The following is a 115,343-nucleotide window of genomic DNA, read 5'->3' as shown; positions in this document are numbered from 1 at the left end:
AAAAGCTAATAATTTATTCATTGTGTGGTTGGTTAAAGTTATTGCTAATATAAATAAAAAAATATTGTTAAATTTTTATTAAAATAAAATATTTTACAAAACTTATTTTTGGTCGTTAAATTTCTCTCTTGTCAATAACTTTATTGGTCAACTATTTTATATGAAAGCTATTTGCTATAAATTAGCAAAAAATCGATTTTTTTAAAATGTTAGAGCAAAATCAATACACCGAAGACAATATCCGTTCTCTCGATTGGAAAGAGCATATCCGTATGCGTCCCGGTATGTATATCGGAAAATTGGGCGACGGTTCTTCACCTGATGATGGTATTTATATCTTATTGAAAGAAGTTCTCGATAACTGTATCGATGAATTTGTGATGGGAGCAGGAAAAACTATCGAAGTGACTATCAAAGACAAGATGGTTACGGTACGCGATTATGGTCGTGGAATCCCGTTGGGGAAGGTGGTTGACGTGGTTTCTAAGATGAATACCGGAGGTAAATACGATTCTAAAGCCTTCAAAAAATCGGTAGGTTTAAATGGTGTGGGTACCAAAGCAGTGAACGCTCTTTCTAATTTTTTTAGAGTAGAATCGGTTCGTGATAACCAACAAAAAGCAGCCGAATTCTCTGCAGGAAATCTTACCTTAGAAGAAGATATTCAGGAGACCACTAAGAGAAAAGGAACGAAAGTTTCTTTCATAGCCGACGATACTATTTTCAAGAACTACAAGTATCGCAATGAATATATTGTGAAAATGCTTAAGAATTACTGTTACCTAAATACGGGGTTAACAATAATTTTTAACGGAGAAAAATTCTTTTCTGATAACGGATTAAAAGATTTGTTGGAGGAGAATATTTCGGAAGAAGACATGGTATATCCTATTATTCATCTTTCTGGGGATGATATTGAAATTGCGATGACTCACAGTAAGACGCAATATTCGGAAGAATATTATTCGTTTGTTAATGGTCAGAATACGACACAAGGAGGAACGCATTTAGGTGCTTTTAGAGAGGCCATAGTCAAAACGATCAAAGAATTTTACAACAAAAACTTCGAAGCTTCCGATATTCGTAAATCTATCGTGTCTGCGATTTCGGTTAAAGTAGAAGAACCAGTTTTCGAATCACAAACCAAAACCAAATTAGGATCTACTGAAATGGGACCTAATTCTCCATCGGTTCGTTCTTACGTAAATGATTTTATTAAAACAAAACTAGATAATTTTTTACATAAAAACCCTGAAATTGCCGATGCCTTACTTCGTAAAATTCTTCAAGCGGAACGCGAACGTAAAGAACTTTCGGGAATTCGAAAATTAGCCAAAGAACGTGCTAAAAAAGCTAGTTTACACAACAAAAAATTGCGTGATTGTCGTGTACATTTAACCGATGCTAAAAATCCAAGAAGTTTAGAAAGTACTCTTTTCATTACCGAGGGTGATTCAGCTTCGGGGTCTATCACTAAATCTCGTGATGTAAATACTCAGGCGGTTTTTAGTTTACGAGGTAAGCCATTGAATTCTTATGGAATGACTAAAAAGATTGTGTATGAAAACGAAGAATTCAACCTATTACAAGCGGCTCTCGACATAGAAGAGAGTATGGAAGACTTGCGTTACAATAACATTGTAATTGCTACCGATGCCGATGTCGATGGAATGCACATTCGATTATTATTGATTACCTTTTTCTTGCAGTTTTTTCCTGAAATCATAAAAGAAGGCCATTTGTATATTTTACAAACGCCATTGTTCCGTGTCCGCAATAAAAAAGAAACTATTTATTGCTACAGCGATGAAGAGCGTAGAAATGCAATAGAAAAATTAAAACCAAAACCAGAAATTACCCGATTCAAAGGATTGGGTGAAATTTCTCCGGATGAGTTTAAGCATTTCATAGGACAAGATATTCGACTAGATCCCGTGATGTTAGACAAAGCGACTTCTATTGAAAAATTATTGGAATTCTACATGGGTAAAAATACGCCGGATCGTCAGGAGTTTATTATCAAGAATCTAAAAGTAGAATTAGATACGGTAGAAGAATTAACAAATTAAGTTCACAGCTTACAGTTTGCAGTTTACAGTTTTTCTGTTAACTGTTAATTGTTAACCGTAAACATAGCAAAATGAGTGAAGAAAACGAAAATATAAACGAAGAAGAATTAACACCTCAAGACGAGAACCTATCTGAAGAAAATACTTCAGAAGAGGGTCATTTCGAAGGAGAACATTTTTACGATAACAACGAAGAAAATTCTGAAGCTACCATAACCAAGGTTACAGGAATGTACAAAGATTGGTTCTTAGATTATGCTTCTTATGTAATCTTAGAGCGTGCGGTACCTGCTATAGAAGATGGATTCAAGCCCGTACAACGCCGTATCATGCATTCCATGAAAGAATTGGATGATGGTCGTTACAATAAAGTAGCGAACGTAGTTGGACATACCATGCAGTATCACCCACACGGAGATGCGAGTATTGGAGATGCCATGGTGCAAATTGGACAAAAGGATTTACTCATTGATACTCAGGGGAACTGGGGAAATATCCTCACGGGCGATGGAGCTGCTGCTTCGCGATACATTGAAGCACGTTTGAGTAAATTTGCTTTAGAAGTATTGTATTCGCCAAAAATAACCGAGTGGGGATTGTCCTACGATGGTCGTCGAGCAGAGCCAATCAATCTTCCAGTTAAGTTTCCATTGTTGCTAGCGCAAGGAGGAGAAGGGATTGCGGTAGGATTGTCGACTAAGATTTTACCTCATAACTTCAATGAGTTGATCGACGCCTCTATCAAGATTTTGAAGAATAAACCTTTCACGCTATATCCTGATTTTCCAACAGCCGGTATAGCCGATGTTTCAAACTATAATGACGGTTTGAGAGGTGGACGTGTGCGAGTACGCGCGAAAATTTCGCAATTAGACAAACAAACTTTAGTCATTACTCAAATTCCGTTTTCAACCAATACTTCATCTTTGATTGATAGTATTTTAAAAGCCAATGAAAAGGGAAAAATCAAGATTAAAAAAATTGAAGATAATACGGCTGCAGAAGTAGAGATCTTAATCCATCTTCCGCCTGGAGTATCGCCGGATAAAACCATAGATGCTTTGTATGCTTTTACGGCTTGTGAAACTTCGTTGGCCCCTTTAGGTTGTGTGATTGAAGACAATAAGCCGTTATTTATTGGAGTTTCAGAAATGTTGAAAATTTCAACCAATCGTACGGTTGATTTATTACGTCAGGAACTTGAAATTCAGTTGCAGGAATTAGAAACCAAATGGCATTTTTCTACTTTAGAGAAAATCTTCATCCGTGAAGAAATGTACATCGATTTCAAATTGTACTCCGATAAAGAATCGTTATTCCAGTATATGTATGATCGTTTTGAGCCTTTCAAAAAATCATTTGTCAGAGAGATTGTTGATGAAGATTTACAGAAATTAACTCAAATTCCGATGATTCGTATTACCCGTTTCGATTCGGATAAAGCAGATGAGCAGATTGCGAAGCTGGAGGAAGATATGGAGCAGGTGAAGCATCATTTGGCTCATTTGATTGAGTTTGCCATCGATTATTTCTCCAAATTAAAAGAAAAATACGGCAAAGGTCGCGAACGTCAGACAGAATTACGTTCTTTCGATACTATCGAAGCAACAAAAGTAGTTTTAAGAAACACCAAATTGTATGTGAACCGCGAAGAAGGGTTCATTGGTACTGGATTGAAAAAAGACGAGTACGTAGCCGATTGTTCGGATATTGATGATGTGATTTGTTTCTTACGCGATGGGAAAATGGTGATTACCAAAGTTGATGATAAGAAGTTTATCGGAAAAGATATTATTCACGTCGCGGTATTTGATAAAAATGACAAACGAACCATTTACAACATGATTTATCGAGACGGAAAATCGGGTCCGTCATTCATCAAACGTTTTAATGTTTCAGGGGTTACTCGTGATAAAGAATACGATTTAACACAGGAAAAACCGGGATCACAAGTCTTGTATTTTTCCGCTAACCCTAATGGTGAGGCCGAAACAGTAACCATCTTACTTCGTCAGGTGGGAAGTGTGAAAAAATTGAAATGGGATGTCGATTTTGCTGATATTATGATTAAAGGCCGCGGTTCTAAAGGGAATACAGTCTCTAAATATCCTATTAAGAAGATCGAATTAAAAGAGAAAGGAATTTCGACTCTGCGTCCTCGAAAAGTTTGGTTTGATGATACCGTTCAGCGCTTGAATGTAGATGGAAGAGGGGAGTTATTAGGTGAATTTCGTCCTAACGACCGCTTGTTAATCATTACTCAATCCGGAAAATTAAAAACGATTATTCCGGAATTAACAACTCATTTTGATGACGATATGATCGTGTTAGAGAAGTGGAATCCTAAGAAACCAATATCTTGCATTTACTATGATGGAGAGAAAGAGCGTTATTTCGTAAAACGTTTTCTGGTGGAGAATGAAAACAAGGAGGAACTTTTCATTACCGAGCACGAAAAATCACAATTAGAGATTGTTTCTACAGATTGGCGTCCGGTGGCTGAGATTGTCTTTGCTAAAAACAAAGGCGTACAAAAAGAAAATCAAACTATCGATTTAGAACAGTTTATCGCTTTGAAGGGAATTAAGGCATTAGGGAACCAATTAACAACTGAAAAATTGAAGCAGGTCAATTTATTGGATCCACTTCCTTATGAAGAACCTATAGAAATAATTCCGGATGAAATAGAAAAAGGAGATACCGAAAATACAGAAGGTACCGAATTAACCGATTATAATATAAGTCTAGATGACGATGGTCAGATAACTTTAAGTTTAGAATAAAAAAAAGCTCCCCAATTGGGGAGCTTTTTTGTAAATATTAATATTGTCTTATTTCTTTTTTCTCATTTTCATGTTTAAGAATTCTACAGCCAACGAGAAAGCAATAGCAAAATACAAATAGCCTTTTGGAACAGCACCAACATGTTGACCAACCAATGCAGCATTAGATAAGTGCATACTTTCTGTCATTAGCATAAATCCGATAAGAATTAAGAACGCTAAACCTAAAATTTGTATCGAAGGGTTTGCGTTAACGAAATTTCCAACCGGAACCGCAAATAACATCATTACGACTACGGAAACAATAACTGCAGTAACCATGATATAAAGTGCACCTTCTAATCCGTTGGTCATCCCTACAGCTGTTAAAATACTGTCTACAGAGAAAATTAAATCGATTAACAAAATTTGGAATATCACACTTCCGAAAGATTTGGTAGCAGCCGTTTTTAGATCTTTTTCTTCTTCACCTTTGTGATCTACTTTTTCATGGATCTCTTTGGTACTTTTATAGATTAGGAAAATTCCACCAGCAAGTAATATAACGGCTTGACCAGTAAAATTCGCACTAAACCATCCCCAATCAATAGTAAACCATGGTTCTTTCATAGCAATTAAATAGCTAATTCCCATTAAAAGAGCAATTCTCATAAACATAGCTAAGAATAAACCGATTTGAGTGGCTTTTTTACGTTTTTCAACCGGTAATTTTCCAGTTACGATAGAAATAAAAATGATGTTGTCAATACCTAATACAATTTCTAAAAAAGTTAAGGTTAAAAGGGCTACCCATGCATCGGGATTTAAAAATACTTCCATTATTTAGTTATTTGATTTTTGAGTTATACGTGTTTATTTGATTTTTGTTACAGTTCCTTTTTGTTTTTTTGCGTCTCCTACATATGAGTATTCAAAAGTGTATCCATCTTTATTAGTGGTAAGAATTTTAATAATGATGGCTTTCTTTTCTATTCTATTTTTAGGGTGTAGTTTTTGTAGAACATATTCACAATCATTTACCCAACGAACACTAGCGGTATCTGTTTTTCCTTTGAAAGTTTCGATTTGTATTGTATCGTTTCGTTCGAAATACGAAGTCAGTTTTTGACCTTCAATTTCTTCGGTAAATTCAAATTTTCCAGTTTTAAAATCCTTGCAGTTTCTTTCTTGTTGGTAACAAGAAACTAAAAAGAGACTGATTAATAAAGCTGCTATTTTATTCATTTTACTATATTTTGTTGCCTTTTAAAATTTTCAAAACTTTTGTTCTTTATGAAGAGTAACGAAAGCGATGTGGATTTTACCATGAGCAATTAGTTAATTAGTGTTGTTTTCGTCTTCAAAAGAGTCAAATTATTTACCATCAAATAAACTTTTCATAATGGTTTGAATCCCTTTAAAAATCAAATATATAGAAAATAGGCAAACGATGATTCCCATTCCTAATACTGGTATGAACAGTGGATGCGACTGATTTTTAAAGGACATAAAAATTACATAAGGTCCTATGAACAGTAAGGGTAAGGAAAAAGACAATATTCTGATTCCTTTCATAAGTAGTATTTTGTTGGTAGACATTGTAAGTAGCCAATTAAGATTTTGATTTCATTTGTATGTTGTAGTGTTCTATAGCTTTTCGTACACTTCCGAATTCTTTTAATAATTTTTCTGCTTCTTCATACGTAACGGGAATTTCTTCCATGATCATGCGTGTTCCGCGATCAATCAGCTTGACATTACTTAACTGCATATCGACCATTTTGTTTCCTTTCACACGGCCTAACTGAATCATAGCTGTTGTAGAAATCATGTTCAAAACCATTTTTTGAGCCGTTCCAGCTTTCATGCGAGAACTTCCGGTGACAAATTCTGGTCCAACAACTACTTCTATGGGAAGTTGAGCCGTTTGAGACAAAGGACTACCTTGATTGCAGGTAATACAACCCGTGGTAATATTATTTTCGTTGCATTTTTCTAATCCTCCAATAACATAAGGTGTAGTTCCCGAAGCAGCAATACCAATAACTACATCATTTTCATTGATGTTCCATTCCTGTAAATCCTTCCAGGCTTGTTCTTTATCGTCTTCTGCAAATTCAACTGCTTTTCGAATTGCTGTATCGCCGCCAGCAATAATTCCTATAACCAAATCAAAAGGAACCCCGAAAGTTGGTGGACATTCCGAAGCGTCCACAATTCCTAATCTTCCCGAAGTACCAGCGCCGATGTAAAACAAACGACCGCCTTTTTTCATTTGCTCTACCATTTTAGTAACTAAAGTTTCAATTTGAGGTAAGGCTTTTTCTACTGCTAAAGGAACCGTTTTGTCTTCGTTGTTAATATTACTTAACAAATCATGAACCGACATTTGTTCTAAATGTTCGTATTTTGATGATTGTTCGGTGGTTTTTGTGAAAGTCATGATTTTATTTTAGAACATGATGCGCAAGTACTTTTTGGACATCATAGACATTTACAGATTTATTGAATTGTTTAACAATACTTGGGTTTACTTCACTTGAAACCCATATTTTCAACTCCGCTTCTAAGTCGAATGTACCGGCTGTTTCCACACTAAAACGAGAAATGCTTTTATAAGAAATACTTTTGTATTCTATTTTACTGCCAGTAATTCCTTGCTTTTCGATTAAAATTAATCTTTTGTTTGAGAAAATAAAAGTGTCTCTAATCAATTTGAAACCTAATTCGATTTCCTCACCCTCAATAAGAAGATTTCCATAATCTTTTATTAAGGTTTCCTGATTCACAGTTCCGGCATTTCCAAGAAGAGCAGAAAATAATCCCATAATAGCGCTTTTTAGTTTATCAAATGTAACGAAAATCTACATAAAATAAGCCAAAACAACACCTGAGATAATTACAGTGAGTTTTGCTAAATTGAATTTATGACCTTCACTGCTTTCAAAAATAATGGTTGATGAAATGTGAAATAAAATACCGATTACAAAAGCCGTAATTTCAGATTTATAATGTATCAGAATTTCAGAATCTAGAGTTGCAAAAGTTCCTAAAGGAGTCATAACGGCAAATAAGATCATGAAAAGGAAAATCGACAATTTATTTAAATGGGATTGCATTAAAAAAGTGGTCAGAATCATTGAAATAGGGAAGTGGTGAATTGAAATTCCCCAAGCTAAGTGTGGATGCTGACTGATAGGCATACCTTCCAACAAAGCATGAAGGCATAAACTGATGAATAAGGCCCAAGGAATATGATTCATTTTGTGGTGTCCGTGAACATGGCCGTGTTCTGCTCCCTGAGAGAAATATTCTAAAATGATTTGAAAAATAATACCCACCATAATGAATATTCCCGAGTTGCTATGGGTGTGATTGTGATTGTGTGAATGCAAAAGAGCTTCGCTTTCTTGGTATATTTCGGGTAACAAATGTGAAACGGTTAACGCCAATAGAAATGAACCACTGAAAGCTAAGAGTAATTTTAAATTTTTCTTGCTTTTGGGTTGTAATACTAGGGCAATACCGTATCCTAGTAATACCGAAAAAAATGGAAGTAAATAGATCATAAAAAGATAATCAACTATGGGTTATGATGGTTGTGAATTTTTCGATTTAGATTATTTGAAAATCATAATCAAGCGTTCAGAATCATTCTTTAAAAATTTTCGTAATTTATAATCTCCAAAGATATCCAAAAGGAAAATACCTGCTTTTTCCATCATTTGTTCAAAATCGGTTAAAGTCAAAGCTCTTACTTTTTCCATAAAATGAAATTTTTGTCCTTGAGCTTCAAATTTGATTTCTTTGAAAATGTGTCCATCACGAACATAACGTTGGATGTTAAAATCAATACCATCAACCGTTTTTACCTCTTCAGGGACTAAATTATTGATAACATAATTAGCATTCATAAAATCGATTACCGCAAAACCATACTCGTTTAAACTCTCTTTAATAGCTAGTAAAGTCTTAAAATTGTCTTCTTCATTTTCAAAATATCCAAAACTGGTAAATAAATTAAAAACCGCATCGTATTTTTCTTCCGTATGAACACGCATGTCATGCACTTTGAAATGCAATTTTTCATTACTGAATTTTGAAGCTTCTGCGATGCTATTTTCAGACAAATCGATACCGGTTACATCATACCCTAATTGGTTTAAATAGATAGCATGACGTCCTTTGCCGCAAGCAAGATCTAATATTTTTGCGTCATCAGGCAAATTCAGATAATGGGTAAGATTATCCATGAAGTGTTCTGCTTCGGTTTGGTCTCGGTCTTTGTAAAGAATATGATAATAGGGAGAATTGAACCAAGTTTCGAACCAATTCTCTGTTTGTGTATTGTTGTTTTCTGACATTTTTCTAAATAAAAAGGCAAATTTAAAGTATTTTTGCCGATGCAATTCAATAGTTAAAAATATTTTCATTGCAATTGCTATGGTATATTGAGGTAGAAAAAATGGAAAATTTTAAAATGATAGCCAAAACGCTTTTTGGCTTTGAAGAAATTCTTGCAAAAGAATTACAACAATTAGGAGCACAACAAGTTGAAATTGGTACCCGTATGGTCAGTTTTGTTGGCGATAAAGGGTTTATGTATAAAGCCAATTTGGCATTACGCACAGCTTTAAAAATATTAAAACCTATTTATAATTTCAGAGCTTTTAACGAAGCGAGTTTGTATAAAGGAATTCAGGGTATAGATTGGTCTAAATATTTGAATTCGAATCAGACGTTTGTTATTGATACTACGGTACATTCTGATAATTTCAAGCATTCACAGTTTGTGGCTCAAAAATGTAAGGATGCTATAGTGGATCAGTTTAAGTCTAAATTTGGCGCTCGTCCGAGTATCGATAAAGATTACCCAGATTTAAGAATTAACATTCACATTGACCGCGATCAATGTTCTGTTTCATTGGATTCCTCTGGAGTTTCTTTGCATCAAAGAGGATATAAAACAGCGACCAATATTGCACCTATCAACGAAGTTTTGGCAGCAGGTATGTTATTGTTGTCTGGATGGGACGGAAGTTGCGACTTTTTAGATCCTATGTGTGGTTCTGGAACAATTTTGGCCGAAGCGGCTATGATTGCTTGTAATATTCCAGCGAATATTAATCGTAAAGAATTTGCTTTTGAAAAATGGAACGATTGGGATAATGATTTGTTTGATCAAATTATGGATTCTTTAATGAAAAAGGTTCGTGAATTTCATTACACCATCACCGGTTACGACAAAGCACCAAGTGCTGTCATGAAAGCGAAAGATAATATCCGAAATGCAAATTTGGATGAGTATGTGAAAATTTCAGAACGTAACTTTTTTGAAACCGAGAAAGAAAATAAAGGTCCGTTGCACATGGTATTTAATCCGCCGTATGGAGAGCGTTTAGATATTCATTTGGAACGCTTTTACAGAGAATTGGGCGATACCTTAAAGCAAAGTTATCCAAATACGAATGCTTGGTTTATTACCGCTAATTTGGAAGCTTTGAAATATGTTGGATTAAAACCTTCCCGAAAAATTAAATTATTTAACGGTAAACTAGAGGCACGTTTCGTGAAATATGAAATGTACGAAGGAAGTAAAAGAACAAAATTTCAAGAGCAAAATAACGTACAATAATTCAGTTTTTAGTATTTTGTAGATTTGAAGTTTAAGAGCTTCTTTGCAAAAAATAATATCTAGAAATTGATAAAAAAATGAACTATGAATAAGAAAACGAAAGCATTTATTTATAATTTTTTAGGTTTTGCAGTATTCTTTTTTACTGCAAGATATCTAATAGGAAACTATACTAATTTAGAAGGTTGGTGGATTCCATTAACAGCTTTTGTAGTGGGAACTATCCTAGCACCTAAATTTCAAACGGTTTCAACTAGAGAAGGTGAAAAACTTTTTATGAAATGGATTTTTGTTAAAGGTTTGAAAGAATTAAAATAAGTTTCAAATAGTAAAAGCGCCGAGTTGTCTGAACAATTCGGCGCTTTTTTTTTAGATATATTTTTATTTATTTCTTCGGATTTGTAATTGTTGACTTTGTGTTTGTCTTTTTATACAAAGGAATGAAATAACTAAGGGTGTAGTTCCATCCAACCCCAAATTTTCCGCCGTAAGTTCTATTAAATCCTGGGATGTATAAATTATCAAAATTATCCGGTTTAGTATCGGTGACCAAGTAATTTAATCTGAAGCTAAATCCAGCAAAGAAATTATTGAATATTTCTGCTTTTATTCCCGCGGCAACTTCCGTCCAATGAGCTGATAAGCCATCATATTTTTTTCCTGAAATAACATCAGAGGCTGGAGGAAAATATCCAGAGGTGTCGTAAATTTTATAACTGTTTAATTCCTGACTGAAAGAACCAATACCATATCTAAAACCCAAATGGATCATATTTTCCATATCGAGCCAGTTTTGATAAAAATTCCATTCAGGACCTATCTTCAGGTAACTTCCTTTGGTAGTAAAGTTTAATTGATCATCATCAGTTGTTTTATTCTCATTTCCGATTTCAGCTGCCAAATACATTTTTTTGGTTAATCGATAATCTCCTACCAATTCTAGTCCTTTATAGTCTTTATCGTAAAGAGTTCGAGCCAATTTGGAAACATCGGCACCCAAACGCAAACCATATCTTTCTGTTTTTATGATAGTATCTTTAGTCTTTTCTTGAGCCTTGATAGCCAAAGAAAAAAAGATGAGTAACAGACTAAAAGAATATTTTAACATGAACTTCATTTTCGGTTGTTATTGCATTGGTTTGTACTGCTATTTCTTTGATCCAATTGTTCGCGTCAGCATTTAAGACAACCCCGTTGGAATCATTTAGCGTAAAGACTGTTTTAAATCCACAGGCTCTAGAAATATAAATGTCGTTTCGAGTATAATTAATAGCAATTTTATCTTCATTAATTAAAGAAGTTATAGCATTGCCATCGTTGAGAGTAAAAGAATAATTAGTGAAATCTTGTATCGTTTTCAAAGGAATTTTCAACTTAGACCCATTAAAATGGTATTTCGTGTTGTCCGTAGCCGATGCATCAAATACAATACCGTTGGGTTCTCCATCTGCAATCACTTTTAAATTACTCACCGATTTGAGTGCTGTGGGATTGTTGTTGTCGTAAAATTCAATCACTAATTGTGGGGTAGTAGGTGTACCTTCTTCACAAATATCGTCTTTTTCGCAATTCCACAACGAAACAATGCTGAAAACAAAGACTATGACAAATAAAATCTTTTTCATATCACGAATTTATCTCTTTTCCAAAAGTACAACATTTTCTACATGATGCGTTTGTGGGAACATATCAACAGGGCGCACACGTGTTACTTTGTACAATTCATCCATTAGAGCCAAATCTCTGGCTTGTGTAGCTGAATTACAACTCACATAGACCACTTTTTGAGGAGCAATACTCAATATTTGTTTCACAACGTCAGCATGCATTCCATCACGAGGAGGGTCGGTAATAATTACGTCGGGATGACCGTGAGCACTAATAAATTCGTCATTAAAGACATTTTTCATGTCTCCAACAAAAAATTCGCAGTTGGTTATATTATTTCGTTTGGCATTTTCTTTAGCATCAGCAATAGCTTCAGGAACAGCTTCTACACCAATTACCTTTTTAGCTTTTTTAGAAACGAATTGCGCAATGGTTCCCGTTCCAGTATATAAATCATACACCAATTCATTTCCGGTTAAACCAGCAAAATCTCTGGTGATTGAGTACAATTCATACGCTTGTTCCGAGTTGGTTTGATAAAAAGATTTAGCATTAATGCTGAAACTCAACCCTTCCATTTCTTCTAAAATATAATCTCTTCCTTTGAACAAAATTATATCTTGGTCATAAAGTGTATCGTTAGCTTTTTGATTGATTACATATTGCAATGAAGTGATTTCCGGGAAGCGTTCCGCCAGAAAATTCATCATCAATTCAATTTCTTTTTTGTTGTTATCAAAAAATTGGATTAAAACCATTAATTCACCGGTCGATGCGGTACGAATCATCAGCGTTCTTAATAAACCCTCATGATTTCTGGGATTGAAAAAAGACAATCCGTTTTCATTGGCAAATCGTCGGATTTCATTACGGATATCGTTAGAAGGATCCTGCTGTAAATGACATCTTTTGATGTCCAGAATTTTATCCCACATTTTTGGAATATGAAAACCTACGGCATTTTTATTGTCCAATTCAGCACCGCTTTCCACTTCTTCCTGAGTCATCCATCGAGAAGAAGAAAAACCAAACTCCATTTTATTGCGATAGAAAAACTGTTTCTCGGAACCTAAAATAGGTTCGAATTCCGGCAATTCAATTTTACCGATTCGTTTTAAATTATTGAAGACTTCTTGGTTTTTGTAAAATAATTGTTGACTGTAGGTCATATTTTGCCATTTGCAACCGCCGCAAACTCCAAAATGTTCGCAAATCGGATCGACACGATGTTCGGAAAAACTATGAAATTTTATGGCTTTTCCTTCAAAATAAGATTTTCTTTTCTTGAAAGTTTGCACATCAACCACATCACCCGGAACAACATTGGGTATAAAAATTACCTGACCTTCCGGAGCTTTTGCTACCGATACGCCTTTAGCACCTGCATCAAGGACTTTTACGTTTTCGAATACGACTTTTTTTGTTTGTTTTCTTCCCATGCCGCAAATATAAGAATATGATGTTAGAAATAGGAGCTTCGAAATTAGAAGTTTATTGTAAATCAAAAAGTGAAATAGTGAGCATTTATTTGCGAGTTGCCTATTATTTTTCGTAATTCGTGGCTTAAAATTCATAAACCTATGACGCACCTTGCTCTTCTTCGCGGTATTAATGTTTCCGGACACAATATGATTAAAATGGATGTCTTAAAAGAATTGCTGGAAAAAGCAGGTTTTACAAACGTGAAAACCTATATTCAGTCGGGAAATGTTTTTGTAGATACGGATGAAGAACATGGGCCAAGTGTAGGTTTTAAAATCAAACAAGAGATTTTTAAAGAGTTAGGATTTGATGTTCCTGTGATTGTCATTGGAAAAAAAGATTTGGAGGCCTGTCTGCAAAACAATCCTTATTTGAAAGAAAAAGAAGCCGATACCAAAAAATTGTACTTCACTTTTGTTTCTAAAGAACTGAATTCAAATAGTATTCATGAGCTTAAAATGAGTCAGGTAAAACCCGATGAAGCAATTATTGATAGTAACAGAATTTATATCAAATATGCTGTAGGTGCCGGAAAAACTCGTTTCGATCAAAAATATATAGAAAAAAAACTAAATGTAACCGCAACGATTCGAAATTGGAATACTGTGGTGAAACTCTTAGAAATGTACGACGAATAGTTGAAGCAGAGAACTTGATTTAAAATAAAAAGGGCAGTCTAATTTTAAGAAGTTTATTTTTTTTTGCGGAATTAAAGATTGTAGAATATTGAGTTTTTGTAATTTGGTATTTGTACTTTTGAAGAAAATATGGATGATTTCTCTCCACAAGTAGGAATTGCGATTTTACCAATCAAAAAAAATTATTACCATGGCAGTTTTAGAAAAATTAAGTTCAGCCAAAGCGATTGCATTAGAAGACAAACACGGAGCACACAATTATCATCCATTACCAGTGGTTCTGAGTAAAGGAGATGGTGTTTATGTGTGGGATGTAGAAGGAAAAAAATACTACGATTTTTTGTCGGCTTATTCGGCAGTAAATCAAGGACATTGTCATCCTAAAATTGTAGGAGCTATGATAGAGCAGGCGCAAACTTTAACGCTTACTTCACGAGCTTTTTACAACGATAAATTAGGGGTTTACGAACAATTTGTTACCCATTATTTCGGATTCGATAAAGTATTACCCATGAATACCGGAGCTGAAGCCGTAGAAACAGCTTTGAAGATTTGTAGAAAATGGGCGTATGAAAAAAAAGGAATTCACGAAAACGAAGCGCAGATTATTGTTTGTGAAAATAATTTTCACGGAAGAACTACAACGATTATTTCTTTTTCTAACGATGAAAATGCCCGTAAAAATTTTGGGCCCTACACCCAAGGATTTATCAAAATAGCGTATGACGACATTGAAGCTTTAGAAAAAGCCATCACTTCTTCACCAAATATTGCAGGTTTTTTAGTAGAACCTATTCAGGGAGAAGCGGGTGTTTATGTTCCTTCTGATGATTATTTATCTAAAGCCAAAGCGTTATGTGAGAAGCACAATGTTTTGTTTATTGCGGATGAAGTTCAAACAGGAATTGCCAGAACCGGCTCTTTATTAGCCGTTTGTGGTAATTGTAATTGTGAAAAAGCATGCGAAAAGCAAGAAACCTACGTACAACCTGATATTTTAATTTTAGGAAAAGCATTATCAGGAGGTGCTTATCCTGTTTCGGCAGTTTTGGCAAATGATGCTATTATGAATGTGATCAAACCCGGGCAACACGGTTCAACCTTTGGAGGAAATCCTGTGGCTGCAGCAGTAGCTATGGCTGCCTTAGAGGTGGTTTCTGAAGAAAATCTTGCTCAAAATGCGCGAAAACTAGGGGAAATTTTCCGTTCAGAATTAGAGAAATACATTCAAACCTCTAGTATTGCAACTTTAGTTCGTGGTAAAGGATTGTTGAATGCTATTGTAATTAACGATTCGGAAGATAGTGATACAGCTTGGAATATTTGTTTGAAACTTGCAGAAAACGGATTGCTGGCTAAGCCAACTCATGGAAATATAATTCGTTTTGCACCACCTTTAGTAATGAATGAAACACAATTACAAGAATGTATTTCAATTATTACCGGGACTTTGAAAGAATTTGAATAATAAAAATAAACTACAAACTAAACAAACTAACTATTTATGGAAGAATCATCTTCATTTGAAAACTTTGAATTGCATTTAAGCAATCAATCCAAAGAATTTTTAAGAGAGACTGCAAAATGGGCTTATTTATTGGCTATTGTGGGTTTTGTGTTTATAGGCTTAATGATCGTGTTAGGAATCTTTATGGGGACTATGATGTCTTCTTTGGAGACACCGGCGAGTATTCCAGGGGCGTTACTATCTGTTTTTTACATAGGAATATCTTTAGTTTATTTGTTTCCGGTGTTGTATTTGTATCGTTTTGCCAGTAAAATGAAGAAAGCTTTTGCAGAAAACAATAGTGAAGATTTAGAAGAAGGTTTTAAAAATCTTAAATCGCATTACAAATTCATAGGGGTAGCCACTTTACTACTGGTTGGAATTTATGGGATACTATTCTTAGTAGGTATTTTTTCTGCGGCTACTTCTGTTTTTTAGAACATAAGGATGTCAAAAAAAAGAGGCTGTCTATAATCTAGGACAGCCTTTTTTTGTTTATTATTGTCCGGTAATTTCTCGGATTCTTTCTTCTATTAGTTGAGGATTCTGTAAGGCATCAAGACCAATAACGGACAAAATCCAAATCATATATAGTAGATAAATAACCCCAAGAACAATTCCAATGATACATAAGATTTTACCAATTTTCAAGTTGTCATAATTGGTATAAGCCTGAGGGTTTTGTTGATAATTTAGAGTATCTTTTTTGGCTAAATACAAGCCCACTCCGCCCAAAAGCAGACTTAATACACCATAGCAACAGCAAGTAATGATCGATAAAATACCTAAAACAAGTACGGTTGTTGCATTGGGTAATTTTTGAGATTGCGCTTCAAAGTTTGAAAATTGAGAGTTAGTTTCCTCCATAATTGAATGATTTTAGTTTGATTTTAATTGATTTGTTTATAAAAATAAGCAATAACCATAATAACAGCATTAAGTATTGCTAATGGAATAATAATTTTTTTGTAACTTCTAGATTTATCGATAAAATGAAGTCCCAGGACTATAAAGAAGAGTAGTAGAGTGTATATGGCGGGATACATCTGAAATGCCTCTGCAAATTTTCCTTCGGATACTAAATACAAGGCTCTTTGTGTTCCGCATCCCAAACATTCTATTCCTAAAAATTTCTTGCTCATGCAGGGAATCATATATTCTTCTGCTTTCATGTTTAATTTTTTTTCAATTTTACAAAATATCTGCATAAATAAAAAACCTTCGGCGTTTAATTGTACTTTTGAATAAATTTTTAGGAAATGAAAAAAATAGTCATCTTCATATTGGTATTGGTTGTTGTTGGCGTTTTATTTTGGCAACAAAGTTTAGAACAATCCAATACTTGGGTACAAATTATGGGATTTGTACTTTTGTTTTACGGAATGATGCGTCTCAGCAGAAAGGTTCCCAGTAAAAATAACGATAACGACCAATAATGTTTGTAAAAGGAGATAAAGTTTCGGTGCTCGATGATGCTATCAATGGAGTGGTGCTTAAAGTTTCTTCCAGTCAGGTAACTATAGAAACGGAGGAAGGCTTTGAACTAACGTTTCATGCTAATGAATTAATTCTGATTGAAGCTTCGGGAGAGTTGTTAAATAACATGGCAAAAGTAAATTTCTCTTCTATAAAAAAAGAAAAAGAAATACCTAAGCCGAGAAGTTTTGTGAAAGAAAAGAAATCCAGAAAAGATGAATTTCTACTGGAAATCGATCTGCATATCGAAAAATTAGTACCCAATAAAAAGGGAATGAGTAATTATGATATTTTAACTTTACAAATGGAAACGGCCAAACGACAATTGGAATTTGCCATGAAAAACAGGATTCCTAAAGTTGTATTTATTCATGGTGTTGGCGAAGGAGTACTTAAAGCCGAACTCGATTTCTTATTGGGAAGATATGATAATCTTAATTTCCAGGATGCCAATTACCAAAAATATGGTTTAGGTGCCACCGAAGTGCATTTCATCCAAAAGAAAAATTTCCTATAGCGTCGTGAAATAAGTTCCAAATTTGTAATCACCTTCCGGATTAGGACTGTAATAGTAAATCCCTTTTCTGAAAGTAGTTTTATACAAATACAAAGTATGTTTGAAAGTGTTCGGGTCAGTAGTAGCTTCCGTAACCACTCTAATTATTCCAGAAACATCCGTAACACCATTGTCAGCTATCCATTCTTCTGTTAAGGTTGGAGTAGAAGGAGTAATGCTACTGCAAAAGAAATTCTGATTCAGACCACCGTTATACACTCTGTAAATTACTTTGTTGTTTGTAGTATTAATCAATGCTGTTCTTGGATTACCAGGAGTTGTAACAACATTTTGGAATAAAGTTGTTTTATCTATATCAAATAATAAAACTTTGTTTGAATTGTATTTAAAAATCAGATTGTTGTTGGAACAAGTAAGAACTTCATCAGGTGAAGTAAAATTAAAAGCTAGATCCAATACGTCTGTTCTATAATTTCCAAAAGCGTAAGTATCGTAAACAATTTGTTTTCCGGGTGCTTGGAAGATCAGATTTTTGAAAGTAATCGCGTGATTGTAAGCTATAATCTTAGTTGGATTAGTGGTATCATAAATAGGAGTAGACTTAATTTCGATATCACCACCAATGCAATTCCATTCTTCAGTTACGGTTTGTGTAGGTGTTTCACAAACACTAGATGTTAAAACATCCGCTGAATATTTTCTGTAAGTAATGCTGTTTCCTCCACCAATAGAAATAGTTTCAGTTTGGGTTTCATTAGGAAAACTGCTTTCTGGAGTAACAAAAACTAAAGCTTCATTATCACTTATTTTATATAAAGTGTTAGAAGTGGTGCATTTTTGAACTTGAGCAGTATCAAAATTGAAACTGTCTACAATAATATCACCATCATCGCAACTGATTAAAAATAAAACACTTACTAATAAAGCCCAAATGTATCTCATCAGAATCTATATTTTTAACAAAAATACTACTTTTAAATTCTAATAAAAGCTTTGCGGGTCATTTTAAGAGAATTTAAACAAAATGTATATATTTGGATAGTTAACCAAAAAGCAAAATTCAATTTTATGACTTCTGAAGCACAAAAGACGAAATGGTCACAGTTTATTCCATTGGTCACAGTATTCTTCTTTTGGGGATTTGTGGCTGCTAGTAATGATATCTTAATTCCTGTATTCAAAAAGACTTTCGACTTAACTCAGGGTCAAAGTCAATTGGTATCGTTGGCATTTTACATAGCCTATACCGTTGGGTCTGTAATTTACATGCTAATCTCACTTGGGATGAAACAAGATTTAGTCAATAAAATTGGATACAAAAACGGATTAGCACTAGGATTGACTATTTCTGCATTAGGGACACTGTTGTTTTACCCGGCTGCAAATATGCAATCGTTTCCGTTAATGTTGGCAGGACTTTTTACAGTAGCTTTAGGTTTCTCTTTGCAGCAAACTGTTGCCAATCCGTTGGCTATTGCTTTAGGACATGCTAGTACAGGTTCACAAAGATTAAGTATAGCCGGAGGAATTAATAATTTAGGAACAACGATTGGTCCACTAATTGTGAGTTTTGCCATTTTTGGTTCTCCAACGGACAATCATACAGAAATGAGTATTGAGAGTGTTAAAATACCTTATTTAATTTTAGGAATAGCATTTCTTTTAGTAGCAGTTTTTCTTAAATTTTCTCAATTGCCTGATAAGCCTCAAGGAGTTACTGAAGAAACTTCAAATGAAAAGAGTGATAAAAAATCGGCCTTAGCGTACCCTCAGTTGGTGTTGGGTATGATTGCTATTTTTGTTTATGTTGGAGTTGAAGTGGCTACGGCAAGTAATTTACCGGATTATATGGAGACTAAATTAGGTTTTGAGACCAAAGATATTGCGCCTTACATTTCTTTGTATTGGGCTAGTTTAATGATTGGTCGTTGGTCTGGTGCTGTGGAAGCTTTTCAAGTAAATGCCGGTTTTGAAAAAATACTTAAGTTTATTGCTCCTTATTTAGCCTTTGGTGTCTTTTTATTGGTCAACACAATTGCAAAACACGATTTGACTCCTTTTTATGTATATAGTTTAATCATTACCGTATTAATTTTTACAGATATTCTAAGTAAAGGAAATCCTGCTAAGATGCTATTGTACTTTTCTGGTATGGGTATTTTAGCTCTTTTGATTGGTATGAATACAGACGGAATGACAAGTGTTTATGCTTTTACCAGTGTTGGATTGTTTTGTAGTACACTTTGGCCGTGTATTTTTACATTAGCTATTAGCGGTTTAGGAAAAAATACCAGCCAAGGAAGTTCTTTCTTAATTATGATGATTATGGGAGGTGGAATCATTAGCTGGTTACAAGGATATGTGGCCGATTTAACAGATATCAAAACCAGTTACATTGTAGGGGTTTTGTGCTTTGCTTACTTGGTTTTCTATGCATGGAAAGTAACGGCTATTTTAAGAAAACAAGGAATAGCTTTGGATAAGTAATATCTAGGTAGTTAAGAATATAACAAAAAATTAAAAATTCGGAGTAAGATTATCGTTAATTTTGCTTCGAATTTTTTTATCATGCAACTCAACAAATATTTCTTCTCTGCTATAGCAGCATTTATCACCTGGGGCTTTTTTAGTTTGGCATTACGACCACTTAAAGATTATCCATCTTTGGATATTTTATTCTACAGGGTGTTTTTTGCTACAACTTTACTTCTTGTTATTAATTTATTTTTTAGAAAAGAGAAACTAAAAGCCGATTGGAAAGTATTCAGCTCTTTTGACAAAACACAGCGAAGAAAAACTTTAGTTTTAACCCTTGTGGGAGGTTTTTTGCTGACGCTAAATTGGTTTTTATTCATGTATGCAGTAAATCATGTCAGTTTGCAGTCAGCCTCTTTTGCATATCTCATTTGTCCTATTATCACTACTATTTTAGCTTATTTTATTTTGAAAGAAAAATTAAGTGGCTGGCAATGGTTTTCGGTGGTATTGTGTGTTTTCAGTTGTGGAATCTTATCCTACGGCCATGTAGCCGATTTACTTTATAGTTTAGTCATAGCAACTAGTTTCGCACTGTATTTAATCACCCAAAGGAAGAATAACCTCTTTGACCGATTTGTTGTGCTCACAGTTCAAATGGTAATCTCGTCATTAGTTTTGTTGCCTTTTTTTCCTTTTTACAAAGGAGAAACTCCTTCGACCACATTATTTTATACGATGATGGGACTTATAGTAGTTTTGTTTACCATTATTCCGTTATTTCTGAATTTATACGCATTGAAAGGGATGAATTCTTCTGCAGTGGGAATTTTAATGTATACTAATCCTTTAATTAATTTTGTAATAGCGATAGTTTACTTCAAAGAAGAAATGAATCAGTTACAAATAATTGCATACTCATTGATTCTTCTTTCGATTGTTATTTTTAATGAGAAGTTTCTATTTAAGAGAAATCGAGAAAAAAACGGTTGTTATTAGCATCGCGGAATTATAATAATCACGAACTATCTTTACTAGGCATTTCTTTTTCTGTCATTTTCTTTTGTGTTTTCCAATGCCAGAGATGCAGTGTTTTGTACAAATCTACAAACATTGAAGTAACTCCATTGTCATTTTGTCAGTCTGTTTTTGAGTAAATCTGACAATTTTATATGATTTCTCTCTTGGCACAATCCTTGTCATTTAGCAAACCGTACAGCAAAGTACTGCTCACTCCTAGAGGGGCAATTAAACGGAATTAAAAATTAAGGAGATTTATATTATGAGTAAAATTATCGGAATCGATTTAGGTACAACCAATTCATGTGTTTCGGTTATGGAAGGTGGAGAGCCTGTAGTAATAGCTAACGCAGAAGGGAAAAGAACCACACCATCAGTTATAGCATTTGTAGAAGGTGGTGAAATTAAAGTGGGTGATCCTGCAAAAAGACAAGCAGTAACAAACCCTACAAAAACAATCGCTTCTATCAAGCGTTTTATGGGGAACAAGTTCTCTGAAAGTTCTAAAGAAGCTTCTACTGTAGCCTACAAAGTGGTGAAAGGAGATAATGATACTCCACGTGTTGATATCGACGGAAGATTATATACACCGCAAGAATTGTCGGCTATGACACTTCAAAAAATGAAGAAAACTGCGGAAGATTATTTAGGAACTACAGTAACGCAAGCGGTTATTACAGTTCCAGCTTACTTCAATGATGCTCAGCGTCAAGCTACTAAAGAAGCTGGTCAAATCGCTGGTTTAGAAGTAATGCGTATTATCAATGAGCCTACAGCAGCAGCTTTAGCTTATGGTTTAGACAAAGCAGGTAAAGATCAAAAAATTGCTGTTTACGATTTAGGTGGTGGTACATTCGATATCTCTATCTTAGAATTAGGAGATGGTGTATTTGAAGTATTGTCAACTAATGGAGATACTCATTTAGGAGGGGATGACTTCGACCAAGTAATCATCGACTGGTTAGCAAATGATTTTAATGCAGCAGAAGGTGTAGATTTACGTAAAGACCCAATGGCTTTACAACGTCTAAAAGAAGCAGCTGAGAAAGCAAAAATCGAATTGTCTTCTTCAGCGCAAACAGAAATCAACTTGCCTTACGTAACAGCAACGGCTTCTGGACCAAAACACTTAGTGCAAACATTAACACGTGCTAAATTCGAGCAATTGGCAGATAGTCTGGTAAAACGTTCTATGGAACCTGTAGCAAAAGCATTAAAAGATGCAGGTTTGTCTACTTCAGATATCGATGAGGTAATCTTAGTAGGAGGTTCTACACGTATTCCAGTAATCCAAGAGCAAGTAGAAAAATTCTTCGGTAAAAAACCATCAAAAGGAGTAAACCCTGATGAAGTAGTAGCTATTGGTGCGGCTATTCAAGGTGGAGTTTTAACAGGAGACGTAAAAGATGTATTGTTGTTAGACGTAACACCACTTTCTTTAGGTATCGAAACTATGGGTGGTGTAATGACAAAATTAATTGAAGCTAACACTACGATTCCAACTAAAAAATCACAAGTGTTCTCAACTGCTGCGGATAATCAGCCTTCAGTTGAAATCCACGTGTTACAAGGGGAAAGACCTATGGCAAACGACAACAAAACAATTGGTCGTTTCCACTTAGACGGAATTCCACCTGCACAAAGAGGTGTACCTCAAATTGAAGTGACTTTCGATATTGATGCTAATGGTATCATCAAAGTTTCTGCAACAGATAAAGGAACAGGAAAATCTCATGACATTAGAATCGAAGCTTCTTCTGGATTAACTCAAGAAGAAATCGAAAAAATGAGAAAAGAAGCTGAAATGAATGCTGAAGCAGATAAAGCAGCTATGGAAAAAGCTTCTAAATTGAATGAGGCAGACAGTATGATTTTCCAAACAGAAAAACAATTAGCTGAATTTGGAGATAAATTGTCAGAAGGAAATAAATCAAACATCACGGCTGCTTTAGAAGAATTGAAAAAAGCGTATGAAACTAAAGATGTAGCTACAATCCAACCTGCTTTAGATAAAATCAATGAAGCATGGAAAGCAGCATCTGAAGAGATGTACAAAGCTCAAGCAGAAGGTCAAGGAGCTGCTCAAGCAGATCCTCAAGCTCAAGCAGGTGGCGATAATGTACAAGATGTAGAGTTTGAAGAAGTAAAATAAGAATCAACTTCTAAATACAAAAAAACCGAGAATGATAGTTCTCGGTTTTTTGTTTTATATAAACTTTTAAAAGAATTACTTTACCGCTATTACTGAAATTTCAATATTTACGTTTTTAGGTAGTGTAGCAACCTGAACCGTTTCTCTGGCAGGAGCTGTTTCTTCTTGGAAATACTTTCCATAAACAGCATTAATTTTAGCAAAATCGCCCATGTTCATAATGAAAATAGTTGATTTGATTACATTGTCAAATGTCATATCTGCAGCTTCAAGAACAGCTTTAAGATTCTGCATCACTTGTTCTGTCTCTGTTTCAATGTCACTAGTTACTAATTCACCATTAGCAGGGTTAATAGCAATTTGACCTGAAGTATACAAAGTATTACCGCTTAAAACCGCTTGACTGTATGGGCCAATAGGAGCAGGTGCTTTTTCTGTAAAAATAATTTTTTTCATGAAATGATGGTTAATGAGTATAATTTGAATTTCTGATTCATTACTGAATGCAAACTATTATCTTAATCTTTGGTCAGGCAAACTGCGCTTGTCCCATTTGATATCACTTAATACCGAAGAGCTAATTCCAATAAAGAAATACCATGAAGCTCTATCGCCAAAAGGATTCCAGTTAAAATCCATTCGCCAACTCAACAAATCTCTTTGAAAACGGAGTTGTGTATAAGTAACTCCATTCTGAACGAAATCATATCCAGAAGAAACTCCGGCTTTCCATTTGGGAGTAATGTCGATATCACCTGAAAACATTAAAGAACTTTGTGTGATTTTACTTTCTCTATTGTTGTTAGAGTACGTCATCGAATAGGCTAAGCGCAAATCCCACGGTAGTTTGGCATTGTAAAATCCATCAAAAGTATCTTCTTTTTCTTCCTCACCAAACTGAGTATTCCTACGATCGGAGAAATCTGTAGTGGATCCAAATAAATTGTCTGCACGACCACCGTTTCTCAAGCCTCTGTTGTTTAGTGAATTATCGTCTGATTTTTGATTTCGATTGCTCAACGAATAATTTACTGTCATATTCGCACTAGTCATTCTAAACAAGCTTCCACCGTTGTTAATGTTAAGCATATCGATCATTTGCCCTTTGTTGTTAATCGCATAAGGGTTTAATGTCATGCCAAAATTCACATTCATTTTGTCTTTAAACAAATTGGTTCCACCGCTAATACGCAAAGGAGCTAATCGTAATGAATCTGCTCTCATATTGTAACTCGTAGAAATGTTTAAATTGTTTAGCAACATGATTTTTTTGGGTTCTACTTTGGTCGAATCTTTATCTCTTACTTTGGCTTCAAGGGTATTGTTCAAAGAAAAAGTAACAATGTTGCTCATAGAATTGTTTGGTCCTCCAAAAATACCTTGTTCAAAACGATTGTAAGTTTCCATTCTTCCACTACCATCGGCTGCATAAGTGTCATAGTATTTCTCAAAACTTGGGGTATATGAGTAGCCTACACTTGGACGCATCACGTGGCGTATGGCTTGTATTTTGTTGGTTTCTTTAAATTTAAAGGTTCCGTAGATAGTAGTTCCTAAATTTGCGGAAAAGTCATAAGTTCTGAAAGCGGCAAAACCATTTTTCTCAATATTTTCAACTTTGTTTTCAGTGGTATTGAATCTTTTTTCAATGGTTTTCATGTACCAAGTTTCTAGATAATTAGAACTTGCTGTTACACTAAAATATTTAAAAACTTTAAAATTGGTACTGATTGGAATACTGTGTTGTAATCCATTTTTTGCATCACGAAACATCTCAGGTTTAAAAAACAATGAGTCTACGGTTGTGATTCTGTTTTCTCCTCTAACGCTGTAATTAAAGTTGATGTTTTTAATGAAACCTTTCTTAGCTTGATTTTTTCCTGCGAAAGGGAAAACACGATCCATGTTGGCTTGAAACGTTGGAAGTGTCATGTTGATAGAACCCGTGTTGGTGTTCTGCGAATGCGTTGCCGTAAGCGAAAGATTAATCTGAGGAATAACATTAAAAGTTTTCGAAAATGAAACCGACGAACTTAAAGTGTTATTTAAAAAGTTAGCGCTATTTAACTGATTGAATGAATTCTTATAATATTTTTGACTCCCCAAATTAACAGATGCCGAAAATCTTGAATTAGGCGTAGCTTTAGGATCCGGTGAATGTGTCCATTGCAAATTGTATAGATTGGTTTTGGAATAATCCGGGAAACCACGTTCTCCTGTGATTTGATTTTCGTATCTAAAATTAAGATTACCCCTATATCTGTATCGTTTGGCATAATTGCTTTCTACTCTAAAACCATAGCTTCCATTGGTATAATAGTCACCCAAAAGAGCCAAATCTAACTTGTCGCTGATGGCAAAATAATATCCTCCGTTTTGCAAAAAATAACCTTGTTGATTCGTTTGTCCAAAAGTAGGAATAATTAATCCTGAAGTGCTTTCTTCGGTCATGGGGAAAAAAGCAAAAGGAACACCAATTGGTGTCGGAACGTCTGCAATCACAAGATTTGTAAGACCAGCGACTACTTTTTTCTTAGGAACAAATTTAATTTTTCGAGCTAAAAAGTAATATTCCGGGTCGTCAATGTTTTTTGAAGTTGTAAAACGAGCATTTTTGATAAAGATGACTGAATCATTTTCTCTTTTAGAAATTTCGCCTCGTATTTTAAACTCATTCTGTTCTGTTCTAGAATTCCAGATGAGTGCTTTTTTGGTTTTGAAATTAAAACGAATAGAATCGGGTTCTACTAAATTGGATCCTTGCTTAAAAACTGGATATTGAATAGGTTTTCCAACAGAATCATTGATCTTTCCGGCATAAACCTCGTCCTTTTCGTAGTCAATAACGATGATTCCGGATTTTAATTCGATGTCTTTGTAATACACTTCGGCCTCATCGTACAAAGTAATTTGTCTTTTTTTCTGATTGATTCGAGCGTATTGTTTCGATTTGTACTTTATTTTACCGTCTAACAAAGATTTCTTTTTTTTGATAGAATCTTTTTTTATGGTATCATTGGTCTTAGAGAATGTTTTAAGTCCAATTGTAAGGCTATCTTTCTGTTTTTCAGAGGGTATGGAAATACTTTTTTTGCCTAACTCTTGGGAATACGTTTGCAAACCGCAAAGAGTGAGAAAAATAGATGTTAAAACGATATGAAATAAGTTTGTACGCAAAGCTATAAATGCTATTTTTGTAAAATTATGGCTTAATTTTTGAAGTGACAAACTTACATCTATTTTTAAAAAAAAGTAAGCATTTTATAAAATTATAACCTTTTAATCGGGATAAAAGAATTGAATATGAAAATGACAAAAATTAAAAAGGCTTTATCGGTACTTTCTTTAGTTTTCGTTGCGTCAGTAACGGCACAAACCAATACAAAATTTAAAGTTACTCTAGATGCTGGTCACGGCGATCACGATTTCGGTGCTGTGTACCATGGATTTGTAGAAAAAAATATTGCTTTGTCTGTAGCGCTTAAAGTAGGTAAAATATTAGAACAAGACCCTTCAATGGTTGTTAATTATACCCGTAAAACCGATGTTTTTGTTGATTTGGTGGAGCGTTGTAACATAGCCAATAGAGCCGATGCCAATTTGTTTGTTTCTATTCATTGTAATGCAAATAGAAATCAAGAAGCCTATGGAGCAGAAACTTATGTGATGGGACTTTCTAAAAGTGCTTCTAGTTTAGAGGTGGCAAAAAAGGAAAATGCGGTAATTACTTTAGAGGATAATTACAAACAAAAATATGCCGGTTATAATCCTAATTCTCCCGAGTCGTTAATTAGTGCAACATTAGCTCAAGAAGAATATTTAGATCAGAGTATTGAGTTTGCTCACAAAGTACAAGATAATTTTGATGTTAAGTTAAACCGAAAAGTTAGAGGTGTTAAACAAGCGCCTTTCATGGTACTTCACAAAGCTTTTATGCCAAGAGTTTTAATCGAGATTGGGTTTATTTCTAACAAAGAAGAAGGAGCTTATTTAAACTCGGAGGAAGGACAGTTGAACATAGCAAAATCGATTGCTGATGCAATTTTCAGAATGAAAGCAGATCATTTTGGAGGAACAGTACCTGTTTTAGATATCAAAAAATCGGAAAGACCGGTGAAAAAGGATACTATTAAAAAAACTGTTGAAACTCCTCAAGTGAAAGAAGCTCCAAAAGTAATTGAAAGTAAAGTAAGTGCTGTTGATAATAGTAAACCAGTGTTTAAAATCCAGATAAAAGCTAGTAAGTCAGAAATCGAGACAAGCCCTGCTAATTTTAATGGTTTAGATAAAATTTCAGTAATTTCCGAAGGCGGTTTTTTTAAATATATGTATGGAGAAACCAATAATTATGAAGCTTCTAAAAAGTTATTGACAGAAGCCAAAACTAAAGGTTACGATTCAGCATTTATAGTGCCTTTCAGAAATGGAGTGAAAATTTCATTAAATGAAGCGGTAAAGAAAAAGTAATTACTAATTTTAATTATTAATTTTGTCCAAAAATATACGATTTTGAAATTAACAAGAGAAATAAAAACGGCCATTTTGGTCATTGGCTCCTTATTATTATTTATTTGGGGCTATAGTTTTTTAAAAGGGAATAATCTTTTAAATAGTCACAAGAAATATTACGTAGTATACGATAATGTAGAAGGGCTAATTCAGGCTGCGCCAGTTACTATCAGTGGTAAAATGATAGGTAAGGTAAATGCTATTACATTAAATCCTGATGGGAAATTGCTGGTTGAATTACAAATTGATGATGAATCGTTTCCTATTTCTAAATCTAGTTTAGCACAGATTTACGAACCAGGATTTATTGGAGGAAAACAAGTTGCTATCATCCCTAATTTCTACGACAAGAATATTGCAGTTTCTGGTGATTACTTAAAAGCGGATGTTAAAGAGGGATTAACTACCTCTTTTGCTAATAAATTGGAACCGACACAGCAAAAAATAGATGGATTGTTAACTAATACAGATAAGTTAATAGTGAATCTTAATAGTGTTTTAGACGAGCAGACTAAGAATAATATCAAAACAAGTATCGCTCAATTAAGCAAAACATTAGCTGAGTTGAACAAAGTGACTTCACAAGTTAACGGAATGTTGGCAACCAACAATCAAAAAATTAACAATACCTTGTCTAGTGCGGAGAAAGCTTCGAGTGATATGGCTAAAATTACAGCAGATTTAGAAAAAGCCAAATTAGCGGAAACCGTAAATAATTTAGAAGCTACTTTAAGTAATGTAAACAAAATGTTGGTTGACATGCAATCGGGTAAGGGAACTATGGGTAAATTGATGAAAGATGAAGCGCTGTATAACAATTTATCTAAAACCTCTAAAGAATTAGAATTGCTTCTTCAGGACGTTCGATTACATCCTACGCGATATGTAAATGTCTCTTTGTTTGGAAAAAAAGAAAAGCCATACAAATCACCTGAGGAAGAAACAAAATAATCAAACCATACCAATCAAAACCAAATAAACCGTTATGAGTTATTTAAGTAGCATTGTATTTTTAATCATTCTTACAGTAGGAGTGGGTTTCTTTGCCAAAAATGTAAAGAAAATCATTCGTAACATTAAATTAGGAAAAGACGTTAATCGATCGGATAATGCTTCTGAACGATGGAAAAACATGGCTTTAGTGGCCTTTGGACAAAAGAAAATGTTCACGCGTCCGGTTCCGGCTGTTTTACATTTTGCTTTGTATGCAGCGTTTATCATCACACAAATAGAGCTACTAGAAATTCTTGTAGACGGAATTTTCGGAACTCACCGTTTCTTTAAACCTTCTTTAGGTGGTTTTTATACCTTCCTAATTAGTTTTATCGAAGTGCTTTCGTTGTTGGCGCTAATAGCTACCGTAGCATTTTTATCGAGAAGAAATTTATTGAAATTACCTCGATTAAACAAAGTTGAACTACTTGGATGGCCTCAAAAAGACGCTAACCTAATCCTTATAATGGAAATTGTATTAGTAGCTTGTATTTTTACCATGAATGGTACAGATGAAGTGTTGTACAATATGGGGAAATCGCATTTTGAAGGTCAAGGTTCTTTTGGTTTTGCAATTTCACAACATTTAGGTCCAGCTTTATTTGGTTCACTTAGCGAAGGTACATTACATGTCCTAGAAAGAGTAGGTTGGTGGGGACACTTTATGATGGTAATGGTGTTCTTGAATTATTTATATTATTCTAAACACCTTCATATCATTTTAGCTTTTCCTAATACGTATTTCGCGGATCTGAATCCACTAGGGAAATTTGATAATTTAGAGAGCGTTACTAAAGAAGTAAAATTGATGATGGATCCTAATGTAGATCCTTTCGCAGCACCTGCTCCTGATGCAGAAGCTGTTCCTAGTAAATTTGGTGCATCAGATGTTCAAGATCTAAATTGGGTACAGCTTTTAAATGCTTACACTTGTACCGAATGTGGACGTTGTACTTCTTCTTGTCCGGCAAATCAAACCGGTAAAAAATTGTCTCCAAGAAAAATCATGATGGATACTAGAGACCGTCTAGTAGAAGTAGGTGATAATATGGATAAAAATAATGGTGTTTTTGTACCGGATAATAAATCGCTATTGAACGATTATATAACACCAGAAGAACTTTGGGCTTGTACTTCTTGTAATGCTTGCGTTGAAGAATGTCCTGTAAATATTAGTCCTTTGTCTATCATCATGGATATGCGTCGTTATTTAGTAATGGAACAAAGCGCGGCACCAATGTCTTTGAATGCGATGATGACTAATATTGAAAATAATAGTGCACCTTGGCAATATAGTCAAATGGATAGATTAAACTGGAAAGACGAGCAATAATGAATATAGAAGATTTAGATAAAAAATTAGTAGCTGCTTCTGTAGAAGGGCAAACTATCAGTCCTATATTGCCTCCGGGAATTAAAAATTATTTGATTGATATTGATGGGACCATCTGTGATGATATTCCTAACGAAGAACCAGAAAGAATGCTTACAGCAGAGGTATACCCCGATGCTTTGGCGACTTTAAATAAATGGTATGATCAAGGACATATAATTTTCTTCTTCACTTCTAGAACCGAAGCACACAGAGAATATACCGAGCAATGGTTGAAGCAACATGGTTTTAAATATCACGGTATGATTATGGGAAAACCTCGTGGAGGAAATTACCATTGGATTGACAATCATTTAGTGAAAGCAACACGATACAGAGGTAAGTTTACCGATTTGATTGAGAAAAAAGTAACCATTGAGGTTTTCGATGACGAAAAAGAGTCTAAATAATAACCTAACCAAAAAATAAACATAAATTGTATGTCAGAAAATTTAGTAGTGCCTACAATGGCCGAAATGTTAGCTCAAGGAAAACAACCGGAAGTGTTATTTTGGGTAGGTTGTGCAGGAAGTTTTGATGATAGAGCCAAAAAAATCACTAAAGCATTTGTCCGAATTTTAAATCGTGCCAATGTAGATTTTGCAGTATTGGGAACAGAGGAAGGATGTACGGGAGATCCGGCAAAGAGAGCTGGGAATGAATTCTTATTTCAGATGCAGGCTTTTATGAATATAGAAGTTTTAAATGCTTATGAAGCAAAAAAAATAGTAACAGCTTGTCCTCACTGTTTTAATACTTTAAAAAATGAATACCCTGAGTTGGGAGGAAAGTATGAGGTTTTACACCATACGCAGTTTTTAAAAGAATTATTAGATTCAGGACGTTTGACTATTGAAGGAGGTCAATTTAAAGGAAAGAAAATCACTTTCCATGACCCTTGTTATTTAGGACGTGCTAATAAAATATATGAAGCTCCTCGTGATTTAATACAAAAACTTGATGCCGAGTTAGTAGAAATGAAGCGTTCTAAAGCAAACGGTTTATGTTGTGGTGCGGGTGGAGCTCAAATGTTTAAAGAGCCAGAAAATGGTGATAAAGACATCAACGTAGAGCGTACAGAAGATGCTTTAGAAACAAATGCTCAAATTATCGCAGCCGGTTGTCCTTTTTGTAACACAATGTTAACGGATGGAACCAAAGCGAAACACCGTGAACATGATGTTAAAGTGTTGGATGTAGCTGAGTTAATAGCAAATGCTCAAGATTTATAATTTTTAATACACTAATTAGGTTTTGGATCAATTAGAGATCCAAAACCAATCTTTAATAAAAAAATATGTTTGTACCTTTTGATACATTACCGGAACATTCACGAATTTGGATATACCAATCCAATAGAAAATTTTCCGATGAAGAAATGTCAGAAATTGAATCTTCTGTAAAAGAATTCATCGAAGACTGGTCTGCTCATGGTACAGGTCTAGAAGCTTCTTTTATTACAAAATATAACCGATTTATCATCATTGCTGTAAATCAGGAAGTACATGCTGCTTCGGGTTGTTCTATAGATGCTTCGGTGCAATTTATTCAGGCACTAGAGAAAAAATATGAGGTAGATTTATTAGATAAAATGAATGTGACCTTCAAAAATGGTGAATTCATTGCGCATAAATCTTTAATCGATTTTAAAAAAATGGCTAAAGACAAAGCAGTTACCGCCTCAACCATTGTTTTTAATAATTTGGTCAACACCATAGAAGAATTCAACGAGTCATGGGAAGTTCCTGCTTCCGAAAGTTGGCACAGCAGATTTTTTTAGTATCATAGTTTAGCCAATTTTAGCATAGTTTGAAATTGGCTTTTTTTTAAATTCTACCCTTGTTAATTTTTTTAAAGTACTTATGAAGAAGTTTTTTTTCCAACTTACAATACTTGTTTTAGTCGCATTATTTACATGGAATTGTTCTAGTGGAAAAAAAGGTATTACCGCCTCTTCAACAGCGGTTAAAAATGATATCGAAATCTCCGAAATCGATGCAATTTCTAAAGAAGGTTTTAATCTTTTTCCCGAAACTACTGGAGAAAAGAAATGGGTAGATAGTGTTTATAATTCTTTGTCTTTTGAAGAAAAATTAGGTCAGCTGTTTATGGTGGCTGCCTATTCAAATAAAGATACGGTTCATTTTAATTCACTTGAAAAATTAGTCAAAAATTATAAAATAGGAGGATTGATTTTTTTTCAAGGAGGACCTTTTCGTCAGGCGAAATTAACCAATCGTTTTCAAGCTTCTTCTAAAGTACCACTTTTTATAGGAAATGATGCCGAATGGGGATTGAGTATGCGTTTGGATTCTACTTACAAATATCCTTGGAATATGACTCTTGGGGCAATTCAGGATATGAAATTAATCGAAGAACTTGGCGGTCAAATGGCCAAAGAGGCAAAACGTTTGGGACTTCAATTCAACTTTGCTCCTGTTCTAGATATTAATACCAATCCTAATAATCCTATTATCGGTAATCGTTCTTTTGGAGAAAATAAGGAAGAGGTAACTCGTCGTGCATTAGCTTTGATGAAAGGGATTCAAAATCAGGGGATTTTTGCAACGGGTAAGCATTTTCCTGGTCATGGAGATACTGAAACTGATTCTCATCATACCTTGCCAATGGTTAATTTTACTGAGGAACGGATTAACAATGTTGAACTGTATCCTTACAAAAAAATGTTTGATTACGGTTTGGCTTCGGTAATGGTGGCTCACTTGAATGTGCCTAGTTTAGAGCCAAGAGAAAATTTTCCTACTTCTATTTCTTATAATGTGGTGACCAATATTTTGAAGCATCAAATGGATTTTAAAGGTCTTATTTTTACTGATGCTCTGAATATGAAGGGAGCTAGTAACTTTAAAAAACCAGGAGAAATTGATTTGGCCGCTTTCCTAGCGGGTAACGATATCATGCTTTTTGCGGAAGATGTGCCTACAGCCATTCAAAAATTTACACAAGCTTATAAAGATACTTTGATTACAGATGAAAGAATAGAGCATTCTGTAAAAAAGATTTTGGCTCATAAATACAAATCGGGTTTAAATCAATACAAACCAATCGATTTAGCCAATATTTCACAAGACCTAAATACTTCTTACAGCAATACGTTATTGTATAAATTGTATGAAAATGCCGTAACGGTTGTAAAAAATGATCATGAGCAGTTGCCTATTAAGAATCTGGCTAAAACCAAAATTGCGTATGTGAAATTGGGAGATGATTCAGGGAATAAGTTTTTGACAAGTTTAAAAAAATATACTGAAGTTACCGAAGTATCTAATCAAAATATAGATTCTTTACTATTGGAATTGAAAGATTACGACAAGGTAATTATTGGTTACCATGTTTCTGATCGATCTTGGTGGAAAAAGCATGAGTTTACTGCAAAAGAAGTAGAGTACATTACCAAAATTTCAGATAAAAAACAGGTTATTTTAGATGTGTTTGCGAAGCCCTACATTTTAAAATCTTTGCAAAATTTTGAAAACATCAAGAGCGTAATTGTTTCGTATCAAAATGGAGAAATAGCACAGGAAGTATCGGCAGAGCTTATTTTTGGAGCTATCGAAGCGAAAGGAAAATTACCGGTTTCGATTAATGCAAACTATGAAGTAGGTCATGGTCTTTCCACAGAAAAATTGAATGTTTTAGGGTTTGCTAATCCGGAAAGTGTTGGTCTTAATTCGGAAAAGTTAAAAGAAATCGATAAAATCACAAATGATGCCATTGCCAATAAGATTACTCCTGGAGCGCAAATTTTAGTTGCGAGAAAAGGGAAAGTGGTGTATCAAAAAGCTTTTGGCTACCATACCTATAAAAAAGAAATTAAAGTAAAAAACTCTGACATCTACGATATTGCTTCGCTTTCTAAAATTATTGGAACCTTACCCAATATAATGTTGGATTATGATCGTGATAAAATAAATTTGGAGACAACTTTAGGCCAAATGGTTCATAAAGCCAAAGGGACTGACAAAGAATCGATAACTTTCAAAGAATTACTTTCTCATTATGCTAGACTGCAAGCTTGGGAACCGTTTTATAAAGCAACTTTGGATTCGGTTACTAAAAAGCCGTTAAGTCAATTTTATCGTTCCACACAGACTAAAGAGTTCACCGTTCAAGTTTCTGAAAATTTGTTTTTGACCAACGCATACAAGGATTCTATCATTAATAAAATTATTCGAAGCAAGTTACTTCCTAAAAAAGAATATAGGTACAGCGATTTTACTTTTATTCTTTTACAAGAGTATTTAGAAAGCCATCATCACAAGACTTTGGATGTGTTAGCAGAGGAAAATTTCTTTTCTAAACTCGGTATGAACAATACTTTATACAATCCATTGCGTAAATTTGATATGGATGTAATTCCTCCAACCGAAAACGATACCTACTTCAGACACGACATCGTTCAGGGATATGTACATGATATGGCTGCCGCGATGCAAGGTGGGGTAGGTGGTCATGCAGGGTTATTTTCGAATACAATGGATATAGCAAAAATGCTACAAATGTTTATCCAAAAAGGGAATTATGGCGGAATCGAATATTTTTCACCTCAAACCCTAGAAGCTTTTAACACTTGTTACTATTGTCCGGAGGGAAATAGGAGAGGTTTAGGATTTGATAAGCCTCAATTAAAAGGAGATGGTCCCACTTGCGGATGTGTTTCATTAACTAGTTTTGGTCATACAGGTTTCACAGGAGGCATCGCATGGGCCGATCCCGATCAGGAATTAATTTATATTTTTCTGTCTAACAGGACATTCCCAGATAGTAACGCGTCAAATAAACTTTCCAAAGAAGGCATTCGCGAAAAAATCCAGCAGATTATTTACGATGCGCTGCTTAACTAATCGTTAATTTTCTCTAAAATAAAATACTGCGACTCATTTTTTGAGTAAATTAGTTGCATGAAAATAGCAATTGTTTGTTATCCAACTTTTGGAGGTAGTGGCGTGGTAGCTACAGAGTTAGGTTTAGAATTGGCTCGTAGAGGACACGAAATTCATTTTATTACTTACAGTCAACCTGTACGTTTAGCACTTCTCAACCCGAATGTTCATTATCACGAAGTGAATGTTCCTGAATATCCATTATTTCATTATCAACCCTATGAATTAGCATTATCGAGTAAATTGGTAGATATGGTTAAGTTACATCATATCGATTTACTTCATGTGCATTATGCTATACCTCATGCGTATGCAGGGTATATGGCAAAACAAATGTTGAAGGATGAAGGGATTAATATTCCTATGGTAACTACATTACACGGGACCGATATTACTTTGGTGGGAAATCATCCGTTTTACAAACCGGCGGTAACTTTTAGTATCAATAAATCTGATGTGGTGACTTCGGTTTCTCAGAGTCTAAAGGAAGCAACATTGCGATTGTTTGATATTAAAAACGAAATTGTTGTGATTCCTAATTTTATCGAAATAGATGAAACGATAAACAGAAATCAGGTTTGTAAACGTTCTGTAATGGCAAATTCAGACGAAAGGATTATCACGCATATCAGTAATTTTAGAAAAATTAAAAACATTCCAGATGTGGTTAATGTTTTTTACAGGATACAAGAAAAAATTCCTGCAAAGTTAATGATGGTTGGGGATGGACCTGAAAAAGTGATAGCAGAAGAACTATGCGAAAAATTAGGAATTCAAGATAAAGTCATTTTCTTTGGAAATAGTAACGAGATACATCAAATTTTAGGCTATTCGGATTTATTTTTATTACCTTCTGAGACGGAAAGCTTCGGATTAGCTGCTTTAGAAGCGATGGCGTGTGGTGTTCCTGTAGTCTCGAGTAATACTGGTGGTTTACCGGAAGTTAATAGTCATGGTTACTCAGGGTATTTGAGTAATGTAGGAGATGTAGACGATATGGCTGAAAATGCTTTGAAGATACTACGAAATGAAGTTGTCCTAAATGAGTTTAAGCATAATGCTTTGGAAACAGCTAAAAAATTTCTCATAGACAAAATTGTTCCTCTATACGAAAATGTATACGAGGAAGCTCTAGAAAAGACTAAAAAAAATGCCTTCTAATTCAGAAGGCATTTTTATATTTTATTTCCGATTAGAAACGGTATCTGATACTTAAAGCAATGTCAGATCCATAGTCATCTGCAAGGTTATCATTGAAATAAAATTCTGGTCTGAAGTCTAATGATAATTGAATTGGCACGTCAAAGTTGTATTCGATACCGATATCACCAGCTGCAAAAACTGCAGTTTCACTAGGACCATCGTATCTTGTACCACCGATGTAATAATCATCAGCACTCCAACTTCCTATACCACCGCCAACACCAGCATACCAGTTGAAACCTCCATCAATGTTCCAAACCCATTGGTATAAACCTGCTAATTTGAAAGCATCAACATTGTTATTGCTTCTCCAACCCAAATCAAATTCTAAACGGTTGCTTTTTGATAATCCTCTTTGGTATGAAATTTCAGCACCAAAACCGTCGTTGTCCCCTAAACGTAGACCTAAAGCGTTTTTAGAAATGTCTTGAGCTTGCGCATTAAATGCTAAACCTAACAGCATAAAAGCTGATAAAAATAATTTTTTCATGTTATGTTAATTTTAGTTTTAACGAAGGTAAATGTACAAATATTGTTTTTAAATCAAAATTTATAGAGGTTTTTTTCATTGGAGTATTCGTTTAAAAAGGAAGAATATTTTAATCTTTTCTCTTAGTTGTTCATTGTCAAGTGAATAGCTTTTTTAAATATAAGAATCATTGAGTCAATGTAATGAATGTTTTAATTTAATTGATTCTTCTGATTAAGTTTTAGGACTATAAATTTTAAAACATAGATAAGAAACCTTATTTTTGTTAGCAAACAAATATAATGGCAGGGAATTCTTTCGGAAATATTTTTAAAATAACCACATTCGGTGAATCTCACGGAGAATCTTTGGGCGGTATCATAGAAGGTTGTCCTCCTGGGATCGAGTTAAATTTAGATTCGGTTCAATATGAAATGCAAAGACGAAAGCCAGGACAGTCTTCAATAGTGACACAACGAAAAGAAGAAGATGAAGTACGTTTTCTATCGGGTCTTTTTGAAGGTAAAACTACAGGAACGCCTATCGGATTCGTTATTCCAAATACCAATCAAAAGTCGGACGATTATTCACATATTAAAGAAACGTACCGACCTAGTCATGCCGATTATGTGTATGAGAAAAAATACGGTATTCGAGATTATCGAGGAGGAGGAAGAAGTTCAGCCCGTGAAACTGCCAGTCGAGTTGTAGCTGGAGCCATTGCAAAGCAAATTATCCCCGATATTAAAATTACAGCTTTTGTATCTTCTGTTGGAAGTATCGAAATGAATATACCTTATCAAGAATTAGACTTCTCACTTATAGAATCTAATCCTGTTCGTTGCCCCGACACAGCAGTTGCTCAAAAAATGGAAACTCTTATTAAGGAAGTAAAAAAACAAGGAGATACCATAGGGGGAACAATTACTTGTGTGATTCAAAATGTTCCTGTGGGCTTGGGTGAGCCTGTTTTTGATAAGTTACACGCCGAGTTAGGTAAAGCAATGCTTTCTATCAATGCCGTAAAAGGATTTGAATATGGTAGTGGTTTTTCAGGAGCCACAATGAAAGGTAGCGAACATAATGATCTATTCAATGAAGATGGAACAACGCAAACTAATTTCTCTGGTGGTATTCAAGGGGGAATTAGTAACGGAATGGATATTTATTTTCGAGTAGCATTTAAACCCGTTGCGACGTTGCTTCAAAAACAAGAAGTATTAACCAATCAGAATCAAATAATTGAACAACAAGGAAAAGGTCGTCATGATCCTTGTGTGGTGCCTCGTGCCGTTCCAATTGTGGAAGCCATGGCGGCAATAGTGATGGCGGATTTTTACTTATTAAATAAAATTTACAATAAATAATAAGGTAAATTTCAAGAACTTTTACATTCTCAGTTATTTACCAACATACACAGACCTATACAAACAAAAAAATATGAATCATCAAGAAAATTTACCGGAACAAAAAAAATCTATTTTTTCAAATCTTACCATGCAAATTTTATTGGCTATGGTTTTGGGAGCTGCTCTTGGAATCTACGTACACCAGAATTACCTTCCTGATACTGCCAAAGAGTTTAGTGGTTATATAAAAATGTTGGCGACTATTTTTATTCGTCTTGTTCAAATGATTATCGCTCCGTTAGTATTTACAACTTTAGTTGTGGGTATTGCCAAATTGGGCGACATTAAAGCCGTTGGAAGAATTGGAGGGAAAGCTTTAATTTGGTTCTTTACAGCTTCTTTTATTTCCTTACTTATCGGATTATTTTGGGTTAATATTTTACAACCGGGTGCGGGTCTGAATTTATCGGATGTTGATTTAGCTACTGCGAGTGAAGTGACAGAAAAAACGAAACAATTCTCAGCGCAGAATTTTGTGGAGCACATTATTCCAAAGAGTGTTGTAGAAGCTATGGCTACTAACGAGATTCTTCAAATTGTTATTTTTTCGATATTTTTTGGATTAGCAGCCGCTTCATTAGGAGATCATACCAAACAAGTAATATCTGCATTAGATAAAACATCACACATCATTTTAAAAATGGTGAATTATGTTATGAAGTTCGCTCCAATTGGAGTTTTTGGTGCTATTGCAGGTGTATTTGCTATTCGTGATGTGAACGAATTATTGTTCACGTATGCTAAGTATTTCGGATCCTTTTTAGTTGGGATTTCATCTCTTTGGATAGTTTTATTGTTAATTGGTTATATTTTCTTAAAAGGAAGAATGACAACGTTGTTAAAACGTATCACCAGTCCGTTGGTTATTGCTTTCGGTACAACAAGTAGTGAAGCGGTATTTCCAAAATTGACAGAAGAGTTAGAACGATTTGGCGTAAAAGATAAAATTGTATCATTTATGTTGCCTTTGGGGTATTCTTTTAATTTGGATGGAAGTATGATGTATATGACGTTTGCTGCTATTTTTATTGCACAAGCTTACGGAATTCCTTTAGATTTGGGAACACAAATGACAATGCTTTTGGTTTTAATGTTAACTAGTAAAGGTATTGCCGGCGTACCAAGAGCTAGTTTGGTAGTTGTTGCTGCAACTTGTGGTATGTTTGATATTCCGGTGGAAGGAATTGCTTTAATTTTACCAATAGATCATTTTTGTGATATGTTCCGAAGTGCAACCAATGTTTTAGGAAATGCTTTGGCTACTTCTGTTGTTGGAAGTTGGGAAAAAGAAGAATAAATAGACTTATGATAAAAATAAAGCCCGGCATTTGCCCGGGCTTTATTTTTTTATATTCCATCCACAATTTTTCCTAAACCGCCTAGAACACCACCTTCTTCTTTTGTGCTGTTTATACCCGAAGCCGCCATTATTTTACCAGCCAATCGGCTAAATGGTAACGATTGAATGTATACAATGCCGGGACCGCGTAGTGTAGCATAAAACAAACCTTCGCCTCCAAAAATAGAGTTTTTGATACCTCCGATAAATTCAATATCATAATCGACTTCTTTGGTAAAACCTACTATACATCCGGTGTCTACTTTTAACACTTCTCCTGCCTTAAGTTCTTTACGGGCAAGAGTTCCTCCAGAATGAACGAATGCCATTCCGTCTCCTTCAATTTTTTGCATGATAAAACCTTCACCTCCAAACAAACCTCGTCCTAATTTTCTAGAAAATTCAATACCAACAGATACTCCTTTAGCAGCACATAAGAAAGAATCCTTTTGGCAAATGAATTTTCCTTGGTATTGCGTCAAATCGATAGGCACTATTTTTCCGGGATAAGGAGAAGCGAACGACACTTTGCGTTTACCAGAATCCTGATTCATGTAAGCAGTCATAAACAAGCTTTCCCCCGTTAAAATGCGCTTTCCGGCACTTAATAATTTTCCGAACATTCCGGATTGCTGTGCTGAACCATCTCCAAAAATAGTTTCCATTTTAATACCGTTGTCCATCATCATGAAGCTTCCGGCTTCAGCAACTACAACTTCTTGTGGGTCTAGTTCTATTTCTACATATTGCATTTCTTCACCATAAATATGGTAATCAATTTCATGAGCTTGCATAATTTTTTGTTTTTTATTTATTGAATTAGAATGTGAATTTAAAAAAATGTTACAAAAAAAGCGTTCAAAATCTGAACGCTCTAAATTATCCGTGAATGGTTTCTTGTTTACCGTAATTGGTAATAATCTCACCTTCGTAATCTATCCATTCTTTCCATCTTTTGTTTACTTCTTCAACATCGCCATATTTTCGGGCAAAATTCAAGAAAACAGTATAATGATTGGCCTCACTAATCATTAGATCTCGATAAAATTTAGCCAATTCTTCGTCTTGAATGTTTTCCGATAAAACTTTAAAACGTTCACAACTTCTAGCTTCAATCATTGCAGAAAAGAGCAATCGATCTACTAAAGATTGTTCGCGACTTCCATCTTTTTTGAGGAATTTGGCCAATTGATTAACATAATCGTCTTTGCGCTCGCGTGTAAACTCTAAATTACGTTCTTTGATTATATTGTGAACCATTTTAAAATGTTCCATTTCTTCTAAAGCGATGTTGGTTAATTCGGTCACCAATTCTTCTTTTTCAGAATTATTGATAATCAAAGTAATGGCGTTAGTTGCTGCTTTTTGCTCACACCAAGCATGGTCTGACAAAATTTCGGAAATATTTCCTTCTGCAATATTTACCCACTTTGGGTCTGTTTTTAATTTTAATCCTAACATTGTATCAAAATAAGATTGCAAAATTACATTTTTTGGAATTGATTTTTCAAGATAAAAGTGGGTATTTTGTATAAAATTTTCAGTTTGAAAAAGAAACAACTTTTAGTCATTGGTTTGGTTTGGCCAGAACCAAATTCTTCTGCGGCGGGAATCCGAATATTGCAGTTGATGGATCTATTTTTGGCACAGGATTTCGAGATTATTTTTGCTTCAGCAGCTCAGGAAAGTGAATTTTCATTTGATTTGCAATCAAAGGGAATACAAAAAAAAAGTATTGAACTTAATTCCTCCAGTTTTGATGAGTTTGTAGCAAAATTACAACCGGATATCGTTCTTTTTGATCGTTACATATCAGAGGAGCAGTTTGGTTGGCGAATTTCCGAAAATTGTCCAGAGACTATACGAATTTTAGATACAGAGGATTTGCATTGTCTTCGACTAGAACGTCAAAATGCGATTAAAAAAGGGAATACTTTTGTGTTGGAAGATTTGTTGTTATCGGATATTGCCAAAAGAGAAATTGCCAGTATTTACCGTTGCGATTTGACTTTAATGATTTCGGAGTTTGAAATGTATATTCTTCAGGAAATTTTTGGTCTCAAATCGGAATTACTTTACTATTTGCCTTTGTTTTATGAAGTAAAAAAGCAATCGGAAATGCTCACATTTGAAGAGAGGGAGAATTTTGTTTTTATTGGAAATTTTATACATGAGCCTAATTGGGATGCGGTTAAAGAACTGAAAACTAAGATTTGGCCAACCATAAGAAAAAGACTTCCCGATGCTAAATTGTTGATTTATGGTGCATATCCAACTCAGAAAGTGCTGCAATTGCACAATGAAAAAGAAGGTTTTTTGATTACGGGACGTGCACAAAGTGCCTCTGAGGTTATAGAAAAGGCTAAAGTTTTATTAGCTCCTTTGCGTTTTGGAGCCGGTCAGAAAGGAAAATTACTTGAAGCAATGCAAGTGGGGACCTGTTCTATTACTACGAGTATTGGTGCTGAAGGGATAGTTTCTGAATCAGAATGGAATGGTTTTGTCATGAATGATTGGGATTCGTTTATTGAAGCTTCGATTAGATTATATACCGATCAGAATTTGTGGAATGAGAGACAAAAAAAGGGATATATAGCTTTAGAGAAATTCAGTCAAGATAATTTTAAGAAAGAATTTTCTTTCAAATTAATGGAACTTTCGAATCATCTTAAAAAACACAGACAAAACAATTTTATTGGCAATCTACTGCAACAACAAGCCTTTCAAGCTACTAGATTCATGTCCAAGTGGATAGAGGAGAAGAATAAAAAAGCTTCGGATTAAAAAAAAGTATTATTTTTTTTACTAATTTTAGACGAACAGATTAAAAAACAGACCCCCTAAGTTAATGAATGTAGTACCTTTTATTGGAAGTGTTGCAATGCTTAATTCGACTTCTATGGTTGATTTAAGGGCTAGTTTCTTGTTAATTGCCAATGGTGTTTATCATTCTTGGTGGTTTATAACCCTATTTTCGATTTTATTGGTTTCATTTTTAATCTATGGTTTCAGAAAATATTCGACTATCACTAACTCCAAGATTAAAAACTATTTAGAAATAGAAAATTCAAACGAACTCTATAGTTTGTATTTTTTATTTATAGGGATTACAATACCTATCATTGAGTACGTCATTGAATATTTTACCTTAAGAAATGATGAAGTTTTAGAGTTTAATATTTTTATAGGATTAATTCTTGTAGGTATTTATTTTTTAAGCCAAAGGTTTAAAATAGTAAGGAATCATCTGGAACAACTAGCTTTAATTTTATTTTTTATTTACTATGGTATAACCATTTACAGGATTCTTCAATCTCCCGAATTTATATCACCTTACTTTGATTTAATTATACTTTATATTTTAGCCTATACCGTATTAAAAAATAATATTCATTATTGGTTTTTTATCGTCTCCAATTTAATCCTTTTTATATTTTTTATTGTTCAAACACTCATACCTAATATATATGGAATAACAATACTTTATACTACTTTTTTAATTTCAGTTTTAAGTCATGTTCGATACGAAATAAGCTTAAAGGTAAGACAAAACTTCTTATTTGCGGATAACATTGTGAATAAAGGAACTTCATTGGTAGTGGTTGTTAATAAGTTGGGTGAAGTGATTTATTGTAGTCAAAATGTAAAACAAATTTTAGGCTATGAGGTTGAAGAAGTAAAAGGATTGAATTTTTGGAAATTAACTCAAGATGAAGAATTTTCTCCTTTGAATTATGAAATCAATGAAAATCTTTATACCAGAAAATTAAAATGCAAAGACAATACTTACAAGTACATACAATGGAAAGATTCGATATATTCTAAAGGTGTTTATATCGGTATAGGTCAAGATGTTACCAAACAGACAGAAACACAAAATCATTACAAAACATTAATTGAAAGTGCTTCGGATATAATTTATGAAACAGACAGAAATGGTTATCTGATCTATTTAAATCCTTTTTCTAAAAAACTATTAAATTATAGAGATAAGGATATTCTAGGTAAACATTTTTTAAATTTTATCAGAGAGGACTATGTTTCGAAGGTCTTGTCATTCTACAAAAAACATTATTCCAAAACAGAGGAAATTCCAGCAATTGAATTTCCTATCCGAAAAAAAGATGGAACCGAATTATGGATTTCGCAAAAGATTTCACTTACTCATGATTCAAAAGGAAATGTAACAGGTTTTGGGGCTATAGCCAGAGATATTACTCTGTTGAAAAAAATAGAAATAGAACAGCACTACCGACATGCGAAAACAGAAGTTTATAATAAAACCATTAACAATTTAGTCACTAAGCAATATACCGTTGGAGATTCCTTTGAGAACATTGTGAAACATATTCTTAAAGAAACGTCACAGGGTTCAAAAATCAACAGAATCAGTTTCTGGTCGTACAATGGAGACAATTTACACTGTCAGAGTTTGTATTCTTTAGATAAAAATGATTTTGAACATGATGATACTATTTACAAATCAGATTATCCTACATATTTTGACACTTTACTAAAGGATAAAATTATCGTAGCTTCTGATGTTTATCATGATGTAGCTACTAAAGAATTGGCCACTAAAGGATATTTTAGCAGTAACAACATCAAATCACTATTAGATGTTCCGGTAATGAGTAATGGTGAGTTGAATTCTATTCTTTGCTTCGAGACTACCACGGAACCAAGAAAATGGGACAATGATGATATTAATTTTGCACGTTCCGTTTCGGATGTGATCTCACTGACTATAGAATCCAATAAGCGTCTTGAAACAGAAAAAAAATTAGAAGAAAAGACCAAAATTTTGGCAGCAATTGCTTCTACAACAGAAATTTTACTTAAAAAATCGAATATTAATGAAGCTTTTGAAGAAATTTTCAAAACTACCTTATCAAATTTAGGAAAAGCGGCTAATGTAGACCGAATTTATTATTTCGAAAATGATTCCCTTCAATCCATAGTAAGTTTAAAACACGAGTGGCTTAAAGAAGGAATTGCATCCATAAAAGAAGATGTTACCTTATTAGATATTCCACATAAAACGTTAAGTTCTATGATGGAAATCTTACTAAAGAATAAAATTGTCAACCAACTTATAGATGAAGTTGAAGGTGAAGAACTTAGAAAAACATTAAAACAACAAGAAGTTTTAAGTATTGTAGTTTTCCCCATTTTTGTTAAAAACAGCTTGTTCGGATTTATCGGTTTTGATGATTGTACTAATGGTCGCAAATGGGCTGATGACGAATTAGATGTCATGCAAATCCTTTCCAGCAATATCGCTGCTTCTATTGAGCGGATCAATTCCGAAAAACTCATTCAGGAAAGCGAAGAAAAGTTCAAATTATTGGCAGATAATATTCCAGGAACCGTTTACCTGTCTAAGTTTGATCCAAATTGGACAAAAGTATATCTGAATGACGAAATTGAAAAACTTACCGGTTACACTAAAGCGGAATTCATAAAAGGAGAAATCAATATTTTAGATTTAGTGCACCCGGATGATAAACGAGATTTACTGGATAGCACGATCCTCAGTATTCAAAAAAATGAACCCTTTCATATAATGTACCGATTAAAGAGAAAATCGGGCGAATACATTTGGATTGAAGAATTCGGAGATTCTATTGTCAAAGACGGGAAAGTAGCTTACATAGAAGGAATATTGATTGACATTACGGAAAAAAGAGCCATAGAAAGTGAGAAGAAAGCTCGTGAATTAGCGGAAGCTTCCAATAAAGCCAAGTCGGAATTTTTAGCAAATATGAGTCATGAAATTCGAACACCGCTTAACGCAATTATCGGATTTACTGATATTCTCACGGAAACACATTTGGATAAAAATCAGCTGGAATATTTGGCAACAGTTCATAAATCTGCTAAAATATTGTTAGATGTGGTTAATGATATTCTTGATTTTTCTAAAATTGAAACCGGAAAATTAGAGTTGGATATCCGCCGAGTAAATCTTTATGAAATTGCCCATCAGGTTTTAGATATTATTAGGTTCGATTCGGTCCAAAAAAATATCGATTTAAGATTTAATATTGGTATTGGCGTACCTAAATATATAGAAACCGATTCCTTGAGAGTGAAACAAATATTACTCAATTTACTCTCTAATGCCGTAAAATTTACTAGTAAAGGAACAGTGGAGTTAAGATTAGATTTGATCGATAAAACAGAGGATAAAGCCCAAATAAGAGTTTCGGTGATTGATAGTGGCATCGGAATAAAAAAAATAAATCAAGAGAAAATTTTTGAACCTTTTTCACAAGAAGATAACTCTACCACGCGGAAATACGGTGGGACAGGATTGGGATTGGCTATTTCGAATAAGATTCTTAATCTGATGGGAAGTAGTCTGGTGTTAATGAGTGATTTTCGTAAAGGGAGTACATTTTATTTCGATTTGAATGTGGTTTATTTTTCCGAAGAGGAAGGTTTAAATACAATCGATATCAAAGATATTGAGGTTAAATATGAAGATCTTAGTTTTCAATTTAAGAAAAATATTTTTGAAATGGAGAAGAAGATATTGGTGGTAGAAGATAATAAGATTAACATGTTGTTGGCCAGAACTTTGATTAAAAAGTTAATGCCTAAAGCTACTATAATTGAAGCTCCAAATGGTAAAATTGCTATAGAAAGATTCAATGAATTCAATCCAGACTTGATATTGTTAGATATACAAATGCCTGTTTTAAATGGATATGAAACCGCTGTCGAGATCCGACAACTGAATTGGGATATTCCTATTATTGCTCTTACAGCCGGTACTGTTAAAGGGGAACGTGAAAAATGTATTGATGCCGGTATGAACGATTATATTTCCAAACCAATCGATAAAGATGTTTTTCAGAGTTTATTGCTAAAGTGGTTAAAATAAAACATGAACTTTAATAAATCAAAAAAATAAAAAATATGAAATGGAAAGGTAATCGTCAAAGTGATAATGTAGAAGACAGAAGAGGAATGTCTGGAAGCGGGAAGATAATTGCGGGGGGAGGAATAGTAGGCGTTATCATTCTTTTGTTGAATTTGTTTGGAGGCGAAACAGGCCAAATGATTGTTCCGGTATTAGAGCAAATGAATCAACAATCAACCGAAGTTCAATCGGAACAACGACCTTTAACAGAAGAAGAAAAGGTGTTGGGTGATTTTGTAGAAACGGTATTTGCTTATAATGAAGACACTTGGCAGCAGATCTTTTCAGAAAATAATTTAGACTATCGTTTCCCAAAAATGGTTTTATTTACCGATGCAGTACAGACTGCCTGTGGCTCTGCAACGGCTGCTTCCGGTCCTTTTTATTGTCCCGGTGATGAAAAAGTATACATGGATTTGTCTTTTTTCAACGAGTTAAAAACACGTTTCGGCGCCAAAGGAGGCGATTTTGCCATAGCTTATGTTATTGCGCATGAAGTGGGACATCACGTGCAAACAGTACTAGGAACTTCAGATAAAGTGAGACAATTACAATCTAGAACCAATCAAACAGAGGCCAATAAACTTTCGGTAGCTTTAGAACTTCAAGCTGATTTCTATGCCGGTTTATGGGCAAAATACAATCAAAAATATTTAGATCCAGATGATATCGATGAAGCCTTAAGTGCTGCAGAAGCTGTTGGTGACGATGCTATTCAAAAAAGGATGCAAGGACAAGTTGTACCAGAATCTTTTACTCATGGAACATCAGAACAACGTAAATACTGGTTCCTGCGTGGTTTCAATACTGGAGATATTCATCAAGGAGATACTTTCACCGAATTGGGATTGTAATAGAATACATAAAAGATACAACCAATCGTTTTAGACGATTATCACTTCTGTTTTTATTGATATCGTAATTTTTAAAATCTTAAAAAAGACTTGTTTAACATGTGTTTTTTAAGATTTTTTTTCGAAATTATCCAAAAATCATAATAATTGGGTGATGAGTTGAAAATGAAAATCAAAATAGGATGTTTTCTTTTTAAAATCGATAAATTTACCTCTCAAACCCATAAAAACTTATCCATGAAAGTTGGAATTGATGCTATAGCTTTCGATTTGCCTAAATTGTACTTACCGATACAAACACTTGCCGAACATCGTAATATTGAATATGAAAAACTGCATTTAGGGTTAGGCTTAGAGCGAATGAGTTTTCCGGATGTACACCAAGATGTGGTTACTTTTGCCGCAAATGCCGCTTTAAAATTAATCGAGAATTACAGCTTATCTCCAAGTGAAATTAGTAGAATTTATGTAGGTACAGAAAGCGGTATTGATGCATCAAAGCCCGTGGCTTCTTATGTGACTCAGTTATTGGAAGAGAAATTGGGTTCAAGGGTTTTTAAAAATTGTGATGCCGTAGATATGACCTTTGCTTGTATTGGTGCTGTAGATGCTCTTCAGACCTGTCTTGACTACATCCGATTAAATCCTGACCAAAAAGCTATTGTTATTGCTACGGATAATGCAAAATATGATCTTAATTCTACTGGAGAATACACACAAGGTGCTGGTGCGGTGGCTATGTTAATCGCCTCCAATCCCAAACTTCTTTCGTTTTCTAGTAAAACGGGCGTCTCTTCTCAAGGAGTTTTCGATTTTTTTAAACCGAGAAGGTATTTTACTAAAGAACAAATAACTAATGATTCTTCTAATCCATTGTGGATGGATATTGAGGAAAATGAAGTAGCATTATACAAAGAACAGCCGGTTTTCGATGGGCAATACTCCAATCAATGTTATGTGAATCGTATTACTGAGGCTTATGAACATTATAAAGTAATTACCAATAGTCCTAAGGGGTTGTTTACCCAATGGGAAAATATCATTATGCATTTGCCTTATTGTTTTCAGGGTCGAAGAACTTTTGTAGATATTTTTACCAGAGAACTCAAATCACCCGAGAAAGCATCGGACAAAGAGTATGTTAGAAGTGTAGCCAAAAACCAAGAATATCTTGAATTTCTAAATAAAACATTACACCCGGCAGAAATAGCTTCCGCTCTAGTTGGTAATATGTACACAGGCTCTATCTTTTTGGGGTTATTGTCTACGTTTTGTTATCATTTGCAACAACAAACGGAGTTAACCAACAAAGTTTTTGGTTTCATTGCTTATGGTAGTGGTTCAAAATCAAAAGTTTTCGAAGGAACTGTGGAGTCTTCATGGAAATCGGTGATAGAAAAAGTGTTGCTATTTGAAACTTTAGCAAAAGCACAGCCTATAGATTTTGAAACCTATGTCAAACTGCACAAAAAAGAAGTAAAAGACTCCATATTGCCTCCAGATGAGGAGTTTGCCTTAGACTATATAGAAAAAGACAATCCTCAACTTTTAGGCGCTAGATATTATAGGTTTCCAAAGTTATCCTAACCATCCTTCTCGATCCAAACTTCTGTATTGAATGGCTTCGGCAATATGGTGAGATTGAATTTGAGTACTGTTTTCTAAATCGGCTATCGTTCTAGATACTTTCAAAATTCGATCATAAGCTCTAGCAGAAAGATTGAGTCGTTCCATAGCAGTTTTAAGTAAGTTCAAGGAAATTTCGTCTAGTTTACAGTATTCTCGAATTTGTTTGGTAGACATTTGTGCATTATAGTGTATAGTGTCAGATGATGCATATCGCTCCGATTGAATTTCTCGGGCTTTTGTGACACGAGCTCTGATGCTAGCGCTGTTTTCAGAAGGACGGTCATCTGAAAGTTTTTCGAAAGGAACGGGAGTAACCTCAATGTGAATATCAATACGATCTAATAAAGGCCCCGAAATTTTACTCAAATAACGTTGCATCTCATTGGGAGTTGAGGTTACAGGGGCATTCGGATCATTAAAATAGCCACCTGGGCTAGGATTCATACTCGCCACAAGCATAAAAGAGGATGGGTAGGTTATGGTAAATTTAGCTCTAGAGATCGTAACTTCTCGATCCTCTAAAGGTTGGCGCATTACTTCTAGCACTTCTCGTTTGAATTCTGGTAATTCATCCAAGAATAAAATACCATTATGAGCCAAAGAAATTTCACCAGGTTGTGGATAACTTCCACCACCAACCAATGAAACTGAGGAAGCAGAATGATGCGGATTTCGAAACGGACGTTGATTCATAAGTCCAGTATCTTTGACTTTTCCCGCGACACTATGAATTTTAGTCGTTTCTAAAGCTTCTTTTAAGGTCATGGGTGGCAAAATACTAGGTAATCTTTTGGCTAACATCGTTTTTCCTGCTCCGGGAGGGCCAATCAAAATAATATTATGTCCTCCGGCAGCTGCAATTTCCATACATCGTTTAATCGATTCCTGACCGCGGACATCAGCAAAGTCAAATTCTGGATAGTCTAAAGTTTTGTAAAACTCTTCACGTGTATTAATTGTTGTAGGGACTAAATTGGATTTTCCTTCGAAAAAATCAATTACCTCCGTTACATTTTCTACTCCGTATACTTCTAGTCCGGCAACAATTGCGGCTTCTTTTACATTTTGTTTAGGTAGAAAAAATCCTTTAAAACCTTCTTCTTTGGCTTTAATAGCTATAGGTAAAGCTCCCTTAATGGGTTGTAGACTTCCATCGAGAGATAATTCTCCCATAATGATGTATTGGTGTATTGCTTCAGATTTAATTTGTCCTGAAGCAGCCAAAATCCCCAGAGCAATAGTCAAATCATAGGCAGATCCTTCTTTGCGCAAATCGGCAGGAGCCATATTGATGGTGATTTTTTTACCGGGAAAATGATAATGATTATTTTTTAAAGCAGCTGCAATACGATAACTACTTTCTTTTATGGCATTGTCTGGTAGTCCTACAAGATGGTACCCAATACCTTTGTCTATGTTTACTTCTACAGTAATGGTTGTGGCTTCAACCCCGAAAACGGTGCTTCCAAAAACTTTAACTAACATGGCGTATACTAAATTTATATCGTAAATAAATACAATATTAATAATATAAATATTTAAAAGCAATAATTTATAATCTTAAAATAAAGAAACTTTAAAAAAGTGTTAAAAATTATAAGACTCGGCAAGAGAAACTTACTTTTAAGTATTTTTAGAAAAATTAACCATAACCAAAAATGAAAAAACTACTATTTCTGCTTTTGTTGGGCTTGCCATTTTCCCGCCTCGCAGCCCAGGATTACTTTCCCAACAATGAAAGTGTCCGTAATGAAAATAACAATTTTACAGCGTTTACCAATGCTAAAATTTATGTAACTCCAACCCAAGTCATTGAGCAAGGAACTTTACTAATTCGAGAGGGTAAGGTAATCAATGTAGGAAAGTCGGTTGCTTTACCTAAAAATTGTGTAGTTTATAATATGGAGGGAAAGACAATTTATCCTTCATTTATAGATATGTATACCAATTTTGGAGTAGCTAATCCAGCCGCTTATTCTGGTAGCCGTGAACCTTTATATGATACTAAACGTAAAGGATTTTACTGGAATGAACATATTCGTTCGGAAGTAAATGCTTCAGGATTTTATAAATATGATTCTGCTAAAGCGGAGGAATTTCTTAAAGCGGGATTTGGCGTTGTGAATACACATATGGCAGATGGTGTAGCACGTGGTACAGGTCTGATAGTTCCTTTAAGTGACGAATCTAAAACCAATAAAATCTTATTTGATAAAGTCACTCAACATTTTGCTTTCACACGAAGTGTCACTACCAATCAGGCTTATCCAAGTTCTTTAATGGGAATGATCGCATTGTTGAAACAAATGTACCACGATAAGAATTGGTATAAAAATGGAAATTCTACATATAAAGATTCTTCGTTGGAAGCTTTAATAGAAAATGAAAAACTAGTTCAGATTTTTGCGGCAGAAGATAAATTAAATGCACTCCGCGTGGCAAAAATTGGAAAAGAATTCGGAATTAATTATATCCTAAAAGGATCAGGAAACGAGTTCGAACGAATAGATGATATAAAAAAGACGAATGCTAAATTTATTGTTCCCGTAAATTTTCCCGATGCTTACGATGTTAGCGATCCGTATCAGGCCAATCAAATGGAATTAGCAGACATGCGTTTTTGGAATCAAGCTCCTACGAACTTAAAAGTGTTAACAGAAAACGGTGTTGTTTTTGCAATTACTACCGATAAACTTAAAAAACTAGAAGATTTCAAATCGAAATTATTAAAAGCGATTAAATATGGTTTTGACAAGACCAAGGCGTTAGAAGCTTTAACAACAGTTCCTGCTTCTTTATTAGGAAAACCAGCGGAATTAGGAAATCTAAAAAATGGAGCGTATGCTAATTTTATCGTTACTTCAGGAGATTTCTTTGATGAGAAAACTATTTTGTATGAAAACTGGGTTTTAGGAAATAAATATGTTGTAAACGACATGAATAGTAAAGATGTTCGTGGCAATTACGAATTGACTTTCGATAATAAAACGTACCAATTAAAAATAGAAGGAGAGTTGTCTTCACCTAAAGCAGAAGTGAAAACTTCAGAGGATAAAAAAGTGAATGCAAAACTATCGATGGCTAACAATTGGTTCAATTTACTACTAAAATCGGATGATTCAACTAAAGTTGAATTTCACCGATTAATGGCTTTGGTGACTGATACCAATCAGTTTTCAGGAAAAGCGACTATGGCTAATGGAACAGAAAGTTACTGGTCCGCTAAGAAAACTTCAGTAACAGAGAAGAAAGCGGAGGAAACGGCAAAACTTGAAATAAACAAAGTTTTTCCAGTGACTTTTCCAAACTTGCCTTTTGGTAATTTACAAAAACCGAAACAAGAAACCCTTTTGTTTAAAAATGTAACCGTTTGGACGAATGAGAAAGAAGGAATTTTAAAAGAAACTGACGTTTTAATCAAAAACGGAAAAATTGCAGCAATAGGAACGAATCTTTCAGATCCTTCTGCTAAAGTCATAGATGGGAAAGGAAAACATTTAACGAACGGAATTATCGATGAACATTCTCATATCGCTATTTCAAGAGGGGTAAACGAATCAGGACATAATGCTACAGCTGAGGTAACTATCGAAGATGTTGTTAATAGTGATGATATTAATATTTACAGAAATTTAGCCGGTGGAGTTACCACATCTCAGTTATTACACGGTTCTGCTAATCCAATCGGCGGAAGATCGGCTATTGTGAAATGGAAATGGGGATTGTCTCCAGATGAAATGATTTATAAAAATTCCCCACAATTCATCAAATTTGCTTTGGGTGAAAATGTAAAACAAGCTAATTGGGGAATCAATAATCCAACACGTTTCCCTCAAACCAGAATGGGTGTTGAACAAGTGTTCATGGATTATTTTAATCGAGCTAAAGAGTATGATGAGGCTTGGAAAGCATTTAATGCTCAAGGAAAAAAAGGTAAAGTAAAAGCACCTAGAGTAGATCTAGAGTTACAAACTTTAGCTGAAATTATCAACAAAAAACGTTTTATTACTTGCCACTCTTACGTACAATCTGAAATTTTAATGTTAATGCGTGTTGCCGAAAAATTTGGTTTCAGAGTAAATACTTATACACATATTCTAGAAGGATATAAAGTGGCCAACGAAATGAAAGAACATGGTGTAGGAGCTTCTACGTTTTCAGATTGGTGGGCTTATAAGTACGAAGTAAACGATGCTATCCCATATAATGGCGCTTTATTGCACAATCAAGGAGTAACTGTAGCGTACAATTCTGATGATGCTGAAATGTCAAGACGTTTAAATCAAGAGGCTGCTAAAGCTGTAAAATACGGAAATGTTTCAGAAGAAGAGGCATGGAAATTTGTGACCTTGAACCCTGCAAAACTTTTGCATATAGATGATAAAGTAGGAAGTATTAAAGTAGGAAAAGATGCCGATTTGGTTTTATGGAACGATAACCCATTGTCTGTTTATGCAAAAGCGGAAAAAACAATGATTGAAGGTGTGGTATATTTTGATATTGAAACCGATGAAATACAAAGGGCTAATCTTGCAAAAGAAAAAAGCGAGCTAATCATGCAACAATTACAAGAGAAAAATAAGGGAATGATTACGCAGGAGCCTAAAAAGAAAGAAAAAATTGAATACCACTGTGACACATTAGAACATTAAGATTATGAAGAAAAACTTATATAAAATAGCCTTTTTGTTGTTACCTTTCTTAGGAATGGAAGCACAGCAAATACCTGCGCCTAAACAATCGAAATCCATTTTAATCATGAATGCCACTGCGCATTTAGGTAATGGGGAAGTGATAGAAAATAGTGTCATTGGCTTTAAAGACGGGAAATTAACTTTAGTAGCTGATGCTCGTGTGGTTCGTTTCGATGTTTCGGCTTATGATCAAGTGATACAAGCCGAAGGGAAACACGTTTATCCAGGTTTTATTGCTCCTAACGCTACACTAGGTTTGGTAGAAATTGATGCGGTTAAAGCTTCAGATGATGAAAATGAAATAGGAACTTTTACGCCTCATGTTCGAAGTATTATTGCTTATAATTCCGAATCAAGAATCAATGAAACCGTTCGAATGAATGGCGTTTTATTAGCACAAATTACACCTCGCGGAGGGAGAATTCCCGGAACTTCTTCTATCGTTCAGCTTGATGCATGGACATGGGAAGATGCTATTGTGAAGGCTGACGATGGCATTCACTTAAATTTTCCATCAACTTTCAGAAGATCGGGATGGTGGGCAGAACCAGGAACAATTGAAGCAAATAAAGAGTATACAAAGCAGGTTGAAGAAATTAAGACTTTTTTCGCCTTAGCAAAAGCTTATGTATCAGAAAGTTCCAGTCAAAAAAATCTGACTTACGAGGCAACTAAAGGTCTTTTCGAAGGGTCTCAAACACTTTTTGTAACTGCTAATGAAGAAAAACAAATTATCGATGCAGTGGAGTTTACCAAAGCTTTGGGAATTAAAAAAGTAGTCATCGTTGGAGGGTATCAGGCTAACAAAGTAACAGATTTATTGAAAAAGAATAACATACCGGTTTTATTACAGCGTACCCATAGTTTACCAATGTTAGATGAAAATGACGTAGATTTGCCTTATAAATTAGCCACGTTATTAACAAAAGCAGGAGTAATCGTTGGCTTGGAAAATAGTGGTGATATGGAACGTATGAATACACGTAATTTGCCTTTCCAAGCAGGAACGTGTGCAGGTTATGGATTAACCAAAGAGCAGGCGTTACAGTTGATTACTTTAAATACCGCAAAAATTTTAGGAATCGATAGCCAATTCGGAAGTTTAGAAGTAGGGAAACAAGCTACGCTTTTTATCTCTGAAGGTGATGCCCTAGACATGAGAACCAATAAACTCATTCAGGCCTTTATTCAAGGACGTAACGTTTCACTCGAATCACATCAGACTAATTTGTATAAAAAGTATAAAGAACGATACAATCAGTAAAAAAAAAATAGTCCTCGAAAGAGGACTATTTTTTTATTTAAACTTTTTGATTCCGGATAATAACCAATTTTTATATTCTTCTGAATCGGGTGTATAGCCTACCGGTTCTGTTAATCGGTTTTCTTTGGTATCTAAAATAATATAATAAGGTTGTGCATTGGCTTTATAATGCGTAATCTGAAAATCACTCCATTTGTTACCAATCGTTCTAATTTCTTTACCTGTTTCTTTAGAAACGTATTGTTCATGAGCAGGTAACTCTTTTTTATCATCAACATAAAGAGAAATCAGTACTAAATCCCCTTTGATTAATGAAAGAATTTCGGGTTTAGACCAAACATAATCTTCCATTTTTCTACAATTTACACAAGCAAATCCTGTAAAGTCTAATAATATTGGTTTATTTTGTGCTTTGGCATACGCCATTCCTTTGTCATAATCGGTAAAAGCGATAATCCCATGAGGTCCACTTTTAGCGCCATCCGGTAAAATTCCGGTAGCACTCACATTGGTGCTTCCAATACCGTTTGGTGTTTCACTGTAAGTTAGTGGAGGAGGGAATCCTGAAACTAGTTTTAATGGAGCTCCCCAAAGTCCTGGAATTAAATAAACCGTAAATGATAACACTAAAAGTCCAAGAAGTAATCTTCCAACAGAAATCGATGGAATCGGGCTATCGTGTGGTAAAGTAATTTTTCCAAAAAGATATAAGGCTAAAGCTCCAAATATAGCAATCCAAATCGCTAGAAAGACTTCTCTTTCTAGTAAATGTGCTTGTAATACTAAGTCGGCATTGGATAAAAATTTAAAAGCCAAAGCCAATTCTAAAAATCCTAATACTACTTTTACGGTATTTAACCATCCGCCTGATTTTGGTAATGAATGTAACCATCCCGGGAACATGGCAAAAAGCATAAAAGGTAAGGCTAAAGCTAAGGAAAAACCTAACATACCTACAATAGGTGCTATTCCTCCTTTAGAAGCGGCTTCAACTAACAATGTCCCTACAATAGGTCCTGTACATGAAAAGGAAACAATGGCTAAAGCTAATGCCATAAACAAAATTCCGATCATACCTCCTCGATCTGCTTGTCGGTCTACTTTATTAGCCCAAGAGTTTGGTAGCATAATTTCGAAAGCCCCTAAGAAAGAAGCGGCAAAAAATACTAATAATAAGAAGAATATGATGTTAAACCAAACGTTAGTAGATAGAGCGTTCAAAGCATCGGCACCAAATATAGCCGTCACCAGCGTACCTAAAATCACATAGATTAAAATAATAGAAATTCCGTAGAAGATAGCATTTCGAACTCCTTTTGCTTTGTTTTTACTTTGTTTGGTGAAAAAACTTACTGTCATTGGAATCATCGGAAAAACACAAGGAGTCAATAAAGCAGCAAATCCGGAAAAGAACGCAATAAAGAAAATCGTGAATAAACCTTTTTTCTGTTCTGGTTTTTTAGAGATTTCTTTTGCTGGAACTTTTTCTGGTGAATTTTCCACAATTGACGATACTGAATCAGTAGTATTGTCTGCAGTAGTTACAGTATCCGAATTTGTTTCAGCGGTAGTAGCTTCTTCAACTTTTGTTGTCGTTGTAACCGGAAGTTTAATTTCAAATGTTTTGTCTTGTTGAATACAAGCTTCTTTACAAACCTGATATTCTACGTAGACTTTAGCAACATTCGTTTTAGGATTGGTTACTTTTATAGTCTGACGAAATTGTGCTTTCTTTTCAAACATATATTCATCCACCTCAAAAACCTCACTATATACTTTTTTATAAGGACTTTCTTTGGTTTTACTAACTAATTCATAATTGCCTTTCGCATTTTTAAATTGAAAAACAGTAGGCAATGATCCTCCATCTGGGGTAAATTGCGAGAACATATGCCATTCCGGTTCTATGATGGCATCGAAAACCAAAACAAATTCGGTATCAGATTTTTTTTCCACGGAAGTTTTCCATGAAACAGGATCTAAAATTTGTGATTGCGCTCCCCAAAAGGTAAAAAATAAAGCGATTGTGGCTAAAAACTTATTCATTATAATACTTCTATTTTTAAAATATGTTGCGTTTTTTCGTTGGCTAAAAAGCGTTGGTCTGCCCGGTGATTTACAATCCAAATAATTTCGTTTTCCGAGCAAAGTAACCATGTTTTTTCTTTATCGATCAGCGAAAATTTCTCGTCTTTAAAGTACTTGCTTACTTTTTTCTTCCCTTGCATTCCTGAAGGGTAAAAATAGTCACCTTCTTGCCATTTTCGTAATATCAACGGAAACTTTAACGAAAGTTTATCAACAAAAATAGTGCCTTTAGAATGACTTATGATGTGACTTTGGTCACTCAATCGTAAGTTTATAGGAAAATCAATTTGTTTGAGTTGCTCCTGAATTTCGTAAGATTCGTTTTGTGGCTCGGTTTTTTTAGAAAGTATTAAAAAATCTCGATCTTTCAAGAGTCGGTAATCCTCTGAAAAAATTTGTTTTCCGGATTGGGCTTCTGTTAGGTCGAAAATGTCGTTCCAAGCAGTAAATCCATACGGTTTTAACCATTGATACAGATATGTTGTTTTGTGTGGAAGTTTTTGTAATTTATTGAGATCAAACCTTTTTTCATCATTTGTTTCCTCAACCACATCCTCATAAACCATCGAAGAAGCTTCTTCAACAAGACATTGCGCTTCTTGTAAATGAATTAAAGTTTGTTGAAAAGAATTCAAAAAATTCGGATTGAGCTCTTTCAAAATCGGTAGGATGTGATGACGAATTTTATTTCGAAAGTATTTGTCGGAAGCATTGCTAGAATCTTCTCTCCAACTTACTGAATTTTCCTGCGCATAACGCTCGATTTCTTCTCTAGAAAAAGGGAGTAGGGGACGGAGGATATTTTTGTTTTGTTGTGGAATACCCATTAAACCCTCGAGACCAGTTCCTCGAGTAAAATTAATTAAAAACGTTTCGGCCGAATCGTCTATGTGATGTGCAGTGAGCAAAAAATCATAACCATTAGTATGCATCAGTTCGTCAAACCAATTATAACGCAATTCTCTGGCTGCAATCTGAATAGATTTTTTGTGCAAATCAGCATATTTTTGGGTTTCAAATCGATTGATGAAATACGGAATATAGTGCTCTTGGCAGGTCATCTTAACAAATTCTTCGTCTTGGTCACTTTCTTGGTCTCTGAGCTGAAAATTGCAATGTGCTACCGAAAAAGTATAGCCGGAACGCATCAAAAGGTGCATTAAAACCATACTATCAATTCCGCCACTTACTGCCAATACTATTTTTTTTCCTTTCAGAAACGAAAAGGTAGTAGTGATATAATGTTGAAATTGTTGGAGCATGACAGATATATTCTTTGCTAAATTACTAAAAAAAAGCAACCTTTAAAGGTTGCTGATGTTATAATTATTGATTTTCTTTCATCATTGCATGACATTCTTTGGAACATTTGTGTTTCCTCTCGCCATGCTTGTAAACATGTTTTTTGTCCTTACACATTTCTGTGCATTCATGTTTCATTTTTTTGTCTTTCTTTGTTTGTTTGTCCTGAGCCACTCCAGTTAAGACCAGTCCAAATAGTAATGTGACTACTAAAATTACTTTTTTCATAATCGTGTTTTTTAGTTTGAAAATTAAACGTATTATGATATAAAGTAAGTGATTAATTATTTGATTTTCAATACATTTAACATTGCGTTGGCTTTTAGTAGGCATTCTTCATATTCTTTTTCGGGTGTTGCTTCAGCCGTGATGGCGCTGCCTACAGAAAAGGAGAGATATTGCTCATGAGAGTTGTATAAAATACTGCGAATAATCACATTAAAGTCAAAATCTCCGTTGGGAGTAAAATAACCCACCGCACCACTGTAAAGACCTCGTTTGGTTTCTTCCAAACTTTCTATTATTTGCATGGCCGATATTTTTGGAGCTCCAGTCATGCTACCCATAGGGAAAGTGGTTTTAAGGATGGTTACCGCCTGAGTAGTAGGTTCTACTTCCGATACAACAGTTGAAATCATCTGATGCACCTGACGAAAAGTATAAATTTCGCATAACTCTTCAACTTTTACAGAACCTTTCGTACTAGTATGGGCTAAATCATTGCGCACCAAATCGACAATCATAATGTTCTCGGAACGTTCCTTAGCGCTTTGTGCTAATTCTTGTTTTGATTTTTCGTCTTGTAAAGGGTCTTCAAAGCGTTTAGCGGTCCCTTTAATGGGTTGAGAGATGATTTTGTTTCCTTCTTTTCTAATATATCGTTCAGGAGATGCGCTAAGGAGATATTGGGTATGGTTTCTAAAAAAAACAGCAAAAGGAGGTTCTGAAATAGCGTTGAGTTTAGAGAAAATGCCTAAAGGGGCAATAGTGGTATTTTCAGCATAAAATTCCATACAAAAATTCGCCTCATAAATATCCCCACGATGAATGTGACCCAACATTTGGGTTACTTTTTCTATATACTCTTTCTTAGTAATACGCTGTCTGATATTAATGTCACTCGTAGTTTGTGATAAATTGGTATCAAGTGAAGTAATTTCATTCCAATCGTCTGTTATTTCATCATCACAAAAATTCAAATAACAAATTTCCAATTGGTTTCCTTTTAGGAAAAATAGTTTTTTAGGTTGAAAGAAGAAAAGATCTGGAAAATGCAGGCCGTCAAAATTATTCGAAGTGAGTTTTTCAATATCATTTTTTAAATCATAGGACAGATACCCAAAAAGCCAATCTTTGGTTTGTTGTTGGTACTGTTTTAAATCTTCAAAAGCATTATGGTAATCCGTTTGAATCAGTGTAAAAGCATCAACCGCCAATACGCAATCGTAGCTACTGTATTTTTGGGGATAATGGTTGCTATCCAAATACACCACTTCACGAAACTGTTGTGCCCATGTAAGCAGTTGATGTTTAAATTGATCTGAATCTGTGATAGTTTTGACTATAGAAGTTCTCAAGGCTCTGATATATTGAGCAAAAATACAATAATTTCATTTTTATTGGTGCTGTTTTTCTTGTCTCTTCAGTTATTTGTGAATGTTAAATGGAGATGGGCACTAAAGAAAACGATGAGAGATTAACAGAAGACCATCACTGAGGGTTGAGCATAAAAAAACCCGCTAAAAAAGCGGGTTTCAAATGATATGAAATATTTTAAACGTGTAAAGCTCTATTCTCAGTAGCTGCTAACGCTGCTTCTTTGATCGCTTCTGCAAACGTTGGATGCGCGTGTGACATTCTTGAAATATCTTCCGCAGAAGCTCTAAATTCCATAGCAGTAACTGCTTCTGCAATTAAATCGGCAGAACGGGCACCAATCATGTGAATACCTAATACTTCATCAGTTTTAGCATCGGCTAAAATTTTAACAAAACCATCCGTATCGGCACTAGCACGAGCACGACCTAATGCTTTGAAAGGGAAATTTCCAACTTTGTAAGCCACTCCGGCCTCTTTTAACTGCTCTTCTGTTTTTCCAACAGCAGCTACTTCTGGCCAAGTATATACTACACCAGGAATTAAGTTATAATCGATATGTGGTTTTTGACCCGCTAAATATTCGGCAACCATTACACCTTCTTCTTCTGCTTTGTGTGCTAACATCGCTCCGCGAACCACATCTCCAATGGCATAAATAGTAGGAACAGAAGTTTGTAAATGATCGTTTACTTCTACCTGACCTCTTTCGGTTAATTTTACTCCGGCTTTGTCAGCATTTAAACCGTCTGTGTAAGGACGACGACCTACTGATACTAAAGCGTAATCTCCTTCTAAAACTACTTCGTTACCTTTAGCGTCATCAGCTTTTACAGTTACCGCATTTCCGTTTCTAGTTACTTCTTTTACTTTGTGAGAAGTGTAGAACTTCATGCCTTGTTTTTTAAGAACTTTTGTTAATTCTTTCGATAAAGCTCCGTCCATTCCAGGAATGATTCGGTCCATGAATTCTACAACAGAAACTTTTGCTCCTAGACGTAAATACACTTGACCTAATTCTAATCCAATTACACCACCACCAATAATCACAAGGTGTTTAGGTACTTCGGTTAATTTTAAAGCTTCAGTAGAAGTGATAATTCTTTCTTTGTCTATTTTGATAAAAGGCAGCGTTGAAGGTTTAGAACCTGTAGCAATGATAATGTTTTTACCTTGTAATTGTTCTACAGTACCGTCTTTTTTGGTTACATTAACCGTAGTTGCATTTTCGAAAGATCCTACACCTTCATAAACGGTAACATTGTTTTTGTCCATTAGGTACTTAACACCGCCAGAAGTTTGGTCTACCACTGCTTGTTTGCGCTCTACCATTTTGGCCAAATTCACTTTTACTTCACCTGAAACTTCAATTCCGTGATCGGCAAAATGTTGTAATTCTTCGTAATGGTGAGAAGAGGCCAACATTGCTTTAGAAGGGATACAACCTACATTTAAGCAAGTACCTCCAAGTGTGGGATATTTTTCGATAATAGCTGTTTTCAATCCTAATTGTGCACAACGAATAGCCGAAACATATCCGCCAGGACCTGAACCTATAATAACTACGTCAAATGAACTCATAGTATGTATTTTATGTTGTTTTTAAAAAAGTTATGGCAAAATTACTATTTTTTGTTAATTAACTTACTTGTTTTTAGCGTTAATTATTTATGAAATATTAAAAACGGTAGTGTTTTTCACTTCTCCAATCATAAAGGAAGAATGGGTGCTACCAATGTGTTTTATTGAGGTGAGTTTGGTAACCATAAATTCACGGTATTCTTCCATGTCTCGAACACAAATTTTAAGAATGTAGTCATAATCTCCACTCACGTGAAAACATTCTAGGACTTCGTCTAATTTTAAAATAGCATTTTCAAACTCCGCAATAAAGTCTCTGGTATGCTGAATTAATTTTATATGACAAAATACCACATAACTCTTCTGTATTTTATTTCGATCAACTAAAGCTACATATTTTTTAATTGTACCATCTTTCTCTAGTTTTTTGATACGCTCATAAACAGCTGTCACCGATAAATTCAGTTTTGTAGATAACTCTTTTGTCGTACTTTTGCTGTCCGTTTGTAATAGCTTTAATAATTTCTTATCAATTGCATCCATAAATCCTCAAAGTTTAAAATTATTTAGTAGATCGATAGATTTTTTTATTTAAAAAGAAAAAAATCCACTAAAAAGCAAAAGTATAGATTTTTTTTCTAAATTTATTCGTTTGTATTGAAAAATATTTTATTTATAATCAAATTTGGTAATTATAAAACCTAATGATTATGAATAATTTCAACCCAGCAGACAATATTCAGGACTTACAATATTTTGGTGAATTTGGAGGAGTTAATCCTTCTATTTCAGACAGTTCCACCTACACATTTCTCTCTGCAAAGACTATGTTTGATACTTTTGAAGGAAATGCCGAAGGGTGCTATTTGTATTCTCGTCACTCTTCTCCTTCGAATTTGTATTTGGCTAAAGCTTTAGCAGCTATGGAAGGTACAGAAGCGGCAAACGTTTCGGCATCGGGTATGGGAGCTATTACTCCGGTATTGTTGCAGTTGTGTGGCAATGGTGAGCATGTGGTTTCGAGCAGAACAATCTACGGAGGGACGTATGCGTTTTTAAAGAATTTTGCGCCACGTTTAGGGGTATCTACGACTTTTGTCGACATCACAAAATTAGACTTGGTGGAAGCGGCCATCACTCCGGCAACGAAAATCATTTATTGTGAAACGGTGAGTAACCCGTTGCTGGAAGTAGCGGATATAGAATCGTTAGCAAAACTGGCCAAGAAATACAATCTTAAGCTAGTAGTAGATAATACTTTTTCTCCCTTATCCGTAGCTCCGGCAAAATTAGGAGCAGATGTGGTGATTCACAGTTTGACTAAATTTATTAATGGAAGCAGTGATACGCTAGGAGGTGTTATTTGTGGTACTCAGGAATTTATAGATGCGTTGAAAAATGTTAACGATGGTGCAAGTATGTTGTTAGGAGCAACTATGGATAGTTTACGCAGTGCTAGTATTATGAAAAATCTACGCACTTTGCATATTCGTATGAAGCAGCACAGTCATAACGCGCAATATTTGGCTGAAAAATTTGAAGCTGATGGAATTAAAATCGTATATCCGGGTTTAAAAAGTCATCCAAGTCATGAAATTTATAAGACAATGATTAATCCTGAATATGGTTTTGGTGGAATGATGACTATGGATGTTGGAACCTTGGACAAAGCAAATGCACTAATGGAATTGATGCAGGAACGAAACATAGGGTATTTGGCGGTTAGTTTAGGGTTCTATAAAACCTTATTTAGTGCGCCGGGAACCTCTACCTCTTCAGAAATTCCTTTGGATGAACAAGTGCAAATGGGATTAACAGATGGATTGATTCGTTTCTCTATTGGTTTGGATAATGATATTGAAAGAACATATCAAATGATGAAACAATGCATGAAAGAACTAGCGATTATGTAGTAAAAGTTTTTTTCAGAATAATGGAAAATCCCTCTAAACACTAGAGGGATTTTTTTATATTATTTGATAAATCTTGAAGATTATAGGTTTTTTATAAACGTACATCTTCTTTTGGTTATCACAGGATTGAAGTTTTTCCAAAGATTTTGTATGGCGGTATTGTCTTCCAATTCTGGTGTACGGATACATTTAGTAATTCCTTTGTCTTTCATCGTTTTGTAATACTCTTCAAAAATCACAGCCGTTACTCCCTTGCTCTGATATTCCGGAGAAATTCCTATCAAGTAGAAAACAGCTTCTTTACTATGTTTTTTTGCTTTTAGCATTTTTAAAAAACCAAAAGGAAATAATTTACCGTTAATTGCTTTTTGCGCTTGGGCATAATTAGGCATCACAATGGCAAAAGCAATGATGTTACCTTGGTTGTCTTCAATGAATTTGATGTATTCCGGATTTACAAAAGGGATATATTTCTTCTTGAAGAATTCGATTTGTTTTTGATTGATAGCGACAAACGATTGTAGTTTTGAATAGGTTTCGTTAAACAATTGAAACATACTATCTACGTAAGGCAAAATCTCTTGGGTAGATTTAAAAACAATCGATTTGTAGCCATAGCGAGCTTTCACCAAATCGGCAGCTTTTTTTATCGGTTCGTAAGCAACATTATCAAAGGAAAATTCACTTTCGATATATTTTTTTTCTACCTCGAAACCTAACTGTTTAAAGTGTTCTACATAATAAGGATAGTTATACCAACCAATAGCGGTACTTAACTGATCGTATCCTTCCGTCAAACATCCTACTTTGTCTAAATTAGAAAATCCCATCGGGCCTTCCACATGGTCCATATTGTTTTTTTTGCCCAATTCGTAGACTTTTTTCAATAAGGCTCTGCTGACTTCAACATCATCTATGACATCAAACCAACCAAAACGGGTTTTCTTTTTGTTCAGTTGTTTCACTTCATCCCAATTGATAATGGCCGCTACTCTTCCTACAATTTTATTATCCTTGTAGGCCAAGTAAAAATAAGCCTCTGCACTATCAAAAATTGGGTTTTTCTCTTTATTGAAAGAATCAATCTCGTCTTGTAGTAAAGGAGGAACCCAATACGGATTGTCTTTGTATAATGTAAAAGGGAATTTTACAAATTCTTTAATGAGTTGCTTGGTGTTTGCTTCTATAATTTGTATCATGGTGTTTATTCTTCTATTTCGTCTTCTAAACGTTTACTTTTTTGATTCTCTTCTTCTTTTACAGATTTTTCTGGAAGGTCTTCGTTTTTGTTTTTTCGTTTCTTTTTCTCCGCTTTATCCTCAGCTTTTTTCAGGTCTTCCTCTGATAAAATACCCGTTTTAGATTTTGGTCTTTTCTCTTCTTTTACTTCTTTACCATCTTTAATTTCGACGCCTTTGTGTTTTTTGTCAAAGCGCCAAGAAAAACCTATACCTCCGTATATTAAATCGGGAGTTGATTTAATGTTTTTACTGATTGAAGCATCTATTTGTAGCTGGTCCATTAACAAATGTGTCGCTCCCAACGTGAAGATACCATCAGAATAATAATCACCTTTGATGCCTTTATTTTCAAATAAGGCCGACCATTTTTCGTTGATACCGTAAGTTACGGTTAGGACATAACCAAAATTTTTGGCTTCAGACGTAATTTTATCGGCGATTAAATTGGTTACAAAAACCCATTTGTTTTTAAAGTGATTCTGGGTAATCAACATTATCTTGGGACTTACAGTCGCTTCGTTAGGAATACTATAATCATTTTTCATGGCATAGTTAACCCCAACATAACCAGAAATGGCAGGAATTAACGATTTCCATTTGAATTTGTTATTGGCTCTCCAACTATAGATGTTGGGTTTTTCTTCTCCTTTTTTGTACGGATCGTAAAACAAATATTTAGCTCCTAAAGTAGTGTTTTTAAACCCGCTGCGATTGGCTTCTAGGAAATTACTTTTGTATTTGTCCATCTGAAACTGTGCATCTAAAGTCAATTCCAATTGTTCTTTCAGTAAACCGTATCGTGCGGTAAGATCCATTCCAAAACCATTTGCATCATAATCTAAAACACTATGCGATTCATTAATATAATAAACGCCGGATTCTAGTTGAAACACTTTTTTACCTACGGCGAAAGCGCCAGCAGATTTTCCGGGACGATTCGAGTTAATTTGATCTGTAAATTGCGAGTATATTGAAGATGAAGCAAATAAAACAGCTCCTAAAGCTAAAGATTTAAATAATTTCATGGTATTGCCATTTGAGAAAACCAAATGTAGTATTTTTTATCTTTATTTTAAGAATGAGATTCGTAATAATCCGTATTTTTGAAAAAAAATTACCATGCAGGAAGCATCTCTACAAGGTTTTTTTAAAACCATTATTTATATCATCGGGTTTTATTATTTCGTTAAAATTTTAGCCCGAATTTTTATGCCGTTCATCATGAAAAACATGATGCAAAAGGCACAGCAAAATTTTAACAGACAATACGAACAAAGAGGGTTCAACCAAGGAACTACTCAGGATCATACTACACCCAAAAAAGAAGGAAACCCAAAATCCAAAAAACAAGTAGGGGAGTATATCGATTATGAAGAGATAGACTAATCAAAGGATTGTCATTTTCTAACGCTTTCAAAAATTTAGAGTAGAGTTTTAAAATCTAAAATTTAGCGTATCTTCACGCCTTATTTGTATCAATCTAATTTTTATGGACAAACTGAAACGTTTTTATCCACACGCATTGGCTATTTTAAGCTTTGTGTTGGTTTCTATTATTTATTTTTATCCCGTTCTACAAGGAAAAAAAATACTACAATCGGATATTGTGCAATACACGGCCATGGCCAAAGAACAAAACGATTTTAGAGATACATACCAAGAGGAACCATATTGGACAAATAGTGCTTTCGGAGGAATGCCTACGTATCAGTTAGGAGCCAATTATCCTCACAATTACATTAAAAAAGTGGACGGATTATTGCGTTTCTTACCCCGTCCGGCAGATTATATGTTCCTATATTTTATTGGTTTTTATGTTTTGCTATTAACCTTAAAAATCAAACCGCTTAAAGCCGTTTTCGGAGCTTTAGCGTTTGGTTTCTCTACGTATTTAATAGTGATTTTAGGGGTAGGACATAATGCCAAAGCGCATGCCATCGCCTATATGCCTATGGTAGTTGCGGGTGTATTGCTGGTTTTTCAGAAACGCTGGATAGTAGGAGGGTTATTAACAATGGTGGCAGCGGCTTTAGAGCTAAATGCAAACCACTTCCAAATGACGTATTATTTATTGTTGTTTTTGTTAATTCTAACGGCTTACTACAGTTATAAAGCGGTACAGAGTAAAGAGTTAAAATCGTTGGTTTATAGTTTTGGAGTATTTGTAGTGGCCGGATTGTTGGCCGTGGGTGCTAATGCTACCAATATTTTGGCTACGTCGGAATACGCCAAAGAAAGTACAAGAGGCAAAAGCGAATTATCGAAGAATCCTGATGGTACCAAAAAAACAGAGGGTACTTCTATGACGTACGATTATATTACAGAGTATAGTTATGGTATTGCCGAAAGTTTCAACTTAATTGCTCCTCGAATTTTTGGGGGTTCAAATAGTGAAGATTTAGGAACGGACTCCGAAATGTATCAGTTTGTAGTGTCTCAGAATGTTCCAGAAGATCAGGCCAAAGAAATTGTAAAAGGATTGCCTACCTATTGGGGAGATCAGCCTATTGTAGCAGCACCGGCTTATATAGGTGTGATTGTGTTCTTTTTAGCTGTATTGGCATTGTTCATCGATAATCGTAAATTAAAATATGCTTTTCTAGCGGGAGCCATAGCTTCTTTGTTGTTGTCATGGGGTAAAAATTTCCCATTGTTAACCGATTTCTTCATTAATTATGTGCCTTTGTATAATAAATTCAGAGCGGTTTCTTCTATTCAGGTAGTTTTAGAAATTTGTATGCCTGCATTGGCTTTAATGGGCTTGCAAAGCTTTTTTAATACTGAGGAAAAACAACGTTGGGATGGTTTATGGAAATCTGCAGCAGTAACCGGAGGAATACTGATAGTTTTATTGTTTGCAAAGAGTTTATTTAGCTTCGCTGGAGGTAGCGATGCGTACTTGAGAGAGTCTTACGGACCTGAATTTGTTGAAGCATTAAAGGCAGACAGAGCCTCAATGTACACTAGTGATATTTTCCGTTCGATTATTTTCATCGCATTAACTTTTGGTATTTTATGGTTATCCATAAAAAAGACCATCTCGCAACAAGCTGCGACTATATTAGTTGGTTTCTTTATGGTGGCTGATTTATTTTTGATTGGTAAAAACTATCTTGCTGCCGATGATTTTGTTTCAAAACAAGAAGTAGACGAACCTTTCATCGAAGCTCCTTTCGATACGGCTATCCTTCAAGATGCATCACACTACAGAGTATTCGAAGTTTCGGGTAATGCCCTAAGTGATCCGAGGGCTTCTTATTTCCATAAGTCTATTGGAGGTTATCATGCGGCAAAACCAAGACGCATGCAGGAATTATTCGATTATCAAATCGTAAAGAATAATCAGGAGGTTTTAAATATGTTGAATGTAAAATATTTAATACACCGAAATGAAAAAGGAGAGCAACTTCCTGTTCAAAATACAGAAGCCAATGGTAATGCTTGGTTTGTAAATGAAATTAAAGTAGTACCGAATGCGGATGCCGAAATGCAAGCGTTATCGAATCTAGATACAAAGAATGTAGCGGTTAGAACGCTTGAGCCTAATGAAAAACCATTAGCTCTCGCAATTCCTAAAAAAGCGGCTTCTGCAAAAATTGAATTGACTTCGTACAAACCTAATGAATTGCAATATGTAGCAACAAATCCAAATAACGGATTTGCCGTATTCTCTGAAATGTACTATAAAAACGGATGGAATGCATACATCGATGGTAAATTAACGGAACATTACCGCGTAGATTACGCTTTACGAGGGTTGCCTATTCCGGCTGGAAAACATACCATCGTATTCAAATTTGAACCGCAAGTGGTAAAAACAGGTAGTACTATTGCATTAATCAGTTTTGTACTTATGCTAGTATTAATTGCGGGTGGAATGTATTGGAATAGAAAAACAGCCGTTAAGGAATAATCGTTGAAAACCATTATCTACATAGCCATAGGAGGAGCCATAGGAAGCGTCTTACGTTATTTAACATCAATTGTTGTGGGTAAGTGGTCTACGTTTCCTTACGGAACTTTTTTGGCAAATATATTGGGATGTTTAGCAATTGGTTTGTTTTTTGGCTTTTTTGAAAAGAATACTCTGTTATCCAAAGAACTCAAATTCTTTTTGATTACCGGATTGTGTGGTGGGTACACTACCTTTTCGTCTTTTTCATACGAAAATGTACAACTGCTTCAAAATAACCAAATGGGAATGGCATTTTTATACACCGCTTTGAGTATTATGATTGGTTTTTTAGCCACTTGGATTGGATTGTTAATAGCAACTAGGTTTTAATGAAGAAGGTACTTATCATCACATATTATTGGCCACCGGCAGGAGGTCCCGGTGTGCAACGCTGGTTAAAATTTGTCAAATATTTACCCGATTTTGGCATACAACCTGTGGTTTATGTACCCGAAAACCCAACTTATCCGATTGTGGATGCCGATTTAGAAAGCGAAGTATCCGAAAAGGCTATTGTTCTAAAACATAAGATTTTGGAACCTTACGCTATGGCTTCGGTATTTTCCAAAAAAAATACCAAAGGGATTAGTTCGGGAATCATTCCAAATCAGAAGAAACAGACGTTTTTGCAAAAAGCAATGCTTTGGATCAGAGGGAATCTCTTCATACCCGATGCTCGAGTATTATGGGTAAAACCTTCTGTGAAATACCTAAAACAGTACCTTCAGCAGGAAGGAATCGATACCATTATTACTTCCGGTCCGCCGCATAGTTTGCATTTAATTGGACTACAATTAAAAAAAGAGTTGAATGTAAAATGGTTGGCCGATTTCCGCGACCCGTGGACTACTATAGGCTATCATTCGGCATTGAAACTTTCAAATTATGCCGATAAAAAGCACAAAGCACTAGAGCGTGAGGTATTAAATAGTGCCGATACGATTATTGTAACCAGCAAAACGACTAAGGCTGAATTTGAGCGTCTTACCTCAAAACCTATAGAAGTAATTACCAACGGATACGATGTTGAAAAAATCATCAAAGAACCTTTGGATGAAAAATTTACCTTAGCGCATATAGGTTCTTTTTTATCTGATAGAAATCCAAAAATTCTATGGGAATCTTTGAGTGAATTGGTGGCTGAAAATGCCTCTTTTGCCGAATGTTTTGAATTAAAATTGATTGGGAAAGTCAGTCAGGAAATCTTAGATACCATTGCACAATTCGGATTGCAGCATCATGTGCGTAATTTGGGCTATGTATCGCATTTAGAAGCGGTACAACACCAAAGAAAGTCACAAGCACTTTTACTGGTAGAAATAGATTCTGAAGAAACTAAAAGTATCATACCTGGCAAAGTGTTTGAATATATGGTTTCCGAGCGTCCGATTGTCGCCATAGGACCAAAGGATTCTGATTTTGCTGAATTGATTACATCAACCAATACAGGTACTTTTTACACTTACAACGAGAAAGACCGATTAAAAGCGGACTTGCTCTCTCATTTTGAGAAGTACCAGCAAAACAATTTGAAAGTATATCCCATAGGTTTGCAACAGTATTCCAGAAAAAATCTTACCGAAAAGTTAGTCAAAATCATTACATAAAGAAACCCCGGAAATTAAAATCTCCGGGGTTTTATATAAACTAATCTAACTATCCTTATTACGAGATCAAATTTGCGTAATATTATCTTCTACCTCTTACAGGTTGTTGCTCTTCTTCTTTTCTTGGAGTAGCGTCTTCTATTTTAGCTTTAGAGCCATCCATTTTGTAGTAATAGTAGCTGTCGTCATCATTTTCATAACCACCACTTCTAGGATAGTCGTTTTCGTGGTAATGATAATCTCTAGGAGAGTCATAGTCTCCGTAATAACGTCCGCCTTTTACTTGTCCATAGATATCGATGATACGTCCTTTTTTGTCGTAAACGATGCGTAGACCTCCAATTTGAGTCGCTGCAAAGCGGTTATATTTCATGTATACGCTTCCAATTCTGTTCACACGATCAAAAGCATCATAGTTGATAAAGGTGTTACCCACTCGGCGTACACGTCCAAAAGCATCTCTCTCTATCTTTACCCCATAATTTACAGGTCTATTTTTCTCTATGATTACGGTACCTCTTCGACCCGCTGCTCTAAAATAAAAGCTATCATCGCGAGTGTCTTGTGGTCTAGTATTGAAATCGAAATCTCCATTCGGGAAAACATAAAATTCAATACCTCTTTCCATAAATTTTATCGGTTCAGCATCGCGGTAATCTACTTTGTGTTTTCCGATAGCTCTTCCGTTGTTGTCAGAAAAAACAGGGTTTTCTGCCGCTTGGGCCATACTTCCCGCCAGGAAGATGCTGGCCACTACCAATGTGATCTTTTTCATAACATTCATAATTAAAGGTTGCCTACTCTAATCGATTTTCGGCTTGCTCGTCCAAGTTCAATAACTTGTTATGTAGTGTTATCCAATTTATGTGCCAAAAAAAGTTTGGTTCCTTTTTTATTTTTTAAATTGTTGATTTTTAGAGGATTATTTTTTGAAGAAATAAAAATAGTTGGGTCTAATCAAAAAAAACTCCGTTCATTGAACGGAGTTTATACCAAACCAACCTAACCAATTTCTATTATAATGGACGATCCATTATGTGTTGAAATTTCATAATAGTACTTCAAATTCTGTGCCACAAATGGGTTAAATCAGCTTTTCTTTTAAATATTTACCGGTAACGGAATTTTTATTTTTACAAATTTCCTCTGGACTACCAAAAGCGAGTAATTGCCCTCCGTTTTCTCCTCCTTCCGGTCCTAAATCGATAATATAATCAGCACATTTAATTAAATCTAGATTATGTTCAATCACAATAATCGAATGGCCTTTTTCGAGTAAGGCCTCAAAAGAGGCTAATAGTTTTTTAATGTCGTGAAAGTGTAATCCGGTAGTGGGTTCATCAAAAATAAACAAAGCCTTGTCTTTGGTTGTTCCTTTTACTAAGAAAGAAGCCAGTTTAATTCGTTGCGCTTCACCACCAGAAAGGGTAGAAGAAGATTGTCCTAGTTGGACATATCCTAGACCTACATCTTGCAAAGGTTGTAGTTTCTGTATGATTTTAGTCTGGTTCTTTTCTTTAAAGAACGCAACGGCTTCATCGATAGTCATCGTCAAAATATCATCGATGTTTTTACCTTCGAATTGTACTTCGAGAATCTCTTTTTTGAATCGTTTGCCGTTACAAGTTTCACAAGGTAAAGACACGTCGGCCATGAAAACCATTTCTACCGTAGTGCTTCCTTCACCCTTACAGGTTTCACAGCGACCACCATCGACATTAAATGAAAAATGTTTCGCTTGATACCCTCTATTTTTAGATAATTTCTCTTTCGAAAACAAATCTCGGATATCGTCATACGCTTTTATGTAGGTTACCGGATTAGAACGGGAACTTCGACCGATTGGATTTTGGTCTACAAATTCGATGTGTTTGATATGCGAATAACTTCCTTGTAACTCGGTAAACTGACCGGCTTTTTCTCCTACGCCTTCCAATTGTTTTTGTAAAGCCGGATATAATATTTTTTTAACCAAGGTACTTTTACCGGAACCCGAAACACCCGTTATTACCGTTAAGACATCCAAAGGGAAAGTAACATCTATGTTCTGTAGATTGTTTTCTCGAGCTCCGATAACGGCAACACAATTTTTAAACTTACGTCGTTTGGCTGGAACTGCAATTTCCAGTTTACCATTCAAATATTGAGAGGTTAACGAATTGGACTGTAAAATTTCATCGTATGTTCCTTGAGCGATTAATTCTCCTCCATAGGTTCCGGCTTCCGGTCCTATGTCTATAATCATATCTGCCGCTTTCATGATGTCTTCATCGTGTTCTACGACGATTACGGTATTACCTAAATCTTTTAAAGAAAGTAATACTTTTATAAGTTTTTCGGTATCTTTTGGATGTAATCCAATACTAGGTTCATCTAAAATATACATCGAACCCACTAAACTACTCCCCAGAGAAGTGGCTAGATTGATGCGTTGTGATTCCCCTCCAGATAATGAGGCCGAATTTCGGTTTAACGTTAAATAGTTTAATCCTACATCATCTAGAAAAGCCAATCGATTATTGATTTCGATTAAAAGACGCTTGGCTACTTTTTCTTCGAATTCAGAAAGTTGTAATTCCTTAAAAAACGGAATCAATTTGCGTATTGGTAAATCGACTAATTCCGGTAGTGTTTTGCCGCCTATTTTGATGTAGTTTACTTCTGGTCGTAATCGTTTTCCTTTACAAGCGGGACATTTGGTTTTGCCACGATAGCGTGACAATAATACTCGATTTTGTATTTTATAGTTTTTTTCTTCTAATTCTTTAAAAAAACTATTCAACCCTTGAAAGTACTGATTGCCTTCCCAAATCAACTGTTGTTGTGCTTCGGTAAGTTCATAATAGGGTTTGTGTATCGGGAAATCAAATTTATGACTGTTGTTCACCAATTGGTCTCTATACCAACTCATAGTCTCTCCTCGCCATGGGAAAATGGCATTTTCGTAAACGGAAAGTGCAGTGTTGGGAACAACCAAATCGTGATCTATTCCTATAATATTTCCATAGCCTTCACATTGAGGACAGGCTCCGTAAGGATTGTTAAAACTAAATAAGTGAATATTAGGTTCTAAGAAGGTAAGTCCGTCCAATTCAAAATTACTACTGTAAGTAATCCTTTCAGAAGAATTTACTTCTTGTAGGTAACAAGTACCTTTGCCTTCATAAAAAGCGGTCTGAACAGCATCGGCCAATCGGTTGTAGAAATCTTCTTCATCTTTAACCACGATACGGTCAACAATCAGTAAAATATCTTTGTGGTCAAGCGAATGTTGTTCTATTTCATCCAAACGCAAGGTTTCATTGTTCCTCAAAATTCTGATGAATCCTTGTTGCAGTAAAACTTTCAGTTTATCTTCTAAGGCTCTGCCTTCTTCCAAATGAATAGGAGAGAGGAGCAACCATTTGCTGTTGGGTTCAAAGTTTTTTACATCGTTAATAACGTCGGTAACGGTATCTTTTTTTACTTCTTTACCGGAAATAGGAGAAAAAGTTTTTCCAATGCGGGCGTAAAGTAATTTCAAATAATCATAAATCTCAGTAGAAGTACCCACAGTAGAACGGGCGTTGGTGGTATTTACCTTTTGCTCTATAGCTACTGCCGGTGCTATGCCTTTAATGTATTCTACTTTAGGTTTGTCGAATCTTCCTAAAAACTGACGAGCGTAACTCGATAAACTTTCCACATACCGGCGTTGTCCTTCTGCATATAGGGTATCAAATGCCAAACTCGATTTTCCGGAACCGGATAAACCCGTTATGACAACCAATTGGTTTCTTGGAATGGCAACATCTAGATTTTTTAAATTGTGGATTTGAGCGCCTTTAATCAGTATGTTTTTCTTAGGATCAAGAGTCGTAATATCAGTAATCATATACTCATAGCAATTTTGACAAAGTTAGTCATTAATCCACTTTTTTACGAGTAAAGAAGCCCATTTTTAATTTTAATAAATTTTAAGAAATGTTTAAAAAATCAAATTTTTGTTGTTTTTGTAAAAAAAATAATAGTAAATTTGAATTTCTAATACCAAAACGATACGCTTATAGAACAACAATACTTTTTTAAAGCGAAATATTCTCGCTAAAGATTAACACCAAAATTTAAAAAGTATTGTTATGGCTATTACTCAACTTCCTGACGCTTTATTAGTTAAGAGTTACATTGACGGCAATGAAGAAGCATTGGCAATTTTAATTAATAGACATCAATCTAAGATTTACGGATTTATTTATTCTAAAGTTTCGGATAAAGATCTGGCCAATGATATCTTTCAAGATACCTTCATTAAGGTAATTAAAACCCTCAAAGGGAATTCCTATAATGAAGAAGGAAAGTTCTTGCCTTGGGTGATGCGTATTGCTCACAATCTAATCATCGATACTTTTAGAAAAGATAGAAAAATGCCTTTTTTTCGTGAGACAGAAGAGTTTTCTATTTTTTCTGTGATGACGGATAACAGCCCTAATATTGAAAATCAGATTATTTTAGAACAAGTAGAGAATGACTTGCTAAAACTTATCGACGAATTACCGGCCGATCAAAGAGAAGTATTGGAAATGCGTATCTATCAAGATATGAGTTTTAAAGAAATTGCAGACCTGACCGGAGTGAGTATTAATACTGCTTTAGGTAGAATGCGTTATGCTTTGCTTAACTTGAGAAGAATTATAGAAAAAAATCAAATAATTTTAACCAATTAAACAATAAAGCGTTCTACTGTACGTTATTATATAAAATTTAATAACAAAGTATGGCGAAACTTTACACTGAAGAAAAAAATGTTACTACCGACATGTATCCAAAAAAAGAAACTATTGATTTTATTTTAAGCTATTCAAAAGCTTTGAAAATTGTACAGGTAGGAACTGAAAAAATGGAATTACATTCCAACTAAGAACACTAACAATCAATGAAAAAACGTCCTTATCGGACGTTTTTTTTATAATAGGCTTTCAGGACTTCTTGTCTTCCTATCGTTTTAGTAATGATATCTTTTTCTAAATCCCAACCTCTGGCTGGAGAATATTCTCGTCCGTACCAAATGATCTGTAAATGCAAATCATTCCAGCATTCCTTTGGAAACAATCGTTTGGCATCGGCCTCTGTTTGTTGTACATTTTTTCCATTGGACAAGTTCCAACGGTACATTAAACGATGAATATGGGTGTCTACAGGGAAAGCTGGAACCCCAAAGGCTTGGCTCATTACTACACTAGCCGTTTTATGTCCTACTGCCGGCAAAGCTTCCAAGTCTTGAAAACTTTGCGGAACCTCTCCGTTATGTTTTTCAATTAAAATTTGCGATAAACCATGAATTCCTTTCGATTTCATAGGAGAAAGTCCACAAGGTTTAATGATTTCCTTAATTTCTTCCACCGACAGTTTTACCATATCAAACGGATTATCAGCTTTGGCAAACAAAAGAGGAGTAATTTGATTGACTCTTACATCAGTACATTGCGCAGATAATAATACGGCGATGAGCAAGGTATACGGGTCTTTATGATCCAGCGGAACCGGAATACTAGGGTATAATTCTTTTAACGTATTTATAACAAATGATACTTTCTCTGCTTTGGTCATTTTAGTACTTTTAGGATAACAAATATACAGTTATGACAACACTTAAGAAAGGTGATTCTGCACCAAATTTTTCAGCATTAGATCAAGAGGGTAAATCCCATTCTTTATCCGATTATAAAGGGAAAAAATTAGTCGTTTTCTTTTATCCTAAAGCAAATACGCCAGGTTGTACCGCTGAAGCATGTAATTTAAGCGATAATTACGAGCGTTTTGAAGCGAACAATTATGCTTTGTTAGGAGTAAGTGCTGATTCTGCTACGGCACAAGCTAAATTTAAAGCTAAATATAATTTTCCTTTTCCTTTATTGGCCGATGAAAACAAAGAGGTGATCAACGCTTTTGGAGTTTGGGGTCCTAAGAAATTTATGGGTAAAGAATACGATGGGATTCACCGTACCACTTTTATCATAGACGAAAACGGAATTATTGAAGAAGTAATTACCGATGTGAAAACGAAAACACATACCGATCAGATTCTAAAATAAAAAAAAGCAGGTTTTAAAAAACCTGCTTTTTTGTTATGTAGTTTCTGTAGCAACAGAATTACGTTCTTTGTAACCAAATAAATGGTCACGTTTAATCAGTTCTGCAACCCCTTCCGGAAGCATGTCTTCCCATCCGCTTTGACCGGTACAAATCATTTTTAATACCTCTCTTGAGAAGATTTTCAAGTGCGATTTGTCAAAATCCGTAATGTCGATTACTTTTCCATTGTATGCAAAGAACTTATACAATTCTTTCATGCGTGGATGTACTTTAAGGTTCTGAGAAGTTAAGATGGTTCCGTCTTCATCTTCCATTGGGTACAAATATACTTTGAGGTCTCGGTAGAAAAGTTTACCAAAAGCTTCCAAAATACCACCACTCAAATGACGGTAGTACTTCTCGTCAAAAATATCTACTAAGTTATTTACACCTAACGCAAGACCCATTCTTTCTTTAGAGTAGTTCGAAAAATATTCTACTACTTTGTAATATTCCTGAAAGTTTGAAATCATTACCGTTTGCCCTAATGAACATAACAATTCAGCTCTGTCCATAAAGTCTCTTTCGTCAATTTCTCCGTCGCTGCGAAGATTCGAAAGGGTGATTTCAAAAACGACTAAGGTGTTTTCTTTTTTTACTTTATTTTCATCAATGAACATCTGAAGTGATTTCTCATACATGTCCATATTTACCTTGGTCACCGGACGAAAACTTCCGCGCAGGGCCAAAATGTTTTTCTTGTATAAAACAGCTGCCGGTAAAATATTTTTTCCGTTAGGATCAAACATTACGGCATCAGTCATTCCGTTTTTAACCAACTGTAAACTCATCAATCTGTTGTCTACATCAGCAAAACGAGGTCCTGCAAAGTTGATTGTATCAATTTCTAGTTGGTCTTTATCGATATGGTCGTACAAATAACGCAACAAGCGTTTAGGATCGTTATGTTTGTAGAAGGCACCGTAAATTAAGTTTACCCCAAGTTTTCCTAGCGTTTCTTGTTGCAAACGCGCATCGGTTTCTTTAAAACGGATGTGTAATATAATTTCGTTGTATGCCTCGTCTGGTTCTACCTGAAACACGATTCCTACCCAACCGTGTCCTTTATATTGTTTCGCAAAATCGATGGTCGCCACCGTATTGGCGTAACTGAAAAATAATTTGGTGGGATGTTTTTCTCTATTCAGACGTTGTTCCACCAATTTAATTTCATGATGAAGCATTTTTCGTAAGCGAGGTTCTGTTACATAGCGTCCATCGTCTTCAGTTCCGTAGATAGCGTCACTAAAGTCTTTATCGTAAGCAGACATTGCTTTGGCTATAGTACCGGAAGAACCACCGGCTCTAAAGAAATGACGAACTGTTTCCTGACCTGCACCAATTTCGGCGAAAGTACCGTAAATGTTTTCGTTTAGATTGATTCTTAGAGCTTTATCACTGATGGAAGGAATGGTGGCAATATCTTTGTCACCTTTCAGTTTTATTTCGTTTTCGGGGTTTTTCATCTTCATTAACTAAATACCGTACAAAGGTAGTGAAAGCGTTATTTTTTATCAAATATTATTTACTTTTGTAAAAAAGCATTACCCAATTGAAAATTTATTTTTTAGGTACTGGTACTTCACAAGGAATTCCTGTAATAGGAAGTCATCATTCCGTATGTTTGAGTGACGATCCAAAAGATAAACGTTTACGTGTATCTGTTTGGATTGAGTGGGACGATTATTCGTTTGTGATTGATTGTGGTCCCGATTTTCGTCAACAAATGCTCACTTCTAAATGCCACAAAATTGATGCCATTTTATTTACACACGAGCATGCCGACCATACGGCTGGATTAGACGATATTCGGCCTTTTTTCTTCAAGCAAGGAGAAATCCCTATTTATGCGCATCAGAGGGTATTGAAAAATCTGGAACGACGTTTTGAATATATTTTTGAAACCGAAAATAAATATCCCGGAGCGCCAGGCGTTGAAGCTTTTGAAGTGGTGAATAACCAAAACATAACGATTGGAGAAAAAACCATAGTGCCCATTAATGCCATGCATGGTAATTTGCAGGTGTTTGGCTATCGTTTCGATCGTGTGGCGTATTTAACAGATGTAAAAACGATTACTGCAGAAGAGGTAAAGAAACTTCAAAATTTAGAGGTTTTGGTGGTTAATGCCCTGCGGGATGAGCCTCATGATACGCATTTTAATTTGGAAGAGGCTTTAGATTTTATCGCTTTGGTAAAACCGAAGAAGGCTTATTTGACCCATATCAGTCATATTTTTGGGTTCCATGAAGCAATACAACAACGATTACCTGAAAACGTTTTTTTAGCGTATGATAATTTAGAAATCAATTTATAGTTTATGAGAAAGTTACTTTTGTATGGATTTATTTTTTCAGTGTTAGTGAACATCTTCCAATACATGTATGCCACTAAGCGTGCGGGTTATGAAGCGGAAGGGCACGAAAAATATAAAACAAAGATGAAAGATACGATAGCCAAAATTATGGCTGAGAAAGAAGAAGGAGATTATTTTTCATTGGCGCACAACGATAACGCTCTGAATTATTATGAGGGTATCGACGTGAATCAAATGATGCCAAAAATAAAAGAACAACTCTTAGAATTGAATAACAATCCTAAAGGGAATCCTTTAATCTCTTACGATGGAATGGTAATTAATAAAGTTCGCTTTTTAAACCATCGTTGGATTATTGCCGATTTTACGGGAACATCTGGGTGGGGGGAAGTGATTATCAAATACTTTATTGAAGATAGCGGAAAAGCGACTTTCGAACCTGCAGAAACAGTATTGTATCCTCAAAACTAATACATACAAAAAAAGCTGTCTATTACGACAGCTTTTTTTTATTTTGTTTTTTCCAACCAATTTCTGAAATCATAGAAATTTTGTGGAGCCACTCCATGACCAACGGGGTATTCCAAGTAGATGTTTTCAATGCCTAATTCATCTAAAACGGGTTTGGCTTTGCGTGCCCAAGTCACCGGAACTACTTGGTCTACGGTACCATGAGAGGCAAATACTTTCAAATTTCCAAAGTCGTTAGCGACAAAATGTTCTACCGCAATTTCTTCATTAAAATAGCCGCTCATTCCAACCATACGTTGTACTTTTTCAGGGTAGGATAAGGCTATGGCATAACTCAAAATACATCCCTGACTGAATCCGATTAAAGTCACTTGATGGGCATCGATAGGATAATGAGCAACCAACTCATCAATAAAAGTAACAATCAAATCACGGGAAGTACGGGCTTGATCTAAATCTGAGAATTTCTTTTCATCGGCATCAAAATTAATGGCATACCAAGCAAATGCTTTCGGCATCAGTTCGTATGGGGCTCTTGCCGAAATAACATAATATTCCTCGGGTAATTCTGAGGCAAACGAAAACAAATCTTCTTCGTTACTTCCATAACCGTGTAGTAACAGCAACAGCGGATTTTTATCTAATTTTACTTTAGGTTCTCTGACCAAATGATATAATGAAAAGCTCATTTTAAATGTTTTTGAAGAATTTTTGAAATAAGTTGCCTAAAAGCGGAATCGTTTTTGTTTCCCCTTTAACAGCGGTAAACATTCCGTACATGGCCAATACCGATATACCAATCCACATCGACATTACTGCCATGGGGATATAGAAATTGGATAAAAGTAACCCTAAGGCAATAAAGGTAATTGTGAGTCCTAAACCTTGACGGATGTGAAAAGAGGCGAAGGCTGTTTTGTCCTGACCGCTATTCATCGATAAAGCGATTAGTGGACCGACTAATAAAATATAACTGATAATTGCGGGTGTTTTTCCTTGAATGTTTTCTTCCATTATTGTAATTCTAATTTTCCTTGATTATAAATTCCGTAGGCTTTTCCTTTCATAGGACAGCCTAAAAAAGCTGAGTTTTTCGATTTGGAAAGGATGTTTTCAGAGCCAAATGTCCAATCTCCTTCGGGATTAAATAAAGTGATGTTGGCGGTTTGTCCTTCTGCAATCGATGGTGTTTCTATACCGAAGACTTTTCTTCCAGCCGTTAATTTTTCTATGATTAAATCCGTTGGTAAAACGGTCTGTAAGGCACCAAAAGCACTTTCTAATCCCAATGTTCCGTCTTTGGCTCTATCGAATTCTAATTTTTTGAATTCAATATCTATCGGATTATGGTCTGAGGTAATACAGTCTATCGTTCCATCGGAAACGCCTTCTAGCAGCGCTTTTCGATCTTCTTCGGTTCGCAGCGGTGGACATAATTTGTAATTGGTATCAAAACCGTGCAACACACTGTCGTTAAAGACCAAATGATGTACCGTAGTGCTACAAGTCACTTTTAGACCTTTGGCTTTGGCTTCACGGATTAAGGCAACCGATTGGGCACTCGAAATAGTAGGAAGGTGCAATTGCCCTCCAGTATATTCCAAAAGGAACAAATTTCTAGCCACGATTAATTCTTCTGCTAGGGCTGGAATGCCTTTAAGGCCTAATTGTGTAGCGTTTACCCCTTCGTTGACAATACCTTTTCCTTTGATGGTGCTGTCCTGCGAGAAGGCAATGACTTTCCCGTCGAAATCTTGAGTATACTGCAACGCAATTTTTAATAAATTGGCATTGTCGAGATTTTTGTTGTAATCACCAAAGGCTATGGCTCCGGCATTTTTCATATCAAAAAGTTCTGCCAATGCTACCCCTTCACTGTTTTGAGTCAGCGCACCAATAGGGTAGAGCGCCGTACTTTGGTTTTGCGCTTTTAGTTTAACAAAAGCAATTTGAGATTGGTTATCTAGCACCGGCAACGTATTAGGTTGTAAGGCAATGCCTGTAAAACCTGATTTTGCGGCAACTTGCAAGCCATGACTAATGGTTTCTCTTTCTTCAAAACCGGGTTCTCCTAAAGAAACACTGGTATCAAACCAACCCGTAGAAACGTGTAGGTTTTCTAATTCAACTATCGTAAAACCTTCTTCATTGGGTAGAGCAGTACCAATTTTTTCAATAGTGCCGTTACCGATTTTGAGGTCGACAGTTTGATGGTTCCATGGGTTTCCAGCTTCAATGATTCGGGCATTTTTGATAATTACGTTCATTTTATAAATTTTTGAATGAAGATTTCTGCGATGATAAAAATCAGAGTGAGTATCAAAAACCATTTCCAGATTTGTGTATCGGTACGTTCTACTTGTAATGTGTTATAAAAGTTTTCCACACTGTCTACAGTACTGGCGGTTTTAGGAATTTCAAGATCGGTTTCAGTGAGTTGACTTTCTTTTCGGTCAAAATTGAAACTTAAAGAACCAATGGCTTTTTTGTTTTGGATTAAAGTATAATTTCCTGCTTTATGCGGATAATCTCCCGAAGTGATTTTTACTTTGTCGTCCATGATTTGTTGCATGGGGATAAAATCTTCCTCGGCAGATTGTATCGAAATGACTTCGTCCTTGGAAGCTTTGGTGGTTACAAAAACCGACTCGCCACTACCAATGGTTTCATATTGCACTCCGTTTTTGTTTTTATTGATTCCCATTTTGTAAAACGTAGGAACAATGAGCGGTGAATTTTGAAAGTTACTGTTTTGTTTGTTGATTGGCGCCGAAAACAAGTACAAAGCTCCCGAGTTTTTATAGACCGTAGCCAGAAAAGCCGTTTGGTCTTCATAGCTTATGGCTTGCGGAGCCGCTGTTTGCCAACCAAATTGTTGTTGGGTAGTGGGATATTGAAAATTAGAAATTTTCTTTTCAAAAACGTTAGCAAACAATGGATTGGAGAAGTTGATTTTGGTGATTTTTTTCTCCTGACTTTGAACGGCAGTCAACTGAATTTTTCCAAAATTGTTAAGGAAACTATTTAGGTTGCTGAGATCATTTTTTTCGGAAGGGATTACAATCAAATTGCCTCCTTTGTCGACAAATTGTTTTAAATTGGTGTGCATGGCCAGCGGAATCGATTCCAATTCATTCAGAATGATGGTCTGCTGCTTTGCCAAATCGCTGTAGTTTAGTGACTGTAGTGTTGTATTTATGTATTTGAATTCGGGTTGGGTGTAAAGGCGCGATAGGAAATTGGCTTTTTCCGGCGCTCCAATACTCAACACAGGGATTACTTCAGGTTTTGATAATTGGAAGTAAAACGTATTGTCGAATAGTAAACTATTGTCATTGAGGGAAATATAGCCGTTAAAATCGTTTTTAGGAATCGTAAAAGTCAACACCTGTTTACTTTGGTTGAGCTTCATGATGGCCTTGGCAATTAATTTATCCTGATTGTACATCGCTACCGGAATCGATTTCTCCGCTTGAAAATTAGAAGAAACCTGAACGCCTACTTCGTAAAAATTATCTAAAGTTTGTGCCAAAAACACACTGTCGATAGTGATGTTCTCTCTATTTTCGGCTTTGGGAACCACAAAATACGTTTTAGTATTTTCAGGCAATTGCTCCAAAGACTTGGTGTCTAGACCAATCCCATCGGTAATAATCAGAATATCTTTTCCTTGATTACTATTGTGTGATTTTACTTTAAGTAAGGCATTTTCCAAAGAAAACGGAATGGGACTGTAGGATAGTTTTTGCAGGTCTTTTTCGATAGCGGTAATATTAGTATTCCAAAAATCATCACTATTGGTCACTACTGAGATGGGTAATGCTTCGGGCGTATGCGCTAAAAGATCCTGAACCGCTCTTTTGAGTAATTCGCCCTTTTGACCTTTGGCCTGCATGCTGAACGAATTGTCTACTATAATGAATAACTCATTGTTTTTTGACTGACTGTCTTTGGCTTCAAAGAACGGCTGAGCAAATGCTATAATCAATGCCGTAAGCAGCAGTAGGCGGGTAGCCAAAAGCAAGTATTTTTTTATCGAAGCACTTTTGCGACTCTGAATGGACAGTTCTTTCAGGAGTTTTACGTTGGTAAAATATTCTTTTTTAAATCTTCGTAATTGAAATAAATGCACCAAAACCGGTATCACCAGCAAGAAAAGGAAATAAAGAATTTCAGGGTGTTTGAATTGCATTTTCTGAAAGGTTTGTCAAAGATAAATAAAATTAGGGTAAATCGTAAAAAGTTATTCGTTTTTACTCTTGGGTTTTAAGTGTTTTGTCGGAAGACTTATTTTTTCTCTTTTCCTTGTAATAGTCTTTGTCGGCAATATAAATCGTTTTGGTGACTTCACAAAAAACCACATCACCCGATTTGTTGGTAATGTAAGTCGTTTTATGATGTTCGACTTCTTTGTCTTGTTTTACTTTTTGCAGAATTTCGTTGATTTCTTCTTCCGAAAATTCAAAAGTAGCATACATATTTTCGCGGGCAGGACGTTTGAATCGAATGTGAGCTGCTTTGTCCCAAACAATATATTCTTCTTTGAAAATAGACATCAATTGAATCATCGGAATAGGATCGACCGCAGCAAAGAGACTTCCACCAAAGATAGAGCCTACGTAATTTCTGTTTTTGTAGCTTAACGGGATTTTGATGTGAATCGTTTTTAAATCCTCCGACACGTGGGTAATTCGTGCCGTACTGCGACGGTACATGGGAGAGAGGTTGAAACCTAATTTGAACAAAGTAGCTTCTTTTATAAACTTACGGGCGATTTTAGCGGCTGTTTGATACATTATGATGCTATGTTTTAACGATAAAAATACAAAAAGAATCCCCAATCTTACGATTGAGGATTTTTTTTGGTTATTTCTTTTTCTTTTTTTGTGCTCTTTGGCGCTCTACCGCTCTGTTTCGAGGGGCCGTTTTTCGTGGCGTTCGTTTCCCGGGACCTCCAAGATTCACTTTTTTATTCTTTTCTGATTTTTCATGAAAGGCACCATTTTCACTGAGTTTCGGTTTCTTCAGTAAAAATTTGACTTTCTGTTTTTCTTTTTCTGGACCAATCAATTGGGTAGAGATTTCTACTTCGCCAGGAAGATCTAGGATAGGAATTTCCAACTCCATGAGCAGCTCCGCATCAATTTTAATGTCTTCTTCGCGAGGGGCTATAAAACTAATAGCAATACCACTGGCATCGGCACGACCGGTACGACCAATACGGTGAATGTATTGCTCCGGAATTTCGGCCATTTCAAAATTAATCACGTGCGAAATGTTCGAAATATCCAATCCACGCGCCATGACATCGGTAGTAATTAAGCCGCGAAGGGTTCCGTTTTGAAAATCCTGCATGGTGAGCAAACGGTAATTTTGAGACTTATTGGAGTGAATAACACCAAATTGTCCTGGAAAATCCGCGTCTATTTTATCGAAAAGCATATCGGCAATCTTCTTATTGTTCACAAAGACCAATATCTTTTCCAAGGTTTTGTCAGTCTTTAGTAAATGCTTCAATAAGTTGACTTTGGTATTGAAGTTGGGAACATGATACGAAAGCTGTTGTATTTTTTCCAACGGTGTTCCCGAAGGTGCTAAAGAGACTTCCTCCGGAAAATCGAAATAATCGTTTAAGATTTCGTCTACTTCATCGGTCATCGTAGCAGAGAACAAAATATTTTGACGTTTGTTTTTGAGCATTGCCAATATAGACGTCAATTGCGGACGAAAACCTAAATTGAGCATTTCATCAAATTCATCAATGACCAACTTGGTCACTTCCTGTAAGGTTAAGACACCGTCTAAGGCCAAATCCATGACTCTTCCCGGGGTTCCCACCAAAACATCGATACCCTGATAGACTTGATTTTTTTGGGTATTGATATTCACTCCACCGTAAATCCCTAAGGTTCTTACGGACATGTATTGGGTTAGTTTTTCGACTTCTTCCACTACCTGTACGACCAATTCGCGGGTAGGGACCAAAATCATGATTCTGGGATTATAGGTGTTTACAAACTTGTATTGTTTTAGTAAAGGCAAAAGATAGGCAAAGGTTTTCCCTGTACCCGTTTGGGCAATACCCATCATATCTCGACCCGACATGATTACCGAGAACGATTTTTCCTGAATAGGGGTAGGGGTGGTTAACTGTAAATCGTCTAATGCCTTTTGTAAGGATTTAGGAAGATTGAATTGCTCGAACGTTGCCATTATGGTTTCAATTTTTTGCAAAGGTAGAGTTTAAAATTTAGAATTGTCTATTATATACCTTACTTGATTAAAAATAATGGAAAGTAATAGGGTTTTAGGGTTCAGTTATCAGTGTTCAGCTATCAGGATTCAGTTTTGAAGTATTAACTAATGCGCCAAGCACATAAACCTACCTTTACGTAAAACTTTTTTAAGAAGTTTGATTTCAAATTTATAGTGAAAAATAGTGTTTTTAATTTATAAGTAAAAAAGCTTGTTTTGTTTTTAAAGTATTGAATTTTAGTTTTTAATTAAAATGTTGAAAAGAGTTGATTACATTATTTTATAGTAAGTCTTATTTATTTTATTGAAGGATTTTTGATAAATAAATTTATAGACTTTAAAAAGTAGCTTTAAAAAAAAATTTCTATTGCCGTAAAAATTTAATATTAAAATTGATTTTTCATTTTTCTTGTCTAAGATGTAATTTAATATGAAAATCTTTTTTTCAATTTTCTTATTCAGTTTAACAACATTTCTTTCGACGATTGTTGTATCAAAACATGTTTTAATTTTTTTAAAAGTTTCTTTTTTGTCAAGATTAATACCACTATTAAATAATTCTAACATGTACATTTTTAAAAAGAGGATGTAGATTCCAATTAAATCTTTTGTTTTTGAATTGTTACATTTTAGATAGTATTTTTCATAAACTTGTTCTATTATAATTAGGTAGTCGAAAATATTCTTTTCTCTAATGTTTTTTGTTATTGAATTTTCATTATGAACGTTATAATAATAAGTTGTTTTATCGGAACAAAAAACAGTATTTGCAAAAAACATAGTTTCGAAATACCATAACATGTCTTCATGTAGTATTCCAGTGTAGAATTCTAAATTATGATTTTTTAAAAAATCCAAACGATACAAACGATTTTGTGCTATACAAGTTGTGCCTTTTTCAACCATAAATTGAATGAAATAGTCATCAATGTTATGAAGTATTTCATTTTTTGGCCATTCATTCAGAAGAAAAGTTACAGGTTTAAATTCTTGACCATTTGTGCATAAAGTTTGACCAATAACAATATCGATATTTTTATTTGATTGAATGATATTAAACAAATCAGATAAAGCATTGTTAGGGATACTATCGTCTGCATCTAAAAAGAAGATGTAATTCGCTTTTGCCAATTTGATTCCGTGATTTCTTGCGTAAGATACTCCTTTGTTTTCTTGAGCTATAAGATGAAACCTAGTATCACCATGTATTTCATCAGTAATGATTTTTTTACTCTTATCTGTGCTTCCATCATCAATTATTATACATTCCCATTCGCTAAAAGTTTGAGATTTTATTGAATTTAATGTGTTTTTTATGAATGATTCTCCATTGAAACAAGGGACTATAATTGAAATAGAAGGTTTCATATTTATTCTTTTTTTAATCAAACATAAGTATAATTTTTTTAGATCTTAAATTGTTGTGTTGAGTTCTGAGATTAATACTTATTGCATTACTTTTACCTTGAAAATAATTTAACTTATAATGAAAATACTTTATTTCTATCCCGAAAATCCGTTTGAGTTAAATCAAGGGAATAATGCTAGAGCATTAGCATTACTTCGATATTTTAAAAGTAAGATTTATAAAGTTGATTATGTTGGAGTTGCTTCAGAAATATTTTCTGAGGTTGATTTAGAATCAATGAAAAAAGCTAATTTGATAGAAAATGGTTTTCTTTTGAGAAGAGATGAATGCATTTCTAAAATTTTAGGGTATTTGTTTTCTTATGCAATTCCAAACAAACTAAAAGGAAGGATTAGAGATTTTGATAGAACAAGATTTGGTCATAAAAAACAGTTTTCAAAAATTTTGAAAGACAACCAATACGATTACATCATTATTTCGTATGCCTATTGGGCTGAATTAGTAAGAAAAAATAAGTATTTAAAAGAAGCTAAATTAATTATTGACACTCATGATTTTTTGACTTCTCAGTTTCAGAATCGAAAGCGATTTAACTTAGGGAAGTATTTTAAGAAAGAAATTGAAATACTGAATTTCTTCCCAAAAGTTATTGTAATTTCTTCAGATGAAAATTATCTTTTTTCGCAATTTGTTACAAGTGAAATAATTACAATTCCTCATTTTTTGGAAGCTAAATTTCAATTGAATAGCATTGAGAAAAAATATGATTTGGTTTATGTTGCCAGCAGTAATGAGCATAATGTGAAATCAGCAAAATGGTTTTTTGAGGAGGTTTATCCCAAATTAAACCCTAATTTGTCCATTTGCGTTGTTGGAAAAATTAACAAACATATCCCCGAACTTCCCAATGTTACTAAAATGCATTTTGTTGAAGATTTAAATCAAATTTACAGTGAATCAAAAGTAGCCATTTGCCCGATGCTATCTGGAACTGGACTTAAAATTAAAGTCGTTGAAGCCCTTTCTTTTGGTTTGCCAATAGTGTGTAGTCCAAAAGGAATTGATGGCTTAACAAATAAAACCGATAATGGCTGTTTAGTTGCCGAAGATGCCACAACCTTTTCAAACTATATTGAACAACTGATGATTGATGACAATTTTTATCAGCAACAGCAAACGTTATCAGCCAATTTCTTTTTAAAAAATTTATCCGTTGAATCGATTTATTCTCAGTTAGATAAAGTTTTTAAATAGAGTATTACATCTCGTAAATGTTCTTTTGAAAAAGGTTTTAAGCTATCTTCACTGGCATTACTTAATTTTTGCCAAAGTACTTCGTTTTCGTAAAGTTCTATAATTTTAGTTGCAAATTCATTGGAATCATTTGTTATTATTGCTTGATGGTTATTGGTTAAATTCATTCCTTCAGCACCAATATCGGTTGTAATCACAGGTAAATAGTATTCAAATGCTTGACCAATTTTACCTTTAACGCCAGCACCATATCGCAATGGAGCAACCATGAATTTGCTGTTTAAAAAGTAAGATTCGACTTTAGGAACATAACCTAAAAATTCAAACATGGGGTTTGCAATTCCTTTGATTTCTTCTACAACATCTCCAATAATTTGCACTTTTATATCCTTATTGATTTTCCAAACTTTCGGCATAACTTTATGGTAAAGAAAGTGAATCGCATCAATATTTGGTGTATGTTTTGAACCTATAAATAAAATATGCTCTCTCTGGTTAAAAGCAGGAATGTCTTTTTTATTCACTTTTGTATAATGAATATTTGAAATCGTTATTACTTTTTCTGAAGATACATATTTACTAATGAACTCTTTTTCTTTCTGTGAAATGGCTATGACAATAGCGGCTTTTCGAATTAATTTGGTTTCAATTTTTTTGTATTTGAAATACCTTTTATAATCCGAAATTTTAAAAGGATTTATTTGTAAGGATCTTTTATATCGTAAAAAATGAACATCTACCATATCATAAATAATTTTTGATTCAGATAAATGCTGTGTTACAAAATTTAGATTTTTTTTAAATGAAATTGGACCATTAAACCAAACGTAATCTACATTTTTTAAAGATTGAATTTTTTCAATTTCTAAAAAGTTTACTATTACAACTCCCATTTCTGAGAAAAAATGCCAATATTTACTATTAGAATTCTTTTCTTTAGTTAGAAAATAACATTGAAAATCACAGTTATGAAACTCTTCAATAATCTCTTTTAATCGATTAGCGCCAGAATCTTTATCGTATGTTGGAAGACTGTTACTAACAAAAACAATACTTTTTTTCATCTTACCTTTTAATTATTTCTGTAAAAGAGAATGGTTCAATTTGCCACCTTTCAATAGCACTTTGAAAATCTCCCAATATTCTGGTTTAAAAAAGCTCCTAATGAAATATTTTAGGATTAAGAATCCTAAAATAAGTTTATGAGCTAACCAACCGTAATGTTTTTTAATGACATATAGAGTGGAAAGTTTTAACTCCGTTTTTATAGCAATCGATTTTTCTGTACTAGCGCCTTGAAAATGAATAAATTGTGCCTCCGGAATTAAATAGGCATATTTGTTGATTTTTAATAATCGTTTGCAAATATCTGTTTCCTCTTGGTATAGAAAAATATTTGTGTCAAATCCACCAATTTTATTAAAATCTTCATTTTTAAATACCATGAAACTCCCACTAACAAATTGTCCCCTTTGAGGTTTAGAGTATACTTTTTTTCTTTTTGGATATCTTTTTGGGTTTATAAATTCTAGAAAGGCTCTTCCGAAAAGCTCCTTACTTGGTGAGGTGAAATGATCAAGAGTAGGTAAAAAAACACCATTTTCCTTAAATGATTGTGGACCACAAACTCCATACGAAGGATTGTTTTCAAATGCATTTAGTATAATTGAAAAACAGTCGTTAAGAAGAATGGTATCGTTATTAATAAAAGCTAAAAAGCGCCCTTTTGCTTCCGATAATCCAATTGTATTTCCACCTGCAAAACCACTGTTTATTGGATTTTTGATTAACTTTAAATGAGTATATTTCTTTAGTTGCTCTTCTAAAATTTTGATATCTGTAATCTCAGAACAATTATCCACTATAATTATTTCATAATCTATGGTGTCAGAAATGGTGTTAACAATACTTTCAATGCAATTTAAGGTATATTTACTTGTGTTATAGTTAATGATTATTATTGATAAATCCATTTGTTTTAGTACGGTAATTTAAATAAAATGTGTTTTATTATTTACAAAATCAATCAAAACTTAAAACGCAAATTCGCTAAAAATGTTACATGGATCTACAGTAAAAGCATAATAGGCAATGAGCAACAGATGCTATACGTTTTACCCGAATTAGCAAAAAGAAAGATTGAAAAATTTAGTTTTTTAAAGATTAGGTATTTGAAAGTCTAATGGACTAAAAAAATAATCTCGTTTATTGTAGTCAAAGATAGAAAATTAAATAAACTGAGCTCAGTTATTAGTGTTCAGATTTCAGCTGTCAGTATTCAGTTTTGAAGTATTATTTAATGCGCATGGGCATGAATTCTTTTATGAACTTACCTTAACGTAACGTAAAACTTATATTTACTTATGAGCCTTATACGGTTTAAATTTTGTTTCATGGTTTCAGATTTTCTTCGAATGTTGATTGTATTTCTTTTTACAGGGGTACCACAACCTAACCGTATCTATACCGTATCTATTAAGCATCCATACTGGAACTAACCTTTATTGATTTTGTTTTCCTTATTTTAATATGGTTTTAGTTTAGTTTGTATTTTCTATGAGTTTGGTGTTTTTTGAGAAGAAATAACTTAAATTTGAAATAATAAGTAGTACCACAACTAATAATAAAATAAGAATCTAACTGGGATGAAGTACTAATTATGTATCGTACGACTATGGTAAGAATTATATTAATTATCAGTGTAATGATTCACGAGGAATTGTGAGTGATGTTGAAGAGATTCCGAAACGAGTTCGGAATGACAGGGGAGGAGATTCCAAACAAGTTCAGAATGACAAAAAATACAATACTTTAATTAAAAAGTATTAAACTTCTTAAATAGGTAAAATAAAAAATCAAAAACAATGAAAATCAAAACCTTACTTCTTTTATTCCTGATGGTTACTCTGATGACAGGATTCTACTCTTGTAGTACTATACCGAATGGAGCTGTGGCGGTTCAGTCTTTTGATAAAGAACGCTATCTAGGGAAGTGGTATGAGATGGCGCGATTGGATTTTAAATACGAACGAGATTTGAGTAACACTACCGCATTCTATTCTTTGAATGAAGATGGTACAATAAAAGTCGATAATAAGGGGTATCATACCAAAAAGGAAACATGGACGCAAGCCATAGGCAAGGCGAAGTTTGTTGGAGCGGAACATGTGGGGATGCTTAAAGTATCTTTTTTTGGACCCTTTTATTCGGGATATAATGTCATTGCCATCGATGAAAACTACCAATACGCTTTGGTGGCGGGGAAAAATCTTAAGTATTTGTGGATTTTATCTCGTAAGCCTCATCTTCCTGAAGCGATTAAAGAACACTATCTTAAAATAGCCGATTCGATTGGATTTACTACCGCAGACCTTTTATGGGTGAAACATGACCAAAGGAAATAAAGAATAGATGGGGTTAAGATTCCAAAAAAGAGCTCGGAATGACATAAGGGAGGTGATGCTGAAACAAGTTTAGTATGACATATGTAAAGGTTTAGCGAAGAAGGCTTGGAAGCTTTAAAGCGATTATTGTCAGTTAGAAAGTATGATTTTGTTTTAATTGATATTTCACCACGAATACTAAATACGTATTTTTTCGTATTGAGAAACTAAAGGTCTTAGGGCAAATTTGTAATTGGTTTAAGACTTTAGATTATGAATACCATGATATTGCTTTTACTTTTTTTGCTCTTCGTTTTGGGAGTGCACCTCATAGGGATGAATGTAATTTTAAAACAACAACATCATCTGCAAATGGAACAGTTGAGGGAGGTTTTTAAAAAATTATCAAAGAAGCATGAAATCTTACAACAGAAGGTATCTATTTGGAATGATTTTCAAGTAAATTACAATCCTTTTGTGAAAAAAATTAGTGATGAAATCTTTCTGTTTCAGAAAATACTATTAGAAATACTTTTAAAAAGATAATTCATTACTTTAGTCATAATGATTGAATCCGGTATTTGTATGAAAAAATTTGCTTTTCTATTGATTTTAATTAGCGGTGTTAGTTTTGCGCAAGATTTGCAACAACATATCGCAGCGTTAAAAAAAGAATTAAAATCAAAGCCTAACGTAGAAAGAACTACCCAAATTTATTCTGATTTAACCTGGGATTACATGGATGTTTCGCTTGATTCAGCCATAGTTTATGGAGAAAAAGCGTTAGCATTAGCTCATAAAACCAAGAAACACCAACTTATTTCTCAATGCTATTCTAATTTAGGAGGTGTTTATTTACGTAAAGAAAACTTCATAAAATCGGAAGAAAATTATAAAAAAGCAATTCAAATCAGAACCTTAAATAAAGATTTTGAAGGAGTAGCCAAAGTCAAAATCAATATAGGAAATGTATTGGCAAGTAAGCAAGATTATGTGCCAGCGACTAAATATTTTATTGAGGCAATTCAATATTTTGAAGGTAAAAATGATACCATCGTAAGTTTGACCAAAGGGAATCTAGGTTTGATTTTCTTCGAAATGAAGAACTTTCCGAAAGCCATTAAATATTTAGAAGAATCAACCGATTTTTTGAAAAAGAATAACATGCAACAAGGTTTGTGTCACACGTATCTTTCTCTTGGTGATGTGTATTTGGATAAAAAAGACACTTTGAAAGCTCTGAATTCATACCAAATAAGTCTCGAAAATTGTAAATCATGCAAAGACAATCTTGGGATTTCAACTCTAAATCAGCGAATAGGTGCAGTACATTCCGCAAAAGGAAAATCAGAAAATGCGAAAAAGTATTATCAAATTTCAGAGAAACTTTTAAAAGAATTAAATTCTGAAATTGAGCAAACGAATGTAATGTTATCAAAATCGGAAGATTTCATTCAACAAAAAAAATATCGTGAAGCTTACGAGATGTTATTGAAAGTTAAAAAGATTCACAAAGAATATGACTCCGATAGATATTTGTTAGAAACCTACAAAAAATTAACGTTAGTTTGTTTGTATCAGGAAATGAAAGATAGTAGTGCTTATTATTTTAATAAATATACAAATTTAAAAGATGAAAAATTAAAAGCTTCGGTATTGGAACAAACAGCAGAGTTGGAAACTAAATATCAAACTGCTGAAAAGGAAAAACAACTGTTGCAAAAAGAAGCTGAAACAAAAAAGAAAACTACCACAATTATTATTTTATCATTGTTGATTTTTTTCCTTGCAATTGTAGGGTTTTTAATTTACCGTCAACAACGTCTTAAAAATGTACAACAAAAACAAGAATTTGAATTACAATCGGCTATTGTTCAAATTGAAAATCAAAACAAATTACAAGAGCAACGTTTGGCAATTTCAAGAGATTTACACGATAATATTGGAGCACAGTTGACTTTTATTATTTCTTCGGTTGAAAATTTGAAGTTTGGTTTTCCAGCAATGGAAACTTCAGTAAAAAATCATTTGACTAAAATTAGCGATTTTACTAAAACCACCATTGTAGAACTTCGTGACACGATTTGGGCAATGAATGCGAATGAATTTACATTTGACGATTTAAGTTCCAGAATTTATAATTTCATTGAAAAAGCGCAATCGGCCAAAGAAAATACCACGTTTAAATTTACGGTGGATGATCGTTTGAAAAATTACCAATTTTCATCTTTAGAAGGAGTTAATTTGTATCGAACCATTCAAGAAGCCGTGAATAATGCCATAAAATATGCGGATGCCACTGAAATTTCTGTTCAGGTAGAACCCAGTAGAAACGGTATTTCAATTATAATTACCGATAATGGAAAAGGTTTTGAGGTACATGCCATTGAGGTAGGGAATGGCATCGTGAACATGCAAAAACGCATTGAAGAAATAGGAGGGATTTTCAAAATTCAATCCGAACTTACGAAAGGAACTCGAGTTGCTATTACATTAAATAAAGAATCATGATTCGCATTGCCATAGTCGACGATAATACATTTTTACAAAAAACAGTTCAAGATAAATTGAGTTTTTTTGCTGATGTTGAAGTCCGCATCAAAGCGATTCATGGTCAGGATATTATTGAAAAATTAGAAAAAAATCACCATCTCGATTTGATCTTGATGGATATTGAGATGCCGAAAATGAATGGGATAGAGGCTACCGCGATTATTAAAGCGAAGTTTCCACAAATCAAAATCATTATGCTAACGGTATTTGATAATGATGAGAACATTTTCAAGGCCATTAAAGCCGGCGCGGATGGTTATTTTCTCAAAGAGGTCAATCCTCAGGAATTGTATAACGGAATTCAAGAAACGCTGTCAGGAGGTGCCGCAATGACTCCTTCCATTGCGATGAAAACGTTGAAGTTGTTAAGAGAGCCTTTGATTTTTGATGATTCGATCGCCAAAGAAGAAATCAGTTTGACTTCAAGAGAAATTGAAGTTTTAGAGCAGCTAAGCAAAGGCTTAAAATACAATGCCATTGCTGAAAATCTATTTTTGTCGCCCGGGACCATACGCAAACACGTAGAAAATATTTATACCAAACTTCAGGTACACAATAAATTAGAAGCCATTCAAAAGGCAAAAAATAATAAGTTGATTTAATCAATATACGCATTTTTGCGTATTTCTTTACGTACTTCTTCCTCATAATTTTACTTCATAATTAAGACAAAAAATGTTTTACTAATTCTGAAGATTATTATGAAAAAACTATCCTTATTTTCAATACTTATTTTGGCTTTTGCTTTTCAAAATGCAACGGCTCAATTAGACAAATTAGCCATAAAATTTAATACGGGAATGTCGTTCTCAAAACCTGGAGACGATTTAGGCGAAGTTGCAGTTAAAGGAAAAGCGATGCAGTTGTTTACGAGTTTAGAAGGTTCGTATCATGTGAATTATACCCAAAACACCCAGTTTGGTTTTAAAGGGGCAGTGGTATTGGGACAGGATTGGGCTAATTTTTTAGCCGCTGATAGAAGTACCGAATTAAAAGTATCTGTTCCTAACGCAAGATTAAGAGTTTATCCTTTGGCGTATCACGGAAATGTGGAAGAGGCTTTTGAAAAAATAGCACCGGAAGGTTTACCTTTTCTTATTGAAATCCCGGTTTGGATTGGTATTTATTCGAGTATTAACAGTTTACATTTTGACTACGGAATAGGAAGCGGTAAAATTCTTGAGACAGATTATATCGGCATCGGTTTTCAAGATGAAACGGTAAAAAGAACAATGAAATATGTGGGTTGGGGATTACAACCGGTAATTTATCAATCAGAATCAGAAAAATGGTCTTGTAATGCCGTTTTTGATTTTGGGAAATACTCCTGGACTAACGCCAATGGAGGGACGTCTTCTTTTAAAAGCAACCACGTAGGATTTGGTGTTCAGTATCACTTTTTAAACTAACAATCATGAAAAAAGGATTTTATTTTGCGGGTCTTTTGGTTCTTTTGTCTTGTTCTCCAGAGGCGGGTTCGGAGATTGAGGGAGGAGAAGGAAATTCTAATAGCACTTCTGTACAAGAAACACAGCAGGCTAAACAGTTTTATCATTCGAAAGGAGTTCAATTCAAATTCCGATCGTATTGTAGGTTGGATGATAATAACAATAATCACGGATCTACCATCTTTCAGCTGATAGAAGAGGATTCTAAAATAGCATTCTTAGCCCATAATTCGGTGTATGCGATTTCTCTGCAGAGTTACAATTTTATGACTAATGTACAAGGGGAAATTGCCACTCCGGCTACGGCTTCCAGTTCGGGTTTGGTATTGGATTTAAAAGGAGATTTTTATGTAAACGAAGCAAATCAGTTAACATCGATTTCTTATGAAAACCCTTATGGGATGGGTGCTATTGGAGAAGGAACAGCCAAGTTTATTAATCATTCTCTGAATACCAATAATGGACCTTATTCCCCTTTGGCCAGCGGCTATATGTTCTATTTGGGAAATACTTTTTACATGCTGAGTGCCGGTTTGAATTCAAATAGTGGGGCACCCAGTTTATATACTCGGAATAATACGACCTCTACATGGAGTTCACAATTGGTTCCGGGATTTGTTTTGGATACCAATAACAATTATTGTACGAGCCATATTTTAAAAGTGGGAAATACGGTGTATTGGAGTTGGATTAATTATGATACTTCTTTAGACAATGGAAAAATGAATATTATTTCTTTTGACGGGACGAATTTTAGTTCAGTGACTACTTTAACAGGTATTGGCACTGTAGGTTTGTCGGGTATCGATAGAAAAAACACGGTTTTTTTAACCGAAAACAGCGCTACGCCAAATCAGCCTTTTATTGTGATGAAACGCTACGGAACAGCAACATACGATATTTTCAAGTTTACCGGAAGTGCGATTACAAGTGTTGTTTCAAATATAACCGTTACACCAGGTTTTAAAGATATAGCAATTGTCAATGATGTGATTTATATTCTATGTAACGATGAAAAACTATATAAAGTTTCCGGGAGTTCTTTAATAGCGACTAATTTCTCTGCCATAGGGAGCGAAGCTGTAACCGCAATAGAACCCACAACTAGTGGACTTTTGGTGGCTATTCATAAATATATCAATTCGACACCACAACCTAAAGATGTGTCAGATGTAATTCTAATTCCTAACAACTAACATTATGAAAAAGTACTATTTGTTTGGTTTTCTGCTGCTCGCTTTTCAAATTGTCACAGCACAAGAGTCGTGGTTGAAACATATCCCTATTCCAAAACCTGAGACATTACCTCATTATACAACCATTTACGAAGATGAAAAAAGTATAGATTTTCCCAAGAAAACTGAGAGTAAAACGTTTCAATTGAAATTTAAAATAACCGAAGCTAAATTTGAAGGGCGATATACAGATATTCTTATTGGTAATAAGACATATTCTGGCTTGGTTGGGGAAGTCAAATTTAAAAACGGAGATAGTTATAAAGGTACTTTATTTTTTAATTGGAGAAGAAGATTTAGTGATGGGGTTTACACCAAGAAGACGGGAGAAAAGATTCATTTTTTTGAAAATGGAGAACCTTTTAATACGTTAAAATACCAATTTAAAAACGGAGATTCTCTCGTGGTAAACAGAAGTAAACAAGAAGGGAATTCTTTTTATGAATTGGGGACTTATTATTATCAAGACGGGAGTACTCTGGATTTGTCTTATTCTAACGCAAATGGCTATGCAGGACCGATAGAATACAAAGGAAGTAATGGTTCTTATGTTCAAGGTAAATACCTAAGTAGAAATGAACCAGGAGGTTTTTGGAAAATAATTAATGATGGAACTTTGACTTACTTGAATTACTCCGTTCAAAATAATTGTATAGGTACCACTTATTTAAATAATGAATGGAATGTAATATATAATGGTATTGCATACAAAGCTACTAAACTGAATGAATTTACATTTTGCTTTGACGGGAACTGTCACAACGGAGCTGCCAAACTTTTAATTAACAAAGAAAATCAAAGAGGAGTTGCTGAAGTAAATTTTCTTAGTGGAAAAATTCAAAACCCTGTAGATTTCATTTTTTATGACGATTTCTATTTAATGAAGCAGTATGCACTAAAAGCAAATTTAAACAAGAACAATCTCATTGATGGAATTTGTGATTTTCAGTATTTAAATCATTTTCATTTTACAGAACCTTGCCAATTTGTGTATAAAAATGGAAATATTATTGAAGCAAAATATCAATTTAAAAATGGAGATGTTTACACAACATTTAACCCTTTAGACGAAAACGAGGCCTATATTGGAAACTTAAAATTTGCGAATGGACATCGCTATGAAGGAACTGTTAATAAACATTTCCTTCCAGAAAAAAGAGGGATTTATTATTTTAATGATGTTGATTATATTGACGATAAACTATGGAGTAATGGCAAAGCTGTACTTGCTGATTTGTACAAAAACAATAAGAAACAAGTGGGAATTTACAGCTTTGATGTAACCAATAAAAAACTAGAAGAACGGCATATTACAATTTCATTTGAACCAACAGTGCAACCTAAAAAAGCCGAAAGTAATCGACGTTTTTACAAATGTCCTACTTGTACTGGTAGCGGAAATTCTTTTATGGTTTGTCCTGGTTGCGGTGGAGCAGGATACAATTCTAAAGCTACTTTAGTTTACAGACAAGGAGGAACCGACAAATGTGTCTATTGTAAAGGCTCCGGCAGGTATCCTGTTGCGTCTTGCGGCACCTGTCACGGCACAGGAGAAGTGTATCAGGATTGATACGGTTTAATTAATTCTAAAGAAAATAAATATGAAAAATTTTTTGATTATAGCATTGTTAGCAGCCAGTTTTACTAATGCGCAAATAGCAAAATATAAGGCGTCTGATTTTCAGTTGAGTTCAGATGTCACGAAATATGAAACACAAGAATTTTATTTTGATGCAGGTCAGAACAAATATCAAATGAGTAGTAAAAAAACAATCTATTTGAACAAAGGGTTGGTTGCGAAAATTGAAAACGTAATGAATTACTTCATTTATGCACAAAGTGTAAATACATTCAACTATAAAAACGGTCAATTGGAAAGTATTGAGACATTGAGTTCAAATTCGTTATCAACAGAAAAGTTTATTTATAAAAACGGAAAAATTGTAGAACGACTCAAAGACGGCGATTCCAATTCAAAAAGTACCTACGAATACGATGCAAAAGGGAATTTAAACAAAGAAATGGTTCATGAAGATGGTGCTTTGGTAAGAAGAATTATTTATAGTAATTACACTGCTCCCGGTACGTATTATAAAAAAGCAAATAATTGTTATAACGAAACCGAACAAGGAACTCATGAACAATGGTTTAAAAATGGTTTTATGATCAGAGAAAAATTAATCAGCAAATATTATCAGGGCGAAACCTCTTATACTTATGATAAATTGGGTAATGAAGTTACTCAAACCTCTGATGGGAAAAGTTGGACAAATAATTATAGTTATGATACTAAAGGAAATGTGCTTAAATCAAGAGTCATTCAACAAGGTTTTGATGGGATGCCCGATACCAATTATTTCACTTTCGCCAAAGTAACTTACGCTAATGGGAAAACAGAAGGCAGCTTAGATTTTGATGTTAATTACGTTAAAAAATATGAACCTAAATCGGCTTCCTATGAAGTGAGCTTTACGTTTAATGAAGTTTCAGGAGAAGAATTGAATAATGCACTTGACGACTTAAAAGCTTTAACGACTTCAACCTACAAAATCAAAAAAAATGAAGGAAACACGTTTACCATTAAAGATGCTAACGGTGAGGAAATTACGAATGATGTGGAAGCGGTAAAAAGCAAAAATGATATTTTGGTGTATGATATCTTGTTCAAAAAGTCGGTATTGTTGAAAAACTTCTACAATGATGAGGTAAAAGTAGGGGAATGGTATACTATGATAGAGTTGCCATCTCCAACCGGTTTATACTGGATTTTTTCTGAAGCACCTGAGTTTTATGTGATTCAAAATGGCGTTTTAGCCGATATGTCCTTGTACAAATTAGTAAAAACACAAAAAGAAGATGATTTTATCGTACAAGAAGCGGGAATTGACAAATACATCATTCGCGATTTGAATTCGAAAGGTTTTGAAACCTTTTATCCATTAGAATTTTTAAATAATTAGTTATGCGATTAGGAGTTTTTTTTAGTCTGATTTTTGCCTTTGGATTGGCTCAAGAGAAGCATCTAACTTCCGATTTTCATCTTTCGAAAGATGTTGTGAAATATGAATCGGTAGAATATAAATACAATTCTGCAATTAAAAACTTTGAAGTTTCAAAAACTGAAATTTTAGAATTTAAAGAAGGTAAATTGGTTCAGAGAACCCATCAAGAAACAGGGATTTTTGGTGGCGTTATGAATAAAGTTGAAAAATTCACTTACGATCCAAAAGGGCAATTATTGAAAATTGAAGCCGAAGGAAGATATCCAAAACAATTTTTCTATGATAAAAACGGAAAGCTAGTCAAAATTTTTATGGATAGAAATACTGAAGCTTCCATATCAGAGGAGTTTACTTATGATACAAAAGGAAATTTAATAAAATGGGTTAAGAAGACCGGTAATACCATAGATGAGGAAAGAACATTTTTCAATTATACTCATCCGAAGAGTTATAAATATCATTTAAAGTATTATCAATCTCAAAAAAATGAATTGTTGTTTTCAGAAGAAGGTGAATACAAAAATGGGAATAAAATTGCTTACAAACATATTAGCGCTAAAGACAATAAAGAAACGATTTATAAATTAGAATATGATGTTTATGGAAATCTGCTAAAATCCACAAGTAATGCTAATTATCTGTATGAAACGGTATATGCTTATGATGAAAAAGGAAATATAATCAAAGAGCGAAGCAATGATGCAGCCGATTTATATTCGAAATTTTCAAAAGTAACGTTTAAAGACGGAACTACTTCAGGGAGTACAACTTTTGCGCCTTATTTTACTAAAGGAATACAGCAACCTATTCTTTTAATGGCAATGAATAAAAATCCAAAAGAGAAATATAAGGTAATGAAAACTAGCCCAACGCATTATGAAGTAAAAAATAGTAAGGGTGAAATTGTTCCCATCAATCCGAAGGAAAGTTTGATTTTTGAACAAAAAGATATGTTTTTTTACGATGCCAAAACCAATGAAACAGTGGTCTTGTTTGGATTATTTACCGATGCTTACAAATCAAATGAATGGTATGAAACGGTTACCTATAATTCACCAACAGGGAAATACATTGTAGTAAATACCGATTGGAATTTCTTTATTCTTGAAAAAGGAAATGTTGTAGAATCGTCTCCATACAAACTTCACAAAGGTATCGATGGAAATACCTTAGTGATAGCAGAAAATGGCAAAGAAAAATATTTTGTTCCACATTTAGATCAAATGCAAGCTTTAGTAATTTATCCATTAGAATTAATATCGAAATAATGAAAAATATAATTCTACTCTTTTTTTCGGTGTGGAGTTTTGCCCAACAACAATTTAGAACTTCCGATTTTGGTTATTCTGATGATGTGGTAAAAGTGGAAGAATCGCTCTATAAGTTTGATAAAAATCAAAGCAAATTTGTTAAAGAGAACTACTACATCACAGAGATTAAAAACACCTATGTTCAAAGGCAAATTTTAGAGAATATTTATCAAGAAGAAAAAATTTCAGGGGAATATTCATATGTCTATAATTCCGACTCAACACTGAAAGAAATCAATTATAAACCCATTATAGGTGATTTTGGTCATCCAATCAGATTTTTATTTCAGTACGAAAAAGGAAAGTTGAAGAAAGTAAATGTAGAACACATGTCGTCTACTACTTACGAATACGATAAAAAAGGAAATCTGATTAAAGAAGTGGAATTAAATGCAGATGATGAACCTTCGGAAACCATTTTTTACAAAGACTATATTGATAAAAACAGTTATACCAAAATCAAGAAAAACAACGATGGTTCAGGAAGTGATTTTACCAAAGAAATTTATAAAGATGGGTTGCTCATCGAAAAAAACATGGTTTCAGTGGATTTTAATTCGACTACGAAATATTCTTATGACCATTTTAGAAATGTGGTCTCTCAAGTGTATGACGATAGCTCCCGAATAGATTTTAATTACGAATTTGATGCAAAGAACAATCGGATAAAAATCGCAAAAGTGATTCCAGCATTGCCCGATGATAATTCGTTTGCATTTGCGAAAATCACCTACGCAGATGGAACAACTTCTGGGAGCACGGAATTAGATTTAAATTTCATTAAAAAGAACGATAAGTTATTTAGAGCGAAAGATTCGTTATTGCAACAGTATCAAAAAGTTGCTTATTCAAGAACAAATTATTTAACAGTTTTAAAAGGCGAAGATGATAGAATTGAAATTCAAGATTCTTATGATAATAATTTTGAAAAAGTAGTGCAATTAGTTGATACACCAGAGCATTCCAGTTTGGTAATTTTTAATGAAGTAGATCAATCGGTACATTTTGTAAAAGATTTTTATTTAGATGATTTTGCAAAACATGAATGGCATGATGCTATAAAATTGGAATCACCAACAAAAATATTTTGGGTTAAAGATAATAAGTATAAAATTTCATTTTATCAAGACGGAAAGTATTTACAAAGTAGCAATTACTCCATTGAAGATGATGAAAACCCGAAGCATTTGGTGGTAAAATCAGTTGATGGAGCCATTTATCAAATCCAGAATGTTGATGCTGCAGAAGCGGGAAGATTATATCCATTATTTAAAAAATAGAAAAATGAAAAGTTTAATGGTTTCAATTATTGCTTTACTCGGATTGGGTTTGCAAGCGCAAGAGCAATTTCTAGCCTCACATTTTAATTGGTCGCCCAAAACGGCAACGCTTCAAAAAGAAATTTTTTATTTCAATCCAGAAACCAAGGCAAAAGAATGGACAAAAACGGAAATTTATACCTTTTACAATCAATATTTAGATTCTGTAATAGTGGATTTGGGCGATGCAAAAGAAATTACCAAATGTAAATTTAATATTGATAATTGTCTAGTTTCTAAAATCACGGATTATAAATTAAGTGAAACCCAAGACAAAACGTTGTTTTTCTATGATAAAGAATTACGATTAACCAAATCACAAGATTTTGTGCAAGGCAGATTGTTTTCGGAAACGAAATATTCGTATGACAAGCAAAATCGATTAATAAAATCGGTTTGTAAAGAAAAGGAAACAGGTTTTGCAGAAATTACGGAATATACTAATTACACTTCTGATGATAGTTATACCAAAACCTCTTATTACAATCAAGGGAAAAAGAAAGATAATTTGTCCGTCGAAATTTATAAAGAGGGTTTGTTAAGGGAAGGAAATTACCAAACTTTCGATTTAAAAAGTAAAGTCATATATCAGTACGACGAAAAACGAAATGTAATCTCAGAACAAAAAGATAACGAAGCACCAACCTTATATCAATACGAATATGATGGGGAAGGTAATCCAACGAAAATCATGATTTCAAATGCGCAAAACCCCTATGTAAATTCAGAAATTATTATAAAAAGTACCTATTCTGATTTTATGTCCAATTAAAAGGAGTAGTGATCTTTTGGATTTATTTACGTAACTGATTTAAAAAAAACCATCAGCTAAAAACTGATGGTTTCAGGAAATATAATTGGTTAGTTGGTATTAGTTATTCAACATTACAGGCATTACTAACATGGTCACGGTTTCACCTTCGTCTAAACCATCTACTGGTGTTAAAATACCAGCTCTGTTAGGCATAGACATTTCCAGCATGATCATGTCGCTTTGTAAATTGGTTAACATTTCTGTCAGGAAACGAGAGTTAAATCCAATTTGCATATCGTCTCCCTGATAATCACAGGTTAAACGCTCTTCGGCTTTGTTGGAGTAATCAATATCTTCCGCAGAAATGTTTAATTCCGCTCCAGCAATTTTCAAACGGATTTGGTGCGTTGTTTTGTTCGAGAAAATGGCCACACGACGTACCGAACTTAAAAATTGGGTACGGTCGATCATTAGTTTATTTGGATTTTCTTTAGGAATTACAGCCTCATAGTTAGGGTATTTGCCATCGATCAAACGACAGGTCAACACATAATTGTCAAAAGAGAAAGTCGCATTAGCATCGTTGTATTCAATAGTAACTTCGGCATCAGAAGTCGCTAAAATACCTTTTAGAATATTTAACGGTTTTCTTGGCATGATAAATTCTGCTACCTGAGAAGCTTTCACGTCTGTACGGGCATATTTCACCAGTTTGTGTGCGTCTGTTGCCACAAAAATTAAACCTTCGGTAGAAAACTGAAAAAAGACACCACTCATTACCGGACGCAAATCATCATTACCAGCGGCAAAAATGGTTTTGCTGATGGCTGTTGATAGCACTTCTGCCGGAACCAATGTTTTTGATGGTTCTTCCAGATTTACCGATTTTGGGAATTCTTCTCCCGGTGCATACGCTAAAGCGTATTTACCAGATTGCGAACTTATTTCTATAGTATTGTTTTCTTCTACTGTAAAAGTTAAAGGTTGTTCCGGGAATGTTTTTAAAATTTCCAATAATAATTTTGCCGGAACCGCTACACTTCCTTCACTGGTAGAGTCTATAGAAAGCGTGGCAGACATGGTCGTTTCTAAGTCAGAAGCCGAAACTACCAATTGGTTTTGTTTTAATTCAAACAAAAAGTTATCTAAAATAGGTAAGGTATTACTACTGTTAATTACGCTACCTAAAACTTGTAGTTGTTTTAATAAATAAGAACTTGATACTATAAATTTCATCATCTTGATTTTTCTACGTTCTTGTCTTTGTATAAAAGACTTTTTATAATTTACAAATATATCGCAAAGGAATAACTATTGAAAACAATTTTATTAACAAGAATTGAGGTTTTCAACAATTATCGGGCAAATTTTCTTCTTCTTAAATAATTCAGCGCTATTCCAAAAATGAACAGTATGAGTAATGGAAGCCCAACCGTTAGGATTTGCGTATAAGTATAGTTTTCATATACTTTTTCTTTGTCGAGTAGCGGTAAATCAACTTCTTTACTTCTGATGTTGATAAGTCCGTTGTCATCCAATAAATAATTTACCGCGTTCATTAGGAGTTCTTTGTTGGAATATACCTGATTGGTCCATTTGTCAAAACCTAATTCCAGCGGCTCTCCCTCGTTGTCCAACTGGTTTTTCATGATGTCGCCATCAGAAATAACGATCATTTTAGATGGTTTGTTAACGGCTTTAAAGCCTGGATCTTTAAAAGCCAGGACACGATTTTCAAAAACAGAATGGAATTTACCTTCCAACAAAAGGCCTACCGGTAGTGGTCCGGCGGTATAATCTCGCGGATCCGGTTTTTCATTAACCATGGCTAATTCTACTTCTACAGGCGTTCCGACTTTCTTGGAATACATGGAAGATTGCAAAAGAATGGTCTTTTTTATTCCGTTTTTAAGGGTGTCAATAGGGTTGGTAAATTCGAATTTGATTCCGTCAATATTGTTTACAATAGGATGCTTGGTCTGAGGGAAAATATAAGGAGAATAATTCCACGGATATTGCTGGTATTGTGTTTCGCTTCCTTTTCGTCCGGTTGCCAGGGCGATAGGAGCGCTTTGTAGGTCTTTGATTAATACGGGGTTGATACGAAATCCGTACTTAAAAAACATGTCGTTGAGACCTAAATCTATAGGAAAGGCAAGCCCTTCGCCTGATTGATTGAGACTTTCCAAGTCGATGTCTACCGCATCAATTAACCAAATCGCCTTACCTCCGTTGACGATGAATTGATCCAAAACTTGTTTTTCCGCATCGGTAAAAGTTGCTTTTGGCTTAGCAATAATGGCTAGATCGAATGTTTTTAATGCTTTTGAAAACAGCACAGGATCTTTAGAAACAGAGTCTAAAGGAAAAGGAGCAATAAAATAACTGTCCCGAACAGTTTGAAGGAAATCGGCTTTGAAAGCGTCAGGTAATTCTTTTTTTCCTTTGATCACTGCAATTTTTTTCTGCTTTTCGGTGGTTACTTTATGAAATCCATCGGCAAAAGCATATTCTAGGTGCTGTACAGAGCTCACTACTTTCTCTTCTGTGGTCGCTCCTAAACGGTTTTTTAATAAAGGAATTTTCGTGCTCTTGTCTTTGTAGGTGATAATAGCCCATGGGAAAACGACTTCTTCCGATTGTTTTCCTTTTTCATCTACCGTAATTTTAATGGGGGTTAATCCTCTTTCCAGAAAAGAATTCATGATAGCATCGGCCTGGTCCGGATCTTCTAATGGATTTACAAATTGATAAACAATATTGGAGTTGTAGGCTTTGAATTCGTCCAAAAGTTGTCTGGTCTCGGTCTGTAAACGTTTGAATTCGTTAGGGAAATTGCCTTCCAAAAAAACATCGATGTATACCGGTTCCTGAGCTTTTTTGATGATGTCTAAAGACGTTTCGGAAAGGGTATAACGTTGGTCCGCAGTTAAATCAAAACGATAAAAAATAAAATTTCCAACACTATTGATCACCAGTAAAATGACAACGGTTAAAACTAAAGTCTTTAATTTATTCATTATGATTTATAGGATTTTAGTTTGTAAACGGTTAATGAAAGAAATAGGATTACGATACTGATAAAATAAATCATATCCCGGGTATCCAATACGCCACGGCTCATGCTTTTGTAATGGTAATCCATTCCCAAACCAGCAATTACTGAGGCAAAACTTCCTAAAGCGGTAAAGTTAGCAATCCCCTGAAAGCCAAAATATAGGATAAAACTAAGTAACACGGCTAAAAGAAACGATACAATTTGATTGTCTGAAAGTGACGAAGTGTAAATTCCAATGGCTGTATAGGCTCCCATTAGGAATAATAAACCGAAGTAAGAACCTAAAGTACTTCCGAAATCAAGATTACCTTCAGGCAAACCTAGATCATAAATAACTTTAACGTAAACTAAGGTTGGAAGAATGGCAATAATCAGTAATACAAATGAGCCGAGAAATTTACCGCCAGCAATTTCGAGTAGGCTTAAGGGTTTTGTTAGTAGTAATTCCATAGTACCTTGTTTTTTTTCATCAGAAAAACTACGCATGGTAACAGCAGGAATCAGAAATAACAAAATCCAAGGCGCAATGGTGAAAAAAGGTGTCATATCGGCAAACCCCGAATTTAAGATGTTGTATTCGCCTTCAAAAACCCAAAGGAACAATCCGTTGAGTAAAAGAAAAACAGCAATAACCAAATAGCCTATGGGCGAACCAAAAAAGGAACGGAATTCTTTTAATAATATGGCTTTCATTTGCGGTTTAAAAGGTTAAAATTTATTTGAGCCACAAAAATAGTCGAAAGTTGTTTTTAAACAACGTTAAAATTCATCAAACTATTTTAGACTGACCAATTTATCAACACTCCAGGCTTCTGGCTTGTCATTGAAGAGTTTTTTGGTAAAGGTCCAAACCTCATTAAATAGTTCGGAATGACGATAATTCTCTAAATCTTCTTCGGTTTCCCAATAGCTGTAGGTAAAGAAAAGACAAGGATTGTTTTTGTCTTGGTATAATTCCAAAAATCGGTTACCGGGAGCATTTCGAATTTTTTCTTTCATGAGTTCGAAATTTTCCAAGAATGCCGGAATGTTTTCTTCGTGGAAACTTAATTTAACTATGCGTACGAACATTTTATTTTTTTAGAAAATTATCTTGATTATTTAAAGTAGACGCTAACCATGTCACGGTATTTTAGACCTAATAATGATTTAGCGGTACCGGTAGTTTTTGGATTACTTTTGTAGATGGCGATTTCCAAAAAACCAGCTTCGTTAAATAATGCCAGTTTTTCTCCTTCGTAATCCCTTAGGGTATAGCCTTCGCGAACCGTGAAATCCGAGTAAGTAGCGTGAATTTTTTTAATAGATTTTGTACCACATTTAATTTCAAATTCTCGGTTTTTACCCACTTCTTTGAATAAGGATTGCGGTATGTTCGTGATACAATTTCCAAAGTGGTCAATATATATTACATATCCTTTAATACTACTGAAATCGGCTGCTACAGATGGCTTTAATTCGCTTAATTCTTTAATACTGTTTATTTCTTTTCCAACTACACTTAAAGCACCTCCTTTGGCCAAATGATTGGCAACAGTAACAAAAGCGTCGATATCTGTCGAATAGGTGGGCAAACGGTCATGAATATTGATTTCCACAATTTTTTGTGGTTTTATTTTTTGGGTTAGGATACTCAAAATTCCATTGTCTGCACATACAAAAAAATGATCATTCCACTGCATAGCGATATGTCGAGTTTCTGCATTGCGTTCAGAGTCAACCCCTATAAGGTGTACGGTACCTTTTGGAAAGTTTTTATAAGTAGCATTAATCACATAACTGGCTTCAGAGATGTTAAACACATCAATATCATGTGAAATATCAATAATCTGAGCTCCGGGACTTTCGGAAATAATTTTTCCTTTAATAGATCCCACAAAGTGATCCTTTAAGCCAAAATCGGTAGTTAGAGTTATTATTGACATTATTTTGTTTAAAAACTATTGCTGAAATATTTTGTAAATTTACTAGATTTGAAAGAAACAAAACGAATTAATTGTTAACTAAATTTTCAGCTTTTGAACGAAAGAATTATCGAACTAGAAAATATAGCTCCAAAAGAATTTTGGGGAACCCATGACCGACATTTGGAAACCATTAAAAAATATTATCCAAAACTTAAAATTGTAGCAAGGGGTTCTACCCTGAAAGCGTTTGGAGAAGAGGAAGTATTGGATGAATTTGAAGTCCGATTCAGACGACTGATGAATCATTTTACTCGTTTTAATATGATTGATGATAATGTGATTATGCGAGTAATCGAAGGAAGTCCTCAACAAACGGGAGTAATGGATTCTAAAGATGAAATTCTGGTACACGGTCTCGGAGGAAAACTCATCAAGGCAATGACTCCTAATCAGCAAAAGTTAGTCGATTTTGTTCGAAAAAATGATATGGTGTTTGCCGTTGGTCCTGCAGGTACGGGAAAAACGTATACGGGAGTTGCGCTAGCTGTGAAGGCGCTTAAAGAAAAACAAGTCAAAAGAATTATATTGACGCGTCCCGCGGTAGAAGCCGGAGAGAACTTGGGTTTTTTACCGGGTGATATGAAAGAAAAACTAGATCCGTACATGCAACCGTTATACGATGCTTTGCGCGATATGATTCCTCCTCAAACACTAGAAGATTACATCTTAAAAGGAATTATTCAAATTGCACCTTTGGCATTTATGCGTGGAAGAACTTTAGATAATGCTTTCGTTATTTTAGATGAGGCACAAAACACCACACATTCTCAAATGAAAATGTTTTTGACCCGTATGGGTAAAAATGCAAAGTTTATTATCACCGGTGATCCTGGACAGGTAGACTTACCTCGTAGAACTATTTCTGGACTTAAAGAAGCGTTATTGGTTCTAAAAGATGTAGACGGAATCGGTATTATCTATTTAGACGATAAGGATATTGTACGTCACAAATTGGTGAAAAAAATTATAGATGCCTACAAAAGCATTGAAAATAATGATTAACAAGAACAATATGATTCAGCATAAAATTACCGCTTTTTTTGTTTTACTTACCGTTACCTTACAAGCACAGCAATTACAATTAGAGCAGATTATGAAAGGAGAGGCTTTTGTGGGAAGTTCACCCGAAAATCCTCGTTGGTCATTGGATGGGCAAAAGGTTTATTTCGATTGGAATCCTAAAAATGAACCGAGTGCTAGTGTTTATTTTTGGCAAAATGGTTTGAAAGCTCCAAAACAAGTAACTTCTCAGGAGGAAATAAATCTCTCCAAGATGAGATTCCTCAAAGGTTGGGATTCGGATACTTATTTTTTTACGGACCGAGGCGCTGTTTTTCAATACAAAGTAAAGTCAAAAACAGTAAAAAAGTTATATTACAATGATGAATCGGTTGCTAAAATAAGTTTGTCTTCCGATAAAGGAATTCTTTTTTTAGAGCAAAAAGACAACATCATTAAAATGAATTTAAATGACGGAAGCGTTGTTAAAATTACAAATTTTAAAAAGGGACAAGAAAGTAAGCCTAAATCTTCGGAGGGTTTTCTTAATGAACAACAAAGCGAACTTTTTCAATTTATAAGAGATCAGAAAGAGCGTAAAGCTTGGATGTCAAGCCAGCAAAAGAATACTTTTTCAGCATTTCCAAAGTCGTATTACTTTAATCAAAGCGATTTGGATAATTTATCGGTGCACCCGCAAGGTAAATTTGTGACGTTCTCTGAGGTGAACAAGCCGGAAGTTAAGAGTGAGAACATGGAAGTTTTTATAACCGATGATGGTTACAATCAATCGAAAAAGACCAAGGCAAAAGTTTCTGTGCAAAATTTCGTAAAAATGCGTTACGGAATTTATAATGTAGCGAAAGACACACTATACTATTTAGATTTTTCAAAATTATCAGGGATTAATCAGTATCCTGAATATTATAAGGAATACGAGAAACTAAAAAATAAAGAGCCAAAAGCTAAAGACCTTTATATTGATGCAACGCTATTTAACGAAAAAGGAAATTATTCGGTTATAGATGTCAGAAGTCAAGACAACAAAGACCGTTGGCTCCTTGCGGTGAATTTAGAAGAAAATCAATTTACAGAAATAGACCATCAGCATGATGAAGCATGGATTGGAGGTCCTGGCATACCTTCGTATTCTTATGCCAACCGAACTTTAGGTTTTCTGGCAGATGATGCTACATTGTATTTTCAATCTGAAGCTACAGGCTATTCTCATTTGTATACCTATCATTTAGGAACCAAAAGCAAAAAACAACTTACTTCTGGGCAATGGGAGGTAAGAGGAGTTACTCTAGCAGCCAATAAAAATTCCTTTTATGTTACAGCCAATAAGAATCATCCGGGGAATAGAGAGTTTTATAGTTTAACTACTGATGGCAAATTGATTCCAATTTTGACAGCCGAAGGAGCTTACGAAGTGAAACTGTCACCAGATGAAAAAACGATTCTAGCGCGTTATTCCTATAAAAATAAACCTTGGGAATTGTACGTGGGATCTAATATGCCCAAAGCAAAACTTCAGGTGATTACAGATTCGCAGTCGGAAGCTTTTAAAAAGTATCCTTGGCATTCACCGGAAGTCATTAGTTTTAAGGCTCAGGATGGGAATACTGTTTTTGCTCGTATTTACCAACCTACTAAAGAGAAGAAAAACAATGCTGCTGTTATTTTTGTTCATGGTGCAGGTTACTTACAAAATGCGCACAATTATTGGAGTACGTATCTAAGAGAATATATGTTCCATAATTTACTAATCGATAAAGGATATACTGTTTTGGATATCGATTATAGAGCTAGTGATGGTTATGGAAGAGACCATAGAACGGGAATTTACCGATTTATGGGCGGAAAAGATTTGTCGGATCATTTAGACGGTAAGAAGGTTTTAGTAGACCAATACGGCATAAATCCTGATAGAGTAGGGATTTATGGTGGTTCTTACGGTGGTTTCATTACATTAATGGCAATGCTTAACCAACCTAAAGAGTTTAAGGCTGGAGCGGCGTTACGTTCGGTTACGGATTGGGCACACTACAATCATGGGTATACGGGTAATATTTTAAATTTCCCTGAAACGGATCCTATCGCGTATCAAAAAAGTTCGCCGATCTATTTTGCCGAAAATTTAGAAGGCCATTTATTAATGTTGCACGGAATGGTAGATGATAATGTGGAGTATAAAGATATCGTACGATTATCACAACGATTTATCGAATTAGGAAAGAAAAATTGGACTTTAGCTTCTTATCCGGTAGAAGCACACGGTTTTAAAGAAACGTATTCGTGGGTTGATGAGTATTCGAGAATCCTAGATTTCTTTGAAACTCATTTGAAAGAGTAGTGGTTGTAAATCTTATAGTTTAGCTTAGTAAAAGTCGTTCTTAGGAACGACTTTTTATTTTATTTTCATCTAAAATCACTTACATTTGCCAAACAAAACAACAACACAACACGAATGAATACAATTACCTCGACCCATTTTAACTTTCCGGGTCAAAAATCCGTTTATCACGGTAAAGTTCGCGAAGTTTATAATATCAACGACGAAATTTTGGTCATGATTGCCACCGATAGGCTATCTGCCTTTGATGTCGTAATGCCAAAAGGAATTCCTTACAAAGGACAAATCTTAAACCAGATTGCTACTAAATTCATGCAATTAACTCAAGATATCGTACCCAATTGGCTAATCGCTACTCCAGATCCGAATGTAGCCGTTGGGCATTTATGTCAACCTTTTAAAGTAGAAATGGTAATCCGTGGGTGCCTTTCCGGACATGCTGCTAGAGAATACGCGGCGGGTAAACGAATGTTATGTGGTGTTGAATTACCGGAAGGATTAAAAGAAAATGATAAATTTCCAACTCCTATTATTACTCCTACCACTAAAGCTGCTGTAGGCACTCATGACGAAGATATTTCTAGAGAAGCAATTTTAGCCCAGGGAATCGTTTCCGAAGAAGATTACCTAGTATTAGAAAAATATACTCGAGCGTTGTTTCAAAGAGGAACTGAAATTGCGGCGTCGAGAGGATTAATGCTAGTGGATACAAAATATGAGTTTGGTAAAACAAAAGAGGGGAAAATTGTACTGATTGATGAGATACATACTCCGGATTCTTCTCGTTATTTTTATGCAGAGGGATACCAAGAGCGTCAGGATAAAGGAGAAGCTCAAAAACAATTGTCTAAAGAATTTGTTCGACAATGGTTAATCGCTAATGGTTTTCAGGGAAAATCGGGACAACAAATTCCAGAAATGACAGATGAATACATTGCAACTGTTTCAGATCGATACATTGAGTTGTATGAGAATATTATAGGAGAAAAATTTGTAAAAGCAGATATCTCCAATATCCATGAAAGAATAGAGAAAAATGTGGTCGCATTTTTACAACAATAAAATAAAAAGGGGCTGTTAAAAAAAAACAGCCCCTTTTAGCATTTAGATGGCAGGTAGACTAATTTATGATGTTAGTTTAAAAGACCATTCTACCTTTTTTATTTGAAATAAGAGAAATCTTCATTGTTTTCAATTTTCAATAAAGTTTCGTAAATCAATCGAATTACATTTTCCACATCTTCCTTGTGAACCATTTCTACAGTGGTATGCATGTATCGTAAAGGAAGTGAGATTAAGGCCGAAGCGACACCGCCATTGCTGTAGGCATAGGCATCTGTATCGGTTCCGGTAGCTCTCGAAGTGGCATGGCGCTGAAACGGAATTTTCTTTTCTTCTGCCGTATCTACAATTAGATCTCTAAGCTTGTTTTGTACAGCAGGAGCATAAGCAATTACGGGACCACGGCCAATTTTAAGATCGCCTTCAATTTTCTTATCAATCATAGGAGTGGTGGTATCATGACAAACATCCGTCACAATCGCCACATTCGGCTTAATTGTTTGCGTAATCATTTCGGCACCACGAAGACCAATTTCTTCCTGCACCGCATTTACCACGTACAAACCAAACGGCAATTTTTTCTTGTGTTCTTTTAACAAACGGGCTACTTCGGCAATCATAAAACCACCCATTCGGTTGTCTATGGCACGACATACCAATTTGTTTTCGTTCAACACCATAAACTCATCGGGATATGTAATCACACAACCCACGTGTATTCCAAGTTTTTCGACTTCTTCTTTGTTACTGCAACCGCAATCGATAAAAATATTGAATTGAGTAGCAGCCTCTTCTTTTCCGCGACCGCGCGTATGAATGGCAGGCCAGCCAAAAACACCTTTCACAATCCCTTTTTTGGTATGAATATTGACTCTTTTAGAAGGAGCAATTTGATGATCGGATCCCCCGTTTCTGATTACATAAATCAATCCGTCTTCTGTGATGTAGTTTACATACCATGAAATTTCATCGCTATGTCCCTCTATCAGCACCTTGTAGGGCGCGTCAGGATTAATAACGCCCACCGCATTACCATAAGTGTCGGTTATAAAAGTATCTACATAAGGTTTTAAATACTCCATCCATATTTTCTGACCTTCACTTTCATATCCTGTTGGTGAAGCATTGTTTAAATATTGCTCTAAGAAAGTCATTGAAGACTTCGTAAGTATAGATTTTGTTGACATAAAAATAATTTTTTGCTAATTTAATCATTTGGCATCAGACTTGCTGATTAATTTATATTTTTGACAAACAAATTTGAAGAATGAAACTACTTAACATCATACTTGTTTTTTTATTATTGGCATCGGGTTCTAAGGCGCAAATAAAAAAAGATTCCTTACAACTAGATAGTGAAATTCAAGACACCTTGGAAGAATTGCATTTTCAATTGGAAGAAGTATATGTAACCAATAAACCTAATTTTAAATCGGAAGAAGAGCGCAAACGATTTTTATTGTTGCAGCGTCGTGTTTTAAAAACATATCCCTACGCAAAAACAGCAGCGGATAAGTTAGTGATGTTAAATGAAGGAATGCAAGGATTGAAAAGTGAAAGAGACAAAAAAAAGTATTTCAAATTAGTAGAACATTATCTTACGAACGAATTTGAGGAGAAACTAAAAAAAATGAGTCGTAAAGAAGGTCAAATATTGGTCAAGTTAATTCACAGACAAACCGGATCGACCACTTATGATCTTATCAAGGATTTAAAGAGCGGTTGGAAAGCTTTTTGGTCCAACAATACTGCGCGATTATTCGATATCAACCTAAAAACACCATACGATCCTTATAATGTATCTGAAGATTTCGTGATAGAAGGAATACTGTACAAAGCTTTTTCCGAAAAAAAGTTACCCAATCAGCCCGCCAAAGTTCCTATGGAATATGCAGAGCTTGCCAAAGTTTGGAGAGCAAAGCTAAAAGCAATAAAAGAACAAAAAGAATAACGAAGGACACCTTTATATATAGGTGTTTTTTTTGTGTAATAATTAACGGAGCGGAATGATTTTTTGAAAGTCAGAGCGATCAAGTTCCACTAACACTTCGTATAGTTATAATCAAATTGACTATAGCGTGTCCCTTCGTTCCTTCGGGTCGGGTTTTACGCTGTATCTTTTATTTCGCGGGCTGCATAAAAGGATGCCGCTTCACCCCCTCACGCGGGCTTTAGGGTAGAGTTGAAGGAAGCGTTTTCAAAGTCACAATAATATAATAAGTATACCACGGATCAAGAATAGCCTCTGATTGATGACCGCTAAATACTATTTCAAAAAAACTTTTTTTTGTAAGTGATTGATTAGTAGGTTAGAGAGGATAAAGGTTAAAAAAATAGTAAAAAAAGGTTAGGAAATGTAAAAAGAAGTGGTACTTTTGCACCCGCAATCAAGCACAAGTTCATTATAATATTGTAAAAGAATCGGAGATAAGGTTTTGAAAAAAAACTTTAAAAAAGATTTGGATTGTAAAGGAAAAAGGTTTTACCTTTGCCACCCGCAAACGAACCAAGAAAGGGAGTTTGCAGGAAAAAGCAAAAGAGTTCTTAATTAGATATTGAAAAAAAACGGACTGAAAATTTTCTCAAAAAAAAGTTTCAAAAAGTTTTGCGAGTTTAAAAAAGTTTTCTACTTTTGCACCCGCTAACCGAGAGAGGTTGGTGATAATAAAAAAGAAGAATACGTTCATAGACATATTGGATTGACAGCCGTTTCAGATAGAGATATTTGAAACAAATAAAAATGAGAGTAAGAAGAATCGATAGATTCGAATAACCTAGCGTCTTTGTCTAAAAATATTTAAGATTATACGATGAAGAGTTTGATCCTGGCTCAGGATGAACGCTAGCGGCAGGCTTAACACATGCAAGTCGAGGGGTAGAGTTAGCTTGCTAACTTGAGACCGGCGCACGGGTGCGTAACGCGTATGCA

100 protein-coding genes and 1 rRNA gene (1 of these 101 running past the window's edge) are annotated in these 115,343 nt (G+C 34.6%); 54 read left to right on the top strand and 47 right to left on the bottom strand.

What is annotated here, in order from left to right; all coding sequences use genetic code 11:
• A protein-coding gene (locus NAT50_RS05545; protein WP_250592206.1) for a TonB-dependent receptor crosses the window boundary here: on the bottom strand, window positions 1-21 show its 5' end (the start). The gene continues 2,577 nt to the left of window position 1, outside the view; the window shows 21 of its 2,598 coding nt (coding positions 1-21); the start codon lies at window positions 19-21; the stop codon falls past the left edge of the window.
• A 185-nt stretch (window positions 22-206) separates the two neighbouring features.
• Here NAT50_RS05545 and NAT50_RS05540 point away from each other — a divergent pair, with 185 nt between their 5' ends.
• Both NAT50_RS05540 and NAT50_RS05535 read left to right on the top strand, forming a co-directional pair.
• Window positions 207-2,069: a DNA topoisomerase IV subunit B gene (locus NAT50_RS05540; RefSeq protein WP_250592205.1), complete on the top strand. Its 1,863-nt coding sequence runs from the start codon at window positions 207-209 to the stop codon at window positions 2,067-2,069.
• Window positions 2,070-2,140: 71 nt separating this feature from the next.
• The gene (locus tag NAT50_RS05535; RefSeq protein WP_250592204.1) at window positions 2,141-4,852 is read left to right on the top strand and encodes a DNA gyrase/topoisomerase IV subunit A; all 2,712 of its coding nucleotides are present in this window, start codon (window positions 2,141-2,143) and stop codon (window positions 4,850-4,852) included.
• 48 nt (window positions 4,853-4,900) lie between these two features.
• Here the strand turns inward: NAT50_RS05535 and NAT50_RS05530 are convergent, their stop codons facing one another.
• From NAT50_RS05530 to NAT50_RS05500, 7 genes are all read right to left on the bottom strand, one after another.
• On the bottom strand, window positions 4,901-5,671 hold the full coding sequence (locus NAT50_RS05530; RefSeq protein ID WP_250592203.1) for a TerC family protein: 771 nt from the start codon (window positions 5,669-5,671) through the stop codon (window positions 4,901-4,903).
• Window positions 5,672-5,704: 33 nt separating this feature from the next.
• Window positions 5,705-6,076 carry a DNA topoisomerase IV gene (locus tag NAT50_RS05525; RefSeq protein WP_250592202.1) on the bottom strand — a complete coding sequence of 124 codons (372 nt, stop codon included), beginning with the start codon at window positions 6,074-6,076 and terminating at the stop codon, window positions 5,705-5,707.
• 129 nt (window positions 6,077-6,205) lie between these two features.
• The gene (locus NAT50_RS05520; RefSeq protein WP_262918601.1) at window positions 6,206-6,430 is read right to left on the bottom strand and encodes a DUF6095 family protein; all 225 of its coding nucleotides are present in this window, start codon (window positions 6,428-6,430) and stop codon (window positions 6,206-6,208) included.
• Window positions 6,431-6,443: 13 nt separating this feature from the next.
• Entirely contained in the window at window positions 6,444-7,274 is an 831-nt protein-coding gene (gene murQ, locus NAT50_RS05515) for an N-acetylmuramic acid 6-phosphate etherase (protein WP_250592198.1), read from the bottom strand.
• A 4-nt stretch (window positions 7,275-7,278) separates the two neighbouring features.
• Window positions 7,279-7,659, bottom strand: coding sequence for a PH domain-containing protein (locus tag NAT50_RS05510; RefSeq protein WP_250592196.1), 381 nt, complete (start codon window positions 7,657-7,659; stop codon window positions 7,279-7,281).
• A gap of 36 nt (window positions 7,660-7,695) precedes the next feature.
• Window positions 7,696-8,400 carry a ZIP family metal transporter gene (locus NAT50_RS05505; protein WP_250592194.1) on the bottom strand — a complete coding sequence of 235 codons (705 nt, stop codon included), beginning with the start codon at window positions 8,398-8,400 and terminating at the stop codon, window positions 7,696-7,698.
• Window positions 8,401-8,451: 51 nt separating this feature from the next.
• Complete coding sequence (locus NAT50_RS05500; protein ID WP_250592192.1) at window positions 8,452-9,195, bottom strand: class I SAM-dependent methyltransferase; 744 nt, start codon at window positions 9,193-9,195, stop codon at window positions 8,452-8,454.
• A gap of 101 nt (window positions 9,196-9,296) precedes the next feature.
• Between NAT50_RS05500 and NAT50_RS05495 the strand changes: the two genes are divergently transcribed.
• Together NAT50_RS05495 and NAT50_RS05490 are read left to right on the top strand one after the other, a co-directional pair.
• Window positions 9,297-10,466, top strand: a complete 1,170-nt coding sequence (locus NAT50_RS05495) for a THUMP domain-containing class I SAM-dependent RNA methyltransferase (RefSeq protein ID WP_250592190.1) — start codon at window positions 9,297-9,299, stop codon at window positions 10,464-10,466.
• An 84-nt stretch (window positions 10,467-10,550) separates the two neighbouring features.
• A complete protein-coding gene (locus NAT50_RS05490; protein WP_250592188.1) occupies window positions 10,551-10,784 on the top strand; it encodes a hypothetical protein in 234 nt (77 codons plus the stop codon).
• Between the two features lie 67 nt (window positions 10,785-10,851).
• Here the strand turns inward: NAT50_RS05490 and NAT50_RS05485 are convergent, their stop codons facing one another.
• Genes NAT50_RS05485 through rlmD form a run of 3 tightly spaced genes read right to left on the bottom strand, consistent with a single transcriptional unit; the run spans window position 10,852 to window position 13,513 of the window.
• Window positions 10,852-11,583 carry a DUF6048 family protein gene (locus NAT50_RS05485; protein WP_250592186.1) on the bottom strand — a complete coding sequence of 244 codons (732 nt, stop codon included), beginning with the start codon at window positions 11,581-11,583 and terminating at the stop codon, window positions 10,852-10,854.
• Window positions 11,555-12,091, bottom strand: coding sequence for a DUF6452 family protein (locus tag NAT50_RS05480; RefSeq protein ID WP_250592184.1), 537 nt, complete (start codon window positions 12,089-12,091; stop codon window positions 11,555-11,557). Before NAT50_RS05480 ends, NAT50_RS05485 begins: the two co-directional genes overlap by 29 nt.
• A gap of 9 nt (window positions 12,092-12,100) precedes the next feature.
• On the bottom strand, window positions 12,101-13,513 hold the full coding sequence (gene rlmD / locus NAT50_RS05475) for a 23S rRNA (uracil(1939)-C(5))-methyltransferase RlmD (protein WP_250592182.1): 1,413 nt from the start codon (window positions 13,511-13,513) through the stop codon (window positions 12,101-12,103).
• A gap of 141 nt (window positions 13,514-13,654) precedes the next feature.
• Between rlmD and NAT50_RS05470 the strand changes: the two genes are divergently transcribed.
• The 3 genes from NAT50_RS05470 (at window position 13,655) to NAT50_RS05460 (ending at window position 16,139) form a co-directional block, all read left to right on the top strand.
• On the top strand, window positions 13,655-14,194 hold the full coding sequence (locus NAT50_RS05470; RefSeq protein WP_250592180.1) for a DUF1697 domain-containing protein: 540 nt from the start codon (window positions 13,655-13,657) through the stop codon (window positions 14,192-14,194).
• 190 nt (window positions 14,195-14,384) lie between these two features.
• Window positions 14,385-15,662: an ornithine--oxo-acid transaminase gene (gene rocD / locus NAT50_RS05465; RefSeq protein ID WP_250592178.1), complete on the top strand. Its 1,278-nt coding sequence runs from the start codon at window positions 14,385-14,387 to the stop codon at window positions 15,660-15,662.
• 36 nt (window positions 15,663-15,698) lie between these two features.
• The gene (locus NAT50_RS05460; RefSeq protein ID WP_250592176.1) at window positions 15,699-16,139 is read left to right on the top strand and encodes a hypothetical protein; all 441 of its coding nucleotides are present in this window, start codon (window positions 15,699-15,701) and stop codon (window positions 16,137-16,139) included.
• Window positions 16,140-16,199: 60 nt separating this feature from the next.
• Here the strand turns inward: NAT50_RS05460 and NAT50_RS05455 are convergent, their stop codons facing one another.
• Both NAT50_RS05455 and NAT50_RS05450 read right to left on the bottom strand, forming a co-directional pair.
• Window positions 16,200-16,568 carry a CCC motif membrane protein gene (locus tag NAT50_RS05455; RefSeq protein WP_250592174.1) on the bottom strand — a complete coding sequence of 123 codons (369 nt, stop codon included), beginning with the start codon at window positions 16,566-16,568 and terminating at the stop codon, window positions 16,200-16,202.
• A 23-nt stretch (window positions 16,569-16,591) separates the two neighbouring features.
• Entirely contained in the window at window positions 16,592-16,873 is a 282-nt protein-coding gene (locus NAT50_RS05450) for a DUF2752 domain-containing protein (protein WP_250592172.1), read from the bottom strand.
• An 87-nt stretch (window positions 16,874-16,960) separates the two neighbouring features.
• Between NAT50_RS05450 and NAT50_RS05445 the strand changes: the two genes are divergently transcribed.
• Both NAT50_RS05445 and NAT50_RS05440 read left to right on the top strand, forming a co-directional pair.
• The gene (locus tag NAT50_RS05445) at window positions 16,961-17,137 is read left to right on the top strand and encodes a hypothetical protein (protein ID WP_250592170.1); all 177 of its coding nucleotides are present in this window, start codon (window positions 16,961-16,963) and stop codon (window positions 17,135-17,137) included.
• Window positions 17,137-17,694, top strand: a complete 558-nt coding sequence (locus NAT50_RS05440) for a Smr/MutS family protein (RefSeq protein ID WP_250592169.1) — start codon at window positions 17,137-17,139, stop codon at window positions 17,692-17,694. Before NAT50_RS05445 ends, NAT50_RS05440 begins: the two co-directional genes overlap by 1 nt.
• Here the strand turns inward: NAT50_RS05440 and NAT50_RS05435 are convergent.
• The gene (locus NAT50_RS05435; protein WP_250592168.1) at window positions 17,689-18,636 is read right to left on the bottom strand and encodes a hypothetical protein; all 948 of its coding nucleotides are present in this window, start codon (window positions 18,634-18,636) and stop codon (window positions 17,689-17,691) included. The genes NAT50_RS05440 and NAT50_RS05435 overlap by 6 nt on opposite strands.
• A 126-nt stretch (window positions 18,637-18,762) precedes the next feature.
• Between NAT50_RS05435 and NAT50_RS05430 the strand changes: the two genes are divergently transcribed.
• The 3 genes from NAT50_RS05430 to dnaK all read left to right on the top strand — a co-directional run bounded on the left by NAT50_RS05430 (window position 18,763) and on the right by dnaK (window position 23,341).
• Complete coding sequence (locus NAT50_RS05430) at window positions 18,763-20,181, top strand: MFS transporter (protein ID WP_250592167.1); 1,419 nt, start codon at window positions 18,763-18,765, stop codon at window positions 20,179-20,181.
• A gap of 81 nt (window positions 20,182-20,262) precedes the next feature.
• A complete protein-coding gene (locus NAT50_RS05425; protein WP_250592166.1) occupies window positions 20,263-21,168 on the top strand; it encodes an EamA family transporter in 906 nt (301 codons plus the stop codon).
• 283 nt (window positions 21,169-21,451) lie between these two features.
• Window positions 21,452-23,341, top strand: coding sequence for a molecular chaperone DnaK (dnaK, locus tag NAT50_RS05420; RefSeq protein ID WP_250592165.1), 1,890 nt, complete (start codon window positions 21,452-21,454; stop codon window positions 23,339-23,341).
• 75 nt (window positions 23,342-23,416) lie between these two features.
• Here dnaK and NAT50_RS05415 read toward each other — a convergent pair whose 3' ends face one another.
• Complete coding sequence (locus NAT50_RS05415) at window positions 23,417-23,797, bottom strand: RidA family protein (protein ID WP_250592164.1); 381 nt, start codon at window positions 23,795-23,797, stop codon at window positions 23,417-23,419.
• Between the two features lie 57 nt (window positions 23,798-23,854).
• Window positions 23,855-26,569, bottom strand: a complete 2,715-nt coding sequence (locus NAT50_RS05410) for a putative LPS assembly protein LptD (protein WP_250592162.1) — start codon at window positions 26,567-26,569, stop codon at window positions 23,855-23,857.
• A gap of 75 nt (window positions 26,570-26,644) precedes the next feature.
• On the opposite strand from NAT50_RS05410, the gene NAT50_RS05405 reads away from it, so the two are divergent.
• The 8 genes from NAT50_RS05405 to bshA all read left to right on the top strand — a co-directional run bounded on the left by NAT50_RS05405 (window position 26,645) and on the right by bshA (window position 36,280).
• Window positions 26,645-27,808 carry an N-acetylmuramoyl-L-alanine amidase family protein gene (locus NAT50_RS05405; protein ID WP_250592160.1) on the top strand — a complete coding sequence of 388 codons (1,164 nt, stop codon included), beginning with the start codon at window positions 26,645-26,647 and terminating at the stop codon, window positions 27,806-27,808.
• Window positions 27,809-27,850: 42 nt separating this feature from the next.
• A complete protein-coding gene (locus tag NAT50_RS05400) occupies window positions 27,851-28,801 on the top strand; it encodes an MlaD family protein (protein ID WP_250592158.1) in 951 nt (316 codons plus the stop codon).
• A gap of 34 nt (window positions 28,802-28,835) precedes the next feature.
• Window positions 28,836-30,176 (top strand): (Fe-S)-binding protein, encoded by a 1,341-nt coding sequence (locus tag NAT50_RS05395; RefSeq protein ID WP_250592156.1) that lies wholly within the window; start codon window positions 28,836-28,838, stop codon window positions 30,174-30,176.
• Window positions 30,176-30,625, top strand: coding sequence for an LNS2 domain-containing protein (locus tag NAT50_RS05390; protein WP_250592154.1), 450 nt, complete (start codon window positions 30,176-30,178; stop codon window positions 30,623-30,625). The genes NAT50_RS05395 and NAT50_RS05390 overlap by 1 nt, the downstream gene beginning before the upstream one ends.
• 30 nt (window positions 30,626-30,655) lie before the next feature.
• Complete coding sequence (locus NAT50_RS05385) at window positions 30,656-31,447, top strand: (Fe-S)-binding protein (RefSeq protein WP_250592153.1); 792 nt, start codon at window positions 30,656-30,658, stop codon at window positions 31,445-31,447.
• A gap of 65 nt (window positions 31,448-31,512) precedes the next feature.
• The gene (locus NAT50_RS05380; RefSeq protein WP_250592152.1) at window positions 31,513-31,995 is read left to right on the top strand and encodes an ABC transporter ATPase; all 483 of its coding nucleotides are present in this window, start codon (window positions 31,513-31,515) and stop codon (window positions 31,993-31,995) included.
• Between the two features lie 82 nt (window positions 31,996-32,077).
• Window positions 32,078-35,080, top strand: coding sequence for a glycoside hydrolase family 3 N-terminal domain-containing protein (locus NAT50_RS05375; protein WP_250592151.1), 3,003 nt, complete (start codon window positions 32,078-32,080; stop codon window positions 35,078-35,080).
• 57 nt (window positions 35,081-35,137) lie between these two features.
• Window positions 35,138-36,280 (top strand): N-acetyl-alpha-D-glucosaminyl L-malate synthase BshA, encoded by a 1,143-nt coding sequence (gene bshA, locus NAT50_RS05370; protein WP_250592150.1) that lies wholly within the window; start codon window positions 35,138-35,140, stop codon window positions 36,278-36,280.
• 31 nt (window positions 36,281-36,311) lie between these two features.
• Here bshA and NAT50_RS05365 read toward each other — a convergent pair whose 3' ends face one another.
• Window positions 36,312-36,812, bottom strand: a complete 501-nt coding sequence (locus NAT50_RS05365) for a hypothetical protein (protein WP_250592149.1) — start codon at window positions 36,810-36,812, stop codon at window positions 36,312-36,314.
• 281 nt (window positions 36,813-37,093) lie between these two features.
• On the opposite strand from NAT50_RS05365, the gene aroC reads away from it, so the two are divergent.
• Both aroC and NAT50_RS05355 read left to right on the top strand, forming a co-directional pair.
• Entirely contained in the window at window positions 37,094-38,158 is a 1,065-nt protein-coding gene (gene aroC, locus NAT50_RS05360; protein ID WP_250592148.1) for a chorismate synthase, read from the top strand.
• Between the two features lie 73 nt (window positions 38,159-38,231).
• Complete coding sequence (locus tag NAT50_RS05355) at window positions 38,232-39,497, top strand: dicarboxylate/amino acid:cation symporter (protein WP_250592146.1); 1,266 nt, start codon at window positions 38,232-38,234, stop codon at window positions 39,495-39,497.
• A gap of 50 nt (window positions 39,498-39,547) precedes the next feature.
• Here NAT50_RS05355 and NAT50_RS05350 read toward each other — a convergent pair whose 3' ends face one another.
• Together NAT50_RS05350 and miaE are read right to left on the bottom strand one after the other, a co-directional pair.
• Window positions 39,548-40,333, bottom strand: a complete 786-nt coding sequence (locus NAT50_RS05350; RefSeq protein ID WP_250592144.1) for a TIGR00266 family protein — start codon at window positions 40,331-40,333, stop codon at window positions 39,548-39,550.
• A gap of 85 nt (window positions 40,334-40,418) precedes the next feature.
• Entirely contained in the window at window positions 40,419-41,000 is a 582-nt protein-coding gene (gene miaE, locus NAT50_RS05345) for a tRNA-(ms[2]io[6]A)-hydroxylase (protein ID WP_250592404.1), read from the bottom strand.
• 84 nt (window positions 41,001-41,084) lie between these two features.
• Here miaE and NAT50_RS05340 point away from each other — a divergent pair, with 84 nt between their 5' ends.
• The 4 genes from NAT50_RS05340 (at window position 41,085) to NAT50_RS05325 (ending at window position 48,908) form a co-directional block, all read left to right on the top strand.
• Complete coding sequence (locus tag NAT50_RS05340) at window positions 41,085-42,323, top strand: glycosyltransferase (RefSeq protein ID WP_250592142.1); 1,239 nt, start codon at window positions 41,085-41,087, stop codon at window positions 42,321-42,323.
• A 64-nt stretch (window positions 42,324-42,387) separates the two neighbouring features.
• Window positions 42,388-46,428, top strand: coding sequence for a PAS domain S-box protein (locus NAT50_RS05335; protein WP_250592140.1), 4,041 nt, complete (start codon window positions 42,388-42,390; stop codon window positions 46,426-46,428).
• 35 nt (window positions 46,429-46,463) lie between these two features.
• Window positions 46,464-47,321, top strand: coding sequence for a KPN_02809 family neutral zinc metallopeptidase (gene ypfJ, locus NAT50_RS05330; protein ID WP_250592138.1), 858 nt, complete (start codon window positions 46,464-46,466; stop codon window positions 47,319-47,321).
• Between the two features lie 237 nt (window positions 47,322-47,558).
• Entirely contained in the window at window positions 47,559-48,908 is a 1,350-nt protein-coding gene (locus NAT50_RS05325) for a hydroxymethylglutaryl-CoA synthase family protein (protein ID WP_250592402.1), read from the top strand.
• Here the strand turns inward: NAT50_RS05325 and NAT50_RS05320 are convergent.
• The gene (locus NAT50_RS05320; protein WP_250592136.1) at window positions 48,900-50,435 is read right to left on the bottom strand and encodes a YifB family Mg chelatase-like AAA ATPase; all 1,536 of its coding nucleotides are present in this window, start codon (window positions 50,433-50,435) and stop codon (window positions 48,900-48,902) included. The two genes, NAT50_RS05325 and NAT50_RS05320, sit on opposite strands and share 9 nt — an antisense overlap.
• A 173-nt stretch (window positions 50,436-50,608) precedes the next feature.
• On the opposite strand from NAT50_RS05320, the gene NAT50_RS05315 reads away from it, so the two are divergent.
• On the top strand, window positions 50,609-53,602 hold the full coding sequence (locus tag NAT50_RS05315) for an amidohydrolase family protein (RefSeq protein WP_250592134.1): 2,994 nt from the start codon (window positions 50,609-50,611) through the stop codon (window positions 53,600-53,602).
• A gap of 4 nt (window positions 53,603-53,606) precedes the next feature.
• Window positions 53,607-54,908: an amidohydrolase family protein gene (locus NAT50_RS05310; protein ID WP_250592132.1), complete on the top strand. Its 1,302-nt coding sequence runs from the start codon at window positions 53,607-53,609 to the stop codon at window positions 54,906-54,908.
• A 33-nt stretch (window positions 54,909-54,941) separates the two neighbouring features.
• Here NAT50_RS05310 and NAT50_RS05305 read toward each other — a convergent pair whose 3' ends face one another.
• The 6 genes from NAT50_RS05305 to NAT50_RS05280 all read right to left on the bottom strand — a co-directional run bounded on the left by NAT50_RS05305 (window position 54,942) and on the right by NAT50_RS05280 (window position 62,018).
• The gene (locus tag NAT50_RS05305; protein WP_250592130.1) at window positions 54,942-56,954 is read right to left on the bottom strand and encodes a protein-disulfide reductase DsbD family protein; all 2,013 of its coding nucleotides are present in this window, start codon (window positions 56,952-56,954) and stop codon (window positions 54,942-54,944) included.
• Complete coding sequence (gene tilS, locus NAT50_RS05300; RefSeq protein WP_250592128.1) at window positions 56,954-58,258, bottom strand: tRNA lysidine(34) synthetase TilS; 1,305 nt, start codon at window positions 58,256-58,258, stop codon at window positions 56,954-56,956. Before tilS ends, NAT50_RS05305 begins: the two co-directional genes overlap by 1 nt.
• Before the next feature lie 64 nt (window positions 58,259-58,322).
• The gene (locus tag NAT50_RS05295; RefSeq protein ID WP_250592127.1) at window positions 58,323-58,526 is read right to left on the bottom strand and encodes a hypothetical protein; all 204 of its coding nucleotides are present in this window, start codon (window positions 58,524-58,526) and stop codon (window positions 58,323-58,325) included.
• Between the two features lie 56 nt (window positions 58,527-58,582).
• Complete coding sequence (locus tag NAT50_RS05290; protein WP_250592126.1) at window positions 58,583-59,875, bottom strand: anthranilate synthase component I family protein; 1,293 nt, start codon at window positions 59,873-59,875, stop codon at window positions 58,583-58,585.
• 196 nt (window positions 59,876-60,071) lie between these two features.
• Window positions 60,072-61,475, bottom strand: a complete 1,404-nt coding sequence (gene lpdA / locus NAT50_RS05285) for a dihydrolipoyl dehydrogenase (protein ID WP_250592125.1) — start codon at window positions 61,473-61,475, stop codon at window positions 60,072-60,074.
• A gap of 87 nt (window positions 61,476-61,562) precedes the next feature.
• Window positions 61,563-62,018 carry an Lrp/AsnC family transcriptional regulator gene (locus NAT50_RS05280; RefSeq protein ID WP_250592124.1) on the bottom strand — a complete coding sequence of 152 codons (456 nt, stop codon included), beginning with the start codon at window positions 62,016-62,018 and terminating at the stop codon, window positions 61,563-61,565.
• A gap of 167 nt (window positions 62,019-62,185) precedes the next feature.
• On the opposite strand from NAT50_RS05280, the gene NAT50_RS05275 reads away from it, so the two are divergent.
• On the top strand, window positions 62,186-63,388 hold the full coding sequence (locus NAT50_RS05275) for an aminotransferase class I/II-fold pyridoxal phosphate-dependent enzyme (RefSeq protein WP_250592123.1): 1,203 nt from the start codon (window positions 62,186-62,188) through the stop codon (window positions 63,386-63,388).
• A gap of 80 nt (window positions 63,389-63,468) precedes the next feature.
• Here NAT50_RS05275 and NAT50_RS05270 read toward each other — a convergent pair whose 3' ends face one another.
• Both NAT50_RS05270 and NAT50_RS05265 read right to left on the bottom strand, forming a co-directional pair.
• A complete protein-coding gene (locus NAT50_RS05270) occupies window positions 63,469-64,587 on the bottom strand; it encodes a GNAT family N-acetyltransferase (RefSeq protein WP_250592121.1) in 1,119 nt (372 codons plus the stop codon).
• Window positions 64,588-64,592: 5 nt separating this feature from the next.
• Complete coding sequence (locus tag NAT50_RS05265; protein ID WP_250592118.1) at window positions 64,593-65,654, bottom strand: transporter; 1,062 nt, start codon at window positions 65,652-65,654, stop codon at window positions 64,593-64,595.
• A gap of 94 nt (window positions 65,655-65,748) precedes the next feature.
• On the opposite strand from NAT50_RS05265, the gene NAT50_RS05260 reads away from it, so the two are divergent.
• The 4 genes from NAT50_RS05260 (at window position 65,749) to NAT50_RS05245 (ending at window position 70,191) form a co-directional block, all read left to right on the top strand.
• Window positions 65,749-66,015, top strand: a complete 267-nt coding sequence (locus tag NAT50_RS05260; RefSeq protein WP_250592117.1) for a DUF4834 family protein — start codon at window positions 65,749-65,751, stop codon at window positions 66,013-66,015.
• Between the two features lie 103 nt (window positions 66,016-66,118).
• Window positions 66,119-68,542 (top strand): YfhO family protein, encoded by a 2,424-nt coding sequence (locus tag NAT50_RS05255; RefSeq protein ID WP_250592115.1) that lies wholly within the window; start codon window positions 66,119-66,121, stop codon window positions 68,540-68,542.
• A 3-nt stretch (window positions 68,543-68,545) separates the two neighbouring features.
• Window positions 68,546-68,914, top strand: coding sequence for a fluoride efflux transporter CrcB (gene crcB / locus NAT50_RS05250; protein ID WP_250592113.1), 369 nt, complete (start codon window positions 68,546-68,548; stop codon window positions 68,912-68,914).
• Complete coding sequence (locus tag NAT50_RS05245; protein WP_250592111.1) at window positions 68,914-70,191, top strand: glycosyltransferase family 4 protein; 1,278 nt, start codon at window positions 68,914-68,916, stop codon at window positions 70,189-70,191. The genes crcB and NAT50_RS05245 overlap by 1 nt, the downstream gene beginning before the upstream one ends.
• 82 nt (window positions 70,192-70,273) lie before the next feature.
• Here NAT50_RS05245 and NAT50_RS05240 read toward each other — a convergent pair whose 3' ends face one another.
• On the bottom strand, window positions 70,274-70,966 hold the full coding sequence (locus NAT50_RS05240) for a hypothetical protein (protein WP_250592109.1): 693 nt from the start codon (window positions 70,964-70,966) through the stop codon (window positions 70,274-70,276).
• 309 nt (window positions 70,967-71,275) lie between these two features.
• Window positions 71,276-74,065 (bottom strand): excinuclease ABC subunit UvrA, encoded by a 2,790-nt coding sequence (gene uvrA / locus NAT50_RS05235; protein WP_250592107.1) that lies wholly within the window; start codon window positions 74,063-74,065, stop codon window positions 71,276-71,278.
• 244 nt (window positions 74,066-74,309) lie between these two features.
• Between uvrA and NAT50_RS05230 the strand changes: the two genes are divergently transcribed.
• Both NAT50_RS05230 and NAT50_RS05225 read left to right on the top strand, forming a co-directional pair.
• Window positions 74,310-74,894: an RNA polymerase sigma factor gene (locus tag NAT50_RS05230; protein WP_250592105.1), complete on the top strand. Its 585-nt coding sequence runs from the start codon at window positions 74,310-74,312 to the stop codon at window positions 74,892-74,894.
• A gap of 50 nt (window positions 74,895-74,944) precedes the next feature.
• Window positions 74,945-75,088 carry a hypothetical protein gene (locus NAT50_RS05225; protein ID WP_250592103.1) on the top strand — a complete coding sequence of 48 codons (144 nt, stop codon included), beginning with the start codon at window positions 74,945-74,947 and terminating at the stop codon, window positions 75,086-75,088.
• A gap of 29 nt (window positions 75,089-75,117) precedes the next feature.
• On the opposite strand, the gene NAT50_RS05220 is transcribed toward NAT50_RS05225, so the two are convergent.
• The gene (locus NAT50_RS05220; protein ID WP_250592102.1) at window positions 75,118-75,777 is read right to left on the bottom strand and encodes an endonuclease III domain-containing protein; all 660 of its coding nucleotides are present in this window, start codon (window positions 75,775-75,777) and stop codon (window positions 75,118-75,120) included.
• Between the two features lie 32 nt (window positions 75,778-75,809).
• On the opposite strand from NAT50_RS05220, the gene bcp reads away from it, so the two are divergent.
• Window positions 75,810-76,262, top strand: coding sequence for a thioredoxin-dependent thiol peroxidase (gene bcp / locus NAT50_RS05215; RefSeq protein ID WP_250592101.1), 453 nt, complete (start codon window positions 75,810-75,812; stop codon window positions 76,260-76,262).
• Window positions 76,263-76,295: 33 nt separating this feature from the next.
• On the opposite strand, the gene NAT50_RS05210 is transcribed toward bcp, so the two are convergent.
• Entirely contained in the window at window positions 76,296-77,768 is a 1,473-nt protein-coding gene (locus tag NAT50_RS05210) for a TonB-dependent receptor (protein ID WP_250592100.1), read from the bottom strand.
• Window positions 77,769-77,854: 86 nt separating this feature from the next.
• On the opposite strand from NAT50_RS05210, the gene NAT50_RS05205 reads away from it, so the two are divergent.
• Complete coding sequence (locus NAT50_RS05205) at window positions 77,855-78,619, top strand: MBL fold metallo-hydrolase (protein ID WP_250592099.1); 765 nt, start codon at window positions 77,855-77,857, stop codon at window positions 78,617-78,619.
• A gap of 3 nt (window positions 78,620-78,622) precedes the next feature.
• Window positions 78,623-79,090: a hypothetical protein gene (locus NAT50_RS05200; RefSeq protein WP_250592098.1), complete on the top strand. Its 468-nt coding sequence runs from the start codon at window positions 78,623-78,625 to the stop codon at window positions 79,088-79,090.
• Between the two features lie 38 nt (window positions 79,091-79,128).
• On the opposite strand, the gene NAT50_RS05195 is transcribed toward NAT50_RS05200, so the two are convergent.
• The 7 genes from NAT50_RS05195 to NAT50_RS05165 all read right to left on the bottom strand — a co-directional run bounded on the left by NAT50_RS05195 (window position 79,129) and on the right by NAT50_RS05165 (window position 86,713).
• A complete protein-coding gene (locus NAT50_RS05195; RefSeq protein WP_250592097.1) occupies window positions 79,129-79,779 on the bottom strand; it encodes an alpha/beta hydrolase in 651 nt (216 codons plus the stop codon).
• A 1-nt stretch (window position 79,780) separates the two neighbouring features.
• Window positions 79,781-80,104: a hypothetical protein gene (locus NAT50_RS05190; protein WP_250592096.1), complete on the bottom strand. Its 324-nt coding sequence runs from the start codon at window positions 80,102-80,104 to the stop codon at window positions 79,781-79,783.
• Window positions 80,104-81,357, bottom strand: a complete 1,254-nt coding sequence (locus tag NAT50_RS05185; protein ID WP_250592095.1) for a dihydroorotase — start codon at window positions 81,355-81,357, stop codon at window positions 80,104-80,106. The genes NAT50_RS05190 and NAT50_RS05185 overlap by 1 nt, the downstream gene beginning before the upstream one ends.
• On the bottom strand, window positions 81,354-83,282 hold the full coding sequence (locus tag NAT50_RS05180) for a vWA domain-containing protein (protein WP_250592094.1): 1,929 nt from the start codon (window positions 83,280-83,282) through the stop codon (window positions 81,354-81,356). The genes NAT50_RS05185 and NAT50_RS05180 overlap by 4 nt, the downstream gene beginning before the upstream one ends.
• A gap of 61 nt (window positions 83,283-83,343) precedes the next feature.
• On the bottom strand, window positions 83,344-83,886 hold the full coding sequence (locus NAT50_RS05175; protein ID WP_250592093.1) for a DUF4442 domain-containing protein: 543 nt from the start codon (window positions 83,884-83,886) through the stop codon (window positions 83,344-83,346).
• A 70-nt stretch (window positions 83,887-83,956) separates the two neighbouring features.
• On the bottom strand, window positions 83,957-85,303 hold the full coding sequence (locus NAT50_RS05170) for a DEAD/DEAH box helicase (protein WP_250592091.1): 1,347 nt from the start codon (window positions 85,301-85,303) through the stop codon (window positions 83,957-83,959).
• Window positions 85,304-85,615: 312 nt separating this feature from the next.
• On the bottom strand, window positions 85,616-86,713 hold the full coding sequence (locus tag NAT50_RS05165) for a glycosyltransferase family 2 protein (RefSeq protein ID WP_250592089.1): 1,098 nt from the start codon (window positions 86,711-86,713) through the stop codon (window positions 85,616-85,618).
• A gap of 118 nt (window positions 86,714-86,831) precedes the next feature.
• On the opposite strand from NAT50_RS05165, the gene NAT50_RS05160 reads away from it, so the two are divergent.
• Window positions 86,832-87,968 (top strand): glycosyltransferase, encoded by a 1,137-nt coding sequence (locus NAT50_RS05160; protein WP_250592087.1) that lies wholly within the window; start codon window positions 86,832-86,834, stop codon window positions 87,966-87,968.
• Here NAT50_RS05160 and NAT50_RS05155 read toward each other — a convergent pair.
• Together NAT50_RS05155 and NAT50_RS05150 are read right to left on the bottom strand one after the other, a co-directional pair.
• Entirely contained in the window at window positions 87,944-89,032 is a 1,089-nt protein-coding gene (locus NAT50_RS05155; RefSeq protein ID WP_250592085.1) for a glycosyltransferase, read from the bottom strand. The genes NAT50_RS05160 and NAT50_RS05155 overlap by 25 nt on opposite strands.
• A gap of 12 nt (window positions 89,033-89,044) precedes the next feature.
• Window positions 89,045-89,941: a glycosyltransferase family 2 protein gene (locus NAT50_RS05150; RefSeq protein ID WP_250592084.1), complete on the bottom strand. Its 897-nt coding sequence runs from the start codon at window positions 89,939-89,941 to the stop codon at window positions 89,045-89,047.
• An 891-nt stretch (window positions 89,942-90,832) separates the two neighbouring features.
• Between NAT50_RS05150 and NAT50_RS05145 the strand changes: the two genes are divergently transcribed.
• The 10 genes from NAT50_RS05145 to NAT50_RS05100 all read left to right on the top strand — a co-directional run bounded on the left by NAT50_RS05145 (window position 90,833) and on the right by NAT50_RS05100 (window position 102,990).
• Window positions 90,833-91,372: a lipocalin family protein gene (locus NAT50_RS05145; protein WP_250592083.1), complete on the top strand. Its 540-nt coding sequence runs from the start codon at window positions 90,833-90,835 to the stop codon at window positions 91,370-91,372.
• Window positions 91,373-91,936: 564 nt separating this feature from the next.
• A complete protein-coding gene (locus tag NAT50_RS05140; RefSeq protein ID WP_250592082.1) occupies window positions 91,937-93,862 on the top strand; it encodes a tetratricopeptide repeat-containing sensor histidine kinase in 1,926 nt (641 codons plus the stop codon).
• Window positions 93,856-94,506 (top strand): response regulator, encoded by a 651-nt coding sequence (locus tag NAT50_RS05135; RefSeq protein ID WP_250592401.1) that lies wholly within the window; start codon window positions 93,856-93,858, stop codon window positions 94,504-94,506. The genes NAT50_RS05140 and NAT50_RS05135 overlap by 7 nt, the downstream gene beginning before the upstream one ends.
• A 99-nt stretch (window positions 94,507-94,605) precedes the next feature.
• Window positions 94,606-95,313 carry a hypothetical protein gene (locus NAT50_RS05130; RefSeq protein WP_250592081.1) on the top strand — a complete coding sequence of 236 codons (708 nt, stop codon included), beginning with the start codon at window positions 94,606-94,608 and terminating at the stop codon, window positions 95,311-95,313.
• Window positions 95,314-95,318: 5 nt separating this feature from the next.
• Window positions 95,319-96,548, top strand: coding sequence for a hypothetical protein (locus tag NAT50_RS05125; RefSeq protein ID WP_250592080.1), 1,230 nt, complete (start codon window positions 95,319-95,321; stop codon window positions 96,546-96,548).
• A gap of 4 nt (window positions 96,549-96,552) precedes the next feature.
• Window positions 96,553-98,157, top strand: a complete 1,605-nt coding sequence (locus NAT50_RS05120; protein ID WP_250592078.1) for a DnaJ-like cysteine-rich domain-containing protein — start codon at window positions 96,553-96,555, stop codon at window positions 98,155-98,157.
• A 31-nt stretch (window positions 98,158-98,188) separates the two neighbouring features.
• Window positions 98,189-99,547, top strand: a complete 1,359-nt coding sequence (locus NAT50_RS05115; protein ID WP_250592076.1) for a hypothetical protein — start codon at window positions 98,189-98,191, stop codon at window positions 99,545-99,547.
• A 2-nt stretch (window positions 99,548-99,549) separates the two neighbouring features.
• Window positions 99,550-100,857: a hypothetical protein gene (locus NAT50_RS05110; protein ID WP_250592074.1), complete on the top strand. Its 1,308-nt coding sequence runs from the start codon at window positions 99,550-99,552 to the stop codon at window positions 100,855-100,857.
• The gene (locus NAT50_RS05105; RefSeq protein ID WP_250592072.1) at window positions 100,857-102,179 is read left to right on the top strand and encodes a hypothetical protein; all 1,323 of its coding nucleotides are present in this window, start codon (window positions 100,857-100,859) and stop codon (window positions 102,177-102,179) included. Before NAT50_RS05110 ends, NAT50_RS05105 begins: the two co-directional genes overlap by 1 nt.
• 4 nt (window positions 102,180-102,183) lie before the next feature.
• A complete protein-coding gene (locus NAT50_RS05100; RefSeq protein WP_250592070.1) occupies window positions 102,184-102,990 on the top strand; it encodes a hypothetical protein in 807 nt (268 codons plus the stop codon).
• 99 nt (window positions 102,991-103,089) lie between these two features.
• Here the strand turns inward: NAT50_RS05100 and dnaN are convergent, their stop codons facing one another.
• The 5 genes from dnaN to NAT50_RS05075 all read right to left on the bottom strand — a co-directional run bounded on the left by dnaN (window position 103,090) and on the right by NAT50_RS05075 (window position 107,955).
• On the bottom strand, window positions 103,090-104,208 hold the full coding sequence (gene dnaN / locus NAT50_RS05095) for a DNA polymerase III subunit beta (protein ID WP_250592069.1): 1,119 nt from the start codon (window positions 104,206-104,208) through the stop codon (window positions 103,090-103,092).
• A 119-nt stretch (window positions 104,209-104,327) separates the two neighbouring features.
• Complete coding sequence (gene gldG / locus NAT50_RS05090) at window positions 104,328-105,992, bottom strand: gliding motility-associated ABC transporter substrate-binding protein GldG (protein WP_250592067.1); 1,665 nt, start codon at window positions 105,990-105,992, stop codon at window positions 104,328-104,330.
• A complete protein-coding gene (gene gldF, locus NAT50_RS05085; protein ID WP_250592065.1) occupies window positions 105,992-106,723 on the bottom strand; it encodes a gliding motility-associated ABC transporter permease subunit GldF in 732 nt (243 codons plus the stop codon). Before gldF ends, gldG begins: the two co-directional genes overlap by 1 nt.
• Window positions 106,724-106,804: 81 nt before the next feature.
• The gene (locus NAT50_RS05080) at window positions 106,805-107,101 is read right to left on the bottom strand and encodes a putative quinol monooxygenase (RefSeq protein ID WP_250592063.1); all 297 of its coding nucleotides are present in this window, start codon (window positions 107,099-107,101) and stop codon (window positions 106,805-106,807) included.
• A gap of 26 nt (window positions 107,102-107,127) precedes the next feature.
• Window positions 107,128-107,955 (bottom strand): SAM hydrolase/SAM-dependent halogenase family protein, encoded by an 828-nt coding sequence (locus tag NAT50_RS05075; protein WP_250592061.1) that lies wholly within the window; start codon window positions 107,953-107,955, stop codon window positions 107,128-107,130.
• 93 nt (window positions 107,956-108,048) lie between these two features.
• Between NAT50_RS05075 and NAT50_RS05070 the strand changes: the two genes are divergently transcribed.
• The 3 genes from NAT50_RS05070 (at window position 108,049) to NAT50_RS05060 (ending at window position 112,414) form a co-directional block, all read left to right on the top strand.
• Window positions 108,049-108,999 (top strand): PhoH family protein, encoded by a 951-nt coding sequence (locus NAT50_RS05070; RefSeq protein WP_250592059.1) that lies wholly within the window; start codon window positions 108,049-108,051, stop codon window positions 108,997-108,999.
• Entirely contained in the window at window positions 108,968-111,352 is a 2,385-nt protein-coding gene (locus tag NAT50_RS05065) for a S9 family peptidase (RefSeq protein ID WP_250592057.1), read from the top strand. The genes NAT50_RS05070 and NAT50_RS05065 overlap by 32 nt, the downstream gene beginning before the upstream one ends.
• A gap of 114 nt (window positions 111,353-111,466) precedes the next feature.
• On the top strand, window positions 111,467-112,414 hold the full coding sequence (locus NAT50_RS05060; protein WP_250592047.1) for a phosphoribosylaminoimidazolesuccinocarboxamide synthase: 948 nt from the start codon (window positions 111,467-111,469) through the stop codon (window positions 112,412-112,414).
• A gap of 98 nt (window positions 112,415-112,512) precedes the next feature.
• Here the strand turns inward: NAT50_RS05060 and NAT50_RS05055 are convergent, their stop codons facing one another.
• On the bottom strand, window positions 112,513-113,601 hold the full coding sequence (locus NAT50_RS05055; protein ID WP_250592045.1) for a M42 family metallopeptidase: 1,089 nt from the start codon (window positions 113,599-113,601) through the stop codon (window positions 112,513-112,515).
• Window positions 113,602-113,681: 80 nt separating this feature from the next.
• Here NAT50_RS05055 and NAT50_RS05050 point away from each other — a divergent pair, with 80 nt between their 5' ends.
• Both NAT50_RS05050 and NAT50_RS05045 read left to right on the top strand, forming a co-directional pair.
• Window positions 113,682-114,365: a DUF4294 domain-containing protein gene (locus NAT50_RS05050; protein ID WP_250592043.1), complete on the top strand. Its 684-nt coding sequence runs from the start codon at window positions 113,682-113,684 to the stop codon at window positions 114,363-114,365.
• Between the two features lie 856 nt (window positions 114,366-115,221).
• Window positions 115,222-115,343, top strand: a 16S ribosomal RNA gene (locus tag NAT50_RS05045); the annotation flags it as partial.

It is taken from the genome of Flavobacterium luminosum (assembly GCF_023635005.1).
Taxonomy (GTDB): Bacteria; Bacteroidota; Bacteroidia; order Flavobacteriales; family Flavobacteriaceae; genus Flavobacterium; species Flavobacterium luminosum.
This window is presented reverse-complemented; position numbering and strand designations above follow the sequence as displayed.

Coding starts and splice junctions, on each gene's coding strand:
- NAT50_RS05540 (WP_250592205.1), top strand. CDS start 207: ATGTTAGAGCAAAATCAATACACCGAAGACAATATCCGTTCTCTCGAT.
- NAT50_RS05535 (WP_250592204.1), top strand. CDS start 2,141: ATGAGTGAAGAAAACGAAAATATAAACGAAGAAGAATTAACACCTCAA.
- NAT50_RS05530 (WP_250592203.1), bottom strand. CDS start 5,671: ATGGAAGTATTTTTAAATCCCGATGCATGGGTAGCCCTTTTAACCTTA.
- NAT50_RS05525 (WP_250592202.1), bottom strand. CDS start 6,076: ATGAATAAAATAGCAGCTTTATTAATCAGTCTCTTTTTAGTTTCTTGT.
- NAT50_RS05520 (WP_262918601.1), bottom strand. CDS start 6,430: ATGTCTACCAACAAAATACTACTTATGAAAGGAATCAGAATATTGTCT.
- murQ (WP_250592198.1), bottom strand. CDS start 7,274: ATGACTTTCACAAAAACCACCGAACAATCATCAAAATACGAACATTTA.
- NAT50_RS05510 (WP_250592196.1), bottom strand. CDS start 7,659: ATGGGATTATTTTCTGCTCTTCTTGGAAATGCCGGAACTGTGAATCAG.
- NAT50_RS05505 (WP_250592194.1), bottom strand. CDS start 8,400: ATGATCTATTTACTTCCATTTTTTTCGGTATTACTAGGATACGGTATT.
- NAT50_RS05500 (WP_250592192.1), bottom strand. CDS start 9,195: ATGTCAGAAAACAACAATACACAAACAGAGAATTGGTTCGAAACTTGG.
- NAT50_RS05495 (WP_250592190.1), top strand. CDS start 9,297: ATGGAAAATTTTAAAATGATAGCCAAAACGCTTTTTGGCTTTGAAGAA.
- NAT50_RS05490 (WP_250592188.1), top strand. CDS start 10,551: ATGAATAAGAAAACGAAAGCATTTATTTATAATTTTTTAGGTTTTGCA.
- NAT50_RS05485 (WP_250592186.1), bottom strand. CDS start 11,583: ATGAAGTTCATGTTAAAATATTCTTTTAGTCTGTTACTCATCTTTTTT.
- NAT50_RS05480 (WP_250592184.1), bottom strand. CDS start 12,091: ATGAAAAAGATTTTATTTGTCATAGTCTTTGTTTTCAGCATTGTTTCG.
- rlmD (WP_250592182.1), bottom strand. CDS start 13,513: ATGGGAAGAAAACAAACAAAAAAAGTCGTATTCGAAAACGTAAAAGTC.
- NAT50_RS05470 (WP_250592180.1), top strand. CDS start 13,655: ATGACGCACCTTGCTCTTCTTCGCGGTATTAATGTTTCCGGACACAAT.
- rocD (WP_250592178.1), top strand. CDS start 14,385: ATGGCAGTTTTAGAAAAATTAAGTTCAGCCAAAGCGATTGCATTAGAA.
- NAT50_RS05460 (WP_250592176.1), top strand. CDS start 15,699: ATGGAAGAATCATCTTCATTTGAAAACTTTGAATTGCATTTAAGCAAT.
- NAT50_RS05455 (WP_250592174.1), bottom strand. CDS start 16,568: ATGGAGGAAACTAACTCTCAATTTTCAAACTTTGAAGCGCAATCTCAA.
- NAT50_RS05450 (WP_250592172.1), bottom strand. CDS start 16,873: ATGAAAGCAGAAGAATATATGATTCCCTGCATGAGCAAGAAATTTTTA.
- NAT50_RS05445 (WP_250592170.1), top strand. CDS start 16,961: ATGAAAAAAATAGTCATCTTCATATTGGTATTGGTTGTTGTTGGCGTT.
- NAT50_RS05440 (WP_250592169.1), top strand. CDS start 17,137: ATGTTTGTAAAAGGAGATAAAGTTTCGGTGCTCGATGATGCTATCAAT.
- NAT50_RS05435 (WP_250592168.1), bottom strand. CDS start 18,636: ATGAGATACATTTGGGCTTTATTAGTAAGTGTTTTATTTTTAATCAGT.
- NAT50_RS05430 (WP_250592167.1), top strand. CDS start 18,763: ATGACTTCTGAAGCACAAAAGACGAAATGGTCACAGTTTATTCCATTG.
- NAT50_RS05425 (WP_250592166.1), top strand. CDS start 20,263: ATGCAACTCAACAAATATTTCTTCTCTGCTATAGCAGCATTTATCACC.
- dnaK (WP_250592165.1), top strand. CDS start 21,452: ATGAGTAAAATTATCGGAATCGATTTAGGTACAACCAATTCATGTGTT.
- NAT50_RS05415 (WP_250592164.1), bottom strand. CDS start 23,797: ATGAAAAAAATTATTTTTACAGAAAAAGCACCTGCTCCTATTGGCCCA.
- NAT50_RS05405 (WP_250592160.1), top strand. CDS start 26,645: ATGAAAATGACAAAAATTAAAAAGGCTTTATCGGTACTTTCTTTAGTT.
- NAT50_RS05395 (WP_250592156.1), top strand. CDS start 28,836: ATGAGTTATTTAAGTAGCATTGTATTTTTAATCATTCTTACAGTAGGA.
- NAT50_RS05390 (WP_250592154.1), top strand. CDS start 30,176: ATGAATATAGAAGATTTAGATAAAAAATTAGTAGCTGCTTCTGTAGAA.
- NAT50_RS05385 (WP_250592153.1), top strand. CDS start 30,656: ATGTCAGAAAATTTAGTAGTGCCTACAATGGCCGAAATGTTAGCTCAA.
- NAT50_RS05380 (WP_250592152.1), top strand. CDS start 31,513: ATGTTTGTACCTTTTGATACATTACCGGAACATTCACGAATTTGGATA.
- NAT50_RS05375 (WP_250592151.1), top strand. CDS start 32,078: ATGAAGAAGTTTTTTTTCCAACTTACAATACTTGTTTTAGTCGCATTA.
- bshA (WP_250592150.1), top strand. CDS start 35,138: ATGAAAATAGCAATTGTTTGTTATCCAACTTTTGGAGGTAGTGGCGTG.
- NAT50_RS05365 (WP_250592149.1), bottom strand. CDS start 36,812: ATGAAAAAATTATTTTTATCAGCTTTTATGCTGTTAGGTTTAGCATTT.
- aroC (WP_250592148.1), top strand. CDS start 37,094: ATGGCAGGGAATTCTTTCGGAAATATTTTTAAAATAACCACATTCGGT.
- NAT50_RS05355 (WP_250592146.1), top strand. CDS start 38,232: ATGAATCATCAAGAAAATTTACCGGAACAAAAAAAATCTATTTTTTCA.
- NAT50_RS05350 (WP_250592144.1), bottom strand. CDS start 40,333: ATGCAAGCTCATGAAATTGATTACCATATTTATGGTGAAGAAATGCAA.
- miaE (WP_250592404.1), bottom strand. CDS start 41,000: ATGTTAGGATTAAAATTAAAAACAGACCCAAAGTGGGTAAATATTGCA.
- NAT50_RS05335 (WP_250592140.1), top strand. CDS start 42,388: ATGAATGTAGTACCTTTTATTGGAAGTGTTGCAATGCTTAATTCGACT.
- ypfJ (WP_250592138.1), top strand. CDS start 46,464: ATGAAATGGAAAGGTAATCGTCAAAGTGATAATGTAGAAGACAGAAGA.
- NAT50_RS05325 (WP_250592402.1), top strand. CDS start 47,559: ATGAAAGTTGGAATTGATGCTATAGCTTTCGATTTGCCTAAATTGTAC.
- NAT50_RS05320 (WP_250592136.1), bottom strand. CDS start 50,435: ATGTTAGTTAAAGTTTTTGGAAGCACCGTTTTCGGGGTTGAAGCCACA.
- NAT50_RS05315 (WP_250592134.1), top strand. CDS start 50,609: ATGAAAAAACTACTATTTCTGCTTTTGTTGGGCTTGCCATTTTCCCGC.
- NAT50_RS05310 (WP_250592132.1), top strand. CDS start 53,607: ATGAAGAAAAACTTATATAAAATAGCCTTTTTGTTGTTACCTTTCTTA.
- NAT50_RS05305 (WP_250592130.1), bottom strand. CDS start 56,954: ATGAATAAGTTTTTAGCCACAATCGCTTTATTTTTTACCTTTTGGGGA.
- tilS (WP_250592128.1), bottom strand. CDS start 58,258: ATGCTCCAACAATTTCAACATTATATCACTACTACCTTTTCGTTTCTG.
- NAT50_RS05295 (WP_250592127.1), bottom strand. CDS start 58,526: ATGAAAAAAGTAATTTTAGTAGTCACATTACTATTTGGACTGGTCTTA.
- lpdA (WP_250592125.1), bottom strand. CDS start 61,475: ATGAGTTCATTTGACGTAGTTATTATAGGTTCAGGTCCTGGCGGATAT.
- NAT50_RS05280 (WP_250592124.1), bottom strand. CDS start 62,018: ATGGATGCAATTGATAAGAAATTATTAAAGCTATTACAAACGGACAGC.
- NAT50_RS05275 (WP_250592123.1), top strand. CDS start 62,186: ATGAATAATTTCAACCCAGCAGACAATATTCAGGACTTACAATATTTT.
- NAT50_RS05270 (WP_250592121.1), bottom strand. CDS start 64,587: ATGATACAAATTATAGAAGCAAACACCAAGCAACTCATTAAAGAATTT.
- NAT50_RS05265 (WP_250592118.1), bottom strand. CDS start 65,654: ATGAAATTATTTAAATCTTTAGCTTTAGGAGCTGTTTTATTTGCTTCA.
- NAT50_RS05260 (WP_250592117.1), top strand. CDS start 65,749: ATGCAGGAAGCATCTCTACAAGGTTTTTTTAAAACCATTATTTATATC.
- NAT50_RS05255 (WP_250592115.1), top strand. CDS start 66,119: ATGGACAAACTGAAACGTTTTTATCCACACGCATTGGCTATTTTAAGC.
- NAT50_RS05245 (WP_250592111.1), top strand. CDS start 68,914: ATGAAGAAGGTACTTATCATCACATATTATTGGCCACCGGCAGGAGGT.
- NAT50_RS05240 (WP_250592109.1), bottom strand. CDS start 70,966: ATGAAAAAGATCACATTGGTAGTGGCCAGCATCTTCCTGGCGGGAAGT.
- uvrA (WP_250592107.1), bottom strand. CDS start 74,065: ATGATTACTGATATTACGACTCTTGATCCTAAGAAAAACATACTGATT.
- NAT50_RS05230 (WP_250592105.1), top strand. CDS start 74,310: ATGGCTATTACTCAACTTCCTGACGCTTTATTAGTTAAGAGTTACATT.
- NAT50_RS05225 (WP_250592103.1), top strand. CDS start 74,945: ATGGCGAAACTTTACACTGAAGAAAAAAATGTTACTACCGACATGTAT.
- NAT50_RS05220 (WP_250592102.1), bottom strand. CDS start 75,777: ATGACCAAAGCAGAGAAAGTATCATTTGTTATAAATACGTTAAAAGAA.
- bcp (WP_250592101.1), top strand. CDS start 75,810: ATGACAACACTTAAGAAAGGTGATTCTGCACCAAATTTTTCAGCATTA.
- NAT50_RS05210 (WP_250592100.1), bottom strand. CDS start 77,768: ATGAAAAACCCCGAAAACGAAATAAAACTGAAAGGTGACAAAGATATT.
- NAT50_RS05200 (WP_250592098.1), top strand. CDS start 78,623: ATGAGAAAGTTACTTTTGTATGGATTTATTTTTTCAGTGTTAGTGAAC.
- NAT50_RS05195 (WP_250592097.1), bottom strand. CDS start 79,779: ATGAGCTTTTCATTATATCATTTGGTCAGAGAACCTAAAGTAAAATTA.
- NAT50_RS05190 (WP_250592096.1), bottom strand. CDS start 80,104: ATGGAAGAAAACATTCAAGGAAAAACACCCGCAATTATCAGTTATATT.
- NAT50_RS05185 (WP_250592095.1), bottom strand. CDS start 81,357: ATGAACGTAATTATCAAAAATGCCCGAATCATTGAAGCTGGAAACCCA.
- NAT50_RS05180 (WP_250592094.1), bottom strand. CDS start 83,282: ATGCAATTCAAACACCCTGAAATTCTTTATTTCCTTTTCTTGCTGGTG.
- NAT50_RS05175 (WP_250592093.1), bottom strand. CDS start 83,886: ATGTATCAAACAGCCGCTAAAATCGCCCGTAAGTTTATAAAAGAAGCT.
- NAT50_RS05170 (WP_250592091.1), bottom strand. CDS start 85,303: ATGGCAACGTTCGAGCAATTCAATCTTCCTAAATCCTTACAAAAGGCA.
- NAT50_RS05165 (WP_250592089.1), bottom strand. CDS start 86,713: ATGAAACCTTCTATTTCAATTATAGTCCCTTGTTTCAATGGAGAATCA.
- NAT50_RS05160 (WP_250592087.1), top strand. CDS start 86,832: ATGAAAATACTTTATTTCTATCCCGAAAATCCGTTTGAGTTAAATCAA.
- NAT50_RS05155 (WP_250592085.1), bottom strand. CDS start 89,032: ATGAAAAAAAGTATTGTTTTTGTTAGTAACAGTCTTCCAACATACGAT.
- NAT50_RS05150 (WP_250592084.1), bottom strand. CDS start 89,941: ATGGATTTATCAATAATAATCATTAACTATAACACAAGTAAATATACC.
- NAT50_RS05145 (WP_250592083.1), top strand. CDS start 90,833: ATGAAAATCAAAACCTTACTTCTTTTATTCCTGATGGTTACTCTGATG.
- NAT50_RS05140 (WP_250592082.1), top strand. CDS start 91,937: ATGAAAAAATTTGCTTTTCTATTGATTTTAATTAGCGGTGTTAGTTTT.
- NAT50_RS05130 (WP_250592081.1), top strand. CDS start 94,606: ATGAAAAAACTATCCTTATTTTCAATACTTATTTTGGCTTTTGCTTTT.
- NAT50_RS05125 (WP_250592080.1), top strand. CDS start 95,319: ATGAAAAAAGGATTTTATTTTGCGGGTCTTTTGGTTCTTTTGTCTTGT.
- NAT50_RS05120 (WP_250592078.1), top strand. CDS start 96,553: ATGAAAAAGTACTATTTGTTTGGTTTTCTGCTGCTCGCTTTTCAAATT.
- NAT50_RS05115 (WP_250592076.1), top strand. CDS start 98,189: ATGAAAAATTTTTTGATTATAGCATTGTTAGCAGCCAGTTTTACTAAT.
- NAT50_RS05110 (WP_250592074.1), top strand. CDS start 99,550: ATGCGATTAGGAGTTTTTTTTAGTCTGATTTTTGCCTTTGGATTGGCT.
- NAT50_RS05105 (WP_250592072.1), top strand. CDS start 100,857: ATGAAAAATATAATTCTACTCTTTTTTTCGGTGTGGAGTTTTGCCCAA.
- NAT50_RS05100 (WP_250592070.1), top strand. CDS start 102,184: ATGAAAAGTTTAATGGTTTCAATTATTGCTTTACTCGGATTGGGTTTG.
- dnaN (WP_250592069.1), bottom strand. CDS start 104,208: ATGAAATTTATAGTATCAAGTTCTTATTTATTAAAACAACTACAAGTT.
- gldG (WP_250592067.1), bottom strand. CDS start 105,992: ATGAATAAATTAAAGACTTTAGTTTTAACCGTTGTCATTTTACTGGTG.
- gldF (WP_250592065.1), bottom strand. CDS start 106,723: ATGAAAGCCATATTATTAAAAGAATTCCGTTCCTTTTTTGGTTCGCCC.
- NAT50_RS05080 (WP_250592063.1), bottom strand. CDS start 107,101: ATGTTCGTACGCATAGTTAAATTAAGTTTCCACGAAGAAAACATTCCG.
- NAT50_RS05075 (WP_250592061.1), bottom strand. CDS start 107,955: ATGTCAATAATAACTCTAACTACCGATTTTGGCTTAAAGGATCACTTT.
- NAT50_RS05065 (WP_250592057.1), top strand. CDS start 108,968: ATGCCTACAAAAGCATTGAAAATAATGATTAACAAGAACAATATGATT.
- NAT50_RS05060 (WP_250592047.1), top strand. CDS start 111,467: ATGAATACAATTACCTCGACCCATTTTAACTTTCCGGGTCAAAAATCC.
- NAT50_RS05055 (WP_250592045.1), bottom strand. CDS start 113,601: ATGTCAACAAAATCTATACTTACGAAGTCTTCAATGACTTTCTTAGAG.
- NAT50_RS05050 (WP_250592043.1), top strand. CDS start 113,682: ATGAAACTACTTAACATCATACTTGTTTTTTTATTATTGGCATCGGGT.